This is a genomic window from Paenibacillus sp. LjRoot153 (assembly GCF_964253085.1).
Taxonomy (GTDB): Bacteria; Bacillota; Bacilli; order Paenibacillales; family NBRC-103111; genus Paenibacillus_E.
This window is the reverse complement of sequence record NZ_CAXUQH020000001.1, coordinates 4,726,161-4,841,503: the sequence shown is the minus strand read 5'-3', so window position 1 is coordinate 4,841,503 and position 115,343 is coordinate 4,726,161. Positions and strand designations below refer to the sequence as shown.

111 protein-coding genes (2 of these 111 cut by a window edge) are annotated in these 115,343 nt (G+C 45.0%); 93 read left to right on the top strand and 18 right to left on the bottom strand.

Annotation, left to right across the window (positions count from 1 at the left end; genetic code table 11):
* From ACSQ8P_RS20975 to ACSQ8P_RS20945, 7 genes are all read left to right on the top strand, one after another.
* Nucleotides 1-1,166, top strand: the 3' portion of a protein-coding gene (locus ACSQ8P_RS20975; RefSeq protein ID WP_436236957.1) for an EfeM/EfeO family lipoprotein. It extends 1 nt beyond the left edge of the window; 1,166 of the gene's 1,167 nt are visible here — the last part of the coding sequence; its start codon straddles the left edge of the window (only 2 of its three bases are visible, at nucleotides 1-2); it ends in the stop codon at nucleotides 1,164-1,166.
* 31 nt (nucleotides 1,167-1,197) lie between these two features.
* The gene (gene efeB, locus ACSQ8P_RS20970) at nucleotides 1,198-2,445 is read left to right on the top strand and encodes an iron uptake transporter deferrochelatase/peroxidase subunit (protein ID WP_436236956.1); all 1,248 of its coding nucleotides are present in this window, start codon (nucleotides 1,198-1,200) and stop codon (nucleotides 2,443-2,445) included.
* A gap of 210 nt (nucleotides 2,446-2,655) precedes the next feature.
* Entirely contained in the window at nucleotides 2,656-3,984 is a 1,329-nt protein-coding gene (gene hflX / locus ACSQ8P_RS20965) for a GTPase HflX (protein WP_436236955.1), read from the top strand.
* A gap of 22 nt (nucleotides 3,985-4,006) precedes the next feature.
* Nucleotides 4,007-5,236 carry an aminotransferase class I/II-fold pyridoxal phosphate-dependent enzyme gene (locus ACSQ8P_RS20960; protein ID WP_436236954.1) on the top strand — a complete coding sequence of 410 codons (1,230 nt, stop codon included), beginning with the start codon at nucleotides 4,007-4,009 and terminating at the stop codon, nucleotides 5,234-5,236.
* A gap of 95 nt (nucleotides 5,237-5,331) precedes the next feature.
* On the top strand, nucleotides 5,332-5,742 hold the full coding sequence (locus tag ACSQ8P_RS20955; protein WP_047676992.1) for a MerR family transcriptional regulator: 411 nt from the start codon (nucleotides 5,332-5,334) through the stop codon (nucleotides 5,740-5,742).
* A 56-nt stretch (nucleotides 5,743-5,798) separates the two neighbouring features.
* Entirely contained in the window at nucleotides 5,799-7,127 is a 1,329-nt protein-coding gene (gene glnA / locus ACSQ8P_RS20950; RefSeq protein ID WP_436239573.1) for a type I glutamate--ammonia ligase, read from the top strand.
* 92 nt (nucleotides 7,128-7,219) lie between these two features.
* The gene (locus ACSQ8P_RS20945) at nucleotides 7,220-8,458 is read left to right on the top strand and encodes an aminopeptidase (protein ID WP_436236953.1); all 1,239 of its coding nucleotides are present in this window, start codon (nucleotides 7,220-7,222) and stop codon (nucleotides 8,456-8,458) included.
* Nucleotides 8,459-8,526: 68 nt separating this feature from the next.
* Here the strand turns inward: ACSQ8P_RS20945 and lexA are convergent, their stop codons facing one another.
* Nucleotides 8,527-9,144, bottom strand: a complete 618-nt coding sequence (gene lexA / locus ACSQ8P_RS20940; RefSeq protein ID WP_436236952.1) for a transcriptional repressor LexA — start codon at nucleotides 9,142-9,144, stop codon at nucleotides 8,527-8,529.
* 150 nt (nucleotides 9,145-9,294) lie between these two features.
* Between lexA and ACSQ8P_RS20935 the strand changes: the two genes are divergently transcribed.
* The 3 genes from ACSQ8P_RS20935 (at nucleotide 9,295) to ACSQ8P_RS20925 (ending at nucleotide 10,856) form a co-directional block, all read left to right on the top strand.
* Entirely contained in the window at nucleotides 9,295-9,690 is a 396-nt protein-coding gene (locus ACSQ8P_RS20935) for a LysM peptidoglycan-binding domain-containing protein (protein ID WP_436236951.1), read from the top strand.
* A 144-nt stretch (nucleotides 9,691-9,834) separates the two neighbouring features.
* Nucleotides 9,835-10,020 carry a DUF896 domain-containing protein gene (locus ACSQ8P_RS20930; protein WP_436236950.1) on the top strand — a complete coding sequence of 62 codons (186 nt, stop codon included), beginning with the start codon at nucleotides 9,835-9,837 and terminating at the stop codon, nucleotides 10,018-10,020.
* Nucleotides 10,021-10,061: 41 nt separating this feature from the next.
* Nucleotides 10,062-10,856, top strand: a complete 795-nt coding sequence (locus ACSQ8P_RS20925; protein WP_436239572.1) for an HAD family hydrolase — start codon at nucleotides 10,062-10,064, stop codon at nucleotides 10,854-10,856.
* Between the two features lie 88 nt (nucleotides 10,857-10,944).
* On the opposite strand, the gene ACSQ8P_RS20920 is transcribed toward ACSQ8P_RS20925, so the two are convergent.
* Nucleotides 10,945-11,484, bottom strand: a complete 540-nt coding sequence (locus tag ACSQ8P_RS20920) for a 1,2-dihydroxy-3-keto-5-methylthiopentene dioxygenase (protein ID WP_436236949.1) — start codon at nucleotides 11,482-11,484, stop codon at nucleotides 10,945-10,947.
* A gap of 215 nt (nucleotides 11,485-11,699) precedes the next feature.
* Here ACSQ8P_RS20920 and metH point away from each other — a divergent pair, with 215 nt between their 5' ends.
* From metH to ACSQ8P_RS20835, 17 genes are all read left to right on the top strand, one after another.
* Nucleotides 11,700-15,137 (top strand): methionine synthase, encoded by a 3,438-nt coding sequence (gene metH, locus ACSQ8P_RS20915; protein WP_436236948.1) that lies wholly within the window; start codon nucleotides 11,700-11,702, stop codon nucleotides 15,135-15,137.
* Nucleotides 15,138-15,243: 106 nt separating this feature from the next.
* Nucleotides 15,244-16,173, top strand: coding sequence for a ribonuclease Z (gene rnz, locus ACSQ8P_RS20910; protein WP_436236947.1), 930 nt, complete (start codon nucleotides 15,244-15,246; stop codon nucleotides 16,171-16,173).
* Nucleotides 16,174-16,476: 303 nt separating this feature from the next.
* On the top strand, nucleotides 16,477-19,725 hold the full coding sequence (locus ACSQ8P_RS20905) for an S-layer homology domain-containing protein (RefSeq protein ID WP_436236946.1): 3,249 nt from the start codon (nucleotides 16,477-16,479) through the stop codon (nucleotides 19,723-19,725).
* A 162-nt stretch (nucleotides 19,726-19,887) separates the two neighbouring features.
* Entirely contained in the window at nucleotides 19,888-20,661 is a 774-nt protein-coding gene (locus tag ACSQ8P_RS20900) for a GNAT family N-acetyltransferase (RefSeq protein ID WP_436236945.1), read from the top strand.
* 17 nt (nucleotides 20,662-20,678) lie between these two features.
* Nucleotides 20,679-21,587: a lysophospholipid acyltransferase family protein gene (locus ACSQ8P_RS20895; protein ID WP_436236944.1), complete on the top strand. Its 909-nt coding sequence runs from the start codon at nucleotides 20,679-20,681 to the stop codon at nucleotides 21,585-21,587.
* Between the two features lie 33 nt (nucleotides 21,588-21,620).
* Nucleotides 21,621-22,616, top strand: a complete 996-nt coding sequence (locus ACSQ8P_RS20890; RefSeq protein ID WP_436236943.1) for a metal-dependent hydrolase — start codon at nucleotides 21,621-21,623, stop codon at nucleotides 22,614-22,616.
* A gap of 226 nt (nucleotides 22,617-22,842) precedes the next feature.
* Nucleotides 22,843-24,507, top strand: a complete 1,665-nt coding sequence (locus tag ACSQ8P_RS20885; RefSeq protein ID WP_436236942.1) for a GspE/PulE family protein — start codon at nucleotides 22,843-22,845, stop codon at nucleotides 24,505-24,507.
* A gap of 120 nt (nucleotides 24,508-24,627) precedes the next feature.
* Entirely contained in the window at nucleotides 24,628-25,662 is a 1,035-nt protein-coding gene (locus ACSQ8P_RS20880; protein ID WP_436239571.1) for a type IV pilus twitching motility protein PilT, read from the top strand.
* A gap of 29 nt (nucleotides 25,663-25,691) precedes the next feature.
* Nucleotides 25,692-26,903, top strand: a complete 1,212-nt coding sequence (locus ACSQ8P_RS20875; protein ID WP_436236941.1) for a type II secretion system F family protein — start codon at nucleotides 25,692-25,694, stop codon at nucleotides 26,901-26,903.
* Between the two features lie 37 nt (nucleotides 26,904-26,940).
* Complete coding sequence (locus ACSQ8P_RS20870; protein WP_436236940.1) at nucleotides 26,941-27,330, top strand: type II secretion system protein; 390 nt, start codon at nucleotides 26,941-26,943, stop codon at nucleotides 27,328-27,330.
* Between the two features lie 109 nt (nucleotides 27,331-27,439).
* Nucleotides 27,440-28,225, top strand: a complete 786-nt coding sequence (locus ACSQ8P_RS20865; protein WP_436236939.1) for a prepilin peptidase — start codon at nucleotides 27,440-27,442, stop codon at nucleotides 28,223-28,225.
* Nucleotides 28,226-28,279: 54 nt separating this feature from the next.
* Nucleotides 28,280-29,461, top strand: a complete 1,182-nt coding sequence (gene pilM, locus ACSQ8P_RS20860; protein ID WP_436236938.1) for a type IV pilus biogenesis protein PilM — start codon at nucleotides 28,280-28,282, stop codon at nucleotides 29,459-29,461.
* Nucleotides 29,458-30,435, top strand: coding sequence for a PilN domain-containing protein (locus tag ACSQ8P_RS20855; protein WP_436236937.1), 978 nt, complete (start codon nucleotides 29,458-29,460; stop codon nucleotides 30,433-30,435). The genes pilM and ACSQ8P_RS20855 overlap by 4 nt, the downstream gene beginning before the upstream one ends.
* Before the next feature lie 8 nt (nucleotides 30,436-30,443).
* Nucleotides 30,444-31,343: a hypothetical protein gene (locus ACSQ8P_RS20850; protein WP_436236936.1), complete on the top strand. Its 900-nt coding sequence runs from the start codon at nucleotides 30,444-30,446 to the stop codon at nucleotides 31,341-31,343.
* Between the two features lie 20 nt (nucleotides 31,344-31,363).
* On the top strand, nucleotides 31,364-32,017 hold the full coding sequence (locus ACSQ8P_RS20845) for a stalk domain-containing protein (protein WP_436236935.1): 654 nt from the start codon (nucleotides 31,364-31,366) through the stop codon (nucleotides 32,015-32,017).
* 21 nt (nucleotides 32,018-32,038) lie between these two features.
* Nucleotides 32,039-32,476, top strand: a complete 438-nt coding sequence (locus ACSQ8P_RS20840; protein ID WP_436236934.1) for a type IV pilus modification PilV family protein — start codon at nucleotides 32,039-32,041, stop codon at nucleotides 32,474-32,476.
* Nucleotides 32,473-33,036: a prepilin-type N-terminal cleavage/methylation domain-containing protein gene (locus ACSQ8P_RS20835; protein ID WP_436236933.1), complete on the top strand. Its 564-nt coding sequence runs from the start codon at nucleotides 32,473-32,475 to the stop codon at nucleotides 33,034-33,036. Before ACSQ8P_RS20840 ends, ACSQ8P_RS20835 begins: the two co-directional genes overlap by 4 nt.
* Before the next feature lie 100 nt (nucleotides 33,037-33,136).
* On the opposite strand, the gene ACSQ8P_RS20830 is transcribed toward ACSQ8P_RS20835, so the two are convergent.
* Both ACSQ8P_RS20830 and ACSQ8P_RS20825 read right to left on the bottom strand, forming a co-directional pair.
* The gene (locus ACSQ8P_RS20830) at nucleotides 33,137-34,687 is read right to left on the bottom strand and encodes a hypothetical protein (protein WP_436236932.1); all 1,551 of its coding nucleotides are present in this window, start codon (nucleotides 34,685-34,687) and stop codon (nucleotides 33,137-33,139) included.
* Between the two features lie 94 nt (nucleotides 34,688-34,781).
* Entirely contained in the window at nucleotides 34,782-35,387 is a 606-nt protein-coding gene (locus ACSQ8P_RS20825; protein WP_436236931.1) for a nitroreductase family protein, read from the bottom strand.
* A gap of 157 nt (nucleotides 35,388-35,544) precedes the next feature.
* Between ACSQ8P_RS20825 and ACSQ8P_RS20820 the strand changes: the two genes are divergently transcribed.
* The 9 genes from ACSQ8P_RS20820 to ACSQ8P_RS20780 all read left to right on the top strand — a co-directional run bounded on the left by ACSQ8P_RS20820 (nucleotide 35,545) and on the right by ACSQ8P_RS20780 (nucleotide 45,220).
* Nucleotides 35,545-35,760 (top strand): hypothetical protein, encoded by a 216-nt coding sequence (locus ACSQ8P_RS20820; protein WP_436236930.1) that lies wholly within the window; start codon nucleotides 35,545-35,547, stop codon nucleotides 35,758-35,760.
* A gap of 59 nt (nucleotides 35,761-35,819) precedes the next feature.
* The gene (locus tag ACSQ8P_RS20815; RefSeq protein WP_276574803.1) at nucleotides 35,820-38,108 is read left to right on the top strand and encodes a DEAD/DEAH box helicase; all 2,289 of its coding nucleotides are present in this window, start codon (nucleotides 35,820-35,822) and stop codon (nucleotides 38,106-38,108) included.
* Nucleotides 38,105-39,493: a ribonuclease H-like domain-containing protein gene (locus ACSQ8P_RS20810; protein ID WP_436236929.1), complete on the top strand. Its 1,389-nt coding sequence runs from the start codon at nucleotides 38,105-38,107 to the stop codon at nucleotides 39,491-39,493. Before ACSQ8P_RS20815 ends, ACSQ8P_RS20810 begins: the two co-directional genes overlap by 4 nt.
* A 99-nt stretch (nucleotides 39,494-39,592) precedes the next feature.
* On the top strand, nucleotides 39,593-40,396 hold the full coding sequence (locus tag ACSQ8P_RS20805; protein ID WP_436236928.1) for an Fpg/Nei family DNA glycosylase: 804 nt from the start codon (nucleotides 39,593-39,595) through the stop codon (nucleotides 40,394-40,396).
* Nucleotides 40,397-40,411: 15 nt separating this feature from the next.
* The gene (locus tag ACSQ8P_RS20800; RefSeq protein ID WP_436236927.1) at nucleotides 40,412-41,272 is read left to right on the top strand and encodes a deoxyribonuclease IV; all 861 of its coding nucleotides are present in this window, start codon (nucleotides 40,412-40,414) and stop codon (nucleotides 41,270-41,272) included.
* Complete coding sequence (locus tag ACSQ8P_RS20795) at nucleotides 41,250-41,603, top strand: cyclic-phosphate processing receiver domain-containing protein (protein WP_436236926.1); 354 nt, start codon at nucleotides 41,250-41,252, stop codon at nucleotides 41,601-41,603. The genes ACSQ8P_RS20800 and ACSQ8P_RS20795 overlap by 23 nt, the downstream gene beginning before the upstream one ends.
* A gap of 19 nt (nucleotides 41,604-41,622) precedes the next feature.
* Nucleotides 41,623-42,396 (top strand): ABC transporter ATP-binding protein, encoded by a 774-nt coding sequence (locus ACSQ8P_RS20790; RefSeq protein WP_436236925.1) that lies wholly within the window; start codon nucleotides 41,623-41,625, stop codon nucleotides 42,394-42,396.
* A gap of 53 nt (nucleotides 42,397-42,449) precedes the next feature.
* Entirely contained in the window at nucleotides 42,450-43,487 is a 1,038-nt protein-coding gene (locus ACSQ8P_RS20785; RefSeq protein ID WP_436236924.1) for an SAM-dependent methyltransferase, read from the top strand.
* Nucleotides 43,488-43,576: 89 nt separating this feature from the next.
* The gene (locus ACSQ8P_RS20780) at nucleotides 43,577-45,220 is read left to right on the top strand and encodes a serine/threonine protein kinase (protein WP_436236923.1); all 1,644 of its coding nucleotides are present in this window, start codon (nucleotides 43,577-43,579) and stop codon (nucleotides 45,218-45,220) included.
* On the opposite strand, the gene ACSQ8P_RS20775 is transcribed toward ACSQ8P_RS20780, so the two are convergent.
* Nucleotides 45,204-45,686, bottom strand: a complete 483-nt coding sequence (locus tag ACSQ8P_RS20775) for a TspO/MBR family protein (RefSeq protein ID WP_436236922.1) — start codon at nucleotides 45,684-45,686, stop codon at nucleotides 45,204-45,206. The genes ACSQ8P_RS20780 and ACSQ8P_RS20775 overlap by 17 nt on opposite strands.
* 133 nt (nucleotides 45,687-45,819) lie before the next feature.
* Here ACSQ8P_RS20775 and ACSQ8P_RS20770 point away from each other — a divergent pair, with 133 nt between their 5' ends.
* The 16 genes from ACSQ8P_RS20770 (at nucleotide 45,820) to ACSQ8P_RS20695 (ending at nucleotide 63,920) form a co-directional block, all read left to right on the top strand.
* Complete coding sequence (locus ACSQ8P_RS20770) at nucleotides 45,820-46,332, top strand: acyl-CoA thioesterase (protein ID WP_056620994.1); 513 nt, start codon at nucleotides 45,820-45,822, stop codon at nucleotides 46,330-46,332.
* 279 nt (nucleotides 46,333-46,611) lie between these two features.
* Complete coding sequence (locus ACSQ8P_RS20765; protein ID WP_436236921.1) at nucleotides 46,612-47,727, top strand: hypothetical protein; 1,116 nt, start codon at nucleotides 46,612-46,614, stop codon at nucleotides 47,725-47,727.
* Nucleotides 47,708-48,967 (top strand): CpaF family protein, encoded by a 1,260-nt coding sequence (locus ACSQ8P_RS20760; RefSeq protein WP_436236920.1) that lies wholly within the window; start codon nucleotides 47,708-47,710, stop codon nucleotides 48,965-48,967. The genes ACSQ8P_RS20765 and ACSQ8P_RS20760 overlap by 20 nt, the downstream gene beginning before the upstream one ends.
* Nucleotides 48,964-49,842, top strand: coding sequence for a type II secretion system F family protein (locus tag ACSQ8P_RS20755; protein ID WP_436236919.1), 879 nt, complete (start codon nucleotides 48,964-48,966; stop codon nucleotides 49,840-49,842). The genes ACSQ8P_RS20760 and ACSQ8P_RS20755 overlap by 4 nt, the downstream gene beginning before the upstream one ends.
* Before the next feature lies 1 nt (nucleotide 49,843).
* Nucleotides 49,844-50,713, top strand: coding sequence for a type II secretion system F family protein (locus ACSQ8P_RS20750; protein WP_436236918.1), 870 nt, complete (start codon nucleotides 49,844-49,846; stop codon nucleotides 50,711-50,713).
* A 15-nt stretch (nucleotides 50,714-50,728) separates the two neighbouring features.
* The gene (locus tag ACSQ8P_RS20745) at nucleotides 50,729-50,956 is read left to right on the top strand and encodes a Flp1 family type IVb pilin (RefSeq protein WP_436236917.1); all 228 of its coding nucleotides are present in this window, start codon (nucleotides 50,729-50,731) and stop codon (nucleotides 50,954-50,956) included.
* The gene (locus tag ACSQ8P_RS20740; protein WP_436236916.1) at nucleotides 50,946-51,950 is read left to right on the top strand and encodes a TadE family protein; all 1,005 of its coding nucleotides are present in this window, start codon (nucleotides 50,946-50,948) and stop codon (nucleotides 51,948-51,950) included. The genes ACSQ8P_RS20745 and ACSQ8P_RS20740 overlap by 11 nt, the downstream gene beginning before the upstream one ends.
* A 14-nt stretch (nucleotides 51,951-51,964) precedes the next feature.
* Nucleotides 51,965-54,223, top strand: a complete 2,259-nt coding sequence (locus tag ACSQ8P_RS20735) for a hypothetical protein (RefSeq protein ID WP_436236915.1) — start codon at nucleotides 51,965-51,967, stop codon at nucleotides 54,221-54,223.
* A 16-nt stretch (nucleotides 54,224-54,239) separates the two neighbouring features.
* Nucleotides 54,240-54,905 (top strand): TadE/TadG family type IV pilus assembly protein, encoded by a 666-nt coding sequence (locus ACSQ8P_RS20730; protein WP_436236914.1) that lies wholly within the window; start codon nucleotides 54,240-54,242, stop codon nucleotides 54,903-54,905.
* 18 nt (nucleotides 54,906-54,923) lie between these two features.
* On the top strand, nucleotides 54,924-55,442 hold the full coding sequence (locus ACSQ8P_RS20725) for an A24 family peptidase (protein WP_436239570.1): 519 nt from the start codon (nucleotides 54,924-54,926) through the stop codon (nucleotides 55,440-55,442).
* A 13-nt stretch (nucleotides 55,443-55,455) separates the two neighbouring features.
* Nucleotides 55,456-56,952: a DUF6382 domain-containing protein gene (locus tag ACSQ8P_RS20720; RefSeq protein ID WP_436236913.1), complete on the top strand. Its 1,497-nt coding sequence runs from the start codon at nucleotides 55,456-55,458 to the stop codon at nucleotides 56,950-56,952.
* A 105-nt stretch (nucleotides 56,953-57,057) separates the two neighbouring features.
* Nucleotides 57,058-58,614, top strand: coding sequence for an ABC-F family ATP-binding cassette domain-containing protein (locus tag ACSQ8P_RS20715; protein WP_056621022.1), 1,557 nt, complete (start codon nucleotides 57,058-57,060; stop codon nucleotides 58,612-58,614).
* Nucleotides 58,615-58,641: 27 nt separating this feature from the next.
* Nucleotides 58,642-58,932 carry a Dabb family protein gene (locus ACSQ8P_RS20710; RefSeq protein WP_436236912.1) on the top strand — a complete coding sequence of 97 codons (291 nt, stop codon included), beginning with the start codon at nucleotides 58,642-58,644 and terminating at the stop codon, nucleotides 58,930-58,932.
* A gap of 152 nt (nucleotides 58,933-59,084) precedes the next feature.
* On the top strand, nucleotides 59,085-60,134 hold the full coding sequence (locus ACSQ8P_RS20705) for a M42 family metallopeptidase (protein WP_436236911.1): 1,050 nt from the start codon (nucleotides 59,085-59,087) through the stop codon (nucleotides 60,132-60,134).
* Entirely contained in the window at nucleotides 60,131-62,086 is a 1,956-nt protein-coding gene (locus ACSQ8P_RS20700) for an ABC-F family ATP-binding cassette domain-containing protein (RefSeq protein ID WP_436236910.1), read from the top strand. Before ACSQ8P_RS20705 ends, ACSQ8P_RS20700 begins: the two co-directional genes overlap by 4 nt.
* A 220-nt stretch (nucleotides 62,087-62,306) precedes the next feature.
* Nucleotides 62,307-63,920, top strand: coding sequence for an ABC-F family ATP-binding cassette domain-containing protein (locus tag ACSQ8P_RS20695; RefSeq protein WP_436236909.1), 1,614 nt, complete (start codon nucleotides 62,307-62,309; stop codon nucleotides 63,918-63,920).
* Between the two features lie 65 nt (nucleotides 63,921-63,985).
* Here ACSQ8P_RS20695 and ACSQ8P_RS20690 read toward each other — a convergent pair whose 3' ends face one another.
* Nucleotides 63,986-64,207 carry a hypothetical protein gene (locus ACSQ8P_RS20690; RefSeq protein ID WP_436236908.1) on the bottom strand — a complete coding sequence of 74 codons (222 nt, stop codon included), beginning with the start codon at nucleotides 64,205-64,207 and terminating at the stop codon, nucleotides 63,986-63,988.
* Between the two features lie 74 nt (nucleotides 64,208-64,281).
* Between ACSQ8P_RS20690 and ACSQ8P_RS20685 the strand changes: the two genes are divergently transcribed.
* The 3 genes from ACSQ8P_RS20685 to ACSQ8P_RS20675 are packed head-to-tail and all read left to right on the top strand — an operon-like array spanning nucleotide 64,282 to nucleotide 65,527.
* Nucleotides 64,282-64,800, top strand: a complete 519-nt coding sequence (locus ACSQ8P_RS20685) for a hypothetical protein (RefSeq protein WP_436236907.1) — start codon at nucleotides 64,282-64,284, stop codon at nucleotides 64,798-64,800.
* A 2-nt stretch (nucleotides 64,801-64,802) separates the two neighbouring features.
* Entirely contained in the window at nucleotides 64,803-65,126 is a 324-nt protein-coding gene (locus ACSQ8P_RS20680; RefSeq protein WP_436236906.1) for a thioredoxin family protein, read from the top strand.
* A gap of 14 nt (nucleotides 65,127-65,140) precedes the next feature.
* On the top strand, nucleotides 65,141-65,527 hold the full coding sequence (locus ACSQ8P_RS20675; RefSeq protein ID WP_436236905.1) for a kinase-associated lipoprotein B: 387 nt from the start codon (nucleotides 65,141-65,143) through the stop codon (nucleotides 65,525-65,527).
* Here the strand turns inward: ACSQ8P_RS20675 and ACSQ8P_RS20670 are convergent.
* Nucleotides 65,524-65,745 (bottom strand): hypothetical protein, encoded by a 222-nt coding sequence (locus ACSQ8P_RS20670; protein WP_056621044.1) that lies wholly within the window; start codon nucleotides 65,743-65,745, stop codon nucleotides 65,524-65,526. The two genes, ACSQ8P_RS20675 and ACSQ8P_RS20670, sit on opposite strands and share 4 nt — an antisense overlap.
* A 256-nt stretch (nucleotides 65,746-66,001) precedes the next feature.
* Between ACSQ8P_RS20670 and ACSQ8P_RS20665 the strand changes: the two genes are divergently transcribed.
* The 12 genes from ACSQ8P_RS20665 (at nucleotide 66,002) to ACSQ8P_RS20610 (ending at nucleotide 76,376) form a co-directional block, all read left to right on the top strand.
* Entirely contained in the window at nucleotides 66,002-67,078 is a 1,077-nt protein-coding gene (locus ACSQ8P_RS20665; protein WP_436236904.1) for a Gfo/Idh/MocA family protein, read from the top strand.
* 17 nt (nucleotides 67,079-67,095) lie between these two features.
* Nucleotides 67,096-67,731, top strand: a complete 636-nt coding sequence (locus ACSQ8P_RS20660) for a trimeric intracellular cation channel family protein (RefSeq protein WP_082595807.1) — start codon at nucleotides 67,096-67,098, stop codon at nucleotides 67,729-67,731.
* A gap of 47 nt (nucleotides 67,732-67,778) precedes the next feature.
* Complete coding sequence (locus ACSQ8P_RS20655) at nucleotides 67,779-68,258, top strand: hypothetical protein (RefSeq protein WP_436236903.1); 480 nt, start codon at nucleotides 67,779-67,781, stop codon at nucleotides 68,256-68,258.
* A gap of 270 nt (nucleotides 68,259-68,528) precedes the next feature.
* Nucleotides 68,529-68,684 (top strand): hypothetical protein, encoded by a 156-nt coding sequence (locus tag ACSQ8P_RS20650; protein WP_436236902.1) that lies wholly within the window; start codon nucleotides 68,529-68,531, stop codon nucleotides 68,682-68,684.
* Between the two features lie 28 nt (nucleotides 68,685-68,712).
* Nucleotides 68,713-69,387, top strand: coding sequence for a hypothetical protein (locus ACSQ8P_RS20645; RefSeq protein ID WP_436236901.1), 675 nt, complete (start codon nucleotides 68,713-68,715; stop codon nucleotides 69,385-69,387).
* On the top strand, nucleotides 69,384-69,596 hold the full coding sequence (locus ACSQ8P_RS20640) for a hypothetical protein (protein WP_436236900.1): 213 nt from the start codon (nucleotides 69,384-69,386) through the stop codon (nucleotides 69,594-69,596). The genes ACSQ8P_RS20645 and ACSQ8P_RS20640 overlap by 4 nt, the downstream gene beginning before the upstream one ends.
* Before the next feature lie 75 nt (nucleotides 69,597-69,671).
* On the top strand, nucleotides 69,672-70,562 hold the full coding sequence (locus ACSQ8P_RS20635) for an AAA family ATPase (RefSeq protein ID WP_436239569.1): 891 nt from the start codon (nucleotides 69,672-69,674) through the stop codon (nucleotides 70,560-70,562).
* A gap of 28 nt (nucleotides 70,563-70,590) precedes the next feature.
* Nucleotides 70,591-72,495, top strand: a complete 1,905-nt coding sequence (locus ACSQ8P_RS20630; protein WP_436236899.1) for a cobaltochelatase CobT-related protein — start codon at nucleotides 70,591-70,593, stop codon at nucleotides 72,493-72,495.
* Between the two features lie 398 nt (nucleotides 72,496-72,893).
* Entirely contained in the window at nucleotides 72,894-74,072 is a 1,179-nt protein-coding gene (purT, locus tag ACSQ8P_RS20625; protein WP_436236898.1) for a formate-dependent phosphoribosylglycinamide formyltransferase, read from the top strand.
* Nucleotides 74,073-74,131: 59 nt separating this feature from the next.
* On the top strand, nucleotides 74,132-74,605 hold the full coding sequence (locus ACSQ8P_RS20620) for an acyl-CoA thioesterase (RefSeq protein WP_436236897.1): 474 nt from the start codon (nucleotides 74,132-74,134) through the stop codon (nucleotides 74,603-74,605).
* A 104-nt stretch (nucleotides 74,606-74,709) separates the two neighbouring features.
* The gene (locus tag ACSQ8P_RS20615) at nucleotides 74,710-75,597 is read left to right on the top strand and encodes a VanW family protein (RefSeq protein ID WP_436236896.1); all 888 of its coding nucleotides are present in this window, start codon (nucleotides 74,710-74,712) and stop codon (nucleotides 75,595-75,597) included.
* Nucleotides 75,594-76,376 carry a DUF817 domain-containing protein gene (locus ACSQ8P_RS20610; RefSeq protein WP_436236895.1) on the top strand — a complete coding sequence of 261 codons (783 nt, stop codon included), beginning with the start codon at nucleotides 75,594-75,596 and terminating at the stop codon, nucleotides 76,374-76,376. The genes ACSQ8P_RS20615 and ACSQ8P_RS20610 overlap by 4 nt, the downstream gene beginning before the upstream one ends.
* Before the next feature lie 54 nt (nucleotides 76,377-76,430).
* On the opposite strand, the gene ACSQ8P_RS20605 is transcribed toward ACSQ8P_RS20610, so the two are convergent.
* The 4 genes from ACSQ8P_RS20605 to cysT are packed head-to-tail and all read right to left on the bottom strand — an operon-like array spanning nucleotide 76,431 to nucleotide 80,298.
* A complete protein-coding gene (locus ACSQ8P_RS20605; protein WP_436236894.1) occupies nucleotides 76,431-77,546 on the bottom strand; it encodes a sulfate ABC transporter substrate-binding protein in 1,116 nt (371 codons plus the stop codon).
* A gap of 43 nt (nucleotides 77,547-77,589) precedes the next feature.
* A complete protein-coding gene (locus tag ACSQ8P_RS20600; RefSeq protein WP_436236893.1) occupies nucleotides 77,590-78,675 on the bottom strand; it encodes an ABC transporter ATP-binding protein in 1,086 nt (361 codons plus the stop codon).
* On the bottom strand, nucleotides 78,665-79,495 hold the full coding sequence (locus ACSQ8P_RS20595) for a sulfate ABC transporter permease subunit (protein WP_436236892.1): 831 nt from the start codon (nucleotides 79,493-79,495) through the stop codon (nucleotides 78,665-78,667). Before ACSQ8P_RS20595 ends, ACSQ8P_RS20600 begins: the two co-directional genes overlap by 11 nt.
* On the bottom strand, nucleotides 79,492-80,298 hold the full coding sequence (gene cysT / locus ACSQ8P_RS20590; protein ID WP_436236891.1) for a sulfate ABC transporter permease subunit CysT: 807 nt from the start codon (nucleotides 80,296-80,298) through the stop codon (nucleotides 79,492-79,494). The genes ACSQ8P_RS20595 and cysT overlap by 4 nt, the downstream gene beginning before the upstream one ends.
* A gap of 327 nt (nucleotides 80,299-80,625) precedes the next feature.
* Here cysT and ACSQ8P_RS20585 point away from each other — a divergent pair, with 327 nt between their 5' ends.
* From ACSQ8P_RS20585 to ACSQ8P_RS20575, 3 genes are all read left to right on the top strand, one after another.
* Complete coding sequence (locus ACSQ8P_RS20585; RefSeq protein ID WP_436236890.1) at nucleotides 80,626-81,456, top strand: alpha/beta hydrolase family protein; 831 nt, start codon at nucleotides 80,626-80,628, stop codon at nucleotides 81,454-81,456.
* 19 nt (nucleotides 81,457-81,475) lie between these two features.
* A complete protein-coding gene (locus ACSQ8P_RS20580; protein WP_436236889.1) occupies nucleotides 81,476-81,694 on the top strand; it encodes a YezD family protein in 219 nt (72 codons plus the stop codon).
* Between the two features lie 114 nt (nucleotides 81,695-81,808).
* Nucleotides 81,809-82,759: a lysophospholipase gene (locus ACSQ8P_RS20575; RefSeq protein WP_436236888.1), complete on the top strand. Its 951-nt coding sequence runs from the start codon at nucleotides 81,809-81,811 to the stop codon at nucleotides 82,757-82,759.
* An 88-nt stretch (nucleotides 82,760-82,847) separates the two neighbouring features.
* On the opposite strand, the gene ACSQ8P_RS20570 is transcribed toward ACSQ8P_RS20575, so the two are convergent.
* Nucleotides 82,848-83,273 carry an ester cyclase gene (locus ACSQ8P_RS20570; protein WP_436236887.1) on the bottom strand — a complete coding sequence of 142 codons (426 nt, stop codon included), beginning with the start codon at nucleotides 83,271-83,273 and terminating at the stop codon, nucleotides 82,848-82,850.
* Nucleotides 83,274-83,459: 186 nt separating this feature from the next.
* On the opposite strand from ACSQ8P_RS20570, the gene ACSQ8P_RS20565 reads away from it, so the two are divergent.
* The 4 genes from ACSQ8P_RS20565 (at nucleotide 83,460) to ACSQ8P_RS20550 (ending at nucleotide 87,386) form a co-directional block, all read left to right on the top strand.
* Nucleotides 83,460-84,479 (top strand): helix-turn-helix domain-containing protein, encoded by a 1,020-nt coding sequence (locus tag ACSQ8P_RS20565; RefSeq protein ID WP_436236886.1) that lies wholly within the window; start codon nucleotides 83,460-83,462, stop codon nucleotides 84,477-84,479.
* 132 nt (nucleotides 84,480-84,611) lie between these two features.
* Nucleotides 84,612-85,406 carry an SDR family NAD(P)-dependent oxidoreductase gene (locus ACSQ8P_RS20560; protein WP_436236885.1) on the top strand — a complete coding sequence of 265 codons (795 nt, stop codon included), beginning with the start codon at nucleotides 84,612-84,614 and terminating at the stop codon, nucleotides 85,404-85,406.
* Between the two features lie 107 nt (nucleotides 85,407-85,513).
* The gene (locus ACSQ8P_RS20555; RefSeq protein WP_436236884.1) at nucleotides 85,514-86,659 is read left to right on the top strand and encodes a winged helix DNA-binding domain-containing protein; all 1,146 of its coding nucleotides are present in this window, start codon (nucleotides 85,514-85,516) and stop codon (nucleotides 86,657-86,659) included.
* Between the two features lie 157 nt (nucleotides 86,660-86,816).
* A complete protein-coding gene (locus tag ACSQ8P_RS20550; protein ID WP_436236883.1) occupies nucleotides 86,817-87,386 on the top strand; it encodes a hypothetical protein in 570 nt (189 codons plus the stop codon).
* A gap of 52 nt (nucleotides 87,387-87,438) precedes the next feature.
* Here ACSQ8P_RS20550 and ACSQ8P_RS20545 read toward each other — a convergent pair whose 3' ends face one another.
* From ACSQ8P_RS20545 to ACSQ8P_RS20535, 3 genes are all read right to left on the bottom strand, one after another.
* On the bottom strand, nucleotides 87,439-88,422 hold the full coding sequence (locus ACSQ8P_RS20545; protein WP_436236882.1) for an electron transfer flavoprotein subunit alpha/FixB family protein: 984 nt from the start codon (nucleotides 88,420-88,422) through the stop codon (nucleotides 87,439-87,441).
* 38 nt (nucleotides 88,423-88,460) lie between these two features.
* On the bottom strand, nucleotides 88,461-89,225 hold the full coding sequence (locus tag ACSQ8P_RS20540) for an electron transfer flavoprotein subunit beta/FixA family protein (RefSeq protein WP_436236881.1): 765 nt from the start codon (nucleotides 89,223-89,225) through the stop codon (nucleotides 88,461-88,463).
* A gap of 64 nt (nucleotides 89,226-89,289) precedes the next feature.
* On the bottom strand, nucleotides 89,290-89,877 hold the full coding sequence (locus ACSQ8P_RS20535; RefSeq protein WP_436236880.1) for a TetR/AcrR family transcriptional regulator: 588 nt from the start codon (nucleotides 89,875-89,877) through the stop codon (nucleotides 89,290-89,292).
* A 270-nt stretch (nucleotides 89,878-90,147) separates the two neighbouring features.
* Between ACSQ8P_RS20535 and ACSQ8P_RS20530 the strand changes: the two genes are divergently transcribed.
* The 10 genes from ACSQ8P_RS20530 to ACSQ8P_RS20485 all read left to right on the top strand — a co-directional run bounded on the left by ACSQ8P_RS20530 (nucleotide 90,148) and on the right by ACSQ8P_RS20485 (nucleotide 105,015).
* Nucleotides 90,148-92,187 carry a (Fe-S)-binding protein gene (locus ACSQ8P_RS20530; RefSeq protein ID WP_436236879.1) on the top strand — a complete coding sequence of 680 codons (2,040 nt, stop codon included), beginning with the start codon at nucleotides 90,148-90,150 and terminating at the stop codon, nucleotides 92,185-92,187.
* A gap of 54 nt (nucleotides 92,188-92,241) precedes the next feature.
* Nucleotides 92,242-94,635: a 3-hydroxyacyl-CoA dehydrogenase NAD-binding domain-containing protein gene (locus ACSQ8P_RS20525; protein ID WP_436236878.1), complete on the top strand. Its 2,394-nt coding sequence runs from the start codon at nucleotides 92,242-92,244 to the stop codon at nucleotides 94,633-94,635.
* Between the two features lie 260 nt (nucleotides 94,636-94,895).
* Nucleotides 94,896-96,083 (top strand): acetyl-CoA C-acyltransferase, encoded by a 1,188-nt coding sequence (locus ACSQ8P_RS20520; protein WP_436236877.1) that lies wholly within the window; start codon nucleotides 94,896-94,898, stop codon nucleotides 96,081-96,083.
* Between the two features lie 68 nt (nucleotides 96,084-96,151).
* Nucleotides 96,152-97,924 carry an acyl-CoA dehydrogenase family protein gene (locus tag ACSQ8P_RS20515; RefSeq protein WP_436236876.1) on the top strand — a complete coding sequence of 591 codons (1,773 nt, stop codon included), beginning with the start codon at nucleotides 96,152-96,154 and terminating at the stop codon, nucleotides 97,922-97,924.
* 37 nt (nucleotides 97,925-97,961) lie between these two features.
* Nucleotides 97,962-99,632 carry a long-chain-fatty-acid--CoA ligase gene (locus tag ACSQ8P_RS20510; RefSeq protein ID WP_436236875.1) on the top strand — a complete coding sequence of 557 codons (1,671 nt, stop codon included), beginning with the start codon at nucleotides 97,962-97,964 and terminating at the stop codon, nucleotides 99,630-99,632.
* Between the two features lie 53 nt (nucleotides 99,633-99,685).
* A complete protein-coding gene (locus ACSQ8P_RS20505) occupies nucleotides 99,686-100,102 on the top strand; it encodes a PaaI family thioesterase (protein WP_436236874.1) in 417 nt (138 codons plus the stop codon).
* A 216-nt stretch (nucleotides 100,103-100,318) separates the two neighbouring features.
* Entirely contained in the window at nucleotides 100,319-101,920 is a 1,602-nt protein-coding gene (locus ACSQ8P_RS20500; RefSeq protein ID WP_436236873.1) for a PucR family transcriptional regulator, read from the top strand.
* Between the two features lie 288 nt (nucleotides 101,921-102,208).
* Complete coding sequence (ytxJ, locus tag ACSQ8P_RS20495) at nucleotides 102,209-102,550, top strand: bacillithiol system redox-active protein YtxJ (RefSeq protein ID WP_068667191.1); 342 nt, start codon at nucleotides 102,209-102,211, stop codon at nucleotides 102,548-102,550.
* 175 nt (nucleotides 102,551-102,725) lie between these two features.
* Nucleotides 102,726-103,607 carry a DMT family transporter gene (locus ACSQ8P_RS20490; protein WP_436236872.1) on the top strand — a complete coding sequence of 294 codons (882 nt, stop codon included), beginning with the start codon at nucleotides 102,726-102,728 and terminating at the stop codon, nucleotides 103,605-103,607.
* A gap of 91 nt (nucleotides 103,608-103,698) precedes the next feature.
* On the top strand, nucleotides 103,699-105,015 hold the full coding sequence (locus ACSQ8P_RS20485; RefSeq protein WP_436236871.1) for an MDR family MFS transporter: 1,317 nt from the start codon (nucleotides 103,699-103,701) through the stop codon (nucleotides 105,013-105,015).
* On the opposite strand, the gene ACSQ8P_RS20480 is transcribed toward ACSQ8P_RS20485, so the two are convergent.
* Entirely contained in the window at nucleotides 104,949-106,112 is a 1,164-nt protein-coding gene (locus ACSQ8P_RS20480) for a M20 family metallopeptidase (protein WP_436236870.1), read from the bottom strand. The two genes, ACSQ8P_RS20485 and ACSQ8P_RS20480, sit on opposite strands and share 67 nt — an antisense overlap.
* A gap of 130 nt (nucleotides 106,113-106,242) precedes the next feature.
* On the opposite strand from ACSQ8P_RS20480, the gene ACSQ8P_RS20475 reads away from it, so the two are divergent.
* Nucleotides 106,243-106,551, top strand: coding sequence for a hypothetical protein (locus tag ACSQ8P_RS20475; protein ID WP_436236869.1), 309 nt, complete (start codon nucleotides 106,243-106,245; stop codon nucleotides 106,549-106,551).
* 69 nt (nucleotides 106,552-106,620) lie between these two features.
* Complete coding sequence (locus ACSQ8P_RS20470) at nucleotides 106,621-107,274, top strand: GDSL-type esterase/lipase family protein (RefSeq protein ID WP_436236868.1); 654 nt, start codon at nucleotides 106,621-106,623, stop codon at nucleotides 107,272-107,274.
* A gap of 7 nt (nucleotides 107,275-107,281) precedes the next feature.
* On the opposite strand, the gene trhA is transcribed toward ACSQ8P_RS20470, so the two are convergent.
* Entirely contained in the window at nucleotides 107,282-107,908 is a 627-nt protein-coding gene (gene trhA / locus ACSQ8P_RS20465; RefSeq protein ID WP_436236867.1) for a PAQR family membrane homeostasis protein TrhA, read from the bottom strand.
* A gap of 61 nt (nucleotides 107,909-107,969) precedes the next feature.
* Here trhA and ACSQ8P_RS20460 point away from each other — a divergent pair, with 61 nt between their 5' ends.
* The 3 genes from ACSQ8P_RS20460 (at nucleotide 107,970) to ACSQ8P_RS20450 (ending at nucleotide 110,574) form a co-directional block, all read left to right on the top strand.
* Entirely contained in the window at nucleotides 107,970-108,740 is a 771-nt protein-coding gene (locus ACSQ8P_RS20460) for an SDR family NAD(P)-dependent oxidoreductase (RefSeq protein WP_436236866.1), read from the top strand.
* A 125-nt stretch (nucleotides 108,741-108,865) separates the two neighbouring features.
* Complete coding sequence (locus ACSQ8P_RS20455; protein WP_436236865.1) at nucleotides 108,866-109,714, top strand: DegV family protein; 849 nt, start codon at nucleotides 108,866-108,868, stop codon at nucleotides 109,712-109,714.
* Nucleotides 109,715-109,731: 17 nt separating this feature from the next.
* The gene (locus ACSQ8P_RS20450; RefSeq protein WP_436236864.1) at nucleotides 109,732-110,574 is read left to right on the top strand and encodes a DegV family protein; all 843 of its coding nucleotides are present in this window, start codon (nucleotides 109,732-109,734) and stop codon (nucleotides 110,572-110,574) included.
* Between the two features lie 66 nt (nucleotides 110,575-110,640).
* Here the strand turns inward: ACSQ8P_RS20450 and ACSQ8P_RS20445 are convergent, their stop codons facing one another.
* Nucleotides 110,641-112,803: a HelD family protein gene (locus tag ACSQ8P_RS20445; protein ID WP_436236863.1), complete on the bottom strand. Its 2,163-nt coding sequence runs from the start codon at nucleotides 112,801-112,803 to the stop codon at nucleotides 110,641-110,643.
* A 184-nt stretch (nucleotides 112,804-112,987) separates the two neighbouring features.
* Between ACSQ8P_RS20445 and ACSQ8P_RS20440 the strand changes: the two genes are divergently transcribed.
* The 4 genes from ACSQ8P_RS20440 to ACSQ8P_RS20425 all read left to right on the top strand — a co-directional run.
* Complete coding sequence (locus tag ACSQ8P_RS20440; protein ID WP_436236862.1) at nucleotides 112,988-113,467, top strand: glutathione peroxidase; 480 nt, start codon at nucleotides 112,988-112,990, stop codon at nucleotides 113,465-113,467.
* Nucleotides 113,468-113,490: 23 nt separating this feature from the next.
* A complete protein-coding gene (locus tag ACSQ8P_RS20435) occupies nucleotides 113,491-114,141 on the top strand; it encodes a PIG-L deacetylase family protein (RefSeq protein ID WP_436236861.1) in 651 nt (216 codons plus the stop codon).
* 340 nt (nucleotides 114,142-114,481) lie between these two features.
* Nucleotides 114,482-114,808, top strand: a complete 327-nt coding sequence (locus tag ACSQ8P_RS20430) for a DUF1904 family protein (protein WP_436236860.1) — start codon at nucleotides 114,482-114,484, stop codon at nucleotides 114,806-114,808.
* Nucleotides 114,809-114,980: 172 nt separating this feature from the next.
* Nucleotides 114,981-115,343 carry the 5' portion of a DNA topoisomerase 3 gene (locus ACSQ8P_RS20425; protein ID WP_436236859.1) on the top strand. Its footprint extends 1,890 nt past the window's final position, so 363 of the gene's 2,253 nt are visible here — the first part of the coding sequence; it begins with the start codon at nucleotides 114,981-114,983; its stop codon lies off the right edge, out of view.

The following is a 115,343-nucleotide window of genomic DNA, read 5'->3' as shown; positions in this document are numbered from 1 at the left end:
TGAAAAAAAGTCTACAAATGTTACTCTTAACTACAGCGGTCACAGTGGTACTTGCTGGTTGTGGTAAAACAGAGACAACAGAAGTTGCGAAAGTCCCACTCAAAGACGGGTCCGCGAAACTAGTTACAAGTATTGATGGTTTGAAAGGTCAATTAGACACTTCAAAAGTGAAGGATGCTAAGAAATGGGCAGACCAGCTCGAAGAGCAATGGGCGAGCTTTGAAGATGAAGTAAAACCGAAATATCCGGAATTGTATTTTAAAATAGAGAAATTTTTGACACCATTACAAGCTGCCTTGAAAGAAGATAAGCTAGATTTACCAACATTGACTGCCTTGAACACGAATTTGAAAGCGGCGTTGACTGAGCTGACAACGTCTATAGCAGATAACAAAGGTGCTGTTAATAAAGATGTCATTGAGGCTTCTGCTGCGCTTAAGGAAGCGGCTAAATCCTATAACAAATATGTGCAAGACCAAGGTAACCAATTGGTGACATTACTTGATCAACTGAACACCGCCGTTAAAAGTGGTGATTTGAAAAAAGCGACAGAAGCATATGGACTTGCTCGAATGCCGTATGAGAGAATTGAGCCAATCATCGAAACGTTCAGTGAGCTGGACGGAGTGATGGATGCGCGTGTGGATGATTTTAAAAATGAGAAGGATCCTGCATTTACTGGTTATCATCGTATTGAATACTTATTGTTTGTGAAGAAAAACATCAAGGATGCCGAGCCGTTTGCAGCGCGTTTGCTTGAAGATGGTAAGAAAATGCAACAAGCGATTGCAGCTTCAACGATTGCTCCTACAGACTTTATCGCAGGTGTAGGGGAATTGATGGAAGAAGCACAGTCCAGCAAAATTACAGGTGAAGAAGAACGTTGGAGCGGTGCGACAGTGCCGGTTATCCGTGCAAACGTAGAAGGTGCCCAAGCGATCTATGATCTTGTAAAAGCGGAATTGAAGAAGAAAGATGCGGCTTTGGATGAGAAAATCAGCAAAAGTTTAGCAACAGTTATTGAAACCATGAACACACTTTCGCCTGTTGGCCCAACATGGACTGATTTCAGTAAATTAGAGCAAGCCAAACAAGTCGATTTGAAAAATAAATTAGAAACATTGGCTGAACCGCTTGTGAAAATGCCAGGGACGCTAAGTAAATAGAGGAATGAGGTTAAGCGGTATGTCTGACAAAATGAATCGTCGTGCCTTCTTAGGGATGACCGCTGCGGGTGCGGCGGGCGTTGTTTTGGGAGAATTTTTAGGGAAGGCGCAAGCCGCGCTACCAACGAATAAAGCTGCCGCTACGACAACCAATGAGACGCTCGATTTTTATGGCACCCATCAAACGGGAGTTGTCACACCAGCGCAAAATTTTGCGAATGTGGCTGCTTTCGATGTAACGACTAGCGATGTGAAAGAGCTGCAAGCACTTTTGAAGCAATGGACGGAGATGGCGGCAACCCTGATGGCGGGTAAACCACTTGCTGTTGAGCCGCAGGATTCGGCTTTTCCACCAACAGATACAGGTGAGCAGTTTGGTCTTGATACAAGTAAATTAACCCTTACATTTGCTGTAGGTGCCTCTCTTTTTGAAAAGGAGGGCGTTGACCGTTTCGGTCTTCGCTCCCGTAAACCAACAGGACTGACAGAGATGCCGATCTTTCATAAAGACTCATTGCAAGAGCAATTGACTCACGGGGACATTGTCGTGCAAGCATGTTCTGACGATCCGATCATCTGCTTCCATGCGATTCGAAACTTATCCAAAGCGGCTAGGGGAGTTGCCCACCTGCGTTGGCAGCAAACGGGTCAACTTGGTGTGAAGGCGCAAGGGACGAAACGGAATTTATTTGGATTTAAGGATGGCACAGCAAATCCAGCCTTGCAGGATGAGTCTTTTATGAAAAATAATGTCTGGATTGATTCTGGTGATGGGGCACCGTGGTTAGCAGGCGGTACTTATATGGTCGTTCGCCGCATTCATATGCGGATCGAAACGTGGGATCAACAAACCTACTCTGATCAAGAAGAGATTATTGGCCGTCAAAAGGTCTCTGGTGCACCAATGGATGGCAAAAATGAATTTGATACACCGCAGTTTGCCACTGACACTGAAGGTAAAGTAACACCATTAGACTCGCATATTCGACTTTCTAACCCGCGTACAGGTGAAAATTCAGAGCGTGAACGTATTTTACGTCGAGGATATAATTTCATGGAAAATCTGGATAGCGTAGGTCGCATCAACGCTGGTCTACTGTTTGTATGCTTCAATCGAAATCTCCAAACCCAGTTTGAAGCCATACAGAAACGCCTAACGAATCCCCATATGCCGGATCAAATGCTGGCTTATACGGATACAACGGGCGGAGGCTACTTTGCTGTTTTACCAGGGGTTCCTTCGAAAGGCTCGTATTTGGGGCAGGCATTATTTGAGTAAAATACATTGAGTGATGCAGGGTTGTTATGCGGGTAGAGTGATCTACTTGCGTGACAACCCTCTTTTTTGTTGGCAAGACCGTTATAATCGAATTTTCCTGTGCCTCAAATTGACTTTCCTAATCATTTCCTCCACAATGATGAAGGAATAGGCCAATTAGGCCTTATTTCGCTCATTTTAAGCAATTTGCGGGAAGTAAAGGAGACGACTATGAAAACAACTTCACATATGGTAGAAAAAGAAATCGATGACAGGGCTGTGCTCGTCAGTTTGATTACACAGAAGCAGAAGAAAAATGAGCTGCTCGCTGAATATTCGTTGCAAGAGCTTGTGAAGCTGGCGGAAACTGCTGGCGTTCAGGTACTGGAAACGATGACTCAGAACAAAGAAGCCAAGGACACCAAGTGGTTTATTGGAAAAGGGAAAGTCGAAGAATTAAAGCTGATGTTGGAAGAACTTGGCGGGAATACGGCGATCTTTGATCAGGAACTGTCGGGTGCACAGGTTCGTAATTTGGAAGCAGCGCTCGATGTGAAAATTATTGACCGGACGCAGCTCATTCTGGATATTTTCGCACAGCGTGCCAAAACACGTGAAGGGATTATTCAGGTTGAATTGGCGCAGCTCAGCTATCTCTTACCTAGACTCTCCGGGCAAGGCAAAAACTTATCGCGTTTGGGTGGCGGTATCGGGACAAGAGGACCTGGGGAATCGAAGCTGGAAACGGATCGTCGGCATATCCGCGGGCGCATTGACGAACTGAAGGCGCAGCTGGAGGAAGTTGTTCGTCATCGCACGCTGCATCGGGAACGTCGTAAGAAAAGCGGCGTATTCCAAGTCGCATTAGTGGGGTATACCAATGCAGGGAAGTCTACGTTACTGAAACAATTAACACAGGCGGATGTCTATATTGAGAATCAACTGTTCGCAACCTTAGATCCGACTTCACGGACAATGGTATTGCCAAGTGGCAAGGAAATCGTCCTCACAGATACAGTAGGCTTTATTCAAAATCTACCCCATGATCTAGTCGCTTCGTTCCGCGCTACGTTAGAAGAGGCGAATGAGGCGGATTTGATTCTGCATGTAGTAGATAGCTCAACGGATATGCGGGGCGAGCAAATGCGTGTTGTACAAGAAGTATTAGAAGAGCTTGGCGCTCATCAGAAAGAACAAATCACCATTTTTAATAAAATTGATCTTTGTCCTGGCCCAGATTTGGAGATGCTTTCAACGGAAGGCGAATTCATGAAAATGAGTGCCTATACGCCTGAAGATTTGGAAAGACTCCGCATCACTATTGAGAATAAGCTCATGGGAGATAGCAAAGAGTTCCGCATTCCAGCCAATAAAGGGGATATTATCGCCCTCATGTACCGCATTGGTGAGGTGCTGGAGACAGATGTGGATGGGGAAGACATGATCTTCAAGGTAAGAGTGAACAAAGAAGATTACGTGAAACAAGCTTATTTGCTGGTAGATTACGATCAATCGGTAGCAAAGGCAGAGCAGGATGAGAACGAGGGAGAGAGCAACTAAGATGCATTTCGGGGAAAAAGTAATGGCCAGAATGGAAAGGGCCGAGCAGCGTGTAGAGAGCGCTTTTCGCCAAATTGAGAAAACCATCGATCTGAATCAATGGAAGGTGATTCGTGCCTTCCAGGAACATAAAGTAAGTGATTATCATTTTGCTTCTTCAACGGGTTATGGCTACAATGATCGGGGCAGAGAAGTGCTTGACCTTGTCTATGCAGATGCAATGGGAGCTGAAGCAGCGCTAGTTCGCCCACACTTTGTATCGGGAACACATACCATCGGAACCGCTTTGTTCGGTGTTCTGCGTCCTGGCGAACATCTACTTTACATCACAGGTAAGCCCTATGATACATTGCATAAGGTCATTGGTAAGCCTGGCGACGGCACGGGCTCGCTGCAAGACTTCGGCATCGGCTACAGTGAAGTCGCGCTTCTGGAGGATGGCTCGCCGGATTGGGCGGCAATCACGGCAGCCATTCAGCCGAAAACGAAGGTAATCGGCATCCAACGTTCACGCGGCTACTCGTGGCGGCCGTCGTTCACCGTGGAACAAATCGGCGAAATGGTCCGATTTGTCAAAGAGATCAACCCAGAGCTCATTGTCTTCGTAGACAATTGCTATGGTGAATTTACCGAGCTGCAGGAGCCGACGCAAGTGGGCGTCGATCTGATGGCCGGCTCGCTGATCAAAAACCCGGGCGGCGGCATCGCCCCTTCGGGCGGCTATATCGCCGGGCGACGCGACCTCGTGGAGCTCGCCGCGTACAGATTGACCGCCCCCGGTATTGGGGGCGAGGTTGGAGCCATGCTCGGCGCGACGCGAGCCATGTTTCAAGGGCTATTCCTTGCCCCGCATTTGGTGGGGCAAGCAGTCAAGGGCTCGGTCTTCGCGGCAGCGATATTCGAAGACCTCGGCTTCATCAGCTCTCCGCGCTGGGATGCGCAGCGGACGGACTTGATTCAAGCGATCCGCTTCACGTCGGCGGAGCACTTGATTACGTTCGTGCAAGGCATTCAGAAGGCGTCTGCTGTCGATTCGCATGTGGTACCTGAGCCTTGGGATATGCCTGGCTATGAGCATCCTGTTATCATGGCAGCAGGGACGTTCATTCAAGGTGGCAGCTTAGAGCTGTCTGCCGATGCGCCAATTCGTGAACCTTTTATCGCCTATATGCAAGGCGGCTTGACCTACTCACATTGCAAGTTAGGTGTACTAACCGCTATCCAACATATGGAAGACAAGGGATTACTGTGAAAAATTAAACTGTGAACAAACCTGACACTCCTTGACACGTTTTTGTTAGGAAGGTACAATAAGAGTGAGGTACTTACTGACCAGGAGTGATTAGCATGAGTGATGAAATACGTAGGAATATGGCGTTATTCCCCATTGGGATCGTCATGAAGCTGACCGATTTAACAGCACGACAAATTCGTTACTATGAGCAACATGAATTGATCATCCCAGCTCGTACAGCTGGTAATCAACGGCTTTATTCGTTCAATGACGTGGAACGTCTTCTTGAGATTAAAGATTTGATTGAAAAAGGTGTGAACATTGCGGGTATCAAGCAAGTTCTTATCCCAGTAGATAAGGACTCAGAGGATGCAACGATTCTAAATGAGCACACCGAAGTGAAACGGAAAGAATTAACCGACTCTCAATTGCACAAAATGCTGAAGCAACAATTGATTGGCGGGGGTAAACGCCCGGATCAGGTTTCCTTGATTCAAGGACAGCTATCCCGATTTTACAAGTAAAATCGTTTATCAAATCGCTTAACATTTGAGAGGAGAATGCACACGTGAGCTATAACATTAACTATTCCAAAGAAGATATTCTTCGCATTGCGAAAGCAGAAAACGTTCGTTTCATCCGTTTGCAGTTCACAGACTTGATGGGAAGTATTAAGAACGTCGAAATCCCTCTGAGCCAACTTGAGAAAGCGCTTGATAATAAAATGATGTTCGATGGATCTTCCATCGAAGGGTATGTGCGAATTGAAGAATCGGATATGTATTTATATCCCGATTTAGATACATGGGTTATTTTCCCATGGGTAACTGAAAGCAAAGTCGCTCGATTGATCTGCGATATCTATATGCCAGACGGTACTCCGTTCCCTGGGGATCCACGTGCCATTTTGAAAAATGCTTTGAAACAAGCGGAAGAAATGGGCTACACAGCAATGAATGTTGGACCTGAGCCGGAATTCTTCTTGTTCAAAACAGATGACAAAGGCAACCCAACAACCGAATTGAATGACCAAGGCGGTTACTTCGATTTGGCGCCGATGGATCTTGGGGAAAACTGCCGTCGTGATATCGTGCTAACATTGGAAGAAATGGGCTTCGAAATTGAAGCTTCTCACCATGAAGTAGCGCCAGGCCAGCACGAAATCGACTTTAAATATGCAGATGCGATTAAAGCTGCTGACCAAATTCAAACTTTCAAACTAGTTGTTAAAACGGTAGCTAGACAGCATGGTTTGCATGCTACATTTATGCCGAAGCCGTTGTTCGGAATGAATGGATCTGGTATGCACTGTCACCAATCCTTGTTCAAAGGTGAAACGAATGCGTTCTACGATGAGAGCGACAAATTAGGCTTGAGCACGGTTGCAAGACAATATATGGCTGGTGTACTTCGTCATGCGCGTTCTTTCGCTGCAATTACGAACCCAACCGTTAACTCATACAAACGTCTAGTTCCTGGTTATGAAGCACCTTGCTATGTAGCTTGGTCCGCTAGTAACCGCAGTCCGATGATTCGGATTCCAGCTTCCCGCGGTCTAAGTACACGTGTTGAAGTTCGTAACCCGGATCCAGCAGCGAATCCTTACCTAGCTTTGGCAGTTATGTTAGCAGCTGGTTTGGATGGCATTAAGAACAAAATGCAGCTTCCTCCGCCAACAGATCGCAACATTTATGTGATGACGGAAGAAGAGCGTGAGAGCGAAGGTATTCCAAGCTTGCCGCTTAACTTGAAACAAGCATTAGACGAATTACTTCGTGATGATGTTGTTTGCGACACGCTAGGTGAGCATGCTCTTGCTCATTTCTATGAGTTGAAAGAAATTGAGTGGGACATGTACCGTACACAAGTTCACCAATGGGAAAGAGATCAATATCTATCCCTGTACTAGGTTTTGATTCATACAATTAGATAATTAGAGCCCGTCAGCCTCGTTTATGAGAGCCTGATGGGCTTTTTAATGCGAAGGAGAAGAATTGAACTATGGACAATTTCAATCGAAATTTAGAAAAGTATGCAGAGTTAGTGATTCGAATAGGGGTTAACTTGAATAAAGGTCAAGATTTGCTGGTTGAAGCTCCCATTGAAACATTGGATTTAACGAGATTAATCGTTCAGAAAGCGTATGAGGCTGGCGCAAATTTTGTCCATGTGCATTGGCAGGATGATGTCGTTACTCGGAATAAATTTGATTATGGTCAAGAAGATTCAATGGACTACTACCCGGAGTGGTATACGACGATGCTCGAACGCTTTGTTGAAAACGGAGGAGCCTTATTGAACATTAAGGTACCGAATCCGAATTTGTACGATGGTATTGATGCTAGTTTAATTTCGCGGGCATCGAAAGCCGCTTCAACGGCAAGAGCCAAGTATCAGCAATATGTGCGTACAGGTGAGTTTAGCTGGTGTTTAATTAAAGCACCAACAGAAGCTTGGGCTTCGATTGTCTATGCGGATCTGCCGGAGGAGCAGCGTATTCCTGCGATGTGGGATGCCATTTTCCAAGTCAACCGTGTTTATGAAGAGAATCCCGTAGCAGCTTGGCAGTCACATTTGGATACGCTGAGTGCAACGCATAGTTTATTGAATGAAAGAAGCTATAAAGCTCTGCGTTATCGAGCAACAGGTACGGATTTGCGTGTCGAACTGCCGGAAGGACATATTTGGCTGGGCGGGGATAATGAGAATGCTCGGGGTATCCGGTATGTAGCGAATATGCCGACGGAAGAAGTGTTCACCATACCAAACCGAACAGGTGTTAGTGGTAAGGTAGCGAGTACAATGCCTTTGAATATTAATGGCGCATTAGTTGATCGGTTTACCTTCACGTTCGAAGCGGGTAAGGTTGTGGACTTCCAAGCAGAGGTTGGTTATGACCATTTGGCACGTTTACTGGATATGGATGAAGGGGCGCGTTATTTAGGTGAGGTTGCACTCGTGCCGTTCGATTCTCCGATTTCCAATTTAAATCGTATTTTCTACAATACGGGCATTGATGAGAATGCATCCTGTCATTTAGCGTTGGGTAGCTGTTATCCGATTAATTTGAAGGATGGTACCAAGTTGTCGAATGCTGAGTTGATGGCTCGAGGAGGGAATAGCTCCTTGATTCATGTGGACTTCATGATTGGTTCTGCGGAGCTTGAAATCGATGGGGAACTAGCTGATGGCACGATTGAACCGATCTTCCGTGCGGGGAACTGGGTATTGACGTTTTAAATGTGAAAAGCAAGGCTCTCAAGTGTAAGTTCACTTTGGGAGCCTTGCTTTTTTGGTATCTACCGTCTTTACATATCCCGGAATAAGCCAATTACCCGTCCAAGGATAGTTACATTCTTCAATAGAATGGGTTGCAAAGCGGAATTCTCCGGTTGAAGGCGAATGTGATCCTTCTCCTTATAGAAACGCTTTACAGTAGCTTCATCATCTTCCGTCATCGCGACAACGATATCGCCGTTATTCGCCGTTTGCTGCTGTTTAACGATGACATAGTCGCCATTATAAATACCAGCTTCAATCATACTGTCACCCATAATGCTAAGCATGAACACGTTGTTGTCACCAACCATACTTGAAGGAAGAGGGAAATAATCTTCGATATTCTCAGTGGCCGTGATAGGAACACCAGCCGTTACTTTACCAACAAGGGGAACACGAGCGACGGATACAGCGAATTGGGATTCGGCACCATCAAGCCCTAGAATTTCAATTGCACGCGGTTTGGTAGGATCTCGACGAATCATGCCTTTTTTCTCAAGACGTTCCAAATGGCCATGTACGGTAGAACTGGAAGCTAGTCCAACAGCTTCGCCGATTTCTCGAACGGAAGGCGGGTAGCCTTTATCTTTCACTTCGTTCTTAATGAATTCCATTATTGCTTGTTGACGCTGCGAAATTTTACTCATAAGATATCACTCCAATACTGGGAATCATTACCCAAAGTATAACATAGAACCCGAGTTCGTACAAACATAAGTTCGAGAAATGATTGACTCAAACATGTGTTCGTGTTATTCTGATATCAGAACAAATGTTTGGGGGATGATTTTATGTATATGGCTTATTCACAATCGAATGGAAGAACAACACTTCAAGGTACTGCTCATGCATCCAAAGGGATGACGATTAAACGGGGTTATGCGAAGCTACTACTTCGTTTCTTAGTGATAGCAGTAATTCTTGGAACTGTGTTTTCGTTTGGTGCGATCGTACAAGCCTATGCAGGTGAGGGGACTGTTACCGTGTCAACACCGATCACTTCCGTGCAACCGTCAGCGAAATCTAACCAACACGAGAAGATTGTTATTCAAAGTGGTGATACGCTTTGGGGGATCGCAGACACTCACAAAAAGAAGGGTGAGAACACACGTTCTTACGTCGAGAAATTAAAAGCTTTCAATCACTTAACGAGCAGTTCATTACAAGAGGGGCAAGTTCTATTACTTCCTTAATGATCTAATATAAGTTTCACTATATAGATGTTTGTTCGAGACATAGCCGTCAGTTGCTATGTCTCTTTGCGTTGTATCCTTGACAATCCTAATCGGGGATGGCAAAGTAGTACTCATATTGAAATTTTGACTGGGAGGATTACAATGAGTGACAGCATGGATAAGACGATTGAGCGAATCAATGAACTTGCTCGAAAGGCGAAGACAGTTGGCCTAACAGATACAGAGATCGATGAGCGAAATGAGCTAAGGAAAATCTATATTAATGCATTCAGGGGTAACCTGAAGGTCCAACTAGATTCCATTAAGTTTACTGACGAAGAGAAATAAGCCTACTACAATAGATACTACATTCAAAGGGGAAATGAATGATGACGTTGAAAGCTGTGCTATTTGATTTGGATGATACGCTGTTATGGGATGATCGTAGTGTGGAGGAAGCTTTTGCTGCCACATGTGCAGAAGCGGCGAAGCAAGTCAATGGCTTGAACCCAGTGGAATTAGAAGCATCTGTTCGTAAAGAAGCTAGGAGTTTATATGAATCCTTTGAGACGTTCCCATTTACCAAAATGATTGGGATTAACCCGTTTGAAGGACTATGGGCTAACTTCACGCAAGGCGAGGACGAAAACTTCCGCAAGTTAGAGAAGCTAGCTCCTGGCTATCGCACAGAATCTTGGACTAGAGGGCTTGCAGGATTAGGGATTGAAGATCGTGAGTTGGGGTACAAGCTGGGTGAATTGTTTGCAGCTGAGCGCCGCAGTCGTCCCTATGTATATGAAGAAACCTTCCGCGTACTAGATGCGTTGAAAGGGAATTACAAGCTACTTCTTTTAACAAATGGTTCACCTGACTTACAAAAAGAGAAATTAGCAGGGGTTCCTGAGATTGCTTCATACTTTGATCACATCGTGATTTCTGGTGAGTTTGGTCAAGGGAAGCCTGCAGCAGCTATCTTCAATTATGCATTGGGTCTACTTGAGATTAATGCGGAGGAAGGCATCATGATCGGGGACAAACTGACGACAGATATTTTGGGGTCAGGAAGCATTGGTATGCGTAACATTTGGATTAATCATCACGGGCTTCAAAGTGGCGATGAAATAGTACCCGCCTATGAAGTGACGCGTCTTCAAGATATTTTACCGATCATCAGTAACGGTTAATTTCGTGTAAAAATAAAGCCCAACAGCTACTTTAGACGCAATGTCTGAAGTGCTATTGGGCTTTATTAGGTTACAGTAAACTTTTGGATTAAGCTTTGGTAAACTCAGGATCATCAATATTGTAAGCAACCCAGCCATCTTTTTCGATGAAGAGACGAACAGCGACGATTTCACGGTTATCCATCAAGGTAAAGAAGTGATTCGTGTTCTCTGGAACAGAGATCACATCACCTGGCTCAAGTTCAACATCGAAGTAGCCAAGTTCTTCGGATTTAATGATAAAAATCCCTTTTCCAGAAACGATAGCGCGGATTTCATCTTCGGTATGCGTGTGCACTTGTTCGAATTTTTTCAGAAGTTCTTCAATATTCGGAGTTGCATCAGATAGGGAGATGACATCCCAAATTTCATAACCGCGTCTAGCAGCTAGATCTTTAATTTCAGCTTCATATGTGGAAATGATTTCAGCTTTTTCTTCATCGTTAAGGATGAATTTCTCGCGAAGTGCTACAGGAAGTTTGTTCGCATCCCAATGCTCGTATACGACTTCTTGACTATCTAAGAAGGCTTTAACTTCCGCTTCGCCTTCGATACGTTCATTGGTATTGCGGATTCTAATTTGTGCCATGTTATATCCCTCTTTCATAAATAAATATATACATATTATAGTGGATATCAAGCTAACTGTCGATGGAAGGAAATAAGTTTTTCCGATAAAACCCATAGGAATTTATGATATTTCAAAATCTTTTCATAGAAGCCGTATTCTGTTACACTAAATCTTAACATAATTTGTCGTTTTTTTTAATTCTGTGTTAGGAAAAGTTGAAAGGGAGTCTTGCCATGAAGAAACCACCGATTCAAGAACAGCTTAAGAAGAAGATTATGATCCTAGATGGTGCAATGGGCACGATGATTCAGCAAGAGGATTTGACTGCTGATGATTTCGGAAGTGATGACCTGGACGGGTGTAATGAGATTCTATGTGTGACACGCCCAGATGTTATTCAAAAAATTCATGAAGCTTATTTCGCCGCTGGCGCTGATATGATAGAAACGAACACGTTCGGAACGACGAGTGTCGTACTTGCGGAATATGATTTACAAGACCGTCATCGGGAGCTCAACATTGCTGCTGCGAAATTGGCGATTGCTGCCGCTGAGAAGTATTCGACACCGGAATGGCCGCGTTACGTTGTTGGTGCTATGGGACCAACGACCAAGACATTATCCGTAACAGGTGGCGTGACGTTTGAACAATTGGAAGAAAGCTACTACCAACAGGCGCTTGCGCTTGTCGAAACAGGCGTCGATGCCATGCTTCTGGAGACATCTCAAGATACACTGAACGTGAAAGCGGGCAGTATAGGGATTCGCAGAGCTTTTGAAACATTAGGTGTAGAGCTTCCAATCATGATCTCGGGTACGATTGAACCGATGGGTACAACGCTAGCCGGACAAAATATTGAATCCTTTTATATTTCCCTTGAGCATTTGAAGCCAATTTCGATGGGCTTGAATTGTGCGACAGGACCTGAATTTATGCGGGATCATATTCGTACACTTTCTGGTATTGCTGATACAGCAATCAGTTGTTATCCCAATGCAGGGTTGCCGGATGAGAACGGTCATTATCATGAGTCTCCCGAATCTTTGGCGAAAAAGATGGCTGGCTTTGCTGAGCAAGGTTGGCTCAATATTGCCGGTGGTTGCTGTGGAACGACGCCTGATCACATTCGGGCAATGGCAGAAACGCTTGCGAACTATAAACCAAGAGCTGAATATGGTACTCATCCACCTGCGATTTCAGGTATTGAGACTGTTTATATTGAGCCGGAAAATCGACCAATCATGGTTGGAGAACGGACGAATATCTCCGGATCCAGAAAGTTTAAGCGTCTGATTAAAGAAGGTAAATTTGAAGAGGGCTCGGAAATCGCTCGTAATCAGGTGAAAAATGGCGCTCATGTTATCGACATTAATCTACAAGATACGGATATTGATGAAGCTTATGCGGTAGAAGAATTCATGCAAGAAGTTGTGAAAAAGGTCAAAGTTCCTTTAATGATCGACTCGACTTATGATCACATTATCGAGCTTGGGCTCAAATATTCACAAGGTAAGGCGATTATTAACTCGATTAACTTAGAGGATGGCGAGACGAAATTCGAAGGGATTTTACCTCTGATTCATCGGTATGGGGCATCGGTCGTTTGTATTCTAATTGACGAGCGTGGGCAGGCGGTTTCGCGTCAAGCCAAAATCGAAGTAGCTACTCGTTCGTATGAGCTTCTTACTGGCAAGTATGGCATGAACCCAGAGGATATCATTTTTGATCCGAATATGTTCCCAGTTGGGTCAGGGGATCCGCAGTACATTGGCTCTGCCGTGGAAACTATTGAGGGGATCAAGCTGATCAAAGAGAAGTATCCTCTCGCAAAAACGATTCTAGGACTAAGTAACATCTCATTCGGTTTACCGGATGCGGGTCGTGAGGTTCTGAACTCTGTTTATTTGTACCATTGTACGAAGGCAGGACTTGATTATGCCATTGTCAATACGGAGAAGCTAGAACGGTATGCATCGATTCCTGATACAGAGCGTCAACTAGCAGAGGAACTTATTTATAATACGAATGATGATACCTTGGCGAAGTTCGTTGCCCATTTCCGTGAGAAGAAAGTTGAGAAGAAGGAGAAGATTTCGAATCTATCTCTAGAAGAGAGACTGGGCTCTTATGTTGTTGAAGGCACGAAGGAAGGTTTAATCCCTGATTTGGAGATTGCACTTCAAACCTATTCCCCGCTAGAGGTCATCAATGGGCCGCTAATGAAGGGAATGGAGGAAGTTGGCCGTCTCTTCAATGGCAACGAACTCATCGTTGCTGAGGTACTTCAAAGCGCTGAGGTAATGAAAGCCTCCGTTAATTACTTGGAACCGTTCATGGAGAAATCCGAGACTGCAGTCAAGGGTAAAATTATTTTGGCAACGGTAAAAGGGGACGTACACGATATTGGTAAAAATCTCGTTGAAATCATCCTTTCCAATAATGGCTACAAAATTGTCAATCTGGGAATCAAGGTACCGCCGGAGCAGATCATTGAAGCTTATCGTAAGGAGAAAGCTGATGCGATCGGGCTATCTGGATTGCTTGTTAAATCCGCGCAACAGATGGTTATTACAGCGCAGGATTTACGGACTGCAGGTGTGGATGTACCGATTCTCGTTGGTGGTGCTGCGCTTACTCGGAAATTCACCAAGACGCGTATTCAACCGGAGTATGAGGGTGTTGTTCTCTATGCGAAGGATGCGATGGATGGTTTGGATATCGCGAACAAGCTGAGTGACCCTGAGCAGCGTAAACGTTTGATTCAAGAGCTTCGTGAAAGCCTAGAATCCGATGTCATGGATACTGGAAGAAAAGAAGAGAAGCTGCCACAGCTTACGCGTGTGAGTTCTTCAGCAGTTTCTAAGGATCTGCCAGTTCAGGTACCACAAGATACCGATCGTCATATTTTACGGGATTACCCGATTAGTCATTTGATGCCTTATGTGAACATGCAGATGCTGTTAGGTCATCACCTTGGTTTGAAGGGCAAAGTAGAGCAACTACTGAGTGATAAGGATTCCAAAGCACTACAGTTGAAGGACACGGTAGATTCAATCCTTCATGCTGCGCAGCATAACGGTATCATTAAGGCTCACGGCATGTATCGTTTCTTCCCAGCACAATCGAATGGGAATGATGTGATCGTGTATGATCCTGCGGATACAAGCAAGGTGCTTGAGACATTTACGTTCCCGCGTCAAGATAAAGAGCCGTACCTGTGCTTGGCCGATTATTTGAAATCCGTCCAGAGCGGCGAAATGGACTATGTAGGATTCCTACTCGTGACAGCTGGACATGATATTAATGAATTGGCAAAAGAATGGCGTGACAAAGGGGATTATTTGAAATCCCATGCGTTACAAGCGACAGCGCTTGAAGTAGCGGAAGGCTTTGCTGAGCGTGTTCATCACATTATGCGCGATGTTGTTGGTATTGCAGACCGTGTCGATATGACGATGCAAGAAAGATTTGGAGCCAAATATATCGGACAACGCTTCTCATTCGGTTACCCAGCTTGCCCTAATCTCGAAGATCAAGCGAAGCTGTTCAATTTGCTGAAGCCTGAGGATATCGGCGTTGAGCTGACCGAGTCGTTCATGATGGAGCCGGAAGCTTCCGTATCCGCGATTGTATTTGCACATAAAGAAGCACGTTATTTTAACGTAGGATAAGTTTAAGTTTGCGAGAGCGAGGCAGCTAGTGGGAACGATCATGTTCCGCGGCATCCTCGCTTTCCGTTTTGGCGATGTGATATTGAGATAGAATGGGGTTTGGTTTGTGGACTTGTATTTTCTAGGAACGGGGGCAGGTATGCCCTCCAAGCAACGAAATGTAACCTCAATCGCCTTGAATTTATTAGACGAACGGGGAACATACTGGCTTTTTGATTGTGGAGAGGGGACGCAGCAGCAGATTTTGAACTCTCCGGTGAAGCTGGGACGAACGGAGAAAGTTTTCATCACACATTTACATGGCGATCATCTGTATGGGCTCCCGGGATTATTGACGAGTCGCTCTTACTTGGGTGGAGATACTCCGTTGACCTTATATGGTCCGCGGGGGCTCAAACAATTCGTAGAAACCGCGCTGGAAGTCAGCGGGGCTCATCTGAGCTATACACTTCATCTTGTTGAGCTTGAGGAAGAGGGCATTATTTTCGAGGACGAAAGTTTTCTTGTGGAGACGGCTCGCTTAGAGCATCGTATTGAATGTTTTGGTTTCCGCATCGTGGAGAAGGATCAACCTGGCAAGCTTCTAAATGAAAAACTTAAGGAGCTCGGTATACCAGCAGGTCCGATCTACGGTCAATTGAAACTAGGGCACTCGGTACAGCTTGAGGATGGTCGGACCATACATGGGCAAGATTTCTTAGGCGCACCAGTTCCTGGTCGAGTGGTTGTCATTTTAGGTGATACGCGCTATTGCGAGGGAGCTAAAAAGTTGGCAAAAGGCGCCGATGTTCTCGTTCATGAAGCTACTTTTGCCATGGATAAGCAGGAGCTAGCTTACGCCTTCGATCATGCTACCTCCACTGATGCGGCACGGACCGCACAGGAGGCTGGTGCGAATGCGCTAATCATGACGCATCTTAGCTCGCGATATCAAGGTGAAAGTGTAAATGAACTGCTTCACCAGGCACAGCAAATTCACGCGAATAGTCACTTGGCAAGGGATTTCTGGTGCTTTGAGATACCACGCAAAGTGTAAAAGAATAAGCTTCTCCTATTATTTACTAATAGGAGAAGCTTATTTTTGTATCCTAACGTCAATTTCCTGCGTTCACCTCATACACTAAACAAAACCAATGGAAATCGAGGTGAAGGTATGGAAATTACACTCGGTGAAGTGCTGCTTTCTATCTTTATATCCTCGATCTTTTTCATTATGATTAAGGAAATCAGAAAGTCGTACAAATATTCAGAATAGTTAGAAGATTATAACGAAAGCCCTATACGGAATGATAGGGCTTCTGATAAAATAGTTGTAAACGCTTAATAAATGGGGGTGGACATGACGTATCCGGTTTACAGATCGACTGTATACCATTTTGCCTTACTCATTTTTATTTGTGTCATTATTGGGATTTTATGTCAATCACGAGATGCCTATGCCTCTGAAATACCCGTTTCTCAAGGTAAATCTGCTGTGGCATCATCTGTTACAGGAGCTACATATAGTGCAAGCCAAGCGGTGGACGGTTTCATATATACGAAATGGGTAGCAAGTAATTCACAACTTCCACAATGGCTAACTGTAGATCTTTCGCAAAATGTACATGTATCACGTGTTGAAACTGTATTTGAACATGTGAATAGTTCTTATGCATATAAGATTGAATCCTCGATCGATGGCATCAATTGGAGCATTTTTGCGGATCGTTCTGCGAATACAGCCATAAATTTCCCTTATTATTCTGACAGTGGTGATGTTCTTGCCAGATTCGTCAGATTACAAGTAGTAGGCGTTGGCTCGCCAGGAGATCAGGCTAGTGTGTTTGATTTTCGCGTGTATTCAACGAGTGAGACTCTGACGCTTCTGTCACAAAATAAGACAACGGCTGCTTTTACTAGTTTTTCTGGCACCTGGGGCTCTGATAAGGCTGTGGATGGTCAATTATTATCTAGTTGGGCACCAAGCAGTACATCTTTACCTCAATGGCTAGTTGTGGATCTGGGGCAACTGCGCAATGTGCAGCGCTTTGAGACGACATATACAAATTTACAGGAGATATATGGTTACAAAATTGATTTTTCGGTAGATGGCCTTATCTGGTATACCTTCACGGATCGATCAGGTAATATGCAATGGGGAGATCCGCGTTATGTAGATGAGGGGAATGTCACGGCACGATACTTTCGGTTAACAACAACACGTGTAGCCTCAGGAGGGTATGCGAGTGTAGCGGAGTTTCAAATATATGGACCAGATGGTGGTTTGAATAACAATCCCAATTCACAAACGCTAACTCGCGTGTATTTGGATGAAGAAGGTTATAGCCTGCAACCAAGTGAAACGATATCCAGTTACTTGACAGGGGTTTATGCGAATGGCAATACATTTAGTATCCAATCAGGGGCCTCCTATAGAATCGCAAACACAGCTGTGGCCACTGTCAATGCCAATGGCATAATCACAGGAGTTGCTGCTGGTTCTACAACCTTAACGGTAACCTTCAATGGCCAAACAACTTCAGCCAACATTACGGTGTCTCAAACTTTGGCGAATTTGAATCGCATCGCATTCGACTCTTACTCGTATTCGCTCCAATCTGGTACAACGCGGTCTCCCTATGTAATTGGATATAAAAATGATAGCAGTACACAAACATTGACAACTGGCCTGTCCTTTACAAGCTCAAATCCAGCGGTAGCTAGTGTAAATTCAAATGGCATGGTGACAGGCATTTCGCCTGGCGTAACGACGATTACAGCATTTTATGGCAGTTTCACAGCATCAGCGAGTGTGAATGTGACAACCACCGTTAGTCGGATTGAAGCAGATGAAAGTACCATTTACTTGGAAGTAAGTGGGACACAGTATCTCTCTATACATGCCTATGATTCGCAATATAATATGACTGATGTAACCTCGAATACGAGCTTCACAAGTTCAAATTCATCTGTCGCTACCGTAAGTAGTTATGGGTATATCACAGCAGTAAGTGCAGGGAGTGCAGTTATTACTGCAACTTATAGTGGAATCTCGACAACGATTTATGTCACGGTAGGATTCAAAGACAAACTAGCTCCTACATGGAATTATGGTGCCAATGTAACGGTAACACCAAGTTCGGGTACTTCTGTCACTTTAACCTGGTCGGCAGCAACAGACAATGTAGGGGTCACTTCCTATCGGATATATAAAGATTCGGACTTGCTAACTACGGTGAGCGGAAGTGAGCTTACAACGCAATTATCAGGCTTAACGGCAGGCACAAACATGAGTTTTAAAGTGGAAGCGGGAGATTTAGCGGATAACTGGTCCTCTACTGGACCCAGCGCAAGTTACACGTTAACAGGAGGATTGAAGTCATCAGGTTCTCAGGCACTGGTACTTTCGAGTCAGCGTGTCCGTGAAGCAGCACCTGACGGTAGGATGCTCTCTAAATTCCATGCCGATGAAGGTGAGTTGCGAGATGCTTTCATCGCACTAAATGAGGGTTCGGCTTCCTCTTTGCTGTTACAAATTCAAGATGATCACGATACGACAGTCGTCGAATTTGCATCCAACGTATGGAATGAATTACAGAATACGAATGGAAGTATTCAACTGGATATGAATGCCATTCAGTTTACAATTCCCTTGCTTCTTTTCAAAAATCATGTCGGGGAAGCTGAAGCTTCAAATGGACTTTTCTCCGTGATTATCCGCCATGAAGCAAGTCAACTTGCAGAAACGCTGAAAGAAAAAGCAACTGCTGAACAAACTGCTTTGCTGCTGACCAATCCAATCGAGTTTGAAATCCAAGCAGGCGGCGTTGCGATTCGCCATTATGAGAACATGCCCGTGGAGAGGTCAATCGCTCTTCCTGGCTCTTCTTACACAACAAATGTGACTGCTGTACGATTAAATGTCGAATCTGGTGAGATAGCCTTCGTTCCATCTCTCTTGACCGGTGGCGATGGTGCATGGAGTATGGTAATTAAAGACCAATATAGCGGGCTATACACAATCATTCAGAAAGATAAGCATTTTGAAGATATGAGGACGCACTGGGCACGAGAGGATGTAGAAAAACTTGCTTCCAAAAGGATCATTACTGGGGTAGATGAACAAAATTTCGCGCCTGAGAAGGAAATATCTCGTGCTGAATTTGCTACATTGCTCATCCGTGCTCTAGGTATGGAAGTAAACGTATCGGAACCGGGAACCTCTGGTTTTCAGGATATTAAGGACAAAGACTGGTATTCTCAAATGGTCAACACAGCGGCTAAAGCAGGTCTAATCGAGGGGTTTGAAGATGGGACCTTTCGACCACTACTGCAAGTGACACGTGAGCAGATGGCTGCTATGATCAATAGAACGATTCAAATTACAGGCAGCCAGCAAGAAAACTACACACAGGATACAGTTCTTAATCCATTTGTAGATCAACATGCAATCGACAACTGGGCAAGAGAGGCAATGGCGTTTACCTTGCAAACAGGGTTAATACAAGGTGTCACCGAGACACAGCTTAATCCCAATGCCTTTGCGACTCGCGCGCAAGCAGCTGTCATGTTGAAGCGGTTATTAATTTATTTACAATTTATTAATTGACGAGTCCTACAAACACAATTCGCCTTTGGGTGATTGTGTTTTTTTTTATTTTTATCAGCAAATATCATGATACTTACAAAACCTTCACAACCAGCAAATCAGCAGAAAATAAAGCTTTGCTAATCTGGAGTTGTAAATTCTAGTTGAGAGGCGTGAGGAAAAATGAATGGAGTACCTCTATCGACGGCGCCACAACCTGCTAAGCTGATGGTGAAGCTTGCCAGTCATGAACAAGAAATTGAGCAGGCCATGCAACTGCGATATCAAATATTTGTGGAGGAAGAGAAAAATTTACGGTTAATGAATGAACAAAAGCTTGAACGTGATGAATATGATCCGTATTGTGATCACTTGATAGTCAAAGACCTTGAAACCGATCAAGTTATCGGTACTTATCGGCTTTTACCTGGTGATCGAGCTTGCGAGGGGATTGGATTTTACTCCGAAACCGAATTTAATTTAAGAGCGCTGTCAGAACTAAGACAACAATCGTTGGAACTGGGCCGCAGTTGCATTGCTCCAGCTTATCGTGGTGGAAGGGCAATTCAACTGTTGTGGGAAGGGATTGCCGGTTATATAAGTGAGCGTAATTTCACTCATTTAATCGGTTGTGCGAGTGTACACTTTTCAACGATAGAGGAATTAAATGAGATTTATACGATGCTGAAGCAGAAACAGGTGCTGACAGATAGATTTGGAATAGAACCCCTCGAAACACATCGAATTTCTGGTCTCGCTCAAATTGATCTCTCTTGTAATGAGAAAGAAATGTTTCGCAAACTGCCACCCTTGATGAAAGGCTATCAGTGGCTTGGAGCTGAAATTGGTGGGGATCCTGCGTATGATGAGCTGTTCGGGACAGTTGATTTTTTTATCATATTACAAAAAGATAAAGTGGCGCGTCGATATAAACGTCATTTTCTACATGCAGAGTGAGATGAGGTGGGCGTGCCTTGTATGAATGGATCGCAAAGTTAACCTCAGGTGAAGGAGATCAAAGACTTCTGGCGCGTATGTTACCTATTTTTCCATTGTGGATGCTGTCCTTCCTTTGTTGGGGAATAGCTTCAATATGGTATGTAGCCTCACGAAACGGGTTTCTAAAGAATGTGAAACATAATCTGGCAGATGTTTTAGGACCGATGTCGGAACGAAAAGTCAGATCACTTACAAGGAATTATGTGCGAAATGTTGTATTTTCGCTGTTCGAAATTTGTTTCCAATCGGATCGATTACCTTCGTATGAATTCAAGTTGCAAGGTGAGGAGCATTTGCAGGCCGCGCAGCAGTTAGCCCAAGGGAAAGGGTTTATTATTTACACACCTCATGTAGGAAATTTTTTCAATTACTATTGGTATTTTTCGAGAAGGTACGACTGTCTTACTGTAGCCTCAGCGGGAAGCCCTGAACTCAAGCCCTTATATGACAAGTTCGCGGCATTAGGTTGTAAAGGTTTAGATTACGACAGTGTTCCCGCACTGGAATTGTATCGCAGCTTAAGAAGACATATTCAATCCGGAGGCGTCGTTTTCTTGCTTGGCGATTTCTGGCGACCTTCCTTTCCGTTGTCGAAGCTATTTGGCAGGGTGACACGGACTCCTGAAGGTACGGCTATGTTGGCGCTTGAGCTGCAAATTCCTATCGTGCCCTTCTATGGAATCCGTGTGCATGGCTTCAAGCATCGGCTTGTTGTTGGAGAACCGCTGATCCTATACGCGCAAGAAAGTCTTGCTGTTCGAACTGCAAGAATGGAAGCAAATCTGATCTTGAATAGCTTCGTAGAGCGGGTTATTCGGGAGCAACCGGCTTCTTGGTTTTACTGGTTTAACGTTCATGAACGTTGGGAAGATGGTCTTCAGTAGCCATAATGGACATAAGGACGGGGGAATCGATAAATGGATACAGGAAGCCACTTATTGTTTGGGGTTAGCCTCGCAGGTTTAGCTTGTTTAGATACGGTGGTTACGCAGCAACCCGCATTAAGTCATGCGATTCTCGCTGGAACGTTGATTGGATCCCATGCGCCGGATTTAGACACATTTGCCCGATTACGGGGGTATGCGAGTTATGTTCGAATACATCGAGGTGTGACGCATTCATTACCTGCTCTATTGATCTGGCCACTGTTAATAAGTTTGCCGCTCGCGGCTGTATTCGGCATTTGGGAGCATTATTTTCATCTATTCCTATGGACGTTCCTTGCTATTGTATGCCATGTGGGGCTGGATGCTTTGAATGTCTATGGTGTACAATGCTTACGGCCATTTACGAAAAAATGGGTGCACCTAGATACGCTATGTCTGTATGATCCATTTTTGTTCACGCTTCATGCTGGCGGTGTAATCCTATGGTTTGCGGTATGGGGAGGCGTGGCAGGTAGTCATATTGGGGAGATGTTTGCCCTCATTTTTACAGCATCGCTTTTGTATGTGTGGTTCCAAATATCACAGCGTAATAAGCTCATAAAGCTTGTGCGAAGTGAAATAAAGATTCCTACAGGTGTATGTCATCTTGTACCGAGTTTAAGCTGGTTTTATTGGCAGTTTGTCTTTGAAAGTGATACTAGCTTTTATTTGGGTGAGCTTCGACATGGTCAAGTGATCATCCTTGAGCAGTATAGTAAGAAAGATTACAATCAACAGCAATCACATCCAATCGTGAAAGCATCTATGGGGACAGATGGTGTTCGTGCATTTTTGCAATTTGCTCAGCACATTTATGTTTGTTGGAAAGAGAAGAATGGTGGATATGAAGTACAGTGGCGCGATATGCGATTCTGGCACAAACGCAAACTGAGCTTCGGTGTCGATGTACATCTTGATCGGGATATGAATGTCGTGAGTGATCGGATTGGAATGGACAAAAAAGCTTGGGACCCGCCTTTTGTATGATTTTGTTAATTCTCACACTGTAGTACCAAGGGTTGCATTTGGTGGATGAATCTTACATTGACCAAAGAAATCACAGTATGTTTAAATAAAAATATACATCCATTTTGCGCCCTTAATAATGTACTGACATCTGTAACAGGGGCTAAAGAGTCAGGTGCGTATTAAGCAACTGGCCTTTTTTCATGCCAGAAAAAGGGTTTTGAAATCGATGGGGGTGAATGGAGTTATGGCTCCTCGTAAAAGAATCGGAGATCTACTGGTCGAATCTGGACTGATCTCGGAAGAACAGTTGAAAAATGCCCTCAGAGAGCAAAAAGAGTTGAATATGAGGCTCGGTGATGTGCTGATCACCCGCAACTACATAACAGAACAGCAGCTAATTGAAGTTCTTGAGTTCCAATTGGGTATTCCGCATATCCAGCTTTACCGTCAAAAAATCGAAACGAAAATTATTAATATTATCCCACAGCGGCTTGCTGAGCAACATCAGGTTTTACCAATTCGGACTGAAGGCAATAAACTCATTTTGGCGATGGCTGACCCGTTGGACTATTTTGCAATTGACGAGCTTCGCATGACGACTGGATTCCGCATTGAGCCTACGATAGCTTCGAAAGATGAACTCCAACGGGCCATAAAGCGCTATTATGGGCTGCAGGAATCTGTTGAGCAGATCATGCAGAACTTGAATATGCGTGAAGCGGAAGAAGCGAAGCCAATAGTGGAAGATGAGGATTCTCCAGTCGTTAAGACGGTTAATCAAATCATTATTCAGGCGATCCAAATTGGCGCGAGTGACATTCACATCGATCCGCAGGAAGATAGCTTGCGTATTCGATATCGCGTGGATGGGGTCATGCGCACAGAGAGGACACTACCTCCTCACATGCAGAGTGTCATTATTGCTAGGATTAAAATCATGGCAAACATGAACGTCGCAGAAAGAAGATTACCGCAAGATGGTCGTGTTGAAATGGATATTGAATTCCGTAAAGTAGATATCCGAATCTCCTCTCTTCCAACGATTCACGGAGAGAAGGTCGTCATGCGAATTCTCGATCTAGGGAGCACGCTCACTGAAATCGAGAAATTAGGACTCTCTGAGCACAACCTCATGTTATTTCAAAAAGGAATAAACAATGCTCATGGTGTCGTACTTATCACAGGACCGACTGGTAGCGGTAAAACAACAACCTTATATTCCGCATTATCCAGATTGAATAACGAGGAAGTTAACATTATCACCGTTGAGGATCCTGTAGAATATCAACTCCAAGGTATTAATCAAGTACAAGTTAATTCTGTAACCGGACTGACATTCGCGAAAGGTCTGCGAACTATTCTGCGTCAAGATCCCAACATCGTTATGGTTGGAGAAATTAGGGATGTAGAGACAGCTGAGATTGCCATTCGCGCAGCCATGACAGGACATCTTGTTCTCAGTACACTGCATACAAACAGCGCAGCGAATTCGATTACTCGTTTAATCGATATGGGAGTTGAGCCTTTCCTGATTTCATCCGCGGTTAACTGCATTATTGCACAGCGACTTGTACGTAAAATTTGTCCTGGCTGTTCAACTTCTTATGTCCCTTCTCAAGAAGAGAAGATGCTGCTGGAAGGTCAAGGGTATACAGCTGAGATACTGCGTAGAGGCAGTGGGTGCGGAGAATGCGGGCGAAGCGGATACAAGGGGCGACTTGCGATTCATGAAATTTTGCCAATTGATGATACACTTCGGACTATGATTTTGCAAAAACGTTCAGATAACGATTATCGGAATTACGCAACAGAACACGGATTGATACCGATGATTAAAGATGGCATTAGCAAAGTGATCGCTGGTCAAACGACATTAGCGGAAGTATTCCGTGTTACGGGCAATGACTGAATATTTTTTTTATGAAAAAAATGTCGAATTATATCTAATACTTTTCTAACAGTTCCACAGTACGATGTATTTACGAGGAATTATGCCCATTTCCGACAGATTGGAGGGATTCTAGTGGCCATGATAGAGTTGATGAAGCTTGCTCATGACCGTAAAGCTTCTGACATACACATTTCAGTCAATTCGCCGGCTATGTTTCGTATTCATGGCGTACTTAAGCCAGTGAATGATCAAATTCTGAGCCCTTTAGCAACGTTAGAGATGGCGAAAGAATTAATGACAAACGAACAATATGAACTCTTTTTAGAAAAAGGGGATTTAGACTTATCTTATGGTATTGCAGATGTTTCCAGATACAGAGTCAATATCTATAAACAAAAAGGCAATGTTAGTCTGACGATTCGTCTTATTCCTAATAAAGTACCGGCCATGGAAGTGCTAGGTTTACCAGCGATCGCGCAAGATTTTGCCAAAAAGCCACAAGGTCTCGTGCTCGTTACTGGACCTACCGGAAGCGGAAAATCAACTACTCTAGCTGCGATATTAGATTTTATCAATCGTACAAGAACTGATCACATCATCACGCTGGAAGATCCAATTGAGTTTGTGCACCCGCATAAATCTTGTATTGTCAATCAGAGGGAGATCGGCGTTGATACCAATTCGTTTTCTACAGGACTTCGTGCAGCACTTAGGCAGGATCCAGACGTTATTCTGGTGGGTGAAATGCGCGATCTGGAAACGATTAGTATTGCAATTACCGCAGCTGAAACAGGGCATTTGGTTTTCGGAACTTTACATACGGCTGATGCACCTCAAACCATTGACAGGATCATTGATGTTTTTCCTTCGGAAGCACAGCAACAAGTACGCGTGCAACTCGCATCCGTTATGCTGGGCGTTATGGCACAAAGACTTTTACCAACGGCAGACGGCAGCGGTCGCGTAGCCGCGATCGAAGTGTTGGTAAATACGCCAGCGGTAGCGAACCTTATTCGTTCGGAGAAGGTACACCAGATCCGTTCTGTCATGCAAACTGGCAAATCCCAAGGCATGCAGACTATGGAAATGGCGCTTCGCGAGCTGCTTCAGCAGCGAATAATCACTGTGGATACGGCGAAAGATGCGCTCTTTGGTTTCGCAGAGCTGCAATAAGTGTGCTGCAAGCAAGGAGGTGAACTCGAGTGCCTAAGTTCAGGTATCAAGCAGTTGATAATCATGGTCATTACTATAAAGGGGTACTCGAAGCTCCTTCGTTTCAGTCAGCAACAGATGAGTTGAAGGGCAAGGGCCTTTGGATTCTCGATTGCTTTGACCAGGGGAAGAGCATCTTGTATCGAGAAATTACTTTCGGTGGTCCTAAGGTCAAAATGGAGCACTTTACCGTATTTTGCCGACAACTTTCTACATTGTATAAATCCGGTGTCAATATGGTAGAGTCCGTACGGATCTTAAGCGAGCAAACAGAGAGTAAGGTATTTAAAAAGATTCTGAAAGAAGTTGCCGAGGACATGCAGCGGGGTACGCAGCTTTCAGTGGCATCTGCGCAGTTTCCAACTGTATTTTCCACAGTTTTCGTCAACATGATCCGAGCTGGAGAGGCAAGCGGGAATTTAGACGACATGCTGGATCGCTTAGCCGTGTTTTACGAGAAAGAGTATTACACCAAAGAAAAAGTGAAATCTGCAATGATCTATCCGATCATTATGGGTGTAGTTACGATTGCGGTAGTCACTCTTATGATGACATTCGTAATTCCCAAATATGTAGAAAATTTCAAAGCAATGGGATTGGAGCTGCCGCTGCCAACGAGGGTCGTCATCAAGATGAGCGATCTTCTGAAATCTTACTGGTTCTTTATGCCAATCTTCGTGATCGCGCCAAGCCTTATTATTCAAGCAATGAAGCGTACGAAAAAAGGAAACTATTACTGGGATTATTTTAGGCTCAAGATACCCGTTTTTGGCAAATTAGCGCATAAGCAATCCATTGCACGCTTCAGTCGAACCTTCAGTTCTTTGTATGCAGCTGCGATTCCCATGCTTCAAGCAATGACTATTGTTTCAAATGTAGTTGGCAATGAAGTCATCGGAAAGCTGATTTTGGAATCACGGGAAGGCCTTAGAAGTGGTAGGTCGCTTGCCGATCCGTTCAAAGATTCGTGGTTATTTCCGCCAATGGTTGTTCAAATGCTAGCGATTGGTGAGAAGACAGGTGCTTTGGATAGTATGCTGGAAAAGGTAGCTGATTTCTACGAGGCTGATGTGGATACGATGGCTGATCGTTTGAAATCGCTATTAGAACCACTAATGATATTACTACTCTCAGGAATCGTTGGAGGCATCGTATTAGCAGTTATGCTTCCGACTTTTAAACTGATGGGCGGTATTCATTAAATATATGATTATTTTATCAATCGAAGGAGAGGGTACTATGTTTAAAAAAATGATGAATACTAAGCTTAGACTACTTAAAAATCAAAAAGGGTTAACGCTTGTTGAGTTGTTGGCTGTTATTGTTATTTTGGGGGTTGTTGCTGCGATTGCTGTACCGGCTATTGGGGGAATTATTAATAATTCAAAAGTAAATGCAGACGCACAATCGGTAGAATTGTTAAAAGATACTGCTATTCGTTATTTGACAGATACTAATCCATCTGGAACAAGTGCTGGAACTTCTGTGACAATTGGGACACTTGTAACAGCTAATTATTTAAAAGTAGCTCCTGTTAAACAATCAGGCACCAATGCAGGGACAGCGTATGCAACAGTTACAGTAGCTTACACAGCAGCAACAGGCTGGACTGCAACAGCAGCAGATTAACATACTATATTAAGTAAATAACTTTGTGTTATTTTATGACTCCTCAATAAAGGTAACTCTCACGAGTTACCTTTATTGAATCCTTCAATCTTTCCCGAATGGAGCTACTATGGACACATTATCTCTCCTCTACGCAATTACGGCTGCACTATTCGGACTCGTTTTTGGAAGTTTTTTCAATGTTGTTGGCATTAGGATTGTGAAAAAGGAATCCATCGCCTACCCGCCTTCGCATTGCGTTCAATGTAGTCATGAACTTAAAGCTTTAGACCTGATTCCTGTGCTTAGCTATATAGGATTACGCGGAGCTTGCAGGTATTGCCGAGCAAAGATTTCACCGATCTATCCCATAGGTGAATTCGTAACTGCTATTGCCTTTGCTGTCACTACATGGCAAATCGGACCTTCATTAGAACTGATAGTCGGGCTACTATTTGTTTCTATCTTAATGATTTGTTCTGTTGCTGATATAAGATACAGGATCATCCCTGATACGGTTGTTTTCTCAGGAATGATAGCTGTTTTACTTCTTCGCATATGGATTCATCCACTACCTTTTTGGAACTACATCACTGCGTTTTTCGTTGGCGGGGGATTACTTTATCTGATCGCACTTGCATCCATCTTCTTCCTGAAAAAAGAAGGCATGGGTGGCGGCGATATCAAATTATTTGCTTTTATTGGTCTTGTAGCTGGGATCAAATTAACTTTATTTACACTTTTTGCTGCAAGTTTATTAGGTACGATGTATGGACTTGTACAAATACGCGTGAAATCGTCGCGAGAAGATCAAGGTATCCCATTTGGTCCTTTCATTGCTGCTGGAGCCTTCTTTAGTTACTTTTGGGGAGAGCCCGTGATTAACTGGTACTTAAGCTTCATTCATTTCAATTAAGAGAACTTAACGTTGCAAACATCTCAGAAATTCAACAAAGGAGTGAGACTGGACATGCTTACATCATCATTCGTTTTTTTAAAAGCGCTGAAACCAGGACAAACTTCCTTGGGAATTGAAATTTCTGATTCAACCATAAAAATGAGCAAATTGTTGCTGAGAAATAAGACTGAACCGTTGATACAGATGAATTTAACTGAAGAGCTTCCACCTCAGGTGATAGAAGAAGGCCGAATCAAAGAACCGCTTCGCTTGATACAAACCTTGCAAACCATGATGGAGCGATTAGATTCGAAACCAAGACATATCCATCTGGTGTTCCCTAGCCAACTTGTGATGGTAAGGTTTTTAAAGCTGCCGGATATCCCGGAGAAGGATTTGGCCAAGCTTGTCGATTTTGAGATTAAACACAACATACATTTACCTTTCGAGAATCCTCTTTATGATTTTGTGAAAATGAATGGGACTGCACATAAAAAAAGAAAAAAAATAAAAAAAGAATCTGAAGCTCCCACAGGGAAGGATTCTTTCTTGGAGGCTGCTGCTGGAAAAGAGGAGCTAGGCAGAGGTAAAGGGCTGTTTGATGATTTCCAGGAGGAAGAGTCAAAAGTAGGTATAACCAATCAATGTGATGTTATGCTGGTTGCTGCCCCAAAAGAAATAATGGATCAATATCTTGAAGTTTTGGATTCCGCAGGGATTAAGCTAACTAGTATTGAGATTAAAGCACTTTCATTATTTCGTTTGCTGCAAAGCACATCGTTGACCAAGTTAAAGGACACCTTCTTGATTGTTGATTTGAACGAGACTGCTGGCGATCTTAGTATTTTTCATGGTGCGGATCTCAAGATTACTCGTAGTATTCCGCTCAACTTCGCAGCAAAGTCGCAGGGAGTTTTAGATGTGAAAACAAGTACAGATCATCTCTTCTCTGAGTTTTTGGACGGCGATGCTGATTTCCGAAATCATTGTAATGATTTGGCACATGAGCTTGAGAGGTTGATGAACTTTTATCGTTATACGTTAAATAATCGGAATCAAGAATTTGCAGGTGTTGTCATCTCTGGTGATTTGAAAAGAATGTCTGAAATCGTATCGTTCTTGACAGAGCGGCTGCCGATCCCGGTACAGTTGTTTCAACCTACCAGCTCTTTTGGACAAAGTTCGGCTCTCAAAGATGATTTTTCAATGTATGCTGTTACGTTGGGTTTAGCTCTAAGGGGGGCTGAATCATGAGAAATATTAACTTGCTGCCAAAGGAACCCAGATCTAAACGAATATTTGTACCCCTACTAGTGTCATCAGTTTTATTTTTTCTAATCCTGACATCAGCATTACTTTATGCGGGTCACTACTTTAAAAACAATATGCAAAACGTTGAGAATCAAATCGCTTTAACGAATGCTTCCATTCAAGCTTCAACACAGCAACGCCAATTGGATGAACAATCAATTAATTATCAAAACTTACAAGCCGAAATTGATAAGCTAAAAAAGAAACGAATCGATTGGATTCCTGTTTTAGACACTATCTCCACTAAGCTCCCGGCCACTGGACGAATATTGTCTGCAGAAATACCTAAAGTGGAGAAAAAGGTAGCGAATCTAGATACAAATTCTACCACAACTCAAACTGCTCCAGTAATCGTTAATTTAAAGCTTGAGTTCGGAGCTTTATCAACTGTAGCTGATTATATCCTACTTCTGCAAAACTCCTCACTGTTTGAGTCCGTTTCGGTCTTGTCGGCCGTTAAAACGGAAAAATCATTTGTTTCAGCTGCGGTTAGTTCACCAAGTCCTAATATAACGAATACACAATCAACTTCGGTAAATACAGATGAAAATATAAAAAAAATGTTTGAAGACACACTTTCCGAAGGCGGTAATGAAGGAGACAAGCTCCTAAACGAACTCAAATGGACGATCAATCAGCAAATCGCGAAACAGAAGTATGGGTTAAAACTGCCAGACAAAAAATTTAATGATGGAACGAATTTGCAAGATGACCAGGATGAAACTTCAGCCTTAACTGATGCGGATTTTGAGGATGCTCGTAAAACACTTGATGAGATGAAAGTGAAGTCTGAAAAATCCACAGAAACTGCAGCCAAGGCACCGTCTACTGTAAATCCAACTACATCTGCGCAAAAATTTAACGTATATGAAGTAGTTATAGAAATCACACTGAATAATTCTGTTAAGAGCAAGTAGGGGGGCTTATGAATAAAGAACAATGGAATCAACTCATAGGTCGATTGAGATCCCCGGCAACCATTTTGTTTCTCGTAATACTTGTAGGATGCTTGTTCAATGGATATATCGTAGTGAGAGATGTGCTTCCACCTTCGAAAGAGCATATAACACTTCAAATGCAATTAAGTAAGTTGGAGCTTGAAAAAAAGCGAATTCTGCAGCGACCTATTCCTAAAAAAGTGGAAGAGAATGAAATTCAACAAGCGCTGTATCAAGTTCCTACAAAAGAGGAGCTTCCTCGTTTACTACTAGGTATCAGAGAGCTAGAGCAGCAAGCCGGTTTAACGATTCTTTCGATCAAATTCGGTGATCAAGAGCAATCGGACAGCTCGGCAGGTAGTTTAATAAACGTGAATGGGCAAGCGAACATCACTTCAGGTTATACGACAAATTCGAATGGCACTCAACAAGCGGCACCTTCAGCAAGTCCAACAGAGGGTGCTAATCAGCAGAATAAGACGCAAACTGTCATCATGGAAGAATCCTTTACTATACAAGCTTCGGGTACCTATCCACAAATCATTGACTTTATGAATAAGGTTCAACATAGCGAGCGCTTTATTGCGATTCGAAAATGGAACTGGCAAACATCCGCAGTAAAAAGCAGCAATACTACTCAAACAGACATTGCGAATGGAATTCCATTAGAGAGCAGCACAACACCAGATAAGTCAGTAGAGCAAGAGTCGAAGCTACAAGTTACTTTGGAATGCTCTTTTTATTATGCGCCATCTTTTACAGGGAAATTGAAGGAGCTGCCCCCTTTACCGGTAAATGAACCAACTCAGCGAACGAATCCGGTTCAATCGGATGAAGAGTTTTTCAAACAGCTGCAGCAATTACAACCATCTAAGGCATCCAATTAATGTTAGAAGGGGATAACTGAATGAATAGGAAGTACAAACGGATTCTTTCAATTGGCATTATTGGCTTATTCACGATGAGTGGCTCGGCATGGGCGGAAGATCAATTTCGAAACGTTGAGGTGTTCTTCCAAAGAATTCATATAGCGATTAATGGCCAGCAAAATACCCTCACTAAAGACTCCATCTTGTATGACGGATCGGTTTACGTACCATTACGTAGTTTATCCGAAATGTTAGGTGCGCAGGTTGGGTGGGATGGAGAGACCGGGACCGTATCTCTTGATTTTATTAATGATAATAAGAATGCGCTCTTTACAGCTTCGCAAAAAAAAATGTATCAATATGTGGTTATTCGAAATAATCAAATCACCAAAGATTTAATTCCTATGTTTAAAAACACAGAATTTGACGATCTGAAAAGCATCGTTGATCGCTATGCGGAGATAAGCAAAATCGCAAAAGACATAGATGATATAACGATGTCCCAAACCATCGACAAAATGAAAGCTGCTATCATATTATTGCAAAGCGGTTGGGAGAAAAAGAACACGGATGACTATATGCTGGCTTGGACGATATACAGTAAAAATGCAGAGCTTTTGAACAAGGATTTAACAACGAAACTATCCGAGTCATATCACTATGAACTCATTGAAAAATCTACTAATAATTGAAGTTGAGTGAAGAGAGAAGGGATGCCATTGATAAGAAATGAAAAAGGACTTACATTACTGGAAGTACTGGCTGCGACAGTTATTTTAAGTCTTGTTGTCTTAATGTTTCTTAATATTTCATCCTTTTCTATGATGTCAAATAAAAATGATGATTTGCGCGTGAATGCCTTACAACTAGCGGAGCAGAAGTTAAACGAATATAGGAGCACTTACACAGCTGCTGTACCTGTTTTACAAAATTGGGCAGATCTTAATCCCGCGTTAGTTCCAACGTCTCCATATGGTATATATGTTCAACAATCCGGTCTACAAAACCCCCCGTTCTCACCAGCTGTGTTTACGAACCGGAAATTAGTTTCACTTCAAGGTATCGTCTTATTTCGAGATATCAGTACAACTCCTGCCAAGCTAGTTCCACGAATTTTGACGGTAACGGTTTATTGGGGGGCGACGAATTGAAGAATGAACGCGGTCTAACCTTAATTGAGGTGTTAGCGACTCTGACCATAAGCACTGTGTTGTTGGGGGTAGTCCTTCTTTTGCTCTCTTCGACAAGCCTACAATCCAAAACGAGCGGAGAGAAATACAATGTTGATGCTGAGATTCGTAAAACGATGGATACGATTGCGAAAGAAATCAGTGATTCAAATCAAGCTTATGCGGCGACGAATGACTTTCGATATGTGACTTATGCTTCAGGCTCTAGACAAGTAAAATCACTGTACTATGATGCTGCTGCAAAAACTTTAAAGATGTATGTATTTAAGTCAGCGAACATTCAAGATAATGTAACTTTAGCTACTCCTGGCATTTATGAGTATCAACGAGATCTATCCTCACATGTTACAGGGGTGCAGTATTTGCCTATTGTAGGAACTTCACCACTGTCTGGAAATTTGAGTGGCGGATCAGCATTCAGGATTGTTTTGACTTTTACATTCCAACGTTCAAAGTTGTTCGGAGGATTTGAAGATTACCAAGTGAAAAGAGAAACAGGATTTAAACTGCTTCAATATTAATCCAAAAAGCTGGTTCATGGGTCGTTTGGTCCGTGAATCAGCTTTTTTGTATGAAAAGAAAGCCCAAAATGCATGGTTGATCTTAGCATTTGGGCTTATTTCATTTTCTAATGGGATTCCAATCGGGTGGAGGTATTGCAGTTGGTAATGCAGACGATGTTGGCGTCGGTGTCGCGGATGAACTTGCCGTTGGCGTCGGTGTAGCAGACGAAGTGCCGCTTAATTGTAAGGAAGTTACAGGCGGATTGGATGTTCCGGTTATAATTGTGCTACTGTTTTTAAAGTCAATTTGCCCAGCAACTGCAATTACGCCCCCTGTTGAAACATCAATTTTAGTCCCAGAGGTAAAATCTCCTGCAACAAATATATCGCCAGAAGCAATGGTTAACTCAGCATTATTTTTTAGGTAAATATTTCCGGAAGAGAGATTGCCATTTGAAATATTCAAGTTGGATTGGGTTTCTATTTGCAAGGTAGTATCGATTGTCATTTGTTTAGCCGAGACGGTAGCTCCATTTGTAAGTGTCATACTTCCAGCGTAGATGGAATTTGCAATATTAAATGTAGTTTGCGTGCCAGTAACAATGCTCCTTTCTATCCAAAAGTTTCCGTAGGTGCCGCCATTGCCGTTATTAATTGTTATATCAAGTTGATTACTCCCTGTAATATTTCCAGTAGTAGTTGGATTGGCTACAGTTTGGTTTGCAATTAGATTTCCATATACGACTATATTTGCATTATTTAATGAATAATTATCTGCAATCAGAATGACAGGCTTTGTACTCGAACCAAGAGTTTCATTACTAGAGATACTCAATGTACCAGGCACGTAGATGACAACAGGATTGGTTGTGCTTGCATTAATGTTCGATTTTACTTGACTTATGCTGCACGAAGTACTACATGTGATTAATCCAGGTGTTTTTGTTACATTTAAATAGTCGTCAATGGCAGATGATACGCTAGACTTGATACTGGTCATATAGTTGGTAATTGCCGGCAACAGTGTTGTGTTTTTTCCGGCGTTTACATTGGAGCTATTTCCATACAAGACACCAACTCCCGCCGGGATAGGTACGGTCTGACCGGGTTCAATGTGGGTCGATGTATTCGGAGTAGGGCTTGGTGATGGACTTGCTGATGGCGAAGGGCTCGGTGTTGTTACTACGATCGCGTTAAACGCAGATATTTGAAATTTGATTAATTTGCTATGCGCGTTGTTGACGGTAGCTTTGAAAAAAACATTATATACGTTATCAGCAGTAACAGGTCCATTGATTCTTGCATTGGTGGACGCCACTTCTACATATTGCTCGTAAGTCGTTACAATGCCCTCTGGAGTTGTAATGTTCCGTGCGATCCATCCCAATCCTTGCGTTCCTGACCCGCCGCCGTACATATTAAAGTAGGTTCTTCGGTCCATTCCGTTTCCATATGTATCGTAATTATTCAGATAGGTAATAAATGCTTCCATGCCACTAACGGCTAGATCAGTAGCCTTTTTCTCAAATTCAGTTTGGCTATTGGCAAGTTGATTCGTTGAAGAAGAGGCAAGAATAACAGGTGTTACAATCATAAGGACAAGGAGAATTAGAAGCACATAGGTAAGCACATTTCCTCTTTCACTTCGAAGTGGAATGAGAATTTTCATGATGAACTCTCCTTTCTTATGGATGGCATATCTCCTATTATATCGAATAAAAAAAGGTTGGTATAGCACTAAAGCACTATACCAACCCTATTCACTATGACAAGTTTTTACCAAATTCACCTGCGAATATGGTTTCGTTTATCGGGAGTCTGCCGGATGGCACTTCGCGTTCTTGCAGTTTTTCAGGAAGGGCATCCGCAGGGCCGCGGTAGCCGATGGCAATAACAGCGTGAAGTTCATAATCAGCAGGAATATGCAGCGCTTCACGTGCTTGTTCACGTTCGAAACCGCCCATCGCGTGCGTGATTAGACCTTGATTATTCGCTTCAAGCGCTAGATATCCCCACGCAGTACCTGCATCGAATGCATGGCTTGGATTGTCTGTTCCTCGTGGACTTTTGGTGTGTGAGATAACGAGTGTAAGAACAGGAGCTTTCTCACACCATACAAGATTAGAGGGATTTATAAACGTATAGAACTTAGCCAATTGGTCAGGTGTACGGGCAACGATGAAACGCCAAGGCTGATTATTGCTTCCCGATGGTGCCCAACGTGCAGCTTCAAATATGCTTAACAGTACTTCTTCCGATACTTCTTGATTCGAGAAGGAACGAGGGGACCAACGCTCAAGAAACTGCGGATTAATTTCATGATCAGGTTGGCGATGAGCTTCAATTTCATTAGGTAATAATGTTGACATTATGTATTCCTCCTTATTGTGTATCTCATCCTAATTTTACCTGATTATAAGCTTATTTACGAATTTCCTTTGATTTTTGTTGAATTGTATGGGTTTGGCGCAAATTGGCAAAGCTAATTGTTATGAAAATGATGGACTAAGAAGGGTGCGAGGAGCCGTGAATTTCACGAGTCATGATGTCATTATCATTGAAAGAGCTTTAAGAACTGCCATGAAACATGATCGAGAAGAGCACCGTTCTAGAGACTATCAAGAAGTTTTGTTCAAAATGCAAGAGAGTGCCAACCAAGCGCTGTCCGTCACAGCTCAGATCACAAGTGATGACCACCATGGCCTACGATACGATTATGATGATTCAGCTGATTTGATGTAGACATACGAACGTATATTCTGTAAAATGGAAGAAACGAAATGGGTAAGGAGATTCGGTTTATGAATCCTTTCACAGGTAAGGTTTCTTCAATGATAGAGATGATTGACGGGCTGCGCAAATCACCTGAAATCATGCAACAAGTCACTTATTGGCATACGATACCCCCACGTGATCCGAAGCTGGCTGATTTTCCAGAAGGATTGCATGAGGGTATTTGTGTTGCGCTTCGACATAAAAACATCGGGCAATTATATACGCATCAGGCGGAGTCGTTTCGCCAAGTGACAGCAGGCAATCACGTTGTCACTGTCACTCCGACGGCGTCTGGGAAGACGCTTTGCTATAACCTTCCAGTTCTTCAGAAGATTTTGGAAAACGACGCTTCGCGAGCGCTCTATTTATTTCCTACTAAAGCGCTGGCGCAAGATCAGGTCGCAGAGCTGCAGGAAATGATTGAATTTATGGACGTGGATATTAAAACGCACACGTATGACGGTGACACGCCGCCAACAGTTCGGCAAGCGATACGAAACGCAGGACATATTGTTGTCACTAACCCAGATATGCTGCATTCAGCGATCCTGCCGCACCATACCAAATGGGTTAAGCTGTTCGAGAATTTAAACTACATTGTGATTGATGAAGTGCATTCCTATCGGGGGGTATTCGGCAGTCATGTCGCGAATGTGATTCGCAGGTTGAAACGGATTTGTCGATTCTATGGTTCCAATCCGCAATTTATATGTGCTTCGGCTACGATTGATAATCCGAAGGAGCACGCTGAGCGTCTGATCGGTGAAACCGTTGCGTTGATTGATAACAATGGTGCGCCGGCAGGTGAGAAGCACTTTGTATTCTATAACCCGCCTGTTGTAAATCAACAGTTAGGGATACGTAAAAGCTCCGTCTTGGAAACACGTACGCTAGCAGGCAAGTTGCTGCGGAGTGGGATTCAGACGATTGTATTTGCAAGGAGCCGCGTGCGTGTGGAGATCTTGCTGACCTATTTGCAAGAGCTCGTGAGTCACGAGCTCGGCAGCAAGTCGATCCGCGGCTATCGCGGCGGATATCTCCCGAAGCTGCGCAGGGAGATCGAAAGAGGCTTACGCAGCGGGGAAATCCGCGGCGTTGTAAGCACGAACGCGCTGGAGCTGGGCATCGACATTGGCCAGCTGCAAGCGTGCGTGCTCAATGGCTATCCCGGCACGATAGCCAGCACTTGGCAGCAGTCCGGGCGTGCCGGACGGCGGCAGGAAACCTCGCTAACGATTCTCGTTGCGAGCAGTAATCCGCTGGATCAATATTTGATCCAGAATCCGCGCTATTTTTTCGAGCGTCCGCCGGAACAGGCGCGCATTCATCCCGATAACTTGATCATTCTCGTGGATCATGTGAAGTGTGCAGCTTATGAGCTGCCTTTCGAAGCGAATGAGAAGTTCGGTGAGGAGTCACTCACCGATGTTCTTGAGTATTTGACTGAGGAGCAGGTTCTGCACCAAGTCAATGACCGTTGGTATTGGATGGAGCAGTCGTTCCCTGCTCATAACATTTCATTGCGCTCTGCGGCGCAAGAGAATTTTGTCATTATTGATATGACCAATGGTCATCGCGTGATTGGGGAATGTGATCGTTTCAGTGCGCCAACCTTGATTCATGAAGAGGCTATTTATATACATGAAGGCATACAATTCCAAGTTGAGAAGTTGGATTATGAAGAGAAGAAAGCGTTCGTGAGGCAAGTGAATGTAGACTACTTCACGGATGCGAGTATGGCTGTACAGCTCAAGGTATTGCACGTGAATCGGGAGGGACGCGTTGGCGGTCTACTTCGTCAATTAGGCGAGGTGACTGTGAATGCACAACCAACGATTTTCAAGAAAATCCGTCTGCGTACGCATGAGAATATCGGCTCAGGGCCGATCCGATTGCCAGAAGAGGAGCTGCATACGAGCTCCTATTGGTTTACTTTCGATGAAGCGATGTCGGCAGGACGATCGGCGAATGACATGCAGCATGCGCTGCTTGGCATTGCCAATGTCCTGGCGCATCTAGCACCGCTGTATTTGATGTGCGACCCGATGGATATCCGGGTCGTTCCGCAAGTGAAGGCGGTGCACAGCAAGCTGCCGACCGTGTTCTTTTACGACCGCTACCCAGGCGGCGTGGGTCTTAGTGATCGGCTGTACGAGGTCCACGGACAGCTGATGGATCAGGCGCGCAGCCTGATCAAGAGCTGCGGTTGCATCAGCGGCTGCCCGGCCTGTGTCGGGCCGATCGAAGAGGTCGGCCTGCTGGGCAAGAAGCTCGCGCTGGAGCTGCTCGCAGAGCTCGATGGCGGTGCCCGATGAGCGGGCTCCGCGAAAGGCTCGGCCGCCTGCGGGGACCCGCAGCGGCTGGGGTAACACCGCCGCCCCCGCCGGAGGCAGGGGGCGAGTGGGCGCAGCTCGGCGCTCATATTGCGACGAGCCCCGCGGGCTCGTTCGTCATGCGGCGCCGCCAGTACGGCGCGGACAGCGTGCACGGCAAATATCGGCTGCGTGAGCTCGCCGATGTTGATGCGCAGCTGTCCTGCTTTCACGACGGGGACGCCGTCGTCCGGCTCGAAGAGCTGCTCTTCTTCGATACGGAGACTACCGGACTCGGCGTCGGTGCTGGCAACGTGCCGTTCATGGTCGGCATCGGCTACTATACGGGAGAGCTGTTCACGGTAGAACAGCTCATGATACGCAACCCAGCAGAGGAGCATGCGATGCTGGTGTACTTACAAGAACTGTTAGGACGATACACGCACATCGTCTCCTATAATGGCCGTACGTTCGATTGGCCTATTCTCAAGAATCGCTTCGTCCTGAATCGTCTTAACCTAGATGATTCGGAGCTGCTTCAGCTCGATCTTCTCTATGCTTCACGGAGTCTGTGGCGCAATACGCTGCCATCCTGTCGATTGAGCAAGGTAGAGGAGAGTAGACTAGGCTTTGAACGCGTAGATGATGTGCCAGGCTCAATGGCGCCAGCATTGTACTTTCAATATTTGGCTGAGAAGGACCCTGCTGTCCTTCAAGGCGTATTTATTCATAATGAGCACGATATCGTAACATTGGCCGCGTTGACGATCCACTTTGGCAAGCTGCTGCGCCCAGATGAGAATGAGCCCGTGCTCATTTCTAATCTTGACCCTGAAGAACTCTTTCGGACAGGACTGTGGCTAGAGAAAATGGCAAGGCCTACCAAGGCAGAGCAATATTTCAATGTTTTATACGAAAAACTAATGAATAACGCGGCTTCTATTCAGTCGGCGGAACAAGAAATTGCCTTGCTTCAATTAGCAGGCTATTATAAGAAAATTGGCCAATATACCCGTGCTCTCGAGCTATGGAAGCAGGCTATTTTACTTAAACCTGCAAGTATTTCGTTGCAGCTAGAGCCGTATCTAGAACTTGCGATGTACTATGAACACCGTGAGAAGAACTTGGGTCAAGCCGTCTTTTATGCAGAGGAAGCTTGGGCAAGACTTTGGCGGCGACGTGCGCTTCATCGAGGTGATCGGAAGATCAACGAAATTGAAGAGGCTTGGGAAAAGCGGCTTGCACGTTTGCAGCAGAAAGTGCGAAAGAAAGAGATGAGTTTACGTTCGCAAGCAGATTCGTATCCATCCTCTTCGGATAATAGGGTAAGAACGAAAAGAAGCAAAAAGACACCAAAGCCCACTTACGTCAGCGAAGGATTAATTTAAAGAACACTCATCACATCTCATCCATTCACCCAATGGTTCGTGTTTACGCAATCCGCCAATTGGTTATACAAGGTATAAAAATGGCAAGGAGCGATTCTCGTGCCTGAACTTCCGGAAATGGAAACGTATCGTCAGCAGTTGACGCGATTGATCATAGGAGTACCGATTACAGGAGTCGAAGTGACACGCCCGAAATCGTTGAATGTAGACCCCAAAGAATTTGCTGGGAAGCTTATCGGCAATCGGATTGTTCGGATTGAGCGCAGAGCCAAACACCTACTGTTTCATTTAGCCACAGGTGAAATCCTGCTGTTGCATCTCATGCTTGGCGGATGGATGTTCTTTGGTACCCAAGAAGAGAAGACAGATCGAACGATTCAAGTGGAGATTCATTTAGGTATAAACAGCCTGTCCTTTATTGGATTACGATTGGGTTATTTGCACCTTCATACACCAGAGGTAATCCACACGCTCTTGCATAAGCTTGGACCAGAGCCACTCGAACTTAACTTTGTCCAATTTCGAAATGTACTGCGGCCTAAGCGGGGAAATCTTAAAATGACGTTTGTGGATCAAACTTTTCTTTCTGGTATAGGGAATTGTTACTCTGATGAAATTTGCTTTGAAGCGGGCATACTCCCCTTACGGAAGGTACCCTCACTTTCCGAAAATGAGCAATTTCAGCTCTATCAAGCTATGCAAGATTTACTTCGTGAAGCGATTGCCGTTGGTGGCTATATGGAAGAACCTCTATTCGTCGGTGATCGTTTAACAGGACAATATAATCCGAAATGTCGTGTCTATGATCGCAAAGATGAGCCCTGTTTTCGATGTGGGAGCTCTATCATTCAAACCGAAATATCAAGTCGTAAATGCTTTTATTGTGCCCATTGTCAGAAGTGAAAGGTCGGATGGAACATGTTTATCGGAGCCCATGTAAGAACGCGAGGTGGATATTTGAATGCAGCCAAAACCGCCATTTCAATTGGTGCAAAGGCCTTTCAATATTTTCCGATGAATCCGCGTAGTTTGGCTACGAAAGCCGTCGATCTGAAAGACGCGAACGCATGTGCTCAGTTGTGCGTGGAACATGGCATTCTCTCCATTGGACATGCACCGTATGCGTTAAATCCTGCAGTAGATGAGCCTCAACGTGAGATCATGGTTAACTTACTCAAAAATGGCCTGGACATTACAAATGCCTGCGGTTCTGTTGGACTTGTGGTGCATTTTGGTAAATATACGGGAAAAGACCCGTTACAAGGCTACAAAAATATAATACAATGTTTGAATAGTGCTACAGAGGGTTATACGGGAGCTTCTTTCATTTTGCTTGAAAACCAGGCAGGTGAAGGTTCTCAATTGGGTCTGACCTTTGAAGAAATGGTGCAGGTACGGAAGCTATGCGATTCACCTGAGAAGATTGGCTTTTGCTTAGATACGTGTCATGCTTTTGCTAGTCGGCTTTGGCAAGGAACGGATTGGGCAGAACTGGAGTCGAAGGGAGATCAGTTAGATTATCTGCCTCATCTGAAAGCTATTCATTTGAATGATTCGGTGTATCCAGGGGGATCGCGCCGTGATCGGCACGCCAACATTGGATCGGGTCATATTGGTATTTCGAATTTTCAGAGTCTATTACAATCCCCCTTTTTGCGGGACATTCCAATTGTTCTTGAGACAGGTACGGGGCGCGATGGCACGCATCGGGAAGAGATTGCGTTCGTAAATTCGTTGTTGGAAAGGAAATGTGAGGATGATTCATGTATACTTAGATGATTCGCGTCCTTGTCCCCAAGGATTTGTTTTAGCCAAAGATGCAAAAGAATGCATTGCATTGCTTCAGGAATGTGAAGTAGACATCTTATCTCTGGATCATGATTTGGGTTGGATGTCGAAGCAAACGGGCATGGATGTTGTCATTTGGTTGATTCAGCAGCGTAAATTTCCAAGAACGATTTATATTCATACCTCTAGTCCCTCCGCATGCACACAGATGTATCAGATGCTATATGCTGTCAAGCCAGATGAACTGGGGCTTTATGCGCATCGTATGCCAGAGGAAGTATTGATGGGGGTCGCACAAGGAACCTATCCAAGTAAACCGTAATGTGAAAGGAAACGAACTTATGATCGATTTATCTGGCATTCATTTTATACGTGGAGAACGCCATATTTTAAACGATGTGAATGTACATATCGAATCCGGTGAACACTGGGTATTGCTGGGCCGAAACGGCTCTGGCAAAACAACGCTGCTTGAAATGATGAATGGCTATGAATTTCCAAGTCGTGGCACAGTCGATGTGCTCGGAAACCGGTACGGTCAATGTGATGTACGGGAAGTTCGTAAGAAGATTGGCTACATTTCTCAATCTCTTTTCGAAAAATTAAGCTTGATTGATCCAGTGCTAGAGGTTGTTGCAACTGGTGAATACGCTTATCTGCGATTCTATCAAGAAATTCCTCAGGAAGTGAAAGACCGGGCACTGGAGATGCTTACTCGGGTGCGTATTCCACATCTGGCAGACCAGCCTCTGGGGAGCCTTTCACAAGGGGAACGTAAAAAGGTCATGCTTGCACGATCCTTGATGAGTAAGCCGGCAATCCTCGTCATGGACGAACCTGCGGCGGGCTTGGATTTATTTGAGCGTGAGCGTTTTCTATCCGACGTAAATGAGCTTAGTAAACAAGATGTAACGGTTGTATATGTCACTCACCACATTGAAGAAATCATGCCTTTATTTACGCATGTTGCGATAATCGAGCAAGGTGAATTAATTGCCTCTGGACGCAAGGAAGATGTGTTGACACCTGAGAATATTTATAAGGCATTCGGCATTCATGTCTCCTTGGAATGGTTCCAAGATCGCCCATGGATCAAGGTTATTGAGGACAAATAGGCTTATTTAGTAAGTTAGTGAAAATGAATGTAGATTACTCAAAGGATGCGGCTATGACACAATTAACGACCTATATTGGAACCTCGAATCATGGGTTCGCACAATATGCGCAAGACGAACTGCGGAAGTTATTTCCACTTACGAAATTTACGTTATTGGTACCAACAGAAGTGTTTTATTTCCAGGTGCCTGAAGATACGGCAGATGTTATCTCAACCATGCAAGAGAATGAACCGATCTTTCTACGACATGTGCAACCTGTTCATCAAGAATGGGAACTTATCCGCACGGATGCTGATATTGCGCATTTGACAGCTTGGCTTCGTGAAGCCTATGCCGCAGGTTTATTTGGCTACGGAGAGAAAATAGCAACGCAAATTCGGAAGGAAGAGCGGGCAGATGTTCCTTATGCACCTTTTGCGATCAAGGCTGCCATCGATGAAATCCTCACTTCGGAATGTGGTGGCGAACCGGTTGTCCGTTATGCGGACCATATTATTTCGGTATATATTAGCGCCAAAAAAATATACGTGGGCATTTCAAAGCCAAGTGACAACTTATCGGACTGGTCAGGTGGTGCGATCCGCTTTATGAAAGAAGAGGATCAAATTTCACGCGCCAAATTTAAGCTCTTGGAAGCTGAGCAACGGTTCGGGATTGATTTCAGTGTCGCTCGTAAAGCGATTGATATTGGAGCTGCGCCTGGCGGATGGACGTCTTTGCTGCTTGAGCGAGGTTTGAAAGTTACGGCGATTGACCCGGCTGCTATGAACCCGCGTCTACTTGGCAATCCATTACTGACCTTTCTAAAGAAAAATGCAAATGATGTGAAGCTGCGTGAAAATGAGTTTGATTTACTTGTCTGTGACATGAGTTGGGATCCGCGGCAGATGGGACGTCTTGTGTCGGATTTACTTTTCTCTTTGCAAAGTGGCGGAACGGCGATCATTACTGTGAAGCTTATGCATAAGAAACCGTTCCAAACGGTTCGCGATATTTTGCGCATTTTCGAAGACTCACTTTTTCTCTTGAAAGCGAAGCAGTTATTTCATAATCGAGAAGAATTGACACTTTATTTGCAGAAAATATAAAAAACGGAAAAATAGCTAGATTTTCCAATAACCCTCCCTTATAATCAAGAGCATTATGACTTGGATATAAGAGGGGGTTTTTACATATTGTGAAGCCTAGACCGCATTGGCAAGGGTCAATTGTAGGAGGGAGATACGAACTCGTGTCCATGCTTGGACAAGGCGGCATGAGTCAGGTGTATCTCGCGAAGGATAAGAAGTTAAAGGGCAAGCGCTGGGCAGTGAAAGAGGTTGTGTGCGTAGGTTCCGATGAGACTGCTTTCTTGGAGGAAGCAGAAATGCTCGCCAAGCTGGGACATGCGCAGCTCCCACAGTTAGTGGATTATTTTATTACCGAGGGTGGAAATGGTTATCTGGTCATGGACTACATTGAGGGTCCAACACTGCAGGATTTATTCGAAAAGAATCATCGTGAACTGCCGCTAAAGCTAATCATTCAAATTGCTTTTCAGTTACTTGATATTTTCCACTACTTACACACGTTTCAGCCTCGACCCATCATTTACCGCGATCTCAAGCCTTCCAACGTCATGATTAACCAACATAATCAAGTCCGATTAATTGATTTCGGAGTAGCTAGACAATTTAAACAAGGACAAACTTCCGATACCATGCAGATGGGGACGATCGGGTTCGCTGCTCCGGAACAATATCTAGGGCTGCAAACAGATGCTCGAACGGACCTGTATACACTTGGCTCCATGTTATATTACTTATTGTCCGGTGGTCACTATGTATATAGCAAGGCCAATCCGCTGGAACTGCGGAAAGATGAGATTCCAGAAACCTTGCGCACAACGATTCATTTTCTCCTGCAAGATCAACCTCAGAACCGCTGTCAAACCGCAATGGAAGTGAAGCTAAGACTTCGTTCCTTAACCCCTGAAGCCGATCTGCTTCAAACTGAATCCCACCGCCAAGCCACCTTACACCAATCAAATACGGCCGATAAATTAATAGTAATTGGCGGGTTATTCGCAGGTGTCGGCGCGACATTCACTGCAATTACGCTAGCCAGAATATTGCATGCCCTCCAAATCCCAAATGCGTTTGTTGAACAGCCGACGATAGAACCTGATTTATATATGCTGTTGTATGGTGATCGCCATGCACCAAGCCCCTATATGTTTCCCTCCGATCACATATGTGACCCATCTTCTACTTTCACAACACCGTGGATCAATGGGTTTACCACTTGGGCTCCTATTAACCCTGATGGTTTTCAAGGTGCATGGCAAGCCTCTCATGCTTTTAAGCTTCTGCACATGCTCAAAAAGCCGATCATCCTATGGGACGTATCGACTCAGTGGGAGCATCCTACGGTACAGGAGCTGTGCTATAGTGCGGATGACATTATCGTCATTGTGGATAGCTCGCCTGGCAAATGCGATCGTCCTCTCTCACGCAAGCGAATAGATCAATTCGCATCCTACCAGCAGCGAGGAAAAAAAGTGCATTACATCGCGAATGGTGAGTTACCCCCGCATTTTCAAGGGGAGTGGCAGGATTCACTTCCGGCTAAGCCGTTGTGTACCATGCCCTTAATTGCAAAATCCGAAGTGTTGCAAGCTGTGTGGAAAGGGGATTGCATTCAAGACCAGCCGCAATATTTGAACGTTTTTTATGAAGCATTGAAACCATTCCTCAGCGAGATTCTTCCGGACGAAGCCCTCAATCAATTCGCTCTACAACCCAGGAAATCGATATTTTCCCGTTTCAATAAGCGAGGGTAGTTTTTTTATTTAACAGATAAATCGTCCATGCTAGTAGGGTAGCGAAACAAGACCATAATAAATAGGGAACCAATAGCCAAGCAGCTAGTTTGGAATAAGGAATTGTTGCGTATAGTAACAAATACGTGGTAATAGCCACAATAGCGGAGTCAAGGAAAGCAAGACGTAAATTTTTTAATTTGAATTCGAAAAAGGTGAAGGCTTGGTTAGCCACGTAATTTAGCAATAATATCAAAACATAACTGCTGGCTGCTTCTTGAAATCCATCAGTTTTCACGTAAACAATAGCGACAGATGCGGAAATTAAAGCATATAAGATCGCCCAAGTAATTCCGAATAACTTAGCTGGTGGATTCCAACTTGGTTTTTTTAGAGAAGTGTAGTAGGACAGATCCGTTGGGAATAATACGCCGAAAATCGAGAATAGCGCATAGGTAATCAAGAACACAATGATAAACGTAAACACAAGCAAACACCTCCTATTTATGAACGAGCTTGTATTACTATATTACACGCGTTGGATAAGTTATAACCAAATTCAGCCAAAAGTATGATATGATGAGTCATATTTTGGATGAGGAATAGAGGGGTAAGCAGACATGGAGCAGCGATTTTCCAGAGAATCTAGATGTTTCAAAACATCACGTATTTTTCCAACCGATGTAAACAATCATAATACGCTTTTTGGTGGAAAACTGATGTCCTATATTGATGACATTGCTTCCATAGCGGCACATAAGCATTGTCGGAGGTCAGTTGTGACAGCATCTACGGATTCTGTTGACTTTTTGTCACCGATTCACACGTCGGATTCTGTCTGTTTAGAGTCTTTCGTGACATGGACAGGCAAAAGCTCGATGGAGGTATTCGTTAAGGTTGTAACCGAGGATTTGAAATCAGGAGCTAGAAAAATAGCGGCGACTTCCTTCCTAACTTTTGTTGCCTTAGATGAAAATAAGGTGCCCGTGGAAGTACCAGATGTCATTCCGGAGACGGAAGAGGAGAAGAAGCTGCATGAATCCGCCCCGCATCGCGCTGAGATGAGACGTATTCGTCGGGTGGAAAGTAAGAAGCTCGCTAGTTTCTTCACAATGAAGTATCCTTGGGAATAAAGGGATTGATTTATTAGGGAAATGTGGTACAATTTGGTTAATTGAAAATCGGACAAGCGGAAGCACCGCTGATTATAGAGAGATAATCTCTATCGTCAGCGCGTGCTTTTTTGCATTTCCGAAGGAGGCAGGAGGGGAAGTATGAGGGCGGAAACGATAACACGTATAGCCATAGTGCTCGCTGTTATGGGTTGTGTACTCATTGGCAATGGTACGTATGCGATGTTCGCTGGATAGCGAAAGTTTGGGAGAGGAGATGCTGAAATAAAGAAACTTCAATTGTATGTCTTAGATAACGACATGGTTTATGCCGAGCGATTAGCTGTATTCATTCGGGCGACGGAGTTCGCTGAACACGTGCAAGTAAAGCTTTTCTCGCAAGTCGAGCTCCTACTGCAGGTGTTAGAGGAACAGAACCTCAAGGGTGTACTGTTGATTTCTGATGCTTTTTATCCGTTATTGCAGCATCATCGCACTTCATTAAGCAAGATATTTTTGAGTCAATATATCAGAAATTCAGATTCGCCAGAAACAGTCCATCCTTTTTTATACCGTTTTCAGCCACTGCACGAGTTGGTCTCACACATTCAAGCCTTATACGCGGATGGTTCTCCTTCCGGCTTTGGCCGAACACAATTTAATCACACACGTGTTATATCCATTTATAGCAGCAGTGGCAATGCCGGCAAATCGATCACGGCTGTTCATATGGCGAAGCAGCTGGCATTTCGTGGTGAACGTGTCTTGTATCTGAGCTTGGAGTCCACAAGTACAGCTTCTCAGTGGCTGCAGGGCGAATCGGGGCGATTATCGCAGCTCCTCTATTATTTGAAGGACGCATCGGAATCGATTGGGCCGAAGTTGGCGCTATTAAAATCACATGACGCCACTCGAAGGTTCGATTATTTGACACCACTTGAGCAAATGAGGGAGATGCAAGAAATGAGTGGTGATCAAGTGAAAAAACTCATTGCGTCCATTGTTGGCCTTTCAGTCTACGATACCCTTATCGTTGATCTAGAGACGTCCATTCACCCGAGAATCGTCAAGAGCTTAGAACTCAGTGACACAATCATTTGGCTTATCCGAGATGATTGGAATGATATTTTTAGAACAAAATCGTTATTAAAACAAATGAGTGCCTTTCCTCAAATCCATTTTGTCATGACGAGCTTTAGGGGGACTCAAACCAATTCTTTCGATTTTCTAGGTAAAGAATTGACGTTCAAACTTCCTTATATTCCTGATTGGAAGGTTATGAGTTCGGCAGAACAAGTCTGGCAATCGGATATATTTTCCGAACAAGTGTATGTCATGCTACAAGCTGTATGCAATGAGAATGGGGGAATGCCCAGGGAAGGAGCTGCATCTTATCTTGAATCAAGGGCTGTTTAACGAATTAAAGCAGGAGATTAAAGGAAATCTCGATCTCACACATGAGGTTAGTGATGCACAGTTGCTAGGGCATATCGAAGAAACCATCTTCCGCGTTGCGAGTGCGCATAGCTGGACTTCGAGTGAAATGCATGTCGGGGTCAAGCGTATTTTCGATAGCTTTCGGGGCTTAGATATTCTCCAACCGTTAATTGACGATCCAACGGTGACAGAGATTATGGTTAATGGTCACAGCTGTATTTTCTTCGAACGAATGGGTGCCGTTGAACGTTACCCCTATGAGCTAGAAAGCGCAGAGAAGCTTGAGGATTTAATTCAAATGATTGTCTCCAAAGTGAATCGGATTGTTAATCAAGCCACACCAATTGTAGATGCAAGGTTGAAAGATGGTTCGCGCGTAAATATCGTGCTTCCACCTGCTTCTCTCAGTGGTCCAACGTTAACTATCCGTAAATTTCCTGCAAATCCACTGGATATGTCGGATTTGATTCGTATGGAAAGTATTTCTGGTGAAGCGGCAGACATGCTGCGGATGATGGTTGAAGCGGGATTTAATATATTTGTAGGCGGCGGAACTGGGTCAGGTAAAACGACGTTTCTCAATGCTTTGAGTGCTTGGATTCCTGAGCATGAACGCGTGATTACAATCGAAGATTCAGCTGAGCTTCAGATCCAAACTGTTCCCAATTTAGTCCGTATGGAAACGAGAAATGCGAATACAGAAGGGAAGGGTGCGATCACGATGCGCGAATTGATTCGATCTTCCCTACGGATGCGTCCAAATCGCATTATTGTTGGTGAAGTACGTGGAGCTGAGGCTTTAGATATGCTGTCTGCAATGAATACGGGGCATGATGGCTCCTTAAGTACCGGTCATGCGAACACCTCGCTGGATATGCTCAGCAGATTGGAGACGATGGTACTCAGTGCTGCTCCGCTCCCCATTGAAGTCATACGCAAGCAGATCGCTTCAGCACTTGATGTCATTGTACATATTTCCCGGATGCGAGATCGATCACGCAAAGTAACAGAGATTCATCAAGTTGTTGGCATGAAGGATGGCGAAGTCCAGCTGGAACCGCTTTTTCTCTTCGAGGAGAGCGGGGAGTCGCCAGAAGGTAAGCTCCTTGGAAAACTTCGATATACGGGTCAACCACTTGCTAATATGTACAAGCTTCAAATGGCAGGCAAGCAGCTACCTAGTTGGTTTGTTCGCAGTGAAGGAGGTGATGCAGGATGAGTGTGTGGTTGCTGCTCGTCTTAATGGGTGGCGCAAGTTGGCTCCTATTACTTTACCTTGAAAGACGAAAACACCCTCCTAAACGAAGCGAGAGCTCCCCAACACACAAGTCACCGCCAGTCCTCCCAGTTGTCTTCATCGATTATAACCAGTATCAACTGACCCCAAAGGAGAGAATAGCAGCTATTCTCATGCTTGCTTTACCAACATTCATGATCGGTTATATTTTCTATCAAAATGTTATCCTCGCTGCCGCTTTAGCATCTACAGGCTTTCTCTTTCCTCGCTTTCGTCGGCAGCAATTAATCCAAAAACGTAAAAATATGCTTTTTGTACAATTTAAGCAGGCGCTCAGCTGTCTTTCTTCCTCCATGACGGTGGGAAAATCCATTGAATCGGCATTTCGAGAGGCATGGGAGGATTTGAAGCTGCTGTATCCTGATCCCGCTTGTTTGATCGTCGTTGAGTTCGGCTTGATTTGCCGAAAGGTCGAAAACGGCGAACCGATTGAGGCGGCTCTTAAACATTTCGCAGATCGAAGTCATTTAGAAGATATCATGAGCTTTACCGATGTTTTTCTGACCTGTAAGCGTACAGGAGGCAATTTAGTTGAGGTGATGAAACGTACAGCAACGGTCATTGCAGAGAAGTTGGAAATAACCCAGGAAATTTCGGTCATGGTTGCTCAAAAACGGTTTGAATCGAGAGTTCTTGTTGTTGCTCCTATCCTCATTGTTGCTGTATTGGCTTTTTCCTCGCCTGATTATATGGTTCCACTTTATCGTGGGAACGGGATTTTCATCATGACTGTCTGCTTGTCGTTGCTTGGCGTTTGTTATGTACTCACTCAAAAAATAATGAATATCAGGGTGTAGGATGTGGATATGGCTATTTGGCTTGGCTCAAATTGTGTTTTGTATGTCAGTACAAGTGATCGGATGGAGGAAATACGGGGGACAGTTTCAAACGCAAACGTACCCCTTTCGGATGAAAATGCTTTTACCATCAAGCTGCTATGTAATCGATAAGCTCCAATTGTTAGAGAGGTTCCCCGATTTCACTTCAAAAATCCATCATAAATGTATGACTTTGTATGGGAGAAGCTTGTCTTCGCAAGGCAGTAAATGGTTTATAGCAGAACTAATTTCCGCTGGCATGGTGTGTCTATTCGTCGTTACAGTACTTGCCATTCTAGCAGGTGAAAATAGTTCGTTGCTTGTTTTAGGCGTGGTTGTTGCCATAGGAACTCCAATGATGATGGTTCGTGACTTGGACAGCAAAATACGAAAAAAACAGCAAAGGATGATCCTTGAGCTGCCTGAATTTTTGAGCACAATCGTGCTTTTAGTAAATGCTGGAGAGACCGTCAACCGTGCTTGGATACGTTGTGTTCAAGCAAAGCCGAATATGTCGGATTCCCCGCTTTTCAAAGAGTTGCTTGTAGCAGTGCATGAACTGGAGATGAATATCTCCTTCACGAAAGTATTGGAGGATTTCAGTAAGCGCTGCGCGTTACACGAAGTGTCATTATTTGCATCGACATTAGGTCTGAACTATAGAAGAGGTGGTAATGACTTTGCCGTTGCGCTGCATTCACTTTCGTTGGAGCTGTGGCAGCGAAGGAAGAGTATATCACGGACATTAGGGGAGGAAGCATCTTCTAAGCTTGTATTCCCGATGGTGTTAATTTTTGTTGTGGTGATGGTGATCGTCGCGGCACCTGCGTTACTCATGATGAACCAATAGGAGAGGGATGTTGAAATGAAAACAAGACTGGAAATCTTTAAGCGTGTGTGGAAAGAGGAAGACGGTTTGGGTACGTTAGAAATTTTATTGATTGTCGCAGTGCTCGTTGCGATAGCGATCATTTTCAGAAAGTGGATCGTTTCGTGGTTCCAGAAGCTGATTGGTGATGCGAACTCCGACCTGAAGGATAACAGTGCGGTAGCACCCTGTGCGCCGAGCCCGACCACGAGTTGTGCGCCGTAGTCAACTTCGTCTGTTCGTAAAAAATGACCAAGGTACCTTTACGTTAGAAGCCTCTCTGGTATTTCCTGTAATTTTAATATGTACAGTGACTTTGTTGTTTGTAGGCATGTTTGCCTATCAGCACGTCTACGTAGGGCAACTAGCTCGATCAGCCGCAGAGAAATTAGCTTTTACTTGGACTAACAGCCATAAAGATGTTAGTACAGGAAGTTTTAATCCGCAGGAAACGGATGGTTTGTATTGGCGTCTGACGCAGGATAATGTAAGTGACTTATTTGGCTTGTTACAAGGTAGTTCAGGGGCTAGCGTCGCACTCCCCACCAATCAAGCTAATGGACTAGTCGAGAAAAAGCTGGCCAAAGCCGCGGTATTACTTCCCAATGGCGTTACTGGAACAGCATCCTATACGAATTATTTACTAGATCATCGTGTTGAGGTGACTGTGAACAAGTCTTTTGTAATGCCCACAATACTAAGTCGGTGGATGCCTGCAACTCAAACGGAAAGTAAAGCTGTCGCACATGTTGTTGATTCTATAGAGCTGATCAGAACCACAGATCTGACACGCACTTATCTCCCAACCTTAGTGGGACGAATCTCTTCCCAGAAAGCGAAAGCAGCACTTGTAGATCCGATCAAAAGCGATTTGTCTGGTCCTAGCGTCACTATTCAATCTGAACGTCAGGCATCTTCCTACTTGAGGTCACTTGTGGGAGGGACAGAGGTTGTGCTGACGACTGTGTCTGGTAAAAGCAGGAAAATTGATGCTTTAGACGCAAGAGGTATTGGTCATCAAGCTTTTTATAGTATGACGGAAGCTCAGCTTCGTACCGAACAGCTGCCGAAGGATGTAGAACTTCTCCAACATGATCCGACCGTGAAAGGCATCGTTTGGCATTTTTTTAAGAAGGATGCCAGCGGCAAAGGGATGCCCACGGTTGCTTTTCGCAAAGAACTCGAACGTAAAGGGATCGTAGTCGTTATTCATAATTAGAAAGCGGGGAGCCATTGAAAAGATTCTTACTATCCGAAAACGGCACAGTATCCGTCTATTTGATACTTATTATTGTGCCGATTTTTTTATTTCAAGCTGTACTCATTGATTTTGCCAGAATTAAAGTAGCGGAGAAAGAAACGGAATCTGCCTTACATGCAGCTGCACGATCAGTGATGTCCTCCTTTGATCCCGAGCTGCAGAAGAGAGGACTTTATGGCATGGGTCTCTCTCAGGAGGCGTCAGAAAAATTACTTAAAGATGTTTTTGACCAAAACTTATCAGGTGGCGTTTCGGCGAATGCATTTCACTTTATTAATAACAAAGCTGTAGATGGAGCTTTGCGTGTTACGCCAGTGTATACGCTTGCTAGTCATGTCATATTTGAGAGCCAGCTCATAGAGGATATGAAAATAAAAGCACCGATTGAATACACGCTCGAAATTGTTGATAAATTTCAAAAGAGTGGTGTCCGTGAGCCTTTTCAAATCGGTTCGCAATTTGCGAAGGAAGCGTCAGAGATCGAGAAGTTGATCGAAGAAAGGGAAGGCTCGCTAGATGAAGCATGGCAGAGCGCGGAAGTGCTCTATACCAGAACTACTGAATTTCATAGCTATTATAGAACAAGAGTTGCAGAACTAGACAAATTAGCTGCTGAAATCGGGATTCATACCGTTGACGAAGTTCGTGGCGAAATCAGCCAAGTTCAAGAGAATTTGCGTTCACTTACGGCGAGCATAAGGAATATGGATCTTTCTTTAGCATCATTCGCACAAGCTGGTCCTGAGGCAGCAGCAAGTATCCAATCACTTGTAGAAGCCAAAAGCAGGCTTGAGGAGCAGGCTGGGATGCTTTCGCAAAAGCTAAATGAGCTTGAAGCTTTAGTTCGGAAAATCATGACTTACACGGCTCTCGTCATCTCTACGAAACTTGAGGTGGCAGCAGATGAAAGAGTTATTAAGCAACTACAACAGGTGATTGAGCCAACTTTGCGACTTGCCAAGCAAAAAAATGACGAGATACGATCAAAGTTGACAGGAATCTCGAGATCTTCTGCACAGGGAGATTCGGCAGCGTATGGTGTATTTCAACACGTTTCCCTAATTGGGGATGACTATTTTTATCAATATCAAACATCGATTGCAAGTATTGCCGCGTTATTTTCGACATTCCGATCTGCTGTAGAGAGTGTCATTTTGTATACTTCAGTACATACAAGTGAGGTCAATCAAGCCAACGACAGCTACTTGGCAATTGCAAATGATTTTCATACAAAACAAAGTCCGTTAGAAAAATCCAGAATGGATACAAATGAAGCAACAACGACAAATAAACAGACACAAAAGAATAAAATCCAAGCCATCATGGATCAGGCCAAGCAAGCTATAGGTGGTTGCAGCCTTACGAGTACGCAATCCGGTGATGGTGTGTCGTACAGTAAGCTCCAGGGTGAATCCGGTTACTATCAGAAATATCGACAAGCGAATGCTCAAGATACTATGATCGGGAACGATGTTGCCTATGACATTGAAAAAGCAGAACCTGCTAGTTTAAGGGCAATGGATATGCTTGAAGTAATAAACAGCGCGGCGGAAGTACTGCGAGATGAACTTTACGTGAACGAATATGCCTTAACAAAATTTAACTTTCGAACTTATGGATTAGAGAAAGATCCCAGCGGGAATCCAAAATTGTCTAATGAGCTAATAGATCCTGGGACTCATGCACTAGTAAACCAAGAAGTTGAATATCTGTTGTATGGATTCTCCTCGTGTGCGGCAAATATGTCCTCGGCTTATGCAGAAATGTTTTCATTACGCTTAGCGATTCGTACCGTTGAAGCGCTATTAGATCCCAAAAAAGAACTTCTCCAAATTGGCTCCCCGTTACTTGTTTTTCTGGCCGCAGCGGCTCAAGGTGCAGCAGAGGCGTTCGTCGACATGAACGCATTGGTAAAAGGGGAAGCTGTTGAATTATCATCAAAGCTCTCCTCATCAGCGCTCAAGTTGACGTATAAAGACTATCTCCGTTTATTTCTCATGCTGCATAGCAACAATACTAAGCTGATGTCCCGAATTCAGGCGCTCCACGAATTAGAAACAGGCAAAGATCTCAATCAAGCAACCTCCTATATTCAAGCGAATGCAACGAGTGAAATAAGGCTTTGGTTTATTCCTCAAGTAATGAAACTGCTGGATGGGACTGGACTTTTAGGATGTAAAGTTGTTGGAACACAATGTCAAATGAATCGAGCTGCTGTCGTTTCGTATTGAGGAAGGAGACATGGATTTGCTTCTCAAATTTCACAAAGAGCAAGAAGGCGGCATCGTCCTGGAGGCTTCACTCCTTCTACCTATGTTTCTTGCTTTTGTAGTAGGTCTTGTTCTTTTCATTCAAATTGCTCTGGTTGAAATGGCGTTGCAGTCTGGCGTATCCGAGGCGACGAAGTCCATTGCGGGTCAACTGTATCCCGTGAGGATATTAGTTCAAAAAGCCCAATCGAAATATGATCAAAGCCGTGCCGCGGAGATGCTTAATACTGTCGTGGATCAAGTGCAATCGGCAAGGAATCAGGTGACGAATACAGAGGATATTGCTGATGAATTCGCGGCCTATATACCAGATTCCCTGTTGGAGCTCGTACGATGGGAAAAAGAGAAGCGGGAGCTTGGCGAAGGCATGGCACATGATGAGTTAAATGGTTTTTATGAAACACAGGTGAAGCCGCGAATGCTCGCGGTATTTACACCTATTGTGTTTGCGTTTTGTGATGCATCGATCCTTGATAAGAGAAACTTTAAAGTCATTTCCATAACATTACCGAGTGTGAAGCAAGACGGTGAGGCATTTTTTGGTTTGGAAGTACAACTGACCTATAAATTGCCCATTCCATTTATGAGCCAAGCAATTGTTTTGAAAAAAAGGGCTTATGAGCGGGCGTGGGTAGGAGCTTAGAATGAAAGGAGGAATAACATTATTCTTGTATGTCATGGTCTATTTATCATTTTTATCACCATTGCTTTTGCCATTGATGTGCGTCATTCAAAGCTGCCTAATATGTTGACCATGTGTGGAACGATTTTCGGATTATTGTTCCACACATGGTTAGAAGGTTGGGACGGGTTACTTTTTTCCCTCATTGGTGCATGTACAGGATTTCTGATCGTATTTGTATTGTATGTAATTGGCGCATTGGGAGCTGGAGATGTCAAACTTTTTGCTGCTATCGGAGCAATTATGGGCGTGATGTTTGTTTTACAAACATTAGTTTATGCGATTTTATGGGCAGGATTAATCGGAGTATGCCTTATCCTTATTCAAAGAAAAATGAGAGCAACGGGTCGTAAGCTTGCAGGTTGGCTGTTCTCAATATTTGCGCTCAATAAGATTGAAACCATTATTGAGCTTAAGCAGCAAAAAAATATCAAATTTCCTTTTATGTACGCAGTTTTTCCAGCTGTGGCTGTAACGAGTTACTATTCTTTGCTTTGAATGAGGTGATTGGATGACGCAAGAAGTATTCGGACTTCGTTATGAATTTGTTTATCGACATGGACATCTTATGGAGTTGTTTAAAGAAGGAGGATTAGCAGCATGTGAGCTTTCAAACTTGCAGGTCCGCATGTTAGAAGCCAATCAAGTTCCGAGGCTGCTGCCGCTCGACATTCATGAGGTGGATTCGAACATTCGACTCCTGTATAGATTGTCTTCCAAACGAATGCTATCACATGTCTTGAAGGTAGAGAAATTCTCGATCCAGGTACTGGCTAAGTTGATGTATGCGATTGTTTGTACACTGGATGAGAGCAAGAACTATATGCTGTGTGAGATGAATTTCGTGTTGAAGGATAATTTTATTTTCATAGGACAGGATTGGTCGGATGTTTACCTGACATATGCGCCCTTAGATATTGATCATGATGTCGATGAGAGCTATCCTGCGATAGATGCACTCCTCCATAAACTTATCTTACATCTAGGGGAAGAGGAACAGGATCAACTACATGTTTGGATTCCCACACATTTAGCTAGAAAAAGTTTTCATGCATATAAGGAAGCGTTGTTAAAGTTGATGGACGAACCGATTCTTACACGAAAAACAATTCGTGCAGCACAATCCGAACCTATTGAAGCCTCTTTACCAGAACTAGGATTACCCAAAGCACATTGGAAGCGCGATGAAGATAAACACATACTGCCAAGATTTGAAAACCCCATTTTGTCAGAACCTGATCAGAAGCAAATGAATGGACAAGAGATCAACAAGTCTTTAACATCAAATTTTAAAATATTCCCACTATCATTCATTCCTCTACAGCAACGAGGGCGATGGATGGCAATAGCTCTTATTCTCATCCTATTTGCTTTTCTATGGCAGCAATATTTGGCACACCCTTGGGCGAGCATGCTGCAAATCATTGCTGGAATCACGCTGTTGTTGGGGGATGTGGGTTTTGTTCTTCTCTTCTTAGGTCGCCCAGAGTTCTCTAGACGAAGTTCTCCTAATAAGAAAAGTTCTTCCATCGCTCACAACATCAATGATCCGTATTATGACGTCATGCGTGACGAAGAAAATAGTGTGTCGGATCCAATGGACATCCAACACTACTATCAAAATCTGGCCTTGCATACAACCTTGCTAGGTCCATCACATTCAAATGCCACGGTGTTCCTTGGGAAATCTCCCAAGCGAGATCAGATTGGTCCTCGATTGGAGAGTAAAGTTGAAGGAATCAGCCATACCGTTCCTATCAACAGTGAAGTTTTTACTATTGGCAGGGGAGATTTAAGCAGCAGAGTCGATTATGTGGTGGAAGATGTGGGAGTTTCCAGAATTCATGCGGAAATTGTTCAAACTAGCAGTGGCTTTCAACTACGAGATGCAGGCTCTACCAATGGTACATTTTTGAATGATTTCCCGATTGTCACCTATCAAGGATATCCGTTAAAAGATGGGGACATTGTGCGAATTATTCGACAAGAACTGACTTTTCGGCTCTAATACAAATAGTTCTACTTCCTGTCTGCCATGAGCAGTGGTATAATAAGAAGTCGCGTGTAAAATGCGTGATTATCTTAGAACTAGACAGGGGTTTGGTTTTACAAAATGAGTCTTTTAACAATTGAAGATTTAAGCCACAGCTTTGGTGATCGTACATTGTTCAAAAATGTATCATTCCGCTTGCTTGCTGGTGAACGCGTTGGCATCGTAGGAGCAAATGGCGTGGGGAAATCCACGTTGATGAATATATTAACAGGCAAGCTTTTGAAAGATACAGGCAAGGTGGAATGGACCCCGCGAGTCCATTATGGATATTTGGACCAGCACTCCGTGCTAGCAGCAGGTAGAACAATCCGTGATATTTTGCGTGATGCGTTCCTGCCCCTGTATGAAGAAGAAAAAAGAATGATGGCTATTACCGATAAAATGGGAGATGCCACGCCTGAGGAGCTTGAAGTGCTTCTCGAGGAAATGGGCGAAATTCAAGAACGTCTGGAAATCGGTGATTTCTATCTGCTTGACGTGAAAATTGAAGAGATGGGTAATGGACTTGGATTAAATGCGATTGGATTAGATCGTGATGTGACGTCTCTTAGTGGTGGACAAAGAACGAAGGTTCTCCTAGCTAAACTTTTGCTAGAAAAACCAACAGTCCTATTGCTCGATGAGCCTACCAACTATTTGGATGTAGAACATATTGAATGGTTGAAAATGTACTTGAAGGATTACCCGTATGCATTCATGCTGATTTCACATGATACGGAATTTATGAACGAAGTCGTCAATGTTGTCTATCACTTGGAGTTTTCCAAGTTGACAAGATACACGGCGAATTATGAGAAATTCCTTGATATGGCTGAAATGAACAAGGCACAGCATATCGACGCTTATGAGAAACAGCAGGAGTATATCAAGAAGCAGGAAGATTTCATCGCACGTAACAAAGCACGTGCTTCAACCTCAACTCGTGCGAAGAGCCGCGAGAAGCAGTTGGATCGAATTGACCGCATTGAGCGTCCTGAAACGGCAATGAAGCCTACATTCGTATTCAAAGAATCGCGTTCAAGTGGTAGAATCGTATTTGAAGCGGAAAATTTGGAAATTGGCTATGATCGTGCCTTGCTTCCAAGAATGAATGTGACGATTGAGCGCGGCGAGAAAATTGCGATCGTCGGCTGCAACGGGGTCGGTAAATCTACCTTATTGAAGACGATTCTTGGGAAAATTGAGCCATTCAGTGGCAAAACGTATCGCGGCGATTATTTGAGTCCTGCCTACTTTGAGCAGGAGGTCAAAGCGCCAAGCATGACTCCGATTGATGATGTATGGAATTCTTTCTCTTCCATGACACAGAACGAAGTCAGAGGAGCGCTTGCGCGAGTTGGTCTCAAGAATGAGCACATCACCCGTGCGATGAGCATGTTGAGCGGTGGCGAACAAGCGAAAGTTCGTCTTTGCAAGCTGCTTATGCAAGAAAGCAACTGGTTGTTATTCGATGAGCCTACGAACCATTTAGACGTCGTAGCCAAAGAAGAGCTGCAGCGTGCTTTGAAAGAGTATAAGGGTACCGTACTTCTTGTTTGCCATGAGCCTGAATTCTATGAAGGCTGGGTAACTCGTGTGTGGGACGTTGAAGAATGGTCTGCCAAAGTAACGAATTAATCAATTTAACAAATGGAGGAGATAACGATGTTAACGCATGTTGTGTTTTTTAAACTCAAAGATCGTAGTCCAGAAGCCATAGAAGTAACCAAAGCCGTTCTTACGAACATGGAGGGTAAAATCCCGGTTTTAAGACACATTGAGGTTGGAACAGACATCCTACACCTAGAGCGTTCTTACGATATCGCACTCATTACGAAATTTGATTCCCTAGACGATTTGAAGGTTTACGATACGCACCCTGTGCACGAACAAGTCAAAGCTCATATGAAAACAGTTCTTGATGGAACGTCCGTCTGTGTTGATTTTGTAAGCTAACCCATGTTTGAAAAACATAGGAGAACAGTGTAGTATCCTTAGAAGAGGCTCGTTCTTGACGTTGTCAGGCACTAGCGAAAATTCTTAGGCTGCACTGTTTTTTGTGTGTTTAGCGCAATACGAATTTACATAGACATGGGAGAGGAATCCAAGTGAAGTCTAAATTAAATAGAGCTTACATGATAGAAGTTCTAGAAATGCTGCTGCGGACTCCTAGTCCAACAGGGTATACGCATCACATTATGCAAAAAGTAGAGCTAGAAGTCAGTAAGCTTGGCTTTGAGCTTTCTTATACGAATAAAGGCTGCGGCATTGTGACCATTCCAGGTGTTAGTTCTGATCGCGTAATTGGCATTTCTGCGCACGTAGACACTCTCGGTGCTATGGTTCGTTCAATTAAAGAGAATGGCACGTTGAAAATTACGTCACTTGGCGGGTTTATGATGGGTGCGATTGAGAATGAGTATGTGCAAATTCATACGCGTGATGAGCAAGTATTTGATGGAACCATCCTTACGTCGAGACCTTCTGTTCATGTTTACGAGGACGCGCGTGAGTATAAGCGCGATGAAGCGAATATGGAAGTCCGCATTGACGAGCTTGTTAGCTCAAAAAAAGATGTGCAGGCACTCGGAATCCGTGTTGGCGATTTCATTTCTTTCGATCCGCGTGTCCAGGTGAAGGAGAATGGTTTTGTAAAATCGCGTCATTTGGATGATAAAGCGAGCGTAGCGTCGCTATTCGGACTTCTTAAGCTGATCAGAGAACAAGGTTTACAGCCTCATTATACAATCAAGCTGTTCTTCTCCAACTACGAAGAAGTTGGTCATGGCTCCTCATTTATCCCTGAGGATATTACAGACTTTATTGCTGTAGATATGGGGGCGCTTGGTGATGATTTGAGCGGCAGTGAGCGAGATGTTTCTATTTGTGCCAAGGATTCCTCGGGCCCATATGATTTTGCGATGACTTCAAAAATGATCGAGCATGCTGAGAAGTTGGAAATTGGCTATGCAGTTGATATTTATCCGCGCTATGGTTCGGATGCATCGGCAGCATTGAGAGGCGGCCGTGACATTCGTGCGGCGCTAATAGGGCCTGGAGTTCATGCGTCACATAGCATGGAGCGAACGCATATGGATGCTGTAGTGAATACAGCAGCCCTTCTTGCCGCGTACATCCAGGAGCCGGTGCAAGGATGAATATTTTAAGCGCAGTCGATATAACCAAAACCTACGGCGACAAAGTGCTTTTCGATGATATCTCGTTCACCCTGAACGAGAAGCAGCGCATTGGCCTCATCGGCGTGAACGGCACAGGCAAGTCCACGCTGCTGAAGATGCTGGCGGGTCTGGAATCCCCAGATCGCGGCAAGCTCGTGCACGCGAACCATTTCCGCGTGGAATACTTGCCGCAAAACCCAGAGTTCGATCCGAACTCCACGGTGCTTGAGCAAGTATTCCACGGCGATTCGCCGCTCATGAAGACGCTGCGCGACTATGAGCTGGCCCTTGCCGACTTGGAGCTGGACGCCTCCAACGAGAAGAAACAATCGCGCCTGTTCTCTGCTCAGGCGCGCATGGATGAGCAAGGTGCCTGGGAAGCCAGCACCTTGGCCAAAACCGTGCTGATGAAGCTCGGCATCAGCGAGTTCGACAAGCCCGTCGGCCAGCTGTCCGGTGGTCAGCGCAAACGCGTCGCCATGGCGCGCGTGCTCATTCAGCCCGCCGATCTGCTCATCCTCGATGAGCCGACGAACCATATTGATAACGAGACAGCCATCTGGCTCGAGGAGTTCCTCAGCAAATGGCGCGGCGCTTTGCTGCTCGTTACCCATGACCGGTACTTCCTAGAGCGGGTCACCACCCGCATTCTGGAGCTGGACCGGGGCAAGATCTACAGCTATGAGGGGAACTACGAGTGGTTCCTCGAGAAGAAGGCGGAGCGGATGGATTCCGAAGCCGCTAGTGAAGACAAGCGGCAGAATCTCCTCCGCCGCGAGCTGGCCTGGCTCCGTCGCGGCGCGAAGGCGCGCACGACGAAACAGAAGGCGCGTATTAACCGCGCCGAGGAATTAAGGGACCGCAAGGTGGACGGTTCCGCTGACAAGCTCGACATGGCGCTGGCTGGCAGCCGCCTTGGCAAGAAGGTGATGGAGCTTGGCGACATCACCAAGTCTTTCTCAGGCGGGAAGCAGCTGCTCAGCGGCTTCAGCTACATTGTGATGCCGAAGGATCGTCTCGGCATCATTGGTCCGAACGGCAGCGGCAAGTCGACGCTGCTTAATATGCTCGCCGGGCGCATTCAGCCCGACAGCGGCACGATCGAGACCGGCACTACGGTGAAGTTGGCGTACTACACACAAGAAAACGTCGAAATGGACGAGAAGATGCGCGTGATCGAATATATCAAGGAAGCCGCGGAGCAGATTCGCACGTCGGATGGTGAAACCATTTCGGCCGCACAGATGCTTGAACGCTTCTTATTCTCTCCTAATTTGCAGTGGTCGCCAATCGGCAAACTCTCGGGTGGAGAGCGCCGTAGACTTTATTTGTTACGCACACTAATGGGCGAACCGAATGTTTTGCTTCTCGATGAGCCGACCAATGACTTGGACATCCAAACTTTGACGATACTGGAAGATTATCTAGATCAATTCTCCGGGGCTGTTATTACGGTTTCCCATGACCGTTACTTTTTGGATCGAACCGTGACGCATTTATTTGCATTCGACGGGAATGGTGGGATCGAACCGTTCATAGGAACGTATTCCGACTATTTGGAAGATAAACGGGAACAAGAAGAGGCGGAGCAAGCACGGAAAGAAATCGTGCGCCAAGCGAGCTCGAAGATGACTAGCGGCAGTACTGCTTCTACTCCTTCAAGTGCAAGCTCTGCTCCAGCCACGAATCGGCCGAAGAAGCTTTCGTTTAAAGAACAGAAGGAATGGGACGAAATCGAGAATACAATTGCTACTTTGGAGGACAAAGTCGACAGCTTGAAAAAGCAAATCGAAAACTCTGGAAGTAACTTCGATCTCGCACGTGATCTTTATGAACAAGAGCAACAAACCGCTGCGGAGCTTGAGGCTGCAATGGAAAGATGGACTTATTTATCAGAGTTAGTAGAAGAAATAGAACGAAATAAGTTATGATAGAAGAGGAAGTTCAAAAAGTCGGTTTTTGATTACGAAGATAGCCAAGAAGTCAATTCGACATCGAATCTTGCTTTCACCTTCGAAGGCAGGTAGCCATGTAGTTTTGCTACACTCCGCTCCTCCTTCTTCAGGTTCTGGCAACTTTCTCGGTGCTGAAAACCCGACTTTTTGAACACGTATTAAGATAAAATATTATAAAGGTAGGTATATAGACCCCATGATTAGTGTAAATAACGTGACGCTTCGTTACGGCAAGAGAGCCCTATTCGAAGACGCCAATATTAAATTCACACCAGGAAATTGCTACGGCTTGATCGGAGCAAATGGTGCAGGTAAATCGACTTTCCTCAAAATTCTTTCCGGTGAGATCGAGCCTAACACAGGCGAAGTTAACATTACACCAGGCGAGCGTATGGCTGTTCTGAAACAGAACCATTACGAATTTGATGAAATTGAAGTTTTGAAAACTGTTGTTATGGGTCATGCCCGTTTGTTCAAAATCATGGAAGAGAAAGATGCTTTGTATGCAAAAGCTGATTTCTCCGAAGAAGATGGCATGAGAGCTGCTGAGCTTGAAGGCGAATTCCAAGATCTAGACGGCTGGCAAGCAGAGTCCGACGCAGCAGAGCTTTTGATCGGTCTTGGTATTTCAACATCCATGCATGACACGAAAATGAAGGATCTTGATGGTAACGAAAAAGTTCGCGTGCTCTTGGCACAAGCTTTATTCGGTAACCCAAATATTCTTTTACTCGATGAGCCTACCAACCATTTGAACTTAGAGTCCATTCGTTGGCTGGAGCACTTCTTGTCCCGTTTCGAAGGCACTGTTATCGTCGTATCACATGACCGTCACTTCCTGAACCAAGTATGTACCCATATCGCAGATATCGACTTTGGTAAAATCCAAATGTACGTCGGTAACTACGACTGGTGGTATGAGTCCAGTCAATTGGCTCTTCGTTTGACGCGTGATGCGAATAAGAAGACCGAAGAAAAACGTAAAGAGCTCGAAGCGTTTATCGCACGTTTTAGTGCGAATGCCTCCAAATCCAAGCAAGCGACTTCCCGTAAAAAGCAGTTGGAGAAGCTTACGCTTGAAGATATTCGTCCATCCAGCCGTAAATATCCGTTCATTCACTTCAAAGGTGAGCGTGAAGCGGGCAAGCAGTTGCTTGCTGTTGAAGGAATTTCCAAAACAATTGATGGTGTTCAAGTATTAAATAACGTAACCTTTACGATTAATAAAGGCGATAAAGTTGCTTTCGTTGGCATTGATGGAATTGCGAAAACGACGCTGTTCAAAATTTTGATGGGCGAAATGGAAGCAGACAGTGGTACATTTGCGTGGGGGATCACTACTTCTCAAGCTTACTTCCCGAAAGACAGCCAAGATTATTTCAACTCTGATTTGACATTGGTAGACTGGCTTCGTCAGTACTCCAAGGATCAAGATGAGTCATTCCTACGCGGATTCCTAGGGCGCATGTTGTTCTCTGGTGAAGAAGCGTTGAAGAAAGCGAATGTGCTTTCCGGAGGAGAGAAAGTGCGTTGCATGTTCTCCAAAATGATGCTAAGCGGAGCCAACGTATTGATCCTTGATGAGCCTACCAACCATTTGGATTTGGAGTCTATCACGGCGCTAAACAATGGGCTTGTTGATACTGACTGTACGATCCTATTTGTATCCCATGACCATCAGTTCATCCAAACAATTGCTAATCGCGTTATGGAGCTTACGCCAAAAGGTCTCATCGATAAAATGTTTACGTATGATGAGTATTTGGAAAGCGAAGATGTGAAAAAACAGCGCGAAATTCATTACGCGTAAGAAATAAAGTGAAAAGCGCCCTGAAGTGTTACTTTCAGGGCGCTTTTAGCTACACAAAGTGTTGTCTAGCTGCCGCCAGTGCGACGGCGTTGGTTATTTACTTTTTTGGTCATTTGGCTTTTCGCTGTTTGATTGCTATTTCCAGCTGCTTTGGGGTTAGCGCGCGCTGCGGCTTGATCCGCTTGTTTCTGAGCTAGTTTGGCTTTGATCGCGTCGGCTAAGCTGACTTTTTTGACACCTTGTGGTTCGACCTGGTCGGCTTGCTGGTCTTGAGGCTTGTCTGACATAAGAACACCTTCTTTACATGGTATATCCATAGTATAATCGAATCAAAGAAAAGATGAAAGAAGGTGTGTGAGGGATGTTTGATCCAACGATCTATGACAATATCAAAGTAGTGCTCGAAGGGGCCGTCTATGATTTGGATTTGGAAGGTAAAATCATCATAACACGAAGAGAAGATTTAATTAACTTGTCCTCGATGTCTCGCACATTTGCTATTGAATTTGCTAGACAAGTGGGATTGCCGAATAAAGCGGAAATTCACTTACATGTGCATTTGAGTGATTTGGCAGCTGAAATTCTAGAAAATCCTACGGCTAAACCTGGGTGCACGCTGTTAATTAAGCTTCATACGTATGTGAACGATCCCGAAATAGATTGCCCGATGATCGAAGCACAATTGAACGCCATTTGGGAGCAACGTCCGCGTATTACCCAGCAAATTTCGTATCTATATGGGGAACAACCAGAGGAATACCGCAATCTCATTACGTTATCCTTTGGACGCAAAATTGATGAGAGCCATCTCGATGACTTTTCCGATCTAATCGACTATGCGTTTGAAAGCTTAGTGTGGTTGGATGAAAGAGGGGCATAAGGATGCAAGAGTTATTTCAAAAAGAGCTTCAGGATAAAGTTAATCAAGCTCGCGAAGAATCATTCGCTGTCTTTATGTACACGCCGTTATGTGGCACCTGCAAAGTAACAGAGCGCATGCTGGACATTATTCTGACGATGAAGCCCAACTTGCCGTTAGTGAAATGTAATATTAATTTTCTGCCTCAAATCAGCCAAGAATGGCAAATTGCAAGTGTCCCATGCATTGTCATGATCGAACCAGGGAAAGAGAAGCAATATCTGTATCGGATGCAATCCGTGGATGAGCTATACCGCAGACTAATGCCATTAGTAGAACAAGAATAGGAGTTGAGTATACGATGAGTTTTCAAATCGGAGACCACGTTATCGCTGAGTATAAAACAGGGGTTTATTTTGGTGAGGTTGTTGAGTTGACTTCCAGCATGAAGGCGGCTGTTCGTATTCTTGCCGTGAAGGATCACCCTACACAAGGAGATTTACATAATCCGATGGATCCAAGCGTAGCTTTTTTTCATCAAAGAAGAGCATTATCCCATCAAGAGATTGCATTAATGCCAATTGCAACGATTCGTCCTTATGCGGGTGATGTGCCAGATTACCAAGTGTCTCTGAAGAGAGCGCTATTGGCTCAGATCGATAAGCTGTCAGACATGGAAGCATGGGCCCGACGCTCTCTGCAGGAGCTTGATCAGCTGAGTAAAGAATATTTTCCACCGTCCAATTAGGAAACTTCTAAGTACAACTTCGTACCATCATTGTATTTGAAAATAGCTACATCACCAATGATCTCGATCATCGAGATCATTTTTAATTTTCTGCGAAATTCAAAATGTAGTTCGTATTCCTTCAATTTCGTTGAGAGTAACTCCATCTGGGAACGTTTATGAGTAAAATTCATCACAGGGATCGATTTATTCTTAAAACGAATTGTGTTTGCTTGCATATTCAAAACCCTCCTTTACACGGTAACTGCTGCTTTGTTGCTGCCTTACACTATTTAGGATACATTTCAAATGTTAAATATGTTTGCGTTCAACTATTAAAAAAGTTTTAGCAATTTATTATATGTGAATAATAGCGCTACAGGGCTAGTTCCGCTAAGATAAATTTTGGAGGAGCAGATTCGTTGTTGCGGGGAGGGTTAACCCCATTTATAATAGATAAGATTGTATTCTAACAGGTTCTGGAGGGTCACAGAAATGACAGTAGCAAAACCAACTCGTATTGGGATTATTGGCGCCGGAAATATCGGGAATGTACACATGGAGACTTTTAAAACGATACCAGGGGCACAGCTTGCAGGCGTGACAGACGTATATTTGCCTCTTGCTGAAACGAGAGCGAAAGAACATAACATTGAGCAGGTATATGCAAATTCAGATAAATTGTTAGCAGATCCTTCGATTGATGCGGTCGTTATTGCTGTGTCGAATGAGTGGCATGCACCGATTGCAGTACAAGCGTTACAGGCTGGAAAGCATGTCATGCTGGAAAAGCCGATGGCGATCGATTTAGCTTCAGCTCGTCAAATTGTTGAAGCAGAGCGCAAAGCGGGCAAGGTTCTCATGATCCCTCACCAAATGCGTTGGGAAGCAGCGTCGATTGCTGTGAAGGAGCAAGTGGAGAAAGGTGCGCTTGGTCACATTTATCATGCGAAAGCGAGCTATCTGAGACGTAAAGGCATTCCAGGCTGGGGAACATGGTTTACGCAAATGGAAAAATCAGGCGGAGGTCCATTAATCGATCTTGGCGTACATATGTTAGATCTAACCTTGTATTTGATGGGGAATCCAAAGCCGGTTTCCGTGTATGGATCAACCTATGCAGAGTTTGGCCCACGTAAGCAAGGGATTGGCACATGGGGAGCTCCGAATTGGCAAGGGAAATTTGATGTTGAGGATTTAGCGACAGCCTTGATTAAGTTTGAAAATGGGGCAACACTTTCCTTGGATGTCAGCTGGGCAGGCCTACTTGAAACGGATAACTTGCCAGTTGTACAGTTGTTAGGTTCTGAAGGTGGCGCGTATTTGAAAGGCGCAAAAGGAAAGCTTTTTGCAGAAAAATTCGATCGAATCGTGGAAACAGAGCTTTCGGCTCCTGCAGCGAATGATGATCCACGAGCACGTATGGTGCAGCATTTCTTATCCAGTATCGCGAGTGGTTCTCAGCCGATAACTTCTGTCATGACAGGCTATACGAATAATTTGATCCTAGATGCGATTTACCGTTCGTCGCAAACAGGCGATGAAGTGAAATTGAACTGGGACATCGAGTAGACAGGGGCTGCAAGCAAGTGAACTGGGAGTTATTTAGTATCATCGGGACGATCGCCTTCGCAGTTAGTGGTGCGATCGTGGCGATGGAAGAGGAATATGATATCTTAGGTGTGTATGTACTTGGTCTTGTTACAGCGTTTGGTGGCGGGATCATTCGCAATATGCTAATCGGAAAACCGATTGTTCTTCTATGGGAGCAAGGGATGTATTTTCAAATCGCTTTATTTGCGATGACAGTTGTCTTCCTTATGCCTGTGAAATATATTCGTATGTGGAAAACCTGGGAAGCCTTCTTCGATGCAATTGGCTTAGCGGCATTCGCAATCCAAGGGGCGCTCTATGCGACAAATATGGGTCACCCACTAAGTGCCATCATCGTTGCCGCGGTACTAACTGGGATTGGAGGAGGAATGGTTCGCGACGTGTTAGCAGGTCGGAAACCACTCGTGCTCAAAGATGAAATTTACGCCGTCTGGGGCATGCTCGCAGGCGCATTGGTCGGACTTGGGTGGTCACAAGGTACGTGGCAGTTAGCTATTCTTTTTGCACTTATCATCATTTTGCGTATGTTCTCAGTTAACTACAAATGGAAACTGCCGAAACGCTCTTTGCGTGATACTTTAGTGGAATCCACAAGAAGATCGGATTCCTAGTCCAATTCACTTGCATGGTAATCGCTTTGAGACAGGAGGAGAGTCATTTGGAAGCATCTTTAACACAGCAACAGAAAATTTCAGCTGAAACGATTGCGACCCGTATTATTTCCGTAAAGGAATTGTTGCAAACGGAGTTAGATCTGTATGAAATATCGAAGGATTCAGAGACCGGTGAGCATTACTTGCACTACGCCTATATGCACCGAGATTTCACCAATACAGGAGAGCCAGAGTCCTTTCATTACTTAATGCCAATTGAGAATGATGATGTGCTTGGTATGATTTTTGGAGAGCAAGGGTATGCCTATCCAGAGCATTGGAACGCTTCCTTCTTAAGAAATGGACCAGAAGGCTTTTATATCTGGTTTGATCCTTCGCACGAAGCTGAACAATCCGAGGATGAGGCCATTGCGGCGGATCTCCTTAAGAAGCTTCGAGCCTTTCATGATCAAGGGAATGTAGATCCGGAAGCCGTTCGTAAGCTTTTAGAAGACATGGATGAGACCAGGAATAAAGAAGATTAGATTCAAATCGAAAGTGAAACCTGAAATGGAAATCGAAATGAACCTCTTCGAAACCGCTCAACTTGAGTGGTGGCGATGGAGGTTTTTTTTATCATAACTCTGAAAATACGATCTTTACAGCACCATTTAGCGTAAAAGTGGAAATGCGTGCGTTTATGCTAACAAAGTAAAAACTGTAAGATTTTTCACCTAGAAGTTTAGTAAAAATAAGGGAAATGGACCATATTAACACTAGAGTCATTTGAAGAAAAGAAAGGGGGACACTTAATAATGGAAATGGAATCGTATCATTTTGCAAATTTAGGCATTCATGAGGAATTAATGCAAGATCTTCGCAATCTAGAATCTCGCATGAAAGAGGAATTAGGGTACGAAATTGCGCTAATTGCGTATACCAAGGAAGCGGATGGGCTTCCAAGCAAGTAATACATACAGAGAAATAGGGGGAATGACGATGAAAGCTGTGAAAATGTCAGTTATTATGACGGCTGCCTTCGTCGGCTTGACGGGGTGTTCAGCAGCACACTCTAACAAATTAGAAAAGGCTTCGGTGTCTATTCAAAGTGTTGGCCTATCAGATTCTAGTGCTACAAAGATTCAAGATCAGTCGAACAGCGCTGCAAAAGTCACTAAAAAAGATCAAACACGAGGGCAATCGCGCTTTGAGAAAGACGATCTACATCGCAATACGTACCTTTCCATGAACCGTGAAGTAGCAGATCAAGTGATGCAAGAGGCTCATCTGGGCTCAACTTCAATCGCGATGACGGACACGAATATCTACGTAGCAGTTGATATGGGGGAGTTACAAGATCAAGGTATAAATGATCAAGCTAAACAATTAAGCAAGTATAACGATCCAGCGACGGAAGCGGGGTTGTTCGGTTCAGGAGCAGGCGCTCAAATGGATTGGGTATCCGCGAAGCCTATATCTGGTGACAGCATCAATGTTATTCGACATGTGTTAACGCGCATATATCCCGATTCGCATATTTTCATCTCGTCAAATGCTTTGTTCGTAAATCGGATGATGTACTACGACATGCAGCAACGAAAAAATAAACATATGGATATGTACTTGCACGAGTTTAATACGATGGTGCAATATACATTTAATAGTCCCAAATGAGTAATAAATACAAGGTTCGAGCTTACTGCAGCTCAAAAATCTGCGAATATGTCCACAAAGATGATGTGCTGATCGCGATTAATTATGAAACGGCCTATAGTTTGGCGCAGGTGTACAACGAATTTTCGTCTAAACCAAGCTGCCCTTCTTGTGGAGAAGCCATGGCTTTCTATGCCCACTCCGTCATTGAGGAGCCTTGGCTAACCTGATGAAGCTTGACAATTCGCGCTTTCCTGATAATAGTTAGAGAATAATGCAATCAGGAAAGGAATGCCAAAGCGATGATGACAGATCTTTTGAAAATAGATGCTTTACCACCAGAAGTCCGAAAGCGTTTAGATGAGCATAAGCAGATCCTCCATACAGCCGAAGACAGTAAGCTAATAGGAATTGCAGCGTATGAAGCACCCACGGAGGAACTGCTCAAAGACGCAATTTTGTCACTATTTTTGGGCAAAAACGTACTTTTAAAGGGTCCGACCGGATCTGGCAAAACGAAGCTTGCTGAGCACGTTTCAGCAGTCTTTAATCAGCCCATGCACAGTGTGAATTGTTCCACGGATTTGGATGCTGAGGCATTACTTGGCTTCAAAACACTAACACATGATGAGCAAGGTCGGAGTCATATTGCGTTTATCCCAGGTCCAATTATGAAAGCAATGACCAAAGGACACTTGCTCTACATTGATGAGATTAATATGGCCAAGCCAGAAACGCTGCCTCTAATCAATGGTGTTCTGGATCACCGCAGATCGATAACAAATCCATTCACAGGTGAAGTAATTACTGCGCATCCAAACTTCAGAGTTGTCGCAGCAATTAACGAAGGCTACATTGGTACCGTGCCGTTAAATGAAGCGCTGAAAAATCGTTTTGTCACAGTGGAAGTGCCTTATTTGCAAGGTGAATTATTGTTTCAGTTGTTAAAAAGTCGTTCCGTGTTGCATGACGAAAAGCTGTTGCGTACCTTCGTTCAACTATCTGCTGATTTGCTTTCCCTGATTGAAATGGGGCAACTGCCCGATGAAGCGGGATCGATTAGGGCTTTGTTAGACGCATGTGATTTGGCTGCTTACATACCACCGATGCGTGCTGTTACGCGCGCGATTGCGGATAAGCTAGAAGATGAAAGGGAACGTGCAGCTGTGATGAATACGGCTGAAACGTTATTGTAACGCAATGTTCGTAGGAAGCCTTAGCCGATTGGATGATAAAATCGATGCGATGCTGCACATGCAGCTGGTGGATTTAGCTCGATTATTTACGAAACGTGGAAAGCTTGAGGTCGAGGCTGGATTTCATGCGCATTATGATGAAACTGCCTTGCAAATGACGGTTAGTCAGTTTTGGTGGGATTATCCGCTTCGTGATAAATCAGCTGGCATGAAAAGCGATGTGTATCTGCGCTGCCTTGGCAGCGCTTGGTTTACAGGTAGGGAGGCAGTAAGCAATTATCTCCACTACTGTACGAACGTAAGGTTTCCAAAGTTGGCTAACAGCTTATTTGCGCTATGCGAAGATATGCGCTTGGAGCGAATATGCCGCAGTCAACGTCCGGGAATGGGAGCTGTATTTGCACATCGACATCATATCTTAGGTGGATATTTCGGGCATAAGCTCCGAACTCATTTGAGTAAAGGAGAGTTGGCCGATGCAGCGCTGTTGATCGTGTATGGCTGGTTCACAGGGAAGTCGTGGCAGGGTGAACCGTTCGCTACTGCGCTTGGAAACGAGCTATCTACCCGCTTGGTTGGTCTCTATGCGGTGCTAGAGCAAATGGAGGAAGCGACGCATACGGCCCAAGTTGCGACTTTGTGTGAACGAATATTTGACACACTGTCGCCTTGGATAGAGCGTGATGCTGTGTCTGCGTACTTTTGGATACAGCAGGGAAGCGGCATCGCAGATCCCTTGCCTGCGGACTATAAAGGCGAGTTGAAGCGTGCGAAGCGGCTCGCCAACGATGATGTGCTCCCCGAACAAGAGGGGGAGCGTCAATTGCCCGGCCAAGAGCGGATGCCGACTTGGCATCGTGAGAGCAGCGACCGCAGCCCAGGGCTGCTGCGGTTCGAGCTGGAGCGCGGCGCTCGCACCGCCGCGCAGGGCTCTGCGCCCCGTGAGGGCGATGCCGCCGACCAGGCGCTCGCCATCACCCAGGGGCGCTCGCAGCGCGCCCAGCGCACTGGCGCCGCCGCTGAGCGGCGCCAAGGGGCTTCCGTGCCCGCGGCCGTGGGGCACGGGGAGGGCGAGGTCGCCGCGTATGCGACGGCGACCTGGCTCTTGCCTGAACGTCCTACTGCTGCGCAGGAGGACGGGTTCAGGCGCCTGAGCGAGCGCGCAGCGCCGCTCGCGAAGCCCTTGCAGCGTGCGATACGGCGCACGCTGGAGCAGAGGCGGATCGCCCCGCGCGGCGATCGGCTGTTTGGGCGGCTCGACAAGCGGCTTACGCGAGCCGTCACGCAAGAGCTGCCGCGCCTCTTCTATAAGAAGCGCGCGCCAGTACCCCAGCTCGACGCAGCGTTCGCGCTGCTCGTCGACTGCTCGGCGTCCATGTATGACAAAATGGACGAAACCAAGCTCGGTCTCGTGTTATTCCACGAGACCCTCCGAGATCTCCGAATCCCACATGAAATTGTGGGATTCTGGGAGGACGCGGACCGCGTGACCGAGCAGGAGGCACCGAACCTGTTCCAGGTTGCGGTGGACTTCGGCTCCTGCTTCGCGGCCGGAAGCGGAGCGGCTCTGATGCAGCTGGAGCCGCAGCAGGACAATCGCGATGGCTTCGCTATACGCGAGATGATGAAGCGGCTGCTGCGACGCACAGAGCGGCAGCGCATCCTCCTTGTTTTCTCGGATGGGGAGCCTTCGGCAGCCAATTACAACGATCTCGGCATCCTGGATACACACGAAGCCGTTCTGCAAGCTAGACGCATGGGTGTCGAAGTGATCAGCGTTTTTCTGGCAAATGGCACTGTGCATGAAACACAGCGGAACGCAATGCGTAATATGTATGGGCGAAGCAGTATCGTTGTTCCGAATGTTGAAGGACTACATGAACAGCTAGTGCCGATTTTACGTAAGCTTTTGCTGAAATCGATCCAGGTGTGATCAGTGCATTCGCTATTTTGTTAAAATCGAATTTCAAAATACCTACATAAACTCCAGTTATATTTGGGGATTTTATAGTTTTCTCACCCAAATCCTGAATTTAACTGGAGAAAATGCATGTACTCGCTAGAAACGATCCAAATGATGCATATTAAATGTGTTTTTTCATGTATTCATATTTATTTACCGAATTGAGCTACATTCAACCTGACGGTTAACGTAACTTCCAACAGCTCAATCTAAAGATCTCATCTATCTTTTAACCTCAAAATCCAGTACAATAGATCAGGGTCATTCTAGGTAAAATTCGCCAAACTCCGACATCAATCGGATGAATCACATACGTTATAATCATTCATAGCTTGTACTCATCATTCATATAGGGGGCATTTTAACTCATGTACGGAGCACCATTATCCAACAAATCCAAGAAAATTATGCTGCTTGGCTCTGGTGAGCTAGGTAAAGAAGTCATTATTGAGGCGCAGCGACTCGGTATTGAGACGATTGCCGTGGATCGTTATGCGAACGCTCCAGCCATGCAGGTTGCTCATCGCAGTCACGTTATTTCGATGCTGGATGGCGAGCAGCTTCGTGCAATTATCGAGAAAGAACGCCCGGATCTCATCGTGCCCGAAATTGAAGCGATCGCGACGTCTGTTCTTGTTGAACTAGAAAAAGAAGGCTACCGTGTCATCCCGACCGCGACTGCATCCCGTTTAACGATGGATAGAGAAGGGATTCGTCGACTTGCTTCCGAAACACTGGGACTTCGCACAGCCAAATATGAGTTTGCCAATAGTCTTGAAGAATTGCACGCAGCAGTCGGTGTCATCGGGACACCTTGTGTGATCAAGCCGATCATGAGCTCATCTGGAAAAGGGCAAAGTGTTTGCCGTACGCCTGAGGGTGTAGAAGCTTCTTGGAACATCGCGATGGAAGGCGGGCGTGCCAAGAACGCGCGTGTTATCGTCGAAGAATTCATCCATTTTGAATCCGAAATTACGTTATTGACGGTTCGTTCTGTTTCGGGAACAACCTACTGTGAGCCAATTGGTCACATTCAAAAAGACGGCGATTACATCGAATCTTGGCAGCCCCATACGATGTCAGAGCAGCAAATCATAGATGCACAGCAAATGGCTAAAACGATTACCGACGCACTTGGCGGCCATGGTCTGTATGGCGTTGAATTATTCCTAACAGCAGATGGCGTATACTTCAGCGAAGTGTCCCCGCGTCCGCATGATACAGGAATGGTTACGATGGCTACGCAAGACCTCAGTGAGTTCGCGCTACATGCGAGAGCGATTCTTGGATTCCCGATAACTGGCGTTCGCTTGTTGACGCCAGGTGCCAGTTACACACTGAAAGCCGATCGCGAGCAAGTTGAATATACAATTAGCGGTATTGATGAGGCATTATCCGTACCGAATACGCAGGTTCGAGTGTTCGGCAAACCGGAAACCAAAGTTGGTCGCAGGATGGCAGTAGCACTGAGTTCTGGGGAAACAGTGGAAGAAGCACGCAGCCTGGCTAAAGAAGCAGCTAGTAAGCTCACATTGAATTACAACTAATTTGAATGACTGAAGTACGGCTGTACCATGTCTGAAGTCATCATCCGGAGGCAAGCACTATGGAACCTAAAGCAGCAAGACTGTCTCGAACCGTGTTGACAGAAATTATTTTGCCGGCGGACACGAACTACCATAACACTGTGTTTGGTGGTCGCGTGATGCAATATATTGATAAAGTTGCCACGATTGCATCCATGCGCCATTGTCGTAAGAGTGTGGTAACAGCGTCGAGTGATAGTTTGGATTTCTTCGCACCGGTTAAGCTTGGCGAGGCGATTCAACTGGAAGCATTTGTTACATGGACCCATCGGAGTTCGATGGAGGTATATGTGAAAATTGAGTCCGAGAATCTTCTGACCGGTGAAAAGAAACATACAGCGACTTCATTCTTGACGTTTGTTGCATTAGATGACACGGGGCAGCCGTGTCCGGTCCCAGGCATTATAGCTGAGACGGATGAAGAGAAAAAGTTGTTCGAATCCGCGGAAGCGCGGTTTACAGCTCGAAAGCTTCGGAAGGAAGCGCGTTTATAAGCTTTCCGATTGCCTGTTTGCGTTAGCAGTTCCCAACGAGGGAACTGCTTTTTTCTTTGGAAAAAGAATCCATCTCACAACTTTTTGATTGGTTAAGGAGTCAAATGAAGAGAGGATGGCATGCCCTCCAATTTACTTTCACAGATAAGGATGAAGAATCAGTGGGACTTGTTGACATGAAACAACGGATAGGCAAGCGATTTCCTTTCTTATATGGACTTCGCGTTAAGCAGTTGATGTTACAAAGGAGCATCATCAATTTAAATCCCAAAATCAAATATGCTTACGTTAGAAGTACTCAACAGTTTACTTATACAGCGAAGAAGCACAAATCCATACTGCGGCGGGTGCTCGGAGATACGGACCCTATTTTACAAGAGAATAAAATCGTGAATTTGAAAATAGCTTTGAAACATGTGGATGGGATCGTGATTCATCCTGGAGAAACGTTTTCCTTTTGGAAGCTAATTGGTGTGACTAGTAAAGAAAAGGGTTATATCGAGGGTCTCATGCTATCTCATGGCGAAGTTCGTGTGGGTACAGGAGGTGGTTTGTGTCAGTTAGCGAATATGCTGTATTGGCTTGCTTTACATACGCCGCTAGTGATTAAAGAAAGACATCATCACAGCTTCGATCTATTCCCAGACGACCGCAGGGTAATTCCATTTGGTACGGGAACGAGTGTATTTTATAATTACGTAGATTTACAGTTTTATAATCCTACCGCGAATCGCTTTCAATTTCATTTGGAGGTTACGGAAGCGTATTTAGAAGGCTCGATAAGCTGTGATACGGAATTGCCCTATGATTATCGAGTGAAAGAGAAAAATCATTCGTTTTACCAACGAGCAAACAAATGGTACAGAGGCAACGAAATTTGGCGGCAAAAAGTAAACAAACAAGATGATTCAATCGTTGATGAAGAGTTGGTTAACGTGAATCATGCAGAGGTCAAGTATATGAAATCTAACGCAAATCAGGAGAACGAATGAAGAGAGAACATGTGATGGATTTTCTCGTTTTCGGTTGGAAACAGGCGTTATGCTGCATTTTCCCTGTTATCATCTTTATGACTTTGGCTGTGTCTAAAGCAGTAACGCTGCCATTCATGCATCGCTATGATTTCATTTTACTTGTGTGCATTCTTGCGCAATTAGTTTTGGTTTGGACAAAGATAGAGAGCGTAGATGAACTCAAGGTTATCACGGTATTTCATATCATCGGCCTTGGTCTTGAGTTGTATAAAGTACACATGGGCTCATGGTCATATCCAGAAGAGGGCTTGACGAAAATAGCCGGAGTCCCGCTTTACAGCGGCTTTATGTATGCCAGTGTCTCAAGTTATGTCTGTCAGGCGTGGAAACGTTTTGATTTACATCTCATTAACTGGCCTAGCAAATACATGGCGATCCTGGTGTCGATAGGCATTTATGCCAATTTTTTTACCCATCATTTTATGTATGATATCAGGTGGATTCTCATTGCCTTGATCGTGATTCTGTTTTATAAATCTCATATTCGGTTCACGGTTACAACCGAAACCTATCGCATGCATACGATCCTTTCCTTCATGTTAGTAGCTTTATTTATTTGGCTGGCCGAAAATATTTCAACCTTTCTTGGCGCATGGCGCTATCCAGATCAAGAAATTTCTTGGCGGATTGTACATTGGGGTAAAATTAGTTCGTGGTTTATGTTGGTGATTATTACGATCATCATCGTGGCGGAATTGAAGCGTATTAAATATCCAAAGCAAGTTAATGGTGCATGAAATAGCGAAACCCCCGGAAGCAGTTAGCCTCTGGGGGTTCTTCTAGCAATTCGTTTATTTAGCTCCGCCTTCGGCAAGGATGGTTTCCCAAATAGCACCTTTACCGTAAAGATCTTTGTTCACTTTGTCCCAACCGCCAAGGTATTCGATATTGAATAGACCAGCTGGCGTTGTGTAGTTTTTCTCATATTGCTTAGCGACTTCTGGAAGAACAGAGCGGAAGCCTTTGTCAGCGAATACTTTCTGAGCATCAACAGAGAACAAGTAGTCATAGAACGCTTGAACAGCTGCACGATTACCATGTTTATCGACATATTTATCAATAATAGCAACTGGATTTTCAATGGAAGTCGTGTATTGTGGAATAACTTCAACATATTTTTTACCAGTTTGAATACGAGCGACAAGTTCATTCTCATACGTAATGATCGCATCGCCTACACCTTTATCGAAGGTCGCTAGGGAATCGGCGCCGCTTTTATCGAGTACTTTAATGTTTTTGTATATTTTAGCTACGAGATCTTTGGCTACAGCAGGGTCTTGCTTACCAGCTGCTTCAGAAATTTTGAGTCCAGCACCGTAGACAGCATTGATATCCCATTTAGCACCACCAGATGTACTTGGGTTCGGAATGAGGACTTCAACGCCTGGTTTTGTCAGATCAGACCAATCTTTAATGCCTTTCGGATTCCCTTCACGCACACCAATAGCAGCGATAGAAGTTGTTACGAAACCTTTTTGTGGCGTTTTTTTCCAGTCATGTGTAATTAGACCTTTTTCCACGATTTTTTGAATATCACCTTCAAGAGAGAGTGGAGCGATATCCGCTTCAAAGCCTTGAATGATAGCAGTAGCTTGTGAACCGGAAGCCACATAAGATTCTTGGAATTCAACCGTTGTGCCGGTTTTCTTTTTATATTCTTCTTTGAATTTTGGCAGGATTACATCAAAGGAATCTTTCAAAATGGAGTAAGCACCGACTGTAATCGTTACTTTTCCGCCGTCAGCTTTCGGTGTTGTACTTGCTGCAGCTGTTGCAGCTGTTGTTGCAGCAGCAGATGGAGCACTTGTGCTAGCAGTCTTCGTTGAGCCGGATCCGCAAGCTGTAAGAGCAATACTTGCTGTGAATAAAGCTGCAGTAACTAGGCCAAGCGTTTTGAAATTTTTCATGGTTAATAACTCCCCTTCTTTTCTAAAGCTTATTTGGTATTGGTTATATGAAGACAGGCTGTGGATCTTGTTTGGCCTGATTATCAATCCAGGTTGTACCTGTTTGGGTAAATACGGAAATCTGGTGGATGAGAATATTAACTTCATCGCCAACTTGATAAATGCGTTCTTTCACGGGCTGATAAGCGAAAAGCTTGATGTGACCTGTATCCACTTCTAGATACCAGGAATCACCGCGGAAGTGAACATGCGTTACTTTGCCTTTTTCACCAGCTGTTGCCAAATGACTTACATTGTGCGGACGTACTTCGATGTTCTCAGGACGTATAAGTACATTCACATGAGGAAGCCATTTGCCATCTTGTTGGAGATCTGCAAGTGTAGGGAATCCAACAAGTGGCGAATAGGAGGGAAGAACGTTGGATTCACCAATGAAGGAAGCTGCAAATGAGGACGCAGGCTTCGTATATATTTCCCATGGGCTTCCTTGTTGTTCAATTTTACCGCCTTGGACCAAGATGATTTCATCGGCAACCTCGATCGCTTCATCCTGATCATGCGTAACGAAAAGGGTCGTTACTTTGAACTCGTTGATCAAATTACGCAGCCAGACGCGAAGCTCTTTACGAATTTTGGCATCAATTGCGGCGAAAGGCTCGTCGAGTAATAGCAGCCGTGGTTCAGGTGCTAGTGCTCTAGCGAAAGCTACCCGCTGGCGTTGTCCGCCGGATAGTTGGTGCGGATATTTTCGCTCATGACCTGCGAGACCCATTAAGTTCACTAGATAAGTAACACGATCATGAATCTCAGCCTTAGATTTCTTGAGTACTTTCAACCCATAAGCGACGTTGTCAAACACTGTCATATGTTTAAATAGCGCATAACTTTGAAAAACGAAGCCGATGCCTCTTTCCTGAACCGGAAGGTGAGTGGCGAGCTTACCATCGAAATAAATATCACCGCTAGTTGGGCTTTCGAGTCCGGATAGCATCCGAAGGATGGAGGTTTTACCACCGCCGCTCGGTCCAATCAAACCGACAAGATTCCCTTCTTTTATTTTGAAATTAACATCTTTGATCGCATGAAAGTCTCCGAAATGTTTATTTAGATTGGTTACTTCAATGTGCATGTGGGGATCCTCCTCCATGATTTCTCGTTGCTTCGCTTCTTCGTTTCAACCACTCTAGCGATAATAAAATCGTAATGGAGATGAGACCTAATACGAATGCCACGCTATTGGCTGCTACGAGCTGGAATTGTTCAGCGTCTTGATAAACAAGTGTCGTTGCTGTTTGTGTTTGATTAATGATATTCCCTGAGACAACCAGGATGGATCCGAATTCACCGAGCGATCGAGCTATCGTCAAAATCAAACCATACACAACGCCCCAGCGAATACTCGGCCAAGTCACCTGTAAGAAAGTGCGAATGGGTCCAGCGCCTAAGGTAGCGGAAGCTTCTTCGGACTGTGTCCCAATTTCTTCTAATAAGGGAACCACTTCACGTACCATTAGCGGGAAGGTAATAAACATGGTTGCAATAACCATCCCGGGAATCGCATAAACGATTTTCATATTATGATCTTCGAGGAATGTACCGAGTGCCGTGTTGGGTCCGAAAATCAAGATCACCATTAAACCTACAATGACAGGTGATACCGCAAATGGAAGGTCGATCAAGGCATTAATGATCGGTTTCAGCCAACGTGAAATCCATGAACCTCTAACAATTTCTAAGGAAATATAAATCCCTATAATGGCATTGAGCACTGTAACGATGCTTACGATTATTGCTGAAATCTTCAAAGCGTGTAGCGCTTCTGGACGAACAAGTGCATCTAAGAATGCCCCAGGACCATCTTCGAATGCTCCGAAGGTAATGCCTAAGAAAGGCAATATGATTAGTAGGAATATAACCAAAAAAGAAATGCCGATCAATAATTTTCTCATGCTAGCCGCCCCTTTCCGCGAGTCCATACATGGATTCCCCATAATATCAGGACGGAGAGTGTCAGGAGGACAAGTGAGATAGCAGCTGCACCTTCAGGATTGTAGTTCTGTGTTTCACCATATATATAGACGGAGGCGACCATCGTTTTACCGGGTAAGTTACCGGAGATCAGGGAGATGGCACCAAATTCTGCAAGTGATCGGGAGAAAGCGAGCATACTGCCGGCAATCGTACCAGGTAACAGCGCTGGCAATACGATGCGGTAAAACGTATAGAATCTGTTTGCACCAAGAGTGAAACTCGCTTGTTCTTCTGCTGGATCAATCTGCTCCAATAGTGGTTGAACCGTACGTACTACGAATGGGAAAGTGACAAAGACTAGACCAATAACAATTGCTGTTTGATTATAAAGCAGTTTGATTCCTACCGAGTCTAACCAAGCTCCTAGTGGACTTTGTGGTCCTAGTAGGGTGAGGAACATTAATCCTGCAACGGAAGTAGGAAGTGAGAATGGGAGATCGACCATGCTGTTTAGAATGCTCTGTCCCCGGAATCGATATCGGACAAGGACATAGGCGATGATCGTTCCTACCACTGCTTGAATGACCGTTGCAATAATACTTAACTTAACTGTTAATACAATCGATTTCCATGCTAAAGGTCCTGTGACTTCTTTCCAAAAAGGTTCCCAGCCTAGCGAAAAGCCTTTGATGTAGATGGTGGCTATAGGGATAAGAAGAAGCACAATTAAGTAGCCTATAAGCACGGATCGAACCGTCGCTTTAAAAACCTTGTTACGCATGGAACACCACCTATTCTCATAAAGCATACCAAGTTACTTGGTTTTATTAAAATGACTATAACAGCGCTAGGATTATTCTGTCAATAAGTAATTTTGGGGTAAATAGGTGATGTTAAGTATTAATTTTTTCCTATAATAGTAGAAATGCATTTTTGAAATATGAAGATACATTGAAAGAAAAATCTTTAACAATTTTTATGAAAAATGTTTGGATAATTAAGTAAAACACTCATTGACACCAGTACCATCCCATGCTAAGATTGGTTTACATTTTAATTCCGAGTAAATAGATATGATTAATATGAGTAAGGAAAGGGAGTTACCAGCATGGAGCATGCCATCACGATTCAAAGCGACGATGTCGAATTAGCCGCAACATTGCATTACCCTACACAGCAAACCACAGCGGTTCAAGCCGATTGTCAGCGTTGGCCCTTAATCATCATTTGTCACGGATTTATTGGGAGTCGAATCGGTGTTGACCGGCTTTTTGTAAAGGCAGCTCGCTCTTTCAGCGCACAAGGTTATTTTGTACTTCGTTTTGATTATGGTGGCTGTGGCGAGAGTACAGGGGATTATGGCGCAGGTGGGCTAGATGTACTAATTGAACAGACTAGACGAGTTATTGATTATGGTGTTTCCATTGACTGTGTGGATCTGAGTAGAGTTATTCTGCTTGGACATAGCTTAGGCGGCGCCGCGGCAGTATTAACGGCAGCTAGAGATCATCGAGTGAAAACCCTCGTCCTTTGGTCAGCTGTTGCCCATCCACACAACGATATTATGCGAATCGTCGGCAAAAATGAATACGAGAAATTGCCCCTAGGTGGTACGATCGATCATCATGGATATAAACTAACAAGTCGATTCTTCGAATCTCTATCACAGCATCAACCGTTTGAACAATTACGTAAATTTACTGGAGATGTATTTGTCGTTCATGGAACAGCAGACGAAACCATTCCTGTTGATTATGCGCCGTTATATCAGAAGATGTTCTGGCTGCGCAAAGAAGGTCAATGTGACCTGGAGCTCGTTTATCAAGCGAATCATACGTACTCGACGACACCATCAACGACTGAATTGCTGGAGAAAACGGGAGATTGGCTGAGCTATACGTATAAACGAAACAAAGAGTGGAACGATTGGACAATTTAAATGACTTGGAGGCATGACGATGGCGAAACCATTGGAATTAGACGAAATTTGGGTAGAGCGAATCAAGCAAATTTTAGATGGACTAGAATATGGGTCAGTACAAATTGTGGTTCATGATGGCAAGATTACACAGATTGATAAAACAGAAAGAAAAAGATTTGAGACGACGGCTGTTCCGCAAGCTCAAACCACATTACAAGCTGTGAAATCGACATCCAAACAAAAGAGTAAAGTTTAGCCTTGTTTTTGCACTCATACATTGGCCCTCATTCATGTGGAATGGGGGCTGTTTTCATTCGTCAGAAGACGTATACTAAGGAGGAGTAGAAGCGAGATTTGGAAGGAGAATCTTATGCGTAAAGGTCACTTTATTTGGGAAGATGCGCAGGGAATCAAACACTATGTGTACGAGTGGCTTCCTTCGGAAGACGTGCGATTCAAGGGGATAATGCAGATCGCGCATGGGATGGCAGAAACAGCCGCTAGATATGAGCGTTTAGCTGATGTTTTGACAATGAACGGTTACGCCGTCTATGCAAATGATCACATGGGACATGGCCAAACAGCGGGCTCACTGGATGCTGTGGGTAGGTTTGGCAAGGATAGCTTTCATGCCATGGCTGATGCAATGGGGCAAATTACGTCACAAATTCGTACGCGTTATGAAGAGGCAAACCTACCGTTATACCTGCTAGGGCATAGCATGGGTTCATTTTTAACGCAATATTATATGGGAACTTATATGGAGCGGTACCCGACACATGTACAAGGAATTCTGTTGTCTGGTTCGAATGGAAAAGAAGGACCAGCACTTCGTGTTGGAATTGGGATTGCGACGCTGGAAGCGGCTATACGAGGAGATCATTTTCGAAGCTTACTGTTGACTGCACTTTCTTTCGGATCGTTTAACACAAAGTTTAAGCCGAATCGTACGCCGTTTGATTGGTTGAGTCGGGATGAACAAGAGGTTGATGCTTACATCAATGATCCGTATTGCGGTGGGATTTTTACATCGGGATACTTCAGGGATTTCTTCAAAGGATTAATGGAAATACATGCACCCCATCATTTGGCTCGGATTCGTAAAGAGATTCCAATTTATATTTTCTCAGGTGAGGATGATCCAGTTGGCGGGCAAGGAAAGGGAGTTCGCAGCTTAATTAAGACCTATGAGAAGCTGGGGATACAAGATATTAGCTATAAGCTATATCCAGGTGGCAGACACGAGATGTTGAATGAAATTAACCGCGATGAGGTTATGGGGGATATTGTTGCAAGGCTGGATAGTTGGATTGTGAAGTGAAATAAGCTGTTCCTTGCGGGCTTTATGGCTGGTGGGGAACAGCTTTTTTTGGTGATGGTGGAGAATCACAATGTGAGTTCACTAGTTGCTACTTCGCGTTACGTTCGAGTTGTGCACGAATGCCCTCGCGATCAATTTGAATCCAGTATTCTACGATTTTTTCATTCTCTACGCGATAAACAGCGCTAGCTATTTCGATAATCGGTTTTCCAGTAGGAGAGAAGCCATCAACTTGGCCGATATGTGTACCCGTTTGCTTCCAGCGAACGTAGACACGATCTTCCTGGGAGAGGAGCTCCTGAACTTCTAATTGAAAAGTGCCGTAAGTATCAAGCATTTCTCGAACATGGTCAGCGTAATTAGCAGGAGTGCGATGGACCGTTGATTCGTTCTCAGCTGTCATTTGATGAGCTAGAACTTGTTCGGCCATATAATCATGGGCAGCATCAGGCTGCAGACCAGAACGGACGAGTTGAAAGAACCGTTGCACGACATCTCTTGGTGATAATGGCATATAGGGTTGCTCCTTAAATTGGAAGAATGAGTTTTAGGTAGAAAAAGTATAGAGGATAGTAGGGTGAAGTTCAAGTGGCAGATAAGGATGGTGAGGAGTTTCACATTGTTAGCGTTATTAGGAGTCAGGTAACTTTCACAGATAGTATGTTACACTAATGTAAAAAGCTGAAGGAGGCCCCTATGTATGAAGGCTCTTACCTCGGACCGTATTAAAATCCCCCTAGGATTTTGGGCAGGATTACATCAATTAGGGATTGCCCCCCACGATGTAGCTCGCAAAGCAGGATTGCCACTCACCATTATTACTGAATCAGGAGTCACCACTGCCCAATATTTCACGATCTGGCAGGCTTATTCCGATCTCATTGGTGACAATTCCCAAGGAATTATCAAGCTTGTGACCGCCTTTGAAACAGCAAAATATCCACCGTCCGTCTTAGCGACTTACCACGCTCGAGACTATCGCGACGCACTAAACCGAATGGTTCGTTATAAGCAGTTGTGCCCTCCAGAAAGCTTACATATCACCGAGGAGGGGGAAAACTGTGTAATCGAGTTGAATTGGCTGACTACCGAGCAACACGGACCTCCGATGCTGGTTGGTATAACACTGGCGTATCTGCTGGAACTCGGACGCAGAGGCACAGGTCAACCTTTGACGGCGAAGCTCGTCGAATTTTCACAGCCCATGGGCGACGTACAGGCACTTGAAGCTTACTTTGGTTGCCGCGTCAGAGTTGGAGCACAAAGGAATCGGTTGACATTACATCGAATCGATTTGGACCGCCTCTTTGTTTCGTACAACGAAGAGTTGCTGGAGATCCTGTCTCCTGTGCTGGACCGATCGTTGGATGAACAGCAGCGCAGACGCTCTATTTGCGAGAAGGTCAAATGGATCTTGAAACGTAGCCTTATTGGAGGGCGTCCCGACATACATACTGTCGCGAAGGAGTTGGGTATGAGCGATCGTACCTTGCAGCGCCAGCTTACTGTTGAAAACACGAGCTTTAAACATTTGTTGACACAGGTTAGACATGAGCAGGCAAGAGAGTATTTGGCAGACCCCTCGTTCGAAATTAAAGAAGTGGCATTTTTGATCGGATTTGAAGACCAAAACTCGTTCTACCGTGCCTTCCGTCTTTGGGAAGGGGATACTCCTTCCAATTGGCGTATTGCCAACCTAACCAATTCTACAGAGAAGTAGTAGGTACAGTTTTTTATCATTTGGCGTGTTTAGCAAGAATTTTGGCGCAATAGGCTAGTTACTGAATACTCCAGACAAAGTAATATAATCCCTATCCGGTTACAAGATTGTTTTTTAAAGGAGACATGTACGATGGATATGGGATTAAACAATAAAACCGCTTTAGTTACAGGATCTACGAAGGGTATTGGTAAAGCAATTGCCATTGAACTTGCCAAAGAAGGTGTTAATGTCCTCATAAATGGACGGAACTATGAAGAGGTAGAACGTATTGTCCAAGAAATGAAGTCGGATTTCCCGACTACCTCACCTCAAAATGCGACTGCCGATATTGTGGATATTATGCAAAGAGAGGCACTATTTAATAAATACCCTGACATTGATATCTTAGTAAACAATATGGGGATTTATGAAATGATGCAATATGAGGACGTTAGCGATGAAATATGGGAAAAGTACTTCCGTACCAATGTTCTTGCTGCAAATGGATTATCTAAATTTTATTTACCCAAAATGTTGAAAAATAATTTTGGCCGCATTATCTTTATTGCGAGTGAAGAGGCAATGATGCCTTCTGGGCAAATGCCACAGTATTGTATGACAAAATCAATGCTATTATCATTGTCAAAAAGCCTATCAAAATTAACAAGAGGAACAGAAGTTACTGTCAATACGATCATGCCAGGACCAACACTCTCTGAAAATGTACATCAAATAATTGAGAGTATGTATCCAAATGAAGATATGACTTTTTCTGAAAAAGAGAAACAATTGATGTCTACCATTTTACCTCAATCTGAAATCCAACGATTTATCAAGCCTATTGAAATAGGAAGACTAGCTGCATTTGTATGTAGTCCCTATGCAGCGGCATTTAAAGGCTCTCCGATCCGTATGGATGGAGGGATGGTACCTACTATTTATTGATATTTTTGTACGGCAGATCAAGTACAAAAAGAACCTTGAATTTATTCTCAAGGTTCTTTTTGTTATATTAAAATAAAAGTATCCTTATTTAAGAGGGGGGCTTGTGCGTGAATACAGGTAAGAAGAAGGTGGCCATTACGCAAGCAAGCCGAGAAACGGCTCCAATTCTTGTAAAACGTGCCTTGAACCGAGCGCTGCTCGAGAGACAATTGCTGTTAAGGCGAGTCAATCTGCCACCGCTGGCCGCGATTGAACATTTAGTTGGTATGCAAGCCCAAGCTCCGAATCCTCCATATTTTGGCTTGTGGGCACGACTTGAAGGATTTCGACAGGAAGAACTGAGCTGTCTAATTGAAGAAAGGAAGGCGGTGCGCATCGCGATGATGCGCTCTACGATTCACTTGGTGTCAGCTCGTGATTGTTTAGAGTTGCGACCCTTGGTACAATCTGTCCACGACCGAGGTTTTAACGGTTCCTATGGCAAGAGTCTCGCGGATATAGATGAACAGGCGCTTGCCGCAGCAGGCCGTGCTCTGGTCGAAGCGAAGCCAATGACATTCAGCGAGATAGGCAAGCGGCTTAGTGAAGAGTGGCCGGACCGAAATCCGGATGCTCTCGCAGCTGCCATCCGGACTTTGGTGCCACTTGTTCAAGTGCCGCCACGCGGGCTTTGGGGTCAAAGCGGCCAAGCATCGCATACGTCTTCCGAACAATGGCTTGGATCGTCCCTCACTTCTGAACCGAGGCTAGAGTTAATGATCAAACGTTATTTGTCCGCCTTTGGCCCAGCTTCAGTCAAGGACATGCAGGCATGGTCGGGTCTAACAAAGTTACGCGAGGTATTCGAGAAGATTCGTCCTGATCTCATTTGCTTTCGAGACGAGCAGGGGAATGAATTGTTTGACCTGCCAGAAGCTCCGCGACCCGATCCTGACATCGCGACCCCACCACGATTCTTGGGCGAGTTTGATAATATCCTTTTGTCACATGCAGACCGTACACGGATTATCGATGACACGTATCGAAATCGGGTATTCACCAAGAACGGCATCATTCGGTCAGTTATCCTCGTGGACGGCTTTGTTAGTGGAATATGGAGTCTCAAGAGGGGGAGCGGAACAGCTATACTAACCATTGAACCCTTCATGAAATTATCTTCTCAGGTACAAGAGGAATTAGTAGTGGAGGGGGCTAAACTGTTGAAATTTGCTGCAGGTGACGATCCCACCCATGAGATCCAGTTCATAACTTAGGGAATTCAACGAGAACGAGGAAAAAAGTTGTTCAACACCAAAAGTTTGATTCGTGATGGGAAATAATTCACGCATGGCTTGAAACATTTGGCAACGCTGGACCGTTTAAGAATTGTGTGAGTTGTTTGTGTTGTTGGAGTTAGAAGGGGGAGTTGTGGTGAGAAGAGTAATAAGTTTGATACTGATGACTGTTCTAGGATTAAGTTTCATGACAATCTTCAGTTCTTCAACTGTATATGCTTGTTCATGTGCTCGCCCTCAAACTGTCGAAGCACAATTTAGCCGTTCGGAAGCTGTTTTTGCTGGTCGTGCCCTTGATGTGAAAGAGCAAAGAACCTTAAACGGAAGTATGACGAAGTCTGCGCTATTCGAAGTAAGTCGTATATGGAAAGGCGGCCCTGAGTCTCAAATCATTATTCACACGGGAAGCGGTGGCGGGGATTGTGGAATTAATTTTGAAAATGGTAAGGATTATTTGGTATATGCCCAGCCCTCTACCATGTATGGAGACAAAGAGTTACTTGTCACTATCATTTGCGACCGGACGGTTGCTTTAGATCAAGCGCAGGAGGATCTCGCTGTATTAGGTGAGGGTAAAGTCCCGACGGAACAAGTTCATCTTGAAGGTGATCTGTCGCGTATACCTCCCTATATCTGGGTTGCATTAATTGGAACTGTAGTGTTAGGAATGATGATATTCTTTGTTCGGCGAAAATGGAGGAAGTAATGAAATAGCAGCCCCCTTCGCGCAATGCGAAGGGGGGCTGCTTGCTGCTGCATTATGCCAGCAGCTTCTTAAACTCCTCGGTCAGCAGCGGCACAACCTCGAACAGATCGCCGACAATGCCGTAGTCGGCGACTTTAAAGATCGGCGCCTCCGCATCCTTGTTGATCGCGATGATGACGCGCGAAGAACTCATCCCCGCCAAATGTTGAATGGCGCCGCTAATACCGCACGCGATGTAAATTTCCGGCGTCACGACCTTGCCGGTCTGGCCGATCTGCATCGCGTACTCGCAATACCCCGCGTCGCAGGCTCCGCGGGAAGCTCCAACAGCGCCGCCTAAGACGGCGGCCAGCTCTTCGAGCGGCTGGAACCCATCAGCGCTGCGCACGCCCCGTCCGCCGGAGACGACGATCTTGGCTTCAGCCAAGTCGATGGCGCCGGACGTTTTTTTCACGACCTCCCGGATGACGCTGCGCAGGGAGGGAGCGGGATAGGCAACATCGATGATCGCAGCTTGACGCGAAGCGTCAGGCTCGAGTGCAGCGATGTTGTTAGGTCTTATCGTGACGACCCATGGCGCAGTTGGGTCGGTAAACGCTTTCTTTTCGACCGCTTTGCCAGCGTAAAGCGGTCGGGTGAACAAGACGTTATCGCCGCTGCGTTCAATGGCGGTAACGTCAGAGATTTGGCCAGCGGATAACGAAGCTGCGGCCAAAGGTGCGAGATCACGGCCCACAGCCGTATGACCGAAGTACAGGGCGTGGGGCGCTGCAACAGCGGTCACGGCCAACAAGGCACTGAGATACGCCTCCGAGTTATAACTCTCTAACTGAGAATCCTCTACAACATAGACGGTGTCTGCGCCATAAGCAGCGAGCTCACCAGCTAACGCTTTCGTGCCAGTACCACCGAGCAGAACTGCAGCAAGTGTATCACCATCAGCAGCAGAAAGCTGCGCCGAACGTATGGCCTCAAAGGATACTTGACGAAGCTTGCGACTGCGAGCTTCTGCAACTACAAGAAATTGTTTAGCCATCGATATAGCCTCCTAAGTTATTATAGTTTCGGGTGTATTTAGATCACTTTGGATTCGTTTCTTAGTGCTTGAACGAGCTCAGTTACTTGGTGGGCAAGCTCGCCTTTGAGGATGCGACCAGCTTGACGCTCAGGTGGGAGGGATAAAGCCAGTCGTGTTGTTTTGGCAAGAATGGCATCCGCGCCAGAAATGTCATCTAGGGTTAAGTGCTGGAAAGGTTTTTTCTTCGCTTTCATAATGCCAGGAAGTGAGGGATATCTAGGTTCATTTAAGCCTTGTTGCGCTGTAAATAGAGCAGGGAGTGGTACCTCGATGACTTCGATATCACCTTCGGCATCGCGGTGAACAAGCGCTTGTTCTCCTGTAATTTCGAGCTTTGTAATCGAAGCGACATGAGGCAATCCAAGTAAATTAGCAAGACGAATGGCTACTTGGCCTGCACCGTTATCAACGGAGAAGTTACCTCCTAGCAAGAGGTCGACAGACTGGCTGCGTAAATACGCTGCTAAAATTTCAGCAATTTCGAATTCATCACCTAAGATTCGATCATCGGTGATCAAAACAGCCTCGTCAGCTCCCATCGCGAGAGCAGTTCGCAGCGCCTCCGCCGTGCGATCAGGTCCGATCGAAAGAAGTGTCACTTTACCGCCATGCTCATCCCGCAGTTGAATGGCTTGCTCGACGGCATATTCGTCGTACGGATTAATGACGAACTTCGCGCCATCCTCTTGAACGACGCCACCCTGCAAGACGATTTTCTCCTCTGTATCAAACGTTTGCTTCAATAATACAAAAATGTCCATAGCCAAGCTCCCTCCTGAATATACATGAAATAAGAACTTTAAATGGTGGTCTTTGAAGCCATATTTACGTCTCGATGCCTCTCAAGAAAAAATCAAGCGTAGGTTCAACCTGTGCAGTTAACGAATACTTCTGTCCGGAAATCAGCCAAGAGGTAACGACTTCATCCATACCTCCAAAAATGAGGAGTCTCACGAGCTTAACATCCAGATCGGATCGGAAGCTGCCGTCATTCTTTCCTTTTTCTAATATATTTTCAATGAGGATAATATATCTCTTTAAAGCAAGACCAATCTCTTTGCGAAGCTCCAAATCACTTTGACGAAGCTCGATTTGCGTGAGGTAAGCCATATGAATGTTATTTTCTAGCTCGCTAAAATGGATCTCACAGATTTTGCGCAACGCATCCTTTGGACTTGTGCTTTCACGGACAGCAAGGTTGAACTTCTCAACGAGCTCGCCTAATTTCTCTTGAAAAAGACTAGTTAAGATATCCTCCTTCTTCTTGAAGTAGAGATAAATGGTGCCATCAGCGACCCCGGCTTCTTTGGCAATACGCGACACTTGGGATTTATGAAATCCATTTTCCGCAAATACTTTCATTGCTCCTTCGAGAATCGCATAATACTTGTCTGGTTTTTTGCCACTTGTCAAGGAGATCACCTCGGTGTTAGAATACAAATATCGGTGAATGAATACTCATTCATTTTCGTAATTTCATCATAAAATACGCAGTACGCCTTGTCAACGACTTATTCCGCTTAACCAAGCATGTAGGGAGGTTTGTCGGCTTACTCTTCACAGTGAAGCAGGTTTCTACTCTTATTTAAAAAGGGACTCATGGAATTTGCTTTTTTGCGATTCATGAATGTAAGCGTTAACAAAAAGGGTGTGTTTACAAACTAAACAAAAGGAGGGTCCTCCATGACCGGTACGCTGATTCAGTTTCTCCTCTTTCTGGCGGTTACGGGTTTGGCGCTCTACGGGTTCAGCCGGGTTGTGTATCACCGATACTTATATATCCAGTTGGGAAAATCGGTGGATTTGAAGAAAGAAGCTAGCTTAAGGCTCAAGGGGTTTGCGGTTCAAGTGTTTGGCCAGACGAAGTTATTGAAGGATAAAAAGAGCGGCATTATGCATATCGTGATTTTTTATGGCTTCATAATTCTACAGCTAGGTGCATTGGACCTTATTTTAAAAGGATTAATTGACCGAGGGTTACCGATTCCTGGTTATAACTACTTTACCCTCATTCAGGAAGTGACGGTCGGGTTGATTGTGTTGGCCATGGGCTACGCGACCTATCGACGCTATGTCGAGAAGCTTAAACGCCTTAAACGAGGATGGAAACCAAGTATTGTTGTGTTTTTTATCATGTTTCTGATGTTGTCAGTCGTCATAAGCGGTGGGTTTGAACGTATTCGTGAGGGTCTCCCAGCTTCAGGCTTCGCTCCGCTGACATCGGTTTGGGCGGCTATGTTCGATGGGATCTCAACTTCTGCGGCGACTGTTGGTTTTTATGCAGGCTGGTGGATGCATCTATTGATTCTGTTATCTTTCCTAATTTATGTACCGCAGTCCAAGCATTTTCACATTATTACCGCTCCGATTAACATTCTTCTGCGGCGCACGGAGCCCACAGGCAAGCTCGCATCCTTGAATTTGGAGGATGAAGACGCAGAGACATTCGGAGTTGGCAAGATTGAGGATTTTACGCAAAAGCAGATGCTGGATTTCTACTCCTGTGTAGAGTGTGGACGCTGTACGAGCGTGTGTCCCGCTAATACGACGGGCAAGCTGCTGTCCCCGATGCATCTCATTACGAAGCTGCGCGATCATTTGACGGAGAAAGGCGCAGCCATTACCTCGAAGTCGCCTTGGGTGCCTGCCATGGTGTTTGCACCTGAATCACAGGGGAACCCGTTGGATGTTGAACTTATTGGCGGCGTCATTACCGAAGAGGAGCTTTGGGCTTGTACAACCTGTAGAAACTGTGAAGATCAATGTCCAGTAGCGAATGAGCATGTGGATAAAATCATTGATATGCGCAGGCACTTGGTGCTAATGCAAGGCAGTATGCCGCATGACGGTCAGCGAGCGTTGCAAAACATTGAGAGACAAGGCAACCCTTGGGGGATATCCCGCAATGATCGTGTGAAATGGGTCAAAGAGGTTGATCCGGAAGATGCTCTTGAGGTTCGAACGGTCAAGGAAAATCCTACTTTCGAGTATCTCTTCTTCTTAGGCTCGATGGGAGCTTACGATAATCGCAGTCGCAAAATAACACATGCATTCGTGAAATTAATGAAGGAGGCTGGTATCTCTTTTGCCATATTAGGAAATGAGGAGAAAAATTCCGGTGACACACCGCGTCGAATGGGGAATGAATTCCTGTTCCAGCAGTTGTGTGCGGACAATATCGCTACTTTTCAGAAGTATAAGGTAGGTAAGATCGTTACAACATGCCCGCATACGTACCACACGTTTAAAAATGAGTATCCCGAATTTGGCTTAACCGCTGAGGTTTTTCATCATACAGAACTGCTGGATCTATGGGTGAAAGAAGGACGCTTAACTCCGCAATATGAAGTCAATGAACGCATAACGTACCATGATTCTTGTTACTTAGGTCGTTATAACGAGGTGTATGAAGAGCCTCGTAACGTGTTGCGGGCAATTCCTGGCGTGGAACTTGTGGAACAAGCGCGTTCTCGTGAGAACAGCATGTGCTGTGGAGCGGGTGGAGGCATGATGTGGATGGAGGAAACAGCAGGTACGCGTGTGAATGTGGCGCGTACGGAGCAACTGCTGAGTGTCAAGCCAACGGTGATTTCCTCGGCGTGCCCTTATTGTTTGACGATGGTAGAGGATGGCACGAAGCTGAAAGAAGTTGAAGAGCAGGTAAAAGCACGGGATATCGCAGAAATTCTGGCACAATCGGTGTTTGGTCTATCGAAAAACTAAAGTATTGCTTACGATGCTAGTTTTTCTATCGAAAAACTTTAAGGAGATGATCACATGACAACTATTCGTACGGCAGCGGTAATCGGTTCCGGTGTAATGGGTTCCGGTATTGCTGCGCATTTAGCCAATGTAGGTATTCCTGTCTTATTGCTCGATCGTGTGCCAGAGCAGCTAACGCAACAAGAGGAAGCAGCAGGTCTTACGCTTGATCACCCTAAAGTACGGAATCGGTTTGCGGTAAGTGCCATGGAAAAGCTTGCGAAAACAAACCCAGCACCTCTGTATAGCGAAGCTTTTGCCTCACGTATCACGCCAGGGAATATCGAGGACGATTTGGCGAAGCTGAGCAACGTGGATTGGATTGTCGAAGTCATTATCGAAAATTTACAGGCTAAACAAGAACTTATCGCTCGTATTGAAAAGGTGTGGAAGCCCGGTACGATCGTTTCGTCGAATACGTCAGGAATTTCCATAAATGCCATGGTGGAGAACGCTGGGGCAGCATTCAAGAAACATTTTCTAGGGACTCATTTCTTTAATCCTCCGCGCTACATGAAATTATTGGAAATTATTCCGAATGAGCAAACGGATCCTGCGATCATCGCGAGTATGAGTGATTTTTGTGAGAAAAAGCTTGGTAAGGGCGTTGTGCAAGCGAAAGATACACCTAATTTTATAAGTAATCGGATAGGTACTTACGGTTTGCTCATTACTTTAAGAGAAATGCTGTCCAAAGGCTATACGGTTGAAGAGGTAGATGCGGTAACAGGACCTGCGATGGGGCGGCCGAAAAGCGCGACATTCCGCACGCTGGACCTTGTTGGTCTTGATACATTCGTGCATGTGGCGAACAATGTGTTTGATCTCGTGACGGATCCAGTGGAGAAGGATGTCTTCGATACGCCTGCCATTTTGAAAGAGATGGTAGCCAAAGGCTGGATTGGCGAGAAACAAGGTCAAGGTTTTTATAAAAAGGTGAAAACGGCTGAAGCTAAGGAAATTCAGGCTTTGAATTTAGAAACGATGGAGTATGCAGCTAGTCGCAAAATTAGTTCAGCCTCCTTGGAAGCATCAAAGCAAGCGAAGGGGACCGTGGCAAAGATCAAAGCTTTGTTGGGGGCGAAGGATCGGTACTCGGAGCTCGCGTGGAACATTTTGAAGCCAGTTCTGCTTTACGCAGCTGAGAAACGCGACGAAATCGCGGATAACATTGTTGACATCGATAATGCGCTCAAGTGGGGCTTTAACTGGGAGTTGGGGCCTTTTGAAACTTGGGATGCGATTGGACTGAAACGTTCTGTGGAACGCATGGAAGCGGAAGGCAGTACCGTGCCTGAGTGGGTAAAAGCGTGGATTGACGCGGGTCATGACAGTTTCTATGAGCGAAAAGAGGGTCGCACCTTCGCGATCTTGAATCAGGAGCTTAACGAGGTGGAGTCGCGGCCAGAAATCATTTCGCTAGCCTCTCTCAAGCAGCAAAACAAAGTCATCCGCTCGAACAGCGGAGCGAGTTTAATCGATATTGGTGACGACGTAGCTTGCCTGGAGTTCAACTCCCCGAACAATGCAATTGGGGCCGATATTCTCACGATGATTCAGCAAAGTGTTGATGAGGTACGTAGTAATTATCGGGGGCTGGTTGTGGCCAATGAGGGCAAAAACTTCTGTGTTGGCGCCAATCTAATGCTCCTGTTGATGGAAGCGCAGGACGGCGAGTGGGATGAAGTAGATGGCATCATTCGGTTATTCCAGAACGCGATGCTGAAGCTAAAAAGATTGGATAAACCGGTCGTCGCTGCTCCACATAAAATGACGCTCGGTGGTGGCGTAGAGGCCTGTATGCCGGCTGATCAGACGATTTTCTCGGCGGAGACGTATTACGGACTCGTTGAAACAGGCGTTGGGCTAATTCCTGCAGGAGGCGGCTGCAAAGAGTTAGCGTTGCTGGCCAGTCAGCAAGTAAGAGATCCGGAGGTTGATCTGCAGCCATGGATCAATGCAGCTTTTGAGACGGTGGCCATGGCGAAGGTATCCACGAGCGGCCATGATACGAAACGTCTCGGCTATATGCGAGCACAAGATTCCGTCGTGGTGAATCCCGATCATCGGATTTACGAAGCGAAGCAAGCCGTTCTAAGGATGGATGCAGCGGGATATACACCTCCAGCGGTGGAGAAAATTCGCGTGGTCGGCGAGAATGGGAAGGCAGTTATGCAGGTTGGCGCTTACTCGATGCTGAAAGGCGGCTACATTAGTGCGCATGACCAACTGATTGCCAATAAACTGGCACATGTGTTAGCAGGGGGGAATGTACCTGCGGGTACGCTGGTGACGGAGCAATATATGCTGGATTTGGAGCGCGAAGCCTTCTTGAGTCTATGTGGTGAGATCAAGACGCAGCAGCGAATGCAGTATATGCTCTCGAAGGGGAAGGCTTTGAGGAACTAAGAAACTGGCGGTGAGTCCCCCTAACTCATAACTCCGTAAGGGAACGTAGAGATGCTATTTGTAAGCACTAACCCTGATTTCGAAGTGAAGGGGAACGATAGTGCGCTATTTGGTTCAAAAGCGAGCAATTAGTCGTCATTTCGAGTAAATAGAACACCTACGTTCCCTTGTGTGGAAAGGGAGAGGTTGAGGATAAGGAAAAGGATGAGAACACAATTTGTGAGGTTTGATACCCAACTATTCCTAATGAGGTGAGTTCGATGAAGGAAGCCGTCATTGTATCCATAACACGCACCGCCGTAGGGCGCGCGAAAAAAGGCAGTTTCGCGCAAACGCGTGCGGAAGATCTTGGCAAAGCCGTACTCGAAGAAGCTGTACGGCGAGTTCCTGGTCTCGACAAGGGTGATGTCGAGGACATTATCATCGGGTGCGCGATGCCCGAAGGCGAGCAAGGGCTGAACTTCGCCCGCACGATGTCGCTGTATGCGGGTTTTCCCGTGACCGTGCCTGCGATCACGGTCAATCGCTTCTGTTCCTCCGGCTTACAAGCCATCGCATATGCGGCGGAGCGCATTATGCTCGGCCACGCCGAGGTGATCATCGCCGGAGGCGTGGAGAGCATGAGCCACGTCCCGATGACGGGCTTCAAGCTCTCGCCGCATCCGCGGCTGGTCGAGACCATGCCCGAGGTGTACATGGGCATGGGGCATACAGCCGAAGCTGTCGCGCAGCGCTTCGGCATCTCGCGCGAAGCGCAGGATGGCTTCGCGACGCGCAGCCATCAGAAGGCAGCGGCGGCCATCGCAGCGGGCCGCTTCACAGACGAGATCGTGCCGGTGAGCACGAGCGTGAAGGGCGTGGACGAACGAGGCAAAGCCTTCGTTCGTGAGTACGTGTTTGCCACTGATGAGGGCGTTCGCCCCGATACATCCGTGGAAGGGCTGAGCAAGCTGAAGCCTGCGTTCAGCTTGGGGGGCTCTGTGACGGCGGGCAACGCGTCACAGACGTCGGACGGCGCAGCGGCGGCCGTGCTGATGAGTCGTGAGCGCGCGGAAGCGCTCGGGCTGAAACCGATGGCGACGTTCCTGTCCTTCGCGCTATCCGGAGTGGAACCGGAGATCATGGGCGTTGGCCCTGTCAAAGCGATTCCGAAGGCGCTGAAGATGGCAGGTATTTCCCAAGATCAAGTCGATCTCTTTGAGATTAATGAAGCATTCGCTTCACAGTGCGTTCATATTGTTCGCGAGCTTGGAATTGATGAGGAGAAGGTCAATGTCAATGGGGGAGCGATTGCACTGGGTCATCCACTTGGCTGCACAGGTGCAAAGCTGTCAACAAGTTTAATATATGAACTGCAACGCCGAGGCGGCGGTTATGGGGTTGTGTCGATGTGTATCGGCGGCGGAATGGGAGCGGCTGGTGTTTTTCAAGTTCATCCGGCGGAATAATCGCTAAATCATCCTATCGTTCTTAAATGTTCATTATCATCATTCCAAATCATAAGGAGAGTTGACTCATGACGAACAAAGTCGTTGGCGGAAGCTTTGTTATATCGGATCTTGATTTTCATTCCATCGTAACTCCAGAGGATTTCACGGAAGAGCATCGCATGATTGCGGAAACAACACGTGACTACGTGAACGGGGAAGTTATGCCGAATGATGAGCATTTAGAGAAGCTGGATTATGATCTGACTGTAAAACTCATGCGCAGTGCGGGTGACCTTGGGTTGCTTGGGGCGGATGTGCCAGAAATCTATGGTGGCCTTGGGTTGGATAAGGTTAGTTCCACGATCATAAGCGAGAACTTAGCGCGTGCTTCTTCGTTTGCCTTATCCATTGGCGCACATGTCGGCATTGGAACGCTGCCCATCGTGTTCTTCGGTACACCCGAGCAGAAGAAAAAGTATTTGCCTGACTTAGCGACAGGGGCGAAAATTGCTGCCTATTGCTTAACGGAGCCGACTTCCGGATCGGATGCTCTTGGCGCCAAAACAACGGCACGGTTATCCGATGACGGAAAGCACTATCTTTTAAATGGTTCCAAGCTCTATATTACCAACGCCGGCTTCGCTGATATTTTCATCGTCTATGCGAAGATCAATGGCACGGACTTCACGGCGTTTATCGTGGAAAAGGGCGATCCGGGCTTTACGATGGGACCCGAAGAAAAGAAGATGGGGATTAAAGGCTCATCAACGCGTCCTTTATTTTTCGAGGATGTGAAAGTGCCTGTTGAAAACCTGCTCGGAGAAATTGGCAAAGGGCATCTCATCGCTTTTAACATTCTGAACATCGGCCGTTATAAATTAGCTGTTGGTTGTCTAGGTGCGTCCAAGGAGACGATTGAGCTTGCAGTGAAATATGCAAATACGCGTCAGCAATTCCAAACGCCAATCTCGAAATTCCCACTAATTGGAAAAAAACTTGCTGAAATGAACATTCAGACGTATATCCTAGAAAGCATGGTGTACCGGACGACGGGTCTATTTGATACGATCCTCAAGGATATTGACCACTCCAGTCCGGATGCAGGCAAAATATCGGCGAAAGGCATATCGGAATACGCGCTCGAATGCTCAATTAATAAGGTATTTGCTTCGGAAGTTCTTGACTTTGTTGCAGATGAGGGACTACAAATTCACGGTGGTTACGGCTTTATTCAAGAATATAAAGTAGAGCGGATCTATCGCGACTCGCGGATTAATCGGATTTTTGAAGGGACGAATGAAATTAATCGCTTGCTCATCCCGGGTACATTGGTGAAGAAAGCAATGAAGGGCGAACTGCCTTTGTTACAAAAGGCGCAAGAGCTGCAAGGTGAGTTACTTGCCTACATGCCAGGTCAAACGTTTGAAGGTACTTTAGCAGAGGAAGCTCATTTGGTGGCGATGGCCAAAAAGGTATTCCTCATGGTCGGTGGGCTTGCCGTTCAGAAATATGGCATGGCGCTTGAGAAAAATCAGGAAGTTTTAAGCAACCTGGCTGATATCATGATTCAAATTTTTGCTGCAGAAAGTGGGCTGCTCCGTACCCAAAAACTCATTGACAAACAAGGCGAAAGTAAGGCGAAAAACGCCATTCAGCTTACAACGGTATTTATTCATGAGGCTTTTGACAAAATTGAGGCATATGCGAAAGAAGCGCTCAGTACGATGGAAGAAGGAGATGTGCTTCGGACTCAACTATCTATACTCAAGAAGCTGTCTAGACGCAGCAGTGTCAATACAGTGGGGTTGAAGCGCGACATCGCCGCACGTGTAATTCAGGGTGAGAAATACATCGGATGAGTCTTGGGTGTCAAGAACCTGAAGGGGATGGTTTTGTATGAGGGAGACAAAGCCTTGGCTGCGTCATTATCCATCGGAAGTGGCGCCGACTTACGAGTACCCGAAACATAATCTAGCACGTCTGTTGATTGATTCAGCAAATCAATTTCCCGAACGGCCTGCCTTGTATTTCTTGGGGAAAAAGCTAACGTATCGCGAATTGCTTCATGCGTCTTATCAATTTGCACATGTGTTAACCGATCTTGGGGTACGACCGGGGGAACGCGTATCGATCATGCTGCCGAATTGTCCTTCGGCCATCATTACTTATTTCGGCACGCTGATGATGGGCGGAATTGTTGTCATGACGAATCCGCTTTATGTGGAGAGAGAGCTGATTCATCAGCTCTCTGATTCGGAAGCAGTCGTCATTGTGACATTGGATCTGCTGTTCGATCGCGTACAAAAGGCGAAATCGCGGACGTTTCTGCGCCATGTTATCGTGACCTCGATTAAGGACTATTTACCGTTTCCGAAGAATCTTTTATATCCAATCAAAATGAAAAAGGATGGCGCCAAGCTCGATGTAACCTATGGTGATGGCGTTTATGCATTCAAGAAATTACTGCGAGCAGCTTCGGCTGCGCCTATTTGTGTAGACGTCAACGCAGATGACGATATTGCTTTGCTTCAATACACCGGTGGAACCACGGGGTTATCCAAAGGTGTGATGCTAACGCATACCAATTTAATTGCAAATACGTATCAGACGAGTAATTGGTGTTATCAAGTCCAGCCTGGCGGAGATCGTTTTTTAGGCGCCATTCCTTGCTTCCATGTCTTTGGTTTGACGGTTCTCCTGAATCAATCCATGTATCGAGCAGGGATGCTAATTCTTATTCCAAAGTTCGATATTGATATGATTCTCGATACGATTCATAAATTAAAGCCTACCATTTTCCCAGGTGCGCCTACGATGTATGTCGCGTTAATCAATCATAAACGGGTGAAGGAAGTTGATATTTCTTCGATCAATGTTTGTGTAAGCGGTTCAGCGCCATTGCCTTTGGAGGTTCAAGAGCGATTTGAAGCTTTGACCGGAGGTAGATTAATTGAAGGGTACGGACTGACAGAGGCTTCTCCAGTTACGCATGCGAATCCGATCTGGGGTTTTCGTAAAATCATGTCCATCGGTGTTCCTTTTCCAGATACAGTAACGAAAGTCGTGGATTCTGACACTGGAGAGGAAATGCCGATTGGTGAAATCGGTGAAATTATTATTAAAGGTCCTCAAATCATGAAGGGCTACTGGAAGCGTGAACAAGAAACGGCGAAGACGATCAAAGATGGCTGGTTATATACCGGGGACATGGGACGCATGGATGAGGATGGTTTCTTCTCGATCGTTGACCGGAAAAAGGATTTAATTATTGCAGGTGGCTTTAATATTTACCCACGCGATATTGAAGAGGTTCTCTACGAGCATCCAGCGATTCTGGAAGCGGCTGTCGCAGGTGTTCCTGATGAATATCGTGGGGAAACTGTGAAAGCTTTTATCGTGCTAAGAGAAGGAATGACGCTCTCAGAAAAGGATTTAGATGTCTGGTGTAGAGAACGATTAGCGGCTTATAAAGTGCCACGTAAGGTTGAATTCAGGCAGTCTTTGCCGAAAACGATGATTGGAAAGGTGCTCCGACGGCAATTACTAGAGGAAGAAGTGAAGAAATAAATATCTTTGCTATCATGCGTAGGGGCAGCCCTTACAAAGAAGGAGGGAGTCCAATGGATGATGGAAATGAACGTATAATAAGAAAATTGCAGCAACTCGCAGCAGCAGCGGAGCCCACCTTCTGGGGTTTTCTGGGTTGTGAATTTGTAGATTTGAAGGACGGTGTCATCACTATTGCTTTGGATGCGAAGCCGCATCATTTGAATCCGATCGGCATGGTTCATGGCGGTGTCACATCATCTTTGTTGGATACCGCGATGGGAATTATTGCGATGATTGCTAGACCGGAGGAGAAGGTCGTTACGACGAATCTGAATGTGCATTTTGTCACTCCACTTTATGCAGGAAGACTTCTTGTGACAGCGGAACTCGTCCATCAATCACGAAAAATGATTACAGCACAAGGTCGAGTTGAGGACAGTGAAGGCAAGTTGGGGACGATGGGGACAGGATCGTTTCGTGTGATTTAGACGAAAGCTTCGAGTGATGGAGCCTTCATAACCACAAGGATAGTGGTCATGAAGGTTCTTTTTAGCATTTAATGTCACATAATATGACATGGAATTAATAATTTTCATGAAAATTTCATAAATTTTCTATTGATGTTATGTTTTATTACACAAACACATTGACTGATTACATAAGGTCATCCTATAATCGATTAAAAGGCATAGGGGGGAAGCACGATGCATCTTACCATTCGTGAAGCGTTGGCGATTTATCCTTTAACGGAAGCCAAGCTGGTCGCCGGGAAACAAGGGGAATCCCGAATTGTTAAATCTGTGAATGTCATGGACGCACCTGATATTGCCGATTGGACGAAATCAGGTGAAATGCTGTTTACTACTGCCTTCGCGATGAAAGACAGCCCGCAAGAAACCGTGAACCTCCTGCGCAAATTAAATGATCGCGGAGCCGCGGGTCTAGGGATTAAGCTCGGGAGATTTTGGACGGAGCTGCCGCAAATCGTCATGGACGAAGCGGATCGATTACATTTTCCTATTATTGAAATGCCCTTTCAATTTACATTTTCAGATCAAATGAATGCGCTTTTTAACGCCGAATACCGTCGGAATACTGAACTGCTGCAAACGGTACTTGAGAAGCAGAAGAAGCTGATGCAATTTGGTCTCAAGCAAGACAATATGCTTTCTATGTTTCAACTCGTCTGTGAAATCTTGGGGTATCCGATGGCGGTCGTTGGAGCGAGAGGTCAAGTTTTATATAATACAAGTAACTGGAGTTCAGATCAACTTTCTCAGAATTGGCCGAAAAAGCGCAAATCGGGTTGGGTGTACGCAGGGAAAGATAGAGCGTATCGTGTTGGATTACAACAACAAGATGATGAACCGTTAGGTCATTTATTAATTATTCCGGATGTTATGTTACTAGCAACCGTAGAAGAAGGATTGTTCCAACAAGCTGCTGATATTTTGACCTTTCATATGAGTTATACATTCAGATCCCATGTGGAAGCTTCAGCTGAGCGAGATTTACAGAATAACCTGATCCGCTATTTAGATAAAGGAACTTCCCTTGAAGAGTTTATGGAGCAAGCGGAGGCCAGAGGATTGTTCATCTTTACTGGTGCTTACCAATGTGTTGTTGGGAAATGCAAGAAGGAGTCATTGATTCCAGATGCTACTCATGAAAAGCTCAGAGAATTAAAGCAATACATGGAGTCTCATTCGAAATCCAGCAGCATGCGTGGGCATCATTTTGTTCTGAAGGATCACATGTTCTCGATTTACTCAACGACACAAGCAGATGGCTTCCCAGAAGAAGAGCTATCACAGTTGTTAAGTAAATATGAGGGGGACGCTGGTCATGCTTCCGATCGTGATGGAATGGTGTTCTACACGTCATCGCTGAAGGTGAAGCCAACGGCGCTTCGCGAAGCGTACTTGGAATGCGGTGAAACGGGGCGAATGGCAGAGAAACTCTGTTTGCCAGATCGCGTATTACATTATGAAACGATCGAATTCGCTCATCTCTTTCAGCATTTGTCGTCTCCGATGATGGAGGATTACTGCGCGAAGATCTTGCGTCCTCTCTTAGAGAAGGATCCAGAGTACTCCCAAGAGATGATTCGCACACTAGAAGTTTTTATTCGGAACGATGGTCAAGTCAGCGAGGCGGCTAAGCAATTATTCATTCATCGCAATACGGTTACGTATCGTTTGGAGAAAATTAGTGATCTTCTGCAAGTTGATTTCAAAAAAGTAAATGATCTCTTGAAGCTGAAGGCTGTATTCCTATTCCGTCAATTCTTGCAAGTGAGATCTTAAGTAATAATCTGAACCCGAGGATGCCAGTGTGGCGCTAAGGGTTTTTTATTTTGTGTAGAGCCTTGCTGACGCGGATTATATTGGTGGAGCTTTATGTGCAGCTCTTGTCGTGAAATAGACATCTATTTCGAGTTTTCGGGGGGCTTTCTTCTAAATAGATGTACAATATCCAGTTATTACTTGTTTTCGAGTAAATGCAAGCAGCAGACGCTTCCAGCGAGTTAGTTGCATAAGCGAATTCGTTACCTTATAATTTTGAGGAGAGAGTAGAGAAAGGAGATGTGAAACATGTCTGCATGGAAAGAGTTAACGACGTTAACCGAGTGGCAGGAGGTGCTTGATCGTTCCAGCGAAAAGCCTGCTGTCGTTCTGAAGCACAGTACAACTTGTCCAGTAAGTGCGAGCGCACTTGATGAATACGAACAATATTTAGCTGGTACACATAACGAGGCTGTTGATTATTTCTTGGTGAAAGTGATTGAATCACGTCCGGTATCAAATCAAATCGCAGAGGACCTAGGAATTAAACATGCGTCCCCGCAAATTCTTTATTTCAAAAATAAAGAATCCATCTGGAATACTTCGCACTGGTCTGTAACGAACAAACATATGTCCGCGGTATTGGACTAATTCTGTCACACATTGGGCCCTTCGTTTTGTCTACGTGATGTAGGTGAAACGGAGGGTTTTTCATGCTTATCGTTAAATGAACGATGGTCAAAAAAAGATTGGCAAGCCAAACAACCTCCTATATACTTATTTGACGACAACATGACGGAAACGTTCGCCTAAGGAGTTACTTATCATGAATGCAATGAATAAAACGAAAATCCCCATCCCCATCTTCCTTTTGATTGGCATAATTGCAATATCTTTTTCCTCCATTTTTGTAAAATGGTCCGACGCTTCAGCTTCAGTTATCGCTATGTACAGGCTGCTGATGACCAATGTATTAATGCTGCCCTTTTTGTGGAATTATCGTAAGGAATTTAAGAGGATCAATTTGAAAGATTGGCTGCGCACGGCAATATCGGGTATTGCGCTTGGCCTGCACTTTTTATTCTGGATGGACTCGCTTCGATATACCACGGTGGCTAGTTCAACAGCGATATTGACGCTTGAGCCGATTTTTGTACTAGTTGGCGCGTTCCTGCTCTATGGTGTTCGGACAAGCCGTACCGCATTGATTGCGATGTGTATCGCGATTGTGGGAGCCATTTGCATCGGATGGGGCGATTTTCAATTTTCGGGAGAGGCACTGAAAGGGGATGTGCTGTCTTTCGTGGGGACGATCGCTGTCGCGTTTCATATGTTACTAGGCAAAAGCTTGCGGGAGCGCATTTCCGCTTATGTATACAGCTTTCTTGTTTTCTTCTTTGCTGGGTCAACGCTTGCGGTGACGAATGTGTATTCAGGCGAATCGTTTACTGGCTATCCATGGAAGGAATGGGGGATCTTTTTCCTATTAGCCTTTGTTTCTACTATTTTCGGTCACTATGTATTTAATTGGCTGCTGAAATATATGAAAGCTTCTTCGGTATCGATGACAGTGCTCGGAGAGCCGTTGGGTGCATCTATATTGGCCTATTTCTTGCTAGGCGAAACGATTACGACGATGCAGCTTTTAGCAGGTTGTCTCCTGTTGATTGGCGTAGCCTTATTCTTACGTAGTAATGAGAAACCGTAATGGTTTCTTATACTCATTAATTGAACTATGGTCAACAAAATAAGAAGCTATGGATCGATTTTATAAAGTTTTGAGATGGAGGCAGAGACAGATGAGGTTTCGAGATTTTCATCGTAATGTCAAATTAAGAATTGGCTTATCCTTCCTATCGGGCACAGCGAACAATATGGTGCTTCCCTTTATGTCTATTTATTTTTCGGGGAGATTAGGGGACACACTGGCTGGATTGGTTGTTATTCTGGGCATTTTGGCAGGTGTAGTTGCAGGGATCATAGGCGGTTATTACTCGGATCGATTTGGCCGGAAGAAGCTCATGCTCGCCGCAGAAATCGGCTGGATGCTCTGCTTCTTGCTCATGGCGGCAGCGAATTCGCCGTGGTTTGAGTCGGCAGGCATCACCTTCATACTGATGATTGTTGTCAGCATTTTTTGGGGGATTCATGGACCTGCCAATGAGGCGATGCTCCTGGATGTCACTCTACCAGCAGAACGAAAATTTATGTATGCCATCATGTACTGGATGAATAATTTATCCTTCGCTATCGCGGGAATGGCTGGCGCATTTTTATTTAAATCGTATTTATTTGAATTATTTATTGCCTTATCTGTGATCGGTTTGATAACAGGGATAATTACATATGTCTTTATTCAAGATGATTATAAGGCACCAATGGGAGGGCAGGGCAGCATGACGAGGAAGAATAGCCCTTCCATTTGGGCTAATTACCGCATGGTTCTGCGAGATAAGACGTTTCTGATTTTCACAATTGCTTCCTTATTGTTGGTTTCGGTGGAGTTTCATCTGGGGAACTATGTGGCTGTTCGCTTGGGGAAAGAGATGGTGGATACGCCATTTCTTCCGTGGCTCACTGATGCTTGGCGGATTGATGGCTTCAAGATGCTAGGGTTTATGCGTACGGAGAATACCGTGCTCGTGGTTGTTCTCTCGGTCTTTATGGGGATTCTGATGCGCAGGTTTTCTGATCGCCGAGTACTGTTTATTGGCTACGCTTGCTATATTGCCGGGTATAGCTACCTTGCTTACAGCAATCAACCAGGTTTACTCCTGCTGTCGATGCTGATTGCCACGGTTGGTGAATTGATGTATGTTCCGATTAAGCAAGCCTACCTAGGCAACCTGGCACCCGACCATGCACGCAGCTCCTATATGGCCTTATATGGCATGGTATATAGAGGAGCTACGTTTCTTGCTGGTCTAGGCGTTATCTTAGGCGGTATGCTGTCTTCCTGGCTTATGGCTTCGTTGATCGCAATCAGCGGTGTGATCGGTATGGCGATGTTTTACACAATACTTGCACAGCTGGAAGAGCGGAAAAACGGTCATTTCGCAGCGGCAAATTCCTCTTTTATGGAAGCTAATAAAGCTGGTTTAGAGAGCACTTCATAAGCCGTATAGGCTAGCGCTTTGGCTGTGAAGAGCATACTGTCTAGTGCAGGTTCCGTCATGGCGAGATCACGGAATTCCTTGGTATGAAGCAAATGTCGCTCATTAACTACCTTCACGAATGGGTGAATGGTGGGGCACTGTGTCGAGACATTGCCGAGATCAAGGGAACCGTGATCTTTGCCGATTTCGATTTCTTTCGGATTGATGCCAAGCTCGAACAATTGATCTGTGAACACACCCGACAAAGTTTCATTCGTGCGCAGTTCATCGTACGAGTACTCGTAGAACGATGTTTTCAGCGTGCAGCCTGTTTGAAGTGCAGCGCCTTCCGCGCAGTGAAGGACTTTTTGGACGAGCTCATTCGTGTACGTGCGTGTAGCTGAACGGACGTAAAATCTAGCAACGGCATAATCCGGAATGATGTTCGGTGCTTTGCCGCCTTCACTGATGATGCCGTGAATACGAGCATCTGTTTTGAGCTGCTGGCGAAGCGCATTGATACTGTTGAATAGCTGCAATACGGCGTCAAGCGCATTAATGCCTTCGTACGGTTGCGCCGCGGCATGCGCGGAGCGGCCGAAGAACTCATACTCGATCGCATCCATCGCGAGCGATTCACCTGATTTTTCATAGGTATAATAAGGGTGTGCCATGAGTGCGATATCGACGTCTTGGAAAAGCCCTGCAGCAGCCATCGGCACCTTGGCGCCTTTCGTTTCTTCGGCTGGCGTGCCGTAGACACGTATGCTGCCGCCGGTTTCGGCTAAGACGGATTTGAGGCCGATTGCAGCCCCGATACTCATCATACAGATTAGATGATGGCCGCAGGCATGACCGAGCTCAGGCAGTGCATCATACTCAGCCATGAATGCTACTACCGGACCTGGTTGGCCTGAGTCATATGTCGCGATGAAAGCGGTAGGTATATCTAAAACACCACGTTCAATCGCGAAACCATGATAGGCTAATTCTTCTGTTAAACGAGCAAATGCAAGGAATTCTTCATGCCCAAGCTCTGGGTTTGCTCCAATAAAACGAGAAATATCTTTGAATCTGACGGCATTACTTTCTATGGTTTGAGCGATCATTGATTTCATATTAAGTTGGCTCCTTTGTTGAATGGTTCTTAACTCCATTGTAGTATATAGAAGCGAGAACTACCAAATGCAAAGACATAGGACGATAAGAAGGAACATTCTTGAACAGGAGAAATTGGAGGGATCGACAATGATGAAATATGGAGCGGAGCATGAGGAGCATCGATTTAGTTTATGCTTTCTTGAAGCGGAGAGCCGCGGTCAGTGGCGGGATGTTTATTTAGGTATCCAGTTGGAAGAGGGAGAAAAGCTTCCTGATGGCTTATTAGATCCGTCTATTCTGGTGATTTGCAATGTCGAAGGTGAGATTGTACAGATTGTCTTACACGATGAAGGTTGTGATAGTGAGTACCAATTCACATATGCGGAGAAGGAACAGATTGAAAAGTATGTGAATCAGTATGTAAGCGCCAAAAAAACGACGAATGAACCCCTGTAGGTATCCCTTCCCAAACTGGGCGGAGGCGCATATAGTAATATACGTCACGCATTAGGGGAGAGGATAGCGATGGAAAAAAGAATTCAATATTTGGCGTTTGGTGATTCTTTAACCGTTGGTTATGGTGCTGAGGAAGGTCAAGGCTTCGTTTCGCTGTATCGACAAAGGTTGGAATGTCTGCTGAATGTACCTGTTTCCTTACGACATGCTGGTACCAATGGTGCCACGACCGCGCAATTGCTTGAGACTATCGAATCTGATCCGCAGCTTCAGAAGGATATTCAAGAAGCGACTCTCATCACCATTACAGCTGGCGGAAACGATCTCATTCAAGCGGCAATTCCCTTCTTTTATGACGGTGATAATACGGTGCTCAAAACAGCCTTACAAACGTACGAATCCAACTATCGTAAACTTATCGCTCGAATTGAAAAGCTGCGGCAAGGCATACAAACCCCGTATTTATTGGCCTTAATTGGTTTATATAATCCATTACCGCAGATACCAGATGCTGCCTACTGGGTTCAGCGCTTTAATCTATTTCTGCGGAAATTAGAGCAGCCGCATATTCACATCGTGCAGGTTTACGACGCATTCGTTGGTCAATCGGCACTATTTCTATCTGATGATGCTATTCATCCAAATGAACTTGGCTATGAGCGATTGGCTAACCAATTAGAGGTAGTCTTATCCGTGCAGCAGCTGCAGCAGTTGTTCATGTGAAATGAAGCTATCTCACATAACCGAATACGGAAATGAAATGACAGGCGCTGCCGGCCAGCACGAATAAGTGCCAGATGGCATGGTGATACGGGATGCGCCTCCATACATAAAATATCGACCCTAGTGTGTAGAGCAAGCCGCCTGCAACTAACCAGACGATGCCGCCAAGCGGCAACTGAACGTAAAGTGGCTTGAACGCGATAACAATCAACCAACCCATTACGATATAGCACAAAGTTGAAATGAGTACGAATTTTTTGACGTAAAATAGCTTCAACACGATGCCTATAAGGGCTAAGCCCCAGATGACACCAAAAAATGTCCAGCCCAGTAACCCTCGTAATGTAACAAGCAGATAGGGTGTGTAGCTCCCCGCGATTAACACATAAATCGCCGAGTGATCAAGAACTTCGAAAACATCTTTTATTTTCGATTCTGTAACGCTGTGCAGCAGCGTGGAACATGTATACAAGAGAACAAGCGCTGTGCCAAAAATGCTAAAGCTAACGATATGCCAAGCATTTCCATGTACGCAAGCTTGGATGATAAGCAGGACGAGTGCGGCGATGCTGAGTACAACGCCAATACCGTGTGTAATCGCATTGGCTTTCTCTTCTTTGGTGGAATATTGCATATACAACCCTTCTTTCTTTTGACAGAATGGAGACTCCCTATATAGATTGGACGATGAAACGATGTATTTACCTTCATTTCAATTGAATAATAAAGTGGCCCTAGTGACAGGAGCCGGAAGAGGTATTGGACGAGCACTCGCTATTGGCTTGGCAGAAGCGGGGGCTGATGTTGCAATCTTTGCTCGAACTGCTTCGGATTTGGAAGTGGTGGCGGGTGAGATTCGCGCTTTAGGCAGACAAGCCTATCCATTTACCGTGGATGTGACGAATCGTGAACAAATCGAAGCAGCGGTTTCGGCTATCATCAAAGAAACAGACCGCATAGATATACTCATCAATAATGCTGGCATGAACATCCGTAGTCAAGCTTTGGCCGTCACAGATGAGGAATGGGACACCATCATGCAGACAAACCTGAAATCCGCTTTCTTATGTTCGCAGATTGTTGGTCGTCACATGCAACAACGGGAATACGGACGAATCATCAATATTGCTTCAGTTGCGGGGCAAGTCGCGCTGCGAACAGGTGTCGTTTATGCCGCGACCAAGGCAGCAATGATCCAAATGACTAAGGTGCTTGCTCTTGAATGGGGGAAATATGGCATATTGGTAAATGGCATCGGTCCATGGTATTTCAAAACTCCGCTAACAGAGAAAATCTTGAATCAGCCGGATTATTTAGCAGAAATTATTGCACGCACACCACTGCGTCGTGTAGGGGAGCTGGAGGAGCTAGTCGGGCCAGCTGTTTTCCTGGCATCTGATGCAGCGAACTATGTCACGGGCCAAACGTTGTTTGTAGATGGCGGCATGACGATTTATGGATTTTAGCGAAAATTGTCTACAAATGTAGGATTGAGCTTTCAATATAGTTCTATTATACTATTCACAGACATGCGCAAAGAATAATGGGAATCATTTTTAGAAGTAACAGCCAGATAAGGTGGTAGAATTAAATGTCTCGAGTTCGTATTTTTACAGATAGTACGTGTGATTTAAATGATGAACTTTTGCGACACTACCAAATCGAAGTTGTTCCTTTATATGTGATTTTTGAAGAGCAATCATTTAAGGATCGCGTTCATATCAATGCGAATCAACTGTTTGAGTTGGTCACGCAAACGGGGAAGCTCCCCAAAACAGCTGCGCCTTCGCCAGGCGATTTTGAACACGCTTTTGCCCCGTTCATCGAGGCGGATGAAGATATTGTATATATCGGTCTATCCTCTGAGTTATCGTCGACGATCCAGAATGCGATGATTGCCGCGGGGAGTTTTCCCGATGGTAGAATTAGGGTGATCGATTCTCGAAACCTATCAACGGGTATTGGCGTACTAGTAGTAAAGGCGGCTCATGCTGCATTAGAAGGACGAAGCTCATCAGAGATTCAAACGATCGTTACGTCGTTCATTGATAAAATAGAAGTATCTTTCATCATTGATACCTTGGAATATCTACATAAAGGCGGCAGATGTTCTAGCGTGCAGGCTTTCTTTGGGAGTCTATTGAAAATTAGACCCATCGTTCAAGTCATCCATGGTGCTATGCAATTAACGGACAAAATTAGAGGTAAACGGGAGAAAGCGCTCAAGCAACTTTTGGTCAATGCGCTGGCTTTTAAAGATGACATGGATACGGATTTCATGTTCATCACACATGCGCAGGCTTATGAAGAAGCGGCTTATGTTAAAGAACAATTTGAATTGCATACCAATGTGAAAAACGTATTTTTGACGGAAACCGGTTGCGTCGTTTCGAGCCACTGCGGACCACATACGCTAGGTATTGTTTTCGCCAAAAAATAAGAAATGAGTGGACAGCCATGACGACAATCAAGATTATCACGGACAGCAGCTGCGACCTTCCGAGAAGCACTGTAGAAGCAATAGGAGTTGGGATCGTTCCCTTATCTGTTCAATTTGGCGAGGAATGTATGCCGACAGATATGGATCTTGCTGATTTCTACGCTAGGATGAAGCGAGAGAGCGCGTTGCCGAAAACCTCAAGTCCGTCACCTGGGCACTTCCTAAGTGAGTATCAGAAGGGTGGTCCTGATCAAGATATTCTTGTATTATGTCTATCATCGGCGTTAAGCTCAACGTACCATCATGCTGTCATGGCAAAAGAAATGCTGCTGGAAGATGGATTTACAGGCCGTATCGAAGTCATCGATTCCAAGACAACTTCACTTGGTTTAGGCGTACTTGTGTACCGAGCAGCTCGGATGGTGGCAAGCGGCATGTCTTATGAAGAGGTGACAGCTTCCATTCAGCAATCGGTAACGAGCTCAGGGACTTTCTTTTTCTTAGATACCTTGGAAAATGTCATTAAAGGTGGAAGACTCGATCGCGTGCGCGGCGCAGTAGCTTCTGTCTTGAATATTAAGCTTCTCATGAAAGCTAGTGAAGAAGGCGCGATTGAGGTTGTCGAGAAAATCCGCGGCTCGCAGCAGGCTTTGAAGCGATTACTCTCGTTTCTTGGTGATAAGGAGCATGATTACGAGAAGGATGTGATTGCCATCGCACATAGCAACTGTGAAGCTAGAGCGCGTGATTTTATGGCTCAGTTACTTGAAAAACATCCGTTCCGTAATGTGCTGTTCTCCAATATGGGCACTGTGATTGGCACCTATGCAGGTGAAGGCGGCGTATTAGTTGCTTATTAAAAAATAAAAAAGACACCTATCCTCCGATCGATTCAAGTGATCGGTGAGTAGGTGTCTTTTAATTATTTACTTCGGAAACTCCGTCGTCGTAATTTCCGGTTGATCCACAGTAACTAGCGGCGAGATATCTCCTGTCACGAGCAGCCAAAGCTCATGCAGGGCGCGTGTGCAACCAACATAGAGAAGCTTCGCATCCATAAGGGTTGTTTCGTAATGCTCCGCTGTAACGTCCATCAGAATAACGGCATCGAATTCTAAGCCCTTGGTCAAATAAACAGGCAGCACCGATATGCCTCCACGATAAACCCGTTGCTTGGAGGTGATCAGATTCGTCTCGATCCCGGCGAGTGTCAAAGCTTCATGCAGCTCAAGAGCTTGCTTCTCAGTACGCGCTACGACAGCGACGGTGCTGGAGGTGCCAGCTAGTAAGCTTGTGATCGCCTTCTGCACAAGCGGCAGTCGCTCTTTGGGCGAAGTCTGCAGCACACGAACTTTATTTCCGCTACGGAAGACGGGAACGGCAAGTAAGGGATTGCTTACACCGCGCTGGAGCACCGAATTGGCAAACTGGATGATTTCCATGGTGGAACGATAGCTTCGCTCCAGCTCGAAATACCCTGTTTCCTCCTCTTGGAACAGACTGGAAAATTCCTTCCAGTCCTGTATGCCTTGGTACGCGTGAATCCCTTGTGATAAATCACCGAGAATCGTGAATGAGCTGTTGCGTGTGTACGCGTCTAACACCGCGACTTGGAAAGGTGAGAAGTCTTGCGCTTCATCAATAACGACATGATCGAATAATCGATCCGAAGAAATACCATGAAGTCGAGTATGAATGTAGAGGAGAGGAGCTAGATCCTCAAGTTGTACTTCTTTCTTTTTAAAAAGCTTCGCAGATGCCGTCACGATCGTCTCAGGCATGGTCTGAAGCAGATCTGCTGGTAAGCTGTCTGGTCGCCCTTTGTCCGTAAACAGCATTTTGTAAAACGTAAATGCCGTGTATTCAGGCCAACTCGTCAAGTAAGTCCGTAGTTTCTGAGCGGATTTCTTCTTAAGCTCTTTCTTTAAGCTTTGTTCCCAAACTTTCTCGAGCTGAATCTCCATCCAACGCTTGATCCTTGCAACGACACGCTCACGTCGTTTAATCATCGGATAATGCTTATTCTCGACGAAGAACCATTCGCGAATGGTCGCAATTGGTAGTTTGACGCCATCCCAAGGTGAGAAGTCCGCCGTAGGAACGTAAGTGGCTTCAAGACTATTCAGACAGTCGTCTAGGTAGCTTTGGAAAGCGATCGCACCTTTGAAGCGCCCTGGTGCTTGGTCATCGACGGGAGGGCGCTTGCTTCCGAGGGCGAACCAACGTTGCAATGTCATTTCTTGATCTGCGATTTGCACTTCATGATCGAGCACATCCAGTGCCCAATCCGTGAATGTACTCTGCTGAATATTGCCGACACCGAGTTCAGGCAATACGCCTGAGATATAGTCCAAGAACATGGAGTTAGGTGCGAAAATAATCATACGTTCTGCCCGAACCTGTTCACGGTATTGATAGAGAAGGAATGCGAGGCGGTGCAGCGCTACGGTTGTTTTACCGCTTCCTGCGACCCCTTGAATAATAAGTGCGGTATTCTTCGCTGCACGGATAATCCGATCTTGCTCAGCTTGAATCGTGGAGACGATATCGCGCAGCTTGTTATCTTTATTTTCCCCTAAGCGGTAAAGCAAGAACTCATCACCGACAGAGAGGGAGTCTTCATTCCGGTCATATGTATCGACAATACGCTGGAGAATTTGTTTGCGCACAACTAGGTTTCGCTTCAAATAGACTAAGCCGTCGATAACACCGTCCGGCGAATCATAGGAAGCCGCTTCCAAGCCGCCTGTGAAGGAATAGAATAGGCTTGCAACTGGAGCGCGCCAATCAATGACGAGAAGTCGACCTGTTCGTTCGTCTTCCACTCCTGCTTTACCAATGTAAAGCGGTGAAGGTGAACCGGTGCCTGTTTCTTCGAAGTCAAGGCGGCCGAAATAGGGCTCATCAATGGCTTTGGTTAAATTGTGCCTGCCGTTCTCACGCAAAACTTCAAGTGCTTGCTCCGTTAAATCAGGACCATAATAAACTGGAGTTGCTCTAAGGCGTTCCAGTTGTTTATCGATTTCCTTATTCGTTTGTTCGAGCCTTTGAAGTTCTTCTTGATAGGCACTTTGAGTCTTTGTGTCCAAGATCAGTTACCTCCTAAGATCAGATGTTGTCTATTGATTTGTAATAAACAGGTAAACACTATAACACACCTGGCAGGAGATAGAAAGTGATTCTGGAAAATCATCGGCAATCATTTGGGCTTCTGTGGAAAGGAATGGTATACTTAGGAAGTATGCATTTTTATTGATGGAGGCGAAGGGATTCATGTCTATTTATGATATCGCAGTTACAACGATTTCAGGCGAAACACAAACACTTTCTTCCTATAAAGGGAAGGCACTTCTCATTGTGAATGTGGCAAGTGCTTGCGGACTTACGCCGCATTATAAGGGGCTTCAAGCACTTTATGAGCAATACCAAGATCAAGGTTTGGTCGTACTCGGTTTTCCTTGTAATCAATTCGCTGGTCAAGAGCCAGGGACGAATGAAGAGATCCAAGCATTTTGCGAGCTTAACTACCAAGTGACATTCCCGTTATTTGATAAAATTGATGTAAAAGGTGAGCATGCGCATCCGTTGTACACGTATTTGCTAAGCCACACGCCTGAGCCCTACCGCACTGGGGAAGTTGAATGGAATTTCGTGAAATTCTTAGTTGATGCTAACGGAAATGTGGTTAAACAATACAGTGCGCGTACAGAACCAGCGGACATTAGTGCTGATATTGAGGCTGTTTTAGCTTAAATGAAAGATGAGGTGGACGTGCAATGGGGTCCCAAAACGGGTTTGTTTATGCCCATCCCGATGATGAAACATTCTTAAGCGGATGCCTCATTCGCCGTCTAGCTGATGATGGGGCAGACAATGTCTTACTTCTAGCCACACGTGGCGATGCTGGGAGACAAGGGTTAGAGCGGGCGAAGAATCGGCAAGAATTAGCTGAGTTAAGAGAACAAGAGATGCGTGCAGCGGCGGAAATCCTAGGGATTTCAAAAGTTGAGCACCTAGGCTGGCCTGACGGTCAGCTGGATGAAGTTGATTTTGAGACATTAGTGCAAGAGATTATCACGTTTATTCAGCGCCACGAAGTGGAGAATGTCTACACGTTTGCAGAAGATGGCGGTAATGGACATCGTGACCATATCGCGATCTCCAAGGCGACTACTGCGGCTGTACATAGTGGAGCGTGTCCAAGCGTAAGAAAATTGTATTATGCCTTTTCTCCGCTGCTTCGTGCCCAAGGGCTTCAACCGTCCATTCTAGTGGACACCGAGAAGTTATGGCCCGTTAAGGCTGCTGCACTTAAAGCTCATCAAACGCAGCATGTCACGATTGGGAGGCACTTTGGCAATCTGGTTGATTTTCCAGAAGAGAGACGTTGGGAGGCTTTTGTGCTCGGTTGGCAGGTTGACATCTAATTGGCAACTTAGTAAATTTTTTTTTTGATGTACCCCCAAAAATCGATTGGTCATTACGAATGACCTTAAAGAGCAGGTCATTCAACGTTTCTAGGGGAGTGTAAGGATGTCACTTTGCAATTGTGATAAATGTGGTCGCGTTTTCCTCACGAAATGGGAAACGAGATGTACAAGCTGTTCGCAGCTTGTTTTAAACGATTCGAATAAAGTAAAGGATTTTGTTCGAACGCATCCGCGCGCGACACTTATTGAAATTTACCATCAAACAGGGGTTTCCTTGCAAACCATAAAAGAATTAATGAGAGCTTAACCGCACTAGCAAGAAAAGGAGCTTTCGAGTATGCCGCATATGATTGTTAGAGGGATCAGTGTTCCTCAGATTCAATCCATAAGTACAGCACTTATTATAGAATTAGCAGATGTCTGTTCCTGTGGAACAGACAATTTCATGTTGGAATGTTTGCCGACCGTCTCTATTGTACAAGGTGAGATATGTGAAACTTATCCATTTGTAGAGATAGGCTGGTTCGAGCGGGGGCAGGAAATCCGAGATGCCTATGCGGAGGTTCTGACAAAACATATCTTATCACTCGGGATTCCTGAGGTTGAAATTGCTTTCAAGGTATATCGGGAAGATAGTTATTATTGGAATGGGAAGTTGGTTTAGATCTGTTAATTGGAGATTATCCATTTGAAGCCCGCTTAGGGCTTTTTTTTATGCCAAAAGTCATAATTCACTTAATCGATATTGCAGGCGATAATAAAGTGGGATACACTGAATCGACAGAATCTGATTTCCAGTATGACTTCGGGAATCACATGATAGGAGCGATTTGTGGTTGAAGACATTAATTATTGCGGAAAAACCCGATATGGGCCGAAACATAGCTGCCGCAATAGAACCAAAAGCCAAAAATATGAGGTCTCATCTGGAAGGTGAGCAATATATCATCACTTGGGCAATCGGACATTTGATTGAATTGGCAGAACCAGATCATTATGACGAAAAATATAAAAAGTGGAATATCAATCATCTACCGATTATTCCTTCTGAATTTAAATTAATTCCTAACCCGCGTACGTATGACCAACTCAAGGTGATTGCTGAGTTAGCAAAGAAATGTAATCAACTGGTTAATGCGTGCGATGCGGGGCGAGAAGGGCAGCACATTTTCTCCCTAATCCAACGGCATCTGGGGCTC

Coding starts and splice junctions, on each gene's coding strand:
- ACSQ8P_RS20600 (WP_436236893.1), bottom strand. CDS start 78,675: ATGCACATTGAAGTAACCAATCTAAATAAACATTTCGGAGACTTTCAT.
- cysT (WP_436236891.1), bottom strand. CDS start 80,298: ATGCGTAACAAGGTTTTTAAAGCGACGGTTCGATCCGTGCTTATAGGC.
- ACSQ8P_RS20440 (WP_436236862.1), top strand. CDS start 112,988: ATGTCTATTTATGATATCGCAGTTACAACGATTTCAGGCGAAACACAA.
- ACSQ8P_RS20675 (WP_436236905.1), top strand. CDS start 65,141: ATGAGTTTTCAAATCGGAGACCACGTTATCGCTGAGTATAAAACAGGG.
- ACSQ8P_RS20930 (WP_436236950.1), top strand. CDS start 9,835: ATGAGTGACAGCATGGATAAGACGATTGAGCGAATCAATGAACTTGCT.
- ACSQ8P_RS20710 (WP_436236912.1), top strand. CDS start 58,642: ATGTTAACGCATGTTGTGTTTTTTAAACTCAAAGATCGTAGTCCAGAA.
- ACSQ8P_RS20500 (WP_436236873.1), top strand. CDS start 100,319: ATGCATCTTACCATTCGTGAAGCGTTGGCGATTTATCCTTTAACGGAA.
- ACSQ8P_RS20460 (WP_436236866.1), top strand. CDS start 107,970: ATGTATTTACCTTCATTTCAATTGAATAATAAAGTGGCCCTAGTGACA.
- ACSQ8P_RS20890 (WP_436236943.1), top strand. CDS start 21,621: ATGGATACAGGAAGCCACTTATTGTTTGGGGTTAGCCTCGCAGGTTTA.
- metH (WP_436236948.1), top strand. CDS start 11,700: ATGAAGAAACCACCGATTCAAGAACAGCTTAAGAAGAAGATTATGATC.
- efeB (WP_436236956.1), top strand. CDS start 1,198: ATGAATCGTCGTGCCTTCTTAGGGATGACCGCTGCGGGTGCGGCGGGC.
- ACSQ8P_RS20745 (WP_436236917.1), top strand. CDS start 50,729: ATGAAAACAAGACTGGAAATCTTTAAGCGTGTGTGGAAAGAGGAAGAC.
- ACSQ8P_RS20520 (WP_436236877.1), top strand. CDS start 94,896: ATGAAGGAAGCCGTCATTGTATCCATAACACGCACCGCCGTAGGGCGC.
- ACSQ8P_RS20770 (WP_056620994.1), top strand. CDS start 45,820: ATGGAGCAGCGATTTTCCAGAGAATCTAGATGTTTCAAAACATCACGT.
- ACSQ8P_RS20920 (WP_436236949.1), bottom strand. CDS start 11,484: ATGGCACAAATTAGAATCCGCAATACCAATGAACGTATCGAAGGCGAA.
- lexA (WP_436236952.1), bottom strand. CDS start 9,144: ATGAGTAAAATTTCGCAGCGTCAACAAGCAATAATGGAATTCATTAAG.
- ACSQ8P_RS20595 (WP_436236892.1), bottom strand. CDS start 79,495: ATGAGAAAATTATTGATCGGCATTTCTTTTTTGGTTATATTCCTACTA.
- ACSQ8P_RS20720 (WP_436236913.1), top strand. CDS start 55,456: ATGACGCAAGAAGTATTCGGACTTCGTTATGAATTTGTTTATCGACAT.
- ACSQ8P_RS20885 (WP_436236942.1), top strand. CDS start 22,843: ATGGCTCCTCGTAAAAGAATCGGAGATCTACTGGTCGAATCTGGACTG.
- ACSQ8P_RS20510 (WP_436236875.1), top strand. CDS start 97,962: ATGAGGGAGACAAAGCCTTGGCTGCGTCATTATCCATCGGAAGTGGCG.
- ACSQ8P_RS20450 (WP_436236864.1), top strand. CDS start 109,732: ATGACGACAATCAAGATTATCACGGACAGCAGCTGCGACCTTCCGAGA.
- ACSQ8P_RS20795 (WP_436236926.1), top strand. CDS start 41,250: ATGATTCATGTATACTTAGATGATTCGCGTCCTTGTCCCCAAGGATTT.
- ACSQ8P_RS20925 (WP_436239572.1), top strand. CDS start 10,062: ATGACGTTGAAAGCTGTGCTATTTGATTTGGATGATACGCTGTTATGG.
- ACSQ8P_RS20700 (WP_436236910.1), top strand. CDS start 60,131: ATGAATATTTTAAGCGCAGTCGATATAACCAAAACCTACGGCGACAAA.
- ACSQ8P_RS20620 (WP_436236897.1), top strand. CDS start 74,132: ATGGAACCTAAAGCAGCAAGACTGTCTCGAACCGTGTTGACAGAAATT.
- ACSQ8P_RS20525 (WP_436236878.1), top strand. CDS start 92,242: ATGACAACTATTCGTACGGCAGCGGTAATCGGTTCCGGTGTAATGGGT.
- ACSQ8P_RS20840 (WP_436236934.1), top strand. CDS start 32,039: ATGCCATTGATAAGAAATGAAAAAGGACTTACATTACTGGAAGTACTG.
- ACSQ8P_RS20855 (WP_436236937.1), top strand. CDS start 29,458: ATGAGAAATATTAACTTGCTGCCAAAGGAACCCAGATCTAAACGAATA.
- ACSQ8P_RS20755 (WP_436236919.1), top strand. CDS start 48,964: ATGAGTGTGTGGTTGCTGCTCGTCTTAATGGGTGGCGCAAGTTGGCTC.
- ACSQ8P_RS20560 (WP_436236885.1), top strand. CDS start 84,612: ATGGATATGGGATTAAACAATAAAACCGCTTTAGTTACAGGATCTACG.
- trhA (WP_436236867.1), bottom strand. CDS start 107,908: ATGCAATATTCCACCAAAGAAGAGAAAGCCAATGCGATTACACACGGT.
- ACSQ8P_RS20530 (WP_436236879.1), top strand. CDS start 90,148: ATGACCGGTACGCTGATTCAGTTTCTCCTCTTTCTGGCGGTTACGGGT.
- ACSQ8P_RS20865 (WP_436236939.1), top strand. CDS start 27,440: ATGGACACATTATCTCTCCTCTACGCAATTACGGCTGCACTATTCGGA.
- ACSQ8P_RS20900 (WP_436236945.1), top strand. CDS start 19,888: ATGAATGGAGTACCTCTATCGACGGCGCCACAACCTGCTAAGCTGATG.
- ACSQ8P_RS20580 (WP_436236889.1), top strand. CDS start 81,476: ATGGCGAAACCATTGGAATTAGACGAAATTTGGGTAGAGCGAATCAAG.
- ACSQ8P_RS20935 (WP_436236951.1), top strand. CDS start 9,295: ATGGCTTATTCACAATCGAATGGAAGAACAACACTTCAAGGTACTGCT.
- pilM (WP_436236938.1), top strand. CDS start 28,280: ATGCTTACATCATCATTCGTTTTTTTAAAAGCGCTGAAACCAGGACAA.
- ACSQ8P_RS20955 (WP_047676992.1), top strand. CDS start 5,332: ATGAGTGATGAAATACGTAGGAATATGGCGTTATTCCCCATTGGGATC.
- ACSQ8P_RS20515 (WP_436236876.1), top strand. CDS start 96,152: ATGACGAACAAAGTCGTTGGCGGAAGCTTTGTTATATCGGATCTTGAT.
- ACSQ8P_RS20435 (WP_436236861.1), top strand. CDS start 113,491: ATGGGGTCCCAAAACGGGTTTGTTTATGCCCATCCCGATGATGAAACA.
- ACSQ8P_RS20455 (WP_436236865.1), top strand. CDS start 108,866: ATGTCTCGAGTTCGTATTTTTACAGATAGTACGTGTGATTTAAATGAT.
- ACSQ8P_RS20715 (WP_056621022.1), top strand. CDS start 57,058: ATGAGTCTTTTAACAATTGAAGATTTAAGCCACAGCTTTGGTGATCGT.
- ACSQ8P_RS20480 (WP_436236870.1), bottom strand. CDS start 106,112: ATGAAATCAATGATCGCTCAAACCATAGAAAGTAATGCCGTCAGATTC.
- ACSQ8P_RS20680 (WP_436236906.1), top strand. CDS start 64,803: ATGCAAGAGTTATTTCAAAAAGAGCTTCAGGATAAAGTTAATCAAGCT.
- ACSQ8P_RS20430 (WP_436236860.1), top strand. CDS start 114,482: ATGCCGCATATGATTGTTAGAGGGATCAGTGTTCCTCAGATTCAATCC.
- ACSQ8P_RS20830 (WP_436236932.1), bottom strand. CDS start 34,687: ATGAAAATTCTCATTCCACTTCGAAGTGAAAGAGGAAATGTGCTTACC.
- ACSQ8P_RS20475 (WP_436236869.1), top strand. CDS start 106,243: ATGATGAAATATGGAGCGGAGCATGAGGAGCATCGATTTAGTTTATGC.
- ACSQ8P_RS20615 (WP_436236896.1), top strand. CDS start 74,710: ATGAAGAGAGGATGGCATGCCCTCCAATTTACTTTCACAGATAAGGAT.
- ACSQ8P_RS20570 (WP_436236887.1), bottom strand. CDS start 83,273: ATGCCATTATCACCAAGAGATGTCGTGCAACGGTTCTTTCAACTCGTC.
- ACSQ8P_RS20750 (WP_436236918.1), top strand. CDS start 49,844: ATGTGGATATGGCTATTTGGCTTGGCTCAAATTGTGTTTTGTATGTCA.
- ACSQ8P_RS20690 (WP_436236908.1), bottom strand. CDS start 64,207: ATGTCAGACAAGCCTCAAGACCAGCAAGCCGACCAGGTCGAACCACAA.
- ACSQ8P_RS20685 (WP_436236907.1), top strand. CDS start 64,282: ATGTTTGATCCAACGATCTATGACAATATCAAAGTAGTGCTCGAAGGG.
- ACSQ8P_RS20545 (WP_436236882.1), bottom strand. CDS start 88,422: ATGGCTAAACAATTTCTTGTAGTTGCAGAAGCTCGCAGTCGCAAGCTT.
- ACSQ8P_RS20870 (WP_436236940.1), top strand. CDS start 26,941: ATGTTTAAAAAAATGATGAATACTAAGCTTAGACTACTTAAAAATCAA.
- ACSQ8P_RS20905 (WP_436236946.1), top strand. CDS start 16,477: ATGACGTATCCGGTTTACAGATCGACTGTATACCATTTTGCCTTACTC.
- ACSQ8P_RS20850 (WP_436236936.1), top strand. CDS start 30,444: ATGAATAAAGAACAATGGAATCAACTCATAGGTCGATTGAGATCCCCG.
- ACSQ8P_RS20605 (WP_436236894.1), bottom strand. CDS start 77,546: ATGAAAAATTTCAAAACGCTTGGCCTAGTTACTGCAGCTTTATTCACA.
- ACSQ8P_RS20565 (WP_436236886.1), top strand. CDS start 83,460: ATGAAGGCTCTTACCTCGGACCGTATTAAAATCCCCCTAGGATTTTGG.
- ACSQ8P_RS20790 (WP_436236925.1), top strand. CDS start 41,623: ATGATCGATTTATCTGGCATTCATTTTATACGTGGAGAACGCCATATT.
- ACSQ8P_RS20670 (WP_056621044.1), bottom strand. CDS start 65,745: ATGCAAGCAAACACAATTCGTTTTAAGAATAAATCGATCCCTGTGATG.
- ACSQ8P_RS20640 (WP_436236900.1), top strand. CDS start 69,384: ATGAGTAATAAATACAAGGTTCGAGCTTACTGCAGCTCAAAAATCTGC.
- ACSQ8P_RS20575 (WP_436236888.1), top strand. CDS start 81,809: ATGCGTAAAGGTCACTTTATTTGGGAAGATGCGCAGGGAATCAAACAC.
- ACSQ8P_RS20810 (WP_436236929.1), top strand. CDS start 38,105: ATGAGCGGGCTCCGCGAAAGGCTCGGCCGCCTGCGGGGACCCGCAGCG.
- ACSQ8P_RS20845 (WP_436236935.1), top strand. CDS start 31,364: ATGAATAGGAAGTACAAACGGATTCTTTCAATTGGCATTATTGGCTTA.
- ACSQ8P_RS20945 (WP_436236953.1), top strand. CDS start 7,220: ATGGACAATTTCAATCGAAATTTAGAAAAGTATGCAGAGTTAGTGATT.
- ACSQ8P_RS20635 (WP_436239569.1), top strand. CDS start 69,672: ATGACAGATCTTTTGAAAATAGATGCTTTACCACCAGAAGTCCGAAAG.
- ACSQ8P_RS20880 (WP_436239571.1), top strand. CDS start 24,628: ATGATAGAGTTGATGAAGCTTGCTCATGACCGTAAAGCTTCTGACATA.
- ACSQ8P_RS20815 (WP_276574803.1), top strand. CDS start 35,820: ATGAATCCTTTCACAGGTAAGGTTTCTTCAATGATAGAGATGATTGAC.
- ACSQ8P_RS20505 (WP_436236874.1), top strand. CDS start 99,686: ATGGATGATGGAAATGAACGTATAATAAGAAAATTGCAGCAACTCGCA.
- ACSQ8P_RS20650 (WP_436236902.1), top strand. CDS start 68,529: ATGGAAATGGAATCGTATCATTTTGCAAATTTAGGCATTCATGAGGAA.
- ACSQ8P_RS20610 (WP_436236895.1), top strand. CDS start 75,594: ATGAAGAGAGAACATGTGATGGATTTTCTCGTTTTCGGTTGGAAACAG.
- ACSQ8P_RS20470 (WP_436236868.1), top strand. CDS start 106,621: ATGGAAAAAAGAATTCAATATTTGGCGTTTGGTGATTCTTTAACCGTT.
- ytxJ (WP_068667191.1), top strand. CDS start 102,209: ATGTCTGCATGGAAAGAGTTAACGACGTTAACCGAGTGGCAGGAGGTG.
- ACSQ8P_RS20960 (WP_436236954.1), top strand. CDS start 4,007: ATGGCCAGAATGGAAAGGGCCGAGCAGCGTGTAGAGAGCGCTTTTCGC.
- ACSQ8P_RS20490 (WP_436236872.1), top strand. CDS start 102,726: ATGAATGCAATGAATAAAACGAAAATCCCCATCCCCATCTTCCTTTTG.
- ACSQ8P_RS20645 (WP_436236901.1), top strand. CDS start 68,713: ATGAAAGCTGTGAAAATGTCAGTTATTATGACGGCTGCCTTCGTCGGC.
- ACSQ8P_RS20785 (WP_436236924.1), top strand. CDS start 42,450: ATGACACAATTAACGACCTATATTGGAACCTCGAATCATGGGTTCGCA.
- purT (WP_436236898.1), top strand. CDS start 72,894: ATGTACGGAGCACCATTATCCAACAAATCCAAGAAAATTATGCTGCTT.
- hflX (WP_436236955.1), top strand. CDS start 2,656: ATGAAAACAACTTCACATATGGTAGAAAAAGAAATCGATGACAGGGCT.
- ACSQ8P_RS20585 (WP_436236890.1), top strand. CDS start 80,626: ATGGAGCATGCCATCACGATTCAAAGCGACGATGTCGAATTAGCCGCA.
- ACSQ8P_RS20665 (WP_436236904.1), top strand. CDS start 66,002: ATGACAGTAGCAAAACCAACTCGTATTGGGATTATTGGCGCCGGAAAT.
- ACSQ8P_RS20800 (WP_436236927.1), top strand. CDS start 40,412: ATGTTTATCGGAGCCCATGTAAGAACGCGAGGTGGATATTTGAATGCA.
- ACSQ8P_RS20825 (WP_436236931.1), bottom strand. CDS start 35,387: ATGTCAACATTATTACCTAATGAAATTGAAGCTCATCGCCAACCTGAT.
- ACSQ8P_RS20540 (WP_436236881.1), bottom strand. CDS start 89,225: ATGGACATTTTTGTATTATTGAAGCAAACGTTTGATACAGAGGAGAAA.
- ACSQ8P_RS20485 (WP_436236871.1), top strand. CDS start 103,699: ATGAGGTTTCGAGATTTTCATCGTAATGTCAAATTAAGAATTGGCTTA.
- ACSQ8P_RS20695 (WP_436236909.1), top strand. CDS start 62,307: ATGATTAGTGTAAATAACGTGACGCTTCGTTACGGCAAGAGAGCCCTA.